The following is a 115,343-nucleotide window of genomic DNA, read 5'->3' on the forward strand; positions in this document are numbered from 1 at the left end:
AGGTCGAGCAGCGCGGCCGCGGTGTATTCCACCGTGCCGAAGCCCTGGTTGAAGTTGCGGGCGGCGAGCAGGCGGCGCAGCAGGTCCTCCGGGATCGGCTCGCCCGTGCGGAAATGCCGGGCGTAGGTGCGCAGCGTTTCCGGCGCGCTCATCCAATGCTCGTAGACCTGCGACGGGAACTCCACGAAATCGCGGCGGACCGCAGTGCCGGACTGGGACGGGTAGCGCACGCGGCTGAGAAGCCCGTGCAGGCCGTGGCCGAACTCGTGGAACAGAGTCTCCGCGTCGTCGAAGCTGAGCAGTGTCGGCTCGCCCTTCGCGAAGTTGTTGTTGTTCACGATGATCGGCGCGATCTCGCCATCGAAGCTCTCCTGGACGCGGTAGCTGCTCATCCAGGCGCCCGACCGCTTGGACCCGCGGGCGTGGTTGTCGTGCAGGAACAGGCCGACGTGGCGGCCGTCGGCGTCGCTCACCTCATAGACGCGGACGTCCGGGTGGTAGACGGGCAGGTCCGGCCGTTCCTTGAAGCTGATCCCGAACAGGCGGCCGGCGGTGTCGAAGGCCGCGCGCACCATGTTGTCCAGGACGAAGTACGGCTTCACCTCCGCCTCGTCCAGGTCGTACTTGGCCTGCCGCACCTTCTCCGCGTAATAGCGCCAGTCCCAGGGGGCGATGGGCTCGTTCATGCCCTCCGCGCGGGCGCTTTCCTGCAGCTCCGCGCGCTCCGCCGCCGCCTTGCGCTTGGCCGGTTCCCAGACCTGCAGCAGCAGGCGTTCGACGGCCGAAGTGTCCTTCGCCATGCTGTCGTCCAGCTTGTAGTCGGCGTAGGTGGCGTAGCCCAGCAGCTTGGCCTGTTCGGCGCGCAGCGCGACGATCTCGCGGATCAGCGGGCGGTTGTCGTGCGGCCCCTCATGCTCGCCGCGGCGGATCCAGGCCTCGTAGGCGACCTGCCGCAGGTCGCGGCGTGCCGAAAAGGTCAGGAACGGCTCCACCGAGGAGCGGGCGAGCGTGATGACGTACTTGCCCTCCATCCCGCGCTCCGCCGCGGCCTGGGCCGCCGCGTTCCGCGCGAATTCGGGAAGCCCGGCGAGATCGCTCTCCTCCAGCACGAGCTGCCAGTCCTTCTCGTCGTGCAGCACGTTCTGGCCGAACAGGGTGTGCAGGGTCGCCTGCCGCTCGCTGATCGCGGTCATGCGGGCCTTCTGTTCCGGCGGCAGCAGCGCGCCGCTGCGCACGAAACCCAGGTGCCGACGCTCCAGCAGGCGCAACTGGTCGGGGGCCAGCCCCAGCGTGTCGCGGCGCTCGAACAGATCCTTCACCCGCGCGAAGAGGCCGGGATCCAGCGCGATGCGCATGGAATGCTGGGCGAACTTCGGCGCGTAGTCGCGCGCGATCGCCTCCAGCGCGTCGCTGGTGTTGCTGGAGGTCAGGTTGAAGAAGACGTTGGCGACGCGGTCCAGGAAACGCCCGCTGCGCTCCATCGCCTCGATGGTGTTGGCGAAGCTCGGCGCGTCCGCGTTGGCGGCGATCGCCTCCATCTCGGCGAGGCTCTCGGCCATGCCATGGTCGAAGGCGGGCGGGAAATGCTCGGGGCGGATGCGATCGAAGGGGGGAAGACCGAAAGGCGTCGTCCAGGTTTCGAAGAAGGGGTTCTGCTGCGTCGGCGTGTCGGTCATTGGGGCCTCGTGGTGATCGCATCCCGTTTTGCGGGCCGTTCCCAGGCGATGTGGGGACGGTGTCGGGGCAGGCAAGCCCCGCCGTCACGTAGCCTGATTGGCTCGGTTGCGCCAGAGGGCGTTTCGCCGCCGCCCCATCGGGTTGCTCCAATGGAGAGAAAAGCAATGCCCCAAAGGAAAGGCCATAACCACCGCAAGTGTTAAGCTCGCCGTGGGTCACCCAACCCGAAAAAGACCGGTCGCTTTCGGAAAACCAAAGTAACTTAAAGAACATTCTATGACGGTCTGCGTTGTCCGCTGCACGTTGTCCGCTGCGCAAGGACGCTTCAGGTTGTCCGCTGCGCAGGGACAAGGCCGGGGATCGCCTGGGCAAGCGGTAGGGAAGGGAACTGGGACATGCGCCAAACGGATTGGCAATCGGTGGCTGGGGCGGCAGCCGCGGGGGCATCGCAGGGGGAGGCCGGCGGACGGGAGGCGTCGCCGATGGTGTCTTCCGACGATATCCGCGACCTGCTGCGCGACAGCGGTTGGCTGACGGTCGACGCGTCGGAGCTGTCGGAGAACGACGACCTCTACGCCGCCGGATTGACGTCCCACGGTTCGGTGAACCTGATGCTGGCGCTGGAGGAGCGGTTCGACATCGAGTTTCCGGAGCAGCTGCTGCGCCGTCGCACGTTTGAGAGCATCGGCGCCATCCGCGGCGCGGTCGCCGGATTGCTTGGCGGGACGGCCGCCGCATGAGCGGGCCCTTCGCGCGGGGGGCCTCCACCGCCGCCGAGGTGGCGGGCCGCCATGCGGATTCCGTCGACCGCGACGCGCGCTTCCCGGCGGAAACCTTCGCCGCGTTGAAAAATGAGCGGCTGCTGGGCGCCATGGTGCCGCGCGATTTCGGCGGGGAGGGTGCCAGCCTGACCGACATGGCGGCGGTCGCCCATGCGCTGGCCCAGCGATGCCCGTCGTCCGGACTGATCTTCGCCATGCACCAGATCCAGGTCGCCTGCCTGGTGCGCCACGGCCAGGGCAGCGCGTGGCACCGCGACCTGATGGCCCGCTTGGCGGCGGAGCAGCTCCTCCTGGCGTCGGCGACGACGGAGGCCGGGATCGGCGGCGACGTGCGGTCCAGCGCCTGCTCGGTCGAAGGGGATGGAGATGGGGACGACGGCGGCTTCCGGCTGGAGAAGCAGGCCACCGTCATCTCCTACGGGGTGGAGGCCGACGCGATCTTGGTGACGGCGCGCCGCAAGCCGGACTCGCCACCGTCCGACCAGATCATTGTGCCCGTCCTGAAGGACCAGCTCCGGCTGGAGGCGATCGGGAACTGGGACACGCTGGGCATGCGCGGCACGCGCAGCATCGGCTACCACCTGCGGGCCGAGGGCGTCCGGGCGCAGATCATGCCCCTGTCCTACGCCGACATCTCGGCGCAGACGATGCTGCCGGTGACGCACATCCTGTGGAGCAGCGCGTGGCTCGGCATCGCCAGCGACGCGGTCGCGCGGGCCGGCGCCTTCGTGCGGGCGGAGGCGCGCAAACGGCCCGGCACCCAGCCGCCCGGCGCACGGCGGCTGGCCGAGGTCACCGCCCGCCTGCAGACCATGCGCGGCATGGTGCGGGGCGCCATCGCCCAGTTCGAGGAGGCGTCGGGCAGCCCCGACCGCCTGACCTCCATGGGCTTCGCGGTCGCCATGAACACGCTGAAGATGTCGTCGGCGGAGATGGTGGTGCGCATCGTGGAGCAGGCGATGCTGGTGGCCGGCCTGTCCGCCTACCGCAACGACAGCCCCTACAGCCTGGGCCGCCACCTGCGCGACGCCCATTCGGCGCCATTGATGATCAGCAACGACCGCGTCCTGGGCAACACGGCGAACCTGCTGCTGGCGCACAAGGACAACGGCTCTCTCTTCGGGTGAAGGATGGATATGCAGTCAGGGCAGACCCAGGCCGGCCATGGGGCGACGGATGATCCGCAGGCCGCTTTCCGCGACGCGCTGGTCGCGGCGGGGCTGCTCATCCCCACGGGGGTGGACGGTCTCTACGGCCGCAGCGGCGTCTTCGAGGACGTGGTGGAGCGCTTCAACGACCTGATCACCCGTTGGGGCCGTGACGACGGGGCGGAGGTCATGCGCTTTCCGCCGGCGGTCGCCCGCCACCATTTCGAGCGCAGCGAGTATTTGAAAAGCTTCCCGCAGCTCGCCGGCACGGTGCACAGCTTCAAGGGCGACGAGCGCGCCCACCAGACGCTCCTGCGCCGGCTGGAGGAGGGGGAGGAGTGGACCGACGGCCAGATGGCCACCAACGTGGTCATGACCCCGGCCGCTTGCTACCCGATCTACCCCACGATTGCCGAGCGCGGTCCGCTGGGCGGCGACGGCGCGTTGGTGGACGTCTACTCCTACTGCTTCCGCCACGAGCCGTCGCTCGACCCCGCGCGGATGCAGCTGTTCCGGATGCGCGAGTATGTCCGCGTCGGCACGCCCGACCAGGTGATGGACTTTCGCCAGAGCTGGTTGGAGCGCGGCCGGGCGCTGATGGACTCACTGGGCGTGCCGCTCGCCGTGGACGTGGCGAACGACCCGTTCTTCGGCCGGGCCGGGCGGATGCTGGCGGCCAACCAGCGCGACCAGGGGTTGAAGTTCGAACTGCTGATCCCGATCACGTCGGAGGAGAAGCCGACCGCCTGCCTCAGCTTCAACTACCACCAGGACCATTTCGGCCTGCTGTGGGACATCCGGACGCCGGACGGCGCCGTCGCCCACACCGCCTGCGTTGGCTTCGGCATGGAGCGCGTGGCGCTCGCCTTGTTCCGCCACCACGGCTTCGACGTGCGGGCCTGGCCGGGGTCCGTGCGCGCCGCGCTGTGGGGGTGACGGGGTGGGGGACATGACCACGACCGCGCACCCGCTGCACGCGCCGGACCGTGCCTGGGTCGAGACCAACTGCTACACCGACCTGTGGATCGAGCTTCTGCACGCCTTGGGGCTGGAGCCCCTGGCGTCGCTGTCCTTCACCGTGGCGCAGGACTTCGAAGGCGACCAGTTCACCTTCTTCAAGGTCCCGCCCGAGGACCTGCGCCTGCTTTACGGGCTGGAGGTGCAGGAGTTGGCCATCTACGACACGGTGGAGGCGCACGCCGCCGTGCAGCTTCAGCGCGGCCGGCCGGTGCTGGTGGAGGTGGACGGTTTCCACCTGCCGGACACGCGCGGCACTTCCTACCGCACGCAGCACTCGAAGACGACCATCGCCATCCTGGGGCTGGAGCCGGAGGCCAAGCGCCTCGACTACATCCACAACGCCGGCCGCTACGCGCTGGAGGGGGAGGACTACGACGGCGTCTTCGCCGCGCACACGCTGTTCCCCTATGTGGAGTTCGTGAAGCGCGGGGATGCGGCCTTGGAGGGCCGGGCTCTGGTGGACGCGTCCATCGAGCGGCTGCGCCACCACCTCGGCCGCCGGCCGCGCGGGAACCCGGTCGCCGCCTACCGCGCCGCCCTGCCGGAGCATCTGGAGCGGCTGGCTTCGCGGTCCATGGACTATTTCCACCTCTACGCCTTCAACACCCTGCGGCAACTCGGCGCGAACTGCGAGCTGCTGGGCAGCTACGGCCGCTGGATCGACGCCCCAGCCGAAGTGGCGGACGCTTGCGAGGCGCTGACCTCCTCGGCCAAGGCGCTGCAATTCCAACTGGCCCGCGCGGTGCACCGGGGCCGCTTCGGGGACTATTCGGCGACGCTGGAGGGCATGGAGCGCGCCTACGACACCGCGCTCGACACTCTGGTCCGGCGCTTCGGGTAACGGGGGATGGCCAGGGTCGTTTCCGTCAGCGGCCACGCCGCGACCGCCCTGACCGATGGGTGGGAGATGCGCGTCGGGGAGGAGGGCGACTGGATCCCCGCCGCCGTCCCCGGGACGGCCGCGCAGGCGTTGCGGGACGCCGGGCTCCTGTCGCTCGACCGTCCGCCGCCCCTGCACGACCGGGACGTTGTCTACCGCCGGCGCTTGACCGGGGAGGGGAGGCGGCGGCTGCGTTTCCACGGCCTCGCCACCGTCGCCGAGGTCTTCCTGGACGGGGAGCGCATCCTCGCCTCCGACAGCATGTTCGAGGCCCAGGAGGTGCCGGTCACCCTGCGCGGGGACCATGAGCTGACCATCCTCTTCCGCGCGCTGAACCCGGTGTTGAAGGCGCAGCGCGGCCGGGGGCGCTGGCCGGTGCGGCTGGCCGGGCCGGCGGGCTTGCGGGCGGTGCGGACGACCCTGCTCGGCCATATGCCGGGCTGGTGCCCACCGGTCGCGGCGGTCGGCCCTTGGCGCCCGATCGAACTGGTCGAGGAGGCCGGGCCGCTGCGGGTTCTGGGCGCCGATCTGCGCTCGACCCTGGATGGCGGCGACGGGCTGCTGAGGCTGGAGCTGTCTGTTGATTGGACGGGCGCCGGTCAACCGCCGGCCTTCATGGATGTGGGCGGGGTCCGCGCGCCGCTCGCCTGGACGGGGCCGGATCGCTTGTCCGGCGAGGTCCGCATCCCGGACGTGGAGCCCTGGTGGCCGCACACCCACGGCAACCCGACGCTGTATCCCGTTAGCGCGGTGATCGGCGACCAGCGCGTCGACCTCGGCTGCACCGGCTTCCGCACCATAGAGCGGGCGGAGGGGGACGGCTTCGCCCTGCGCGTCAACGGAGTGCCGGTCTTCTGCCGCGGCGCCTGCTGGAGCAGCGCGGACGTCGTCGGCCTGCCGGGCTCAAAGGAGGCCTACACGCCCTGGCTGCACCTTGCGCGGGAGGCCGGCATGAACATGCTGCGCTTGGCCGGCATCACGGCCTACGAGGGCGATGCCTTCTTCGAGCTGTGCGATCAGCTGGGCATCCTCGTCTGGCAGGACTTCATGTTCGCCAACTTCGATTACCCGGCGGACGAGGCCTTCCTGGGCAAGGTCCGGCGGGAGGCGGCGCAGCTTCTCGACCGCACCCAGGCCTCGCCCAGCCTCGCCGTGCTCTGCGGCGGCAGCGAGGCGGAGCAGCAGGCGGCCATGCTCGGCCTGCCGCGCGCGGCCTGGAGCCAACCGGTCTTCGAGACCGCTCTGCGGGGGGAGGCGGAGCGCTGGCGGCCGGACCTGCCCTATGTCGGCAATTCCCCCACCGGCGGGCCGCTGCCCTTCGCGGCCAACGCCGGGGTCACTCATTATTATGGGGTGGGCGCCTACCGCCGGCCTTTGGAGGACGCGCGCCGGGCCGATGTGCGCTTCGCCACGGAATGCCTGGCCTTCGCCAACGTGCCGGAGCCCGGCGCCCTGCCGGGCGTTCCCCCCGTCCACGACCCGCGCTGGAAGGCGCGGGTGCCGCGCGACCCCGGCGCCCCCTGGGATTTCGAGGATGTGCGGGACCATTACCTGCGGACCCTGTTCGGCGCCGATCCGCCGGCCCTGCGGTATGAGGACCCGGACCGCTATTTGCACCTGTCGCGGGCGGTGACCGGGGCGGTGATGGAGGCGGTGTTCGCGGAATGGCGGCGCGCGGGCTCGCCTTGCGGGGGCGGGCTGGTCTGGATGTTCCAGGACCTGTGGCCGGGCGCTGGCTGGGGTGTGGTGGACAGCGCCGGGATCCCGAAGGCGGCGTGGCACGCGCTGCGCCGGGCCTTCCGGCCGGTCCAACTGCTGCTGACCGACGAGGGCGTCAACGGGCTGGCGGTCCACCTCATCAACGAGACCGCGCGGCCGGTGGAGGCCGTGCTGCGGCTGACCGCCCTGCGCGGGGGCGAGACCCCGGTGGTGCGGGCGGAGCGGCCGGTGACCCTGGCCCCGCGCGGCGCCCGGGCGATCCCGGCGGCGGAGCTGCTGGACCGCTTCTTCGACCTGACCTACGCCTACCGCTTCGGCCCGCCGGCCCACGACGCCACGGTGGCGGCCCTGGTCGAGGCCGGGAGTGGCCGGCGGCTGGCCGAGGCCTTTCATTTCCCACCCTCCGCCAACCCGCTGGAGCGGCACGACCTGGGCCTGTCCGCCGCGGCGGTCCGGGTGGGGGAAGGGTGGGAGCTGCGGCTGCGAACGCGGCGGCTGGCCTGTTGGGTCCATGTGGAGGACGACCGCTTCCGCGCGGCGGAGGACTGGTTCCATCTGCCTCCGGGGGAGGAGCGGTGCGTCCGGCTGATCCCGAAAGTCCATGGGGCCGGCGTGCCCGATGGTGAGGTTTGCGCGTTGAATGGAGGGTTGCCGGTGCGGTTCCGGGGGGATGCATGACGCCTTTGGTCTTTGAGGGCTGCTTTGGATGGCTCCACCAAGCCGAAGACCGGCGCGGGGGCCGGCGCGGGGTGGTGCTCTGCGGCCCCTATGGGAACGAGGCGCTGACCACGCACCGGGCTTGGCGCAGTTTCGCGGAGCGGCTGGCCGACGCCGGCCTGCCGACCCTGCGCTTCGACTACCCCGGCGCCGGCAACTCCGCGGGCGGGGAGGAGGATCCCGGCCGGCTGGGGGCCTGGATCGCCGGCATCCACGCCGCGGTGGCCCATCTGCGCGCCACCGCCGGGGTGGAGGAGGTGGCGCTGGTCGGCCTGCGGCTGGGCGCCCTGCTCGCGGCGGCGGCGGCGCGGGAGATCCCCGGCGGCGTCGCGGCGCTGGCCCTGCTGGCCCCGGCCCCCTCCGGCCGCGCCTTCGTGCAGGAGCTGCGCGCGCTGGCCCTGCTGGGCGACTGGCCGGAGGGAACGCCCCCCGCCGTCACGGCCGACGGCATCGACAGCGGCGGCTTCCGCCTGACCCCCGATACCGCGGAGGCCCTGCGCGCCCTGGACTTCGCCACCCTGGCGGGAAGCCCGGCCCCGCGCGTCCTGCTGGCCGACCGGCCGGATTCCCGCGCCGCTGCCCGGCTGGCGGAGCGGCTGCGCGCGCTGGGTGCGGCGGTGGCGGAGGAGCCCTTCCCCGACTTCGCCACGCTGATGAGCAGCGTCCAGCGCGCCACGGCCCCGTCCGCCACCTTCGAGCGGGTTGCCGGCTGGCTGGGGGAGGGCGTGACCCCTCCCGGCCCGCGCCTCGCCGCCTTACCGCCGCTGCCGGCGGAGCCGCGGCTGGAGACACCGGGCGCCGTGGAGCGGCCCCTGCGGTTCGGCCCCGCGGGGGGCCTGTTCGGCGTGCTGTGCGAGCCCGCCCCGGCGGCCGGTTCGGCGGCCGAGCCGCGGGACCGGCCGGCCGTGCTGCTGCTGAACAGCGGGGCCACCCACCACGTGGGGTCCGGCCGCATGTCGGTCACGCTCGCCCGCCGGCTGGCCGCGCGGGGGGTGGCGTCGCTGCGGGTCGACCTCGGCGGGCTCGGCGACAGCGCCTCCAAGCCCGGCCGGCGGGACGGGCTGATCTATTGCCGCGATTCGGTGGAGGATGCGCGGGCGGCGCTGGACGCGCTGGAGGCCCAGGGGCACCGCAGCGCCGTGGTGGTGGGCCTGTGCGCCGGGGCGGCGGTGGCCCTGCACACGGCGCTGGCCGACCCGCGGGTGGTCGGGCAGGCCCTGGTCAACCCCGGCCGATTCGTCCTGGGCGAGGGCGCCACGTCGGAGCAGGTCATCGGCACCGCCGTCGCCTCCGCCGCCGCCTACCTGCCCCGGCTGGCCGAGAGCGCCACCTGGCGGGCCATCCTGGGCCGCGACCGCAAGGCGGCCCGAATCGCCCGTGGCCTGTCGGAGCGGGCGGCCCGCCGCCTGCGGATCAAGGCCGGCCGGCTGCGCGCCAGCCTGACGGGGCGCGGCTACGATCCCGACGACGTGGCACACTGGTTCCAGTACCTGGGCCTGCGCGGGGTCCGCACCCTGCTGGTACACAGCGAGGGCGACGTCACGCTGGGCGAGCTGGAGGCCCATGTCGGGGCGGACGGCGGCCCCCTGCGCACCATGCCGAACCTGCGCATGGCCCGCATCCCCGGCGCCGACCACAGCCTGCTGCTGCGCCCCGCGCGGGAGCGGTTCGCCGCCCTGCTGGAGGAGCATCTGGACGGCATCGCCGCCGCCGGCCCCGCCCCGGTGCCGGGCGGTTCGGGCGCCGGGCTGCCGGCCTGGCTGTGGGTGACGTGACCGGCCCCCGATTCGGGGGGCGGGCGCCAGGGCGCGAATCGACGCAAGGGCGGGGCCGAAATGAAACGGGGCCGCGGCGCCCTGAACGGACGACCGCGACCCCGAAAAGAAAACGCCGCGCAGGGACACGGGAGCGCGGCGTTTTCCTGCTGCGACCGATCCCGGTTGGGGGATCAGTTGCGCTGCGGGTAGAGCCCTTCGATGCAGATGATGAAATTCATGTAAAGAGACGGCTGCGTCACGTTGAGCGCGACCTGGCCGGAGGCGGCGAACGGAACCGGGTTGGCGTTGCCGGCCGGCTGGACGCTGACGCTGCCGCCGTTGACGGCGGTCACGGTGCCGGACAGCGCCGGGGTGCTGGGCGTGCCGTTCGGGGTGGAGGCGATGCCGCCGAGGGACGCGGTGGTGCCCGCCGTGCCCGCGGGCACGTAGACCTTCGGCGCGTTGGTGCCAGTGGTCGCGATACCGGCGGCCAGCAGAGAGTTATCGGCCGGGGCCACAGTCTGCGAACCGGCCGTCGGAGCCGCGACAGCGGTCAGCGTCGTGTTGACCGTCAGGTTGCCCGTGGTCGCCGGGATGGTGAAGTTCACCGGGCCGGTGGTCGGGGTGAAGCCGGCGGTGTGCGTGTGCTGCGGCAAGTTGGCCGCCTGGATCGTGCCGGTGGAGGTGACGTTCGCCGCGACGTTGGTGGCGCCGAACGCCACGCCGTTCAGGCCGGTGACGGCCTGCGCGCCGACCGGAACCCGGTTGCGCAGATCCGGCAGGCCGAAGGTGGAGGAACCGTTGCCGCCGTAGATCGTGCCGATCAGCGAATACAGCGCCGCGTATTGCTGAATGTTCAGCAGAGCGCCGTCGCACAGATGCCAGCCGACCGGAACCCAGCGGATCGGCCAAATGAGAATGGTGCCAAGCATCGCGTCGCCCATCGGGGTGCTCCCTTTGTTGGTATGAAAATGGTCGAGTTGGTCAATCCCGCTGCCCGCCTTAGAGGATATGACGGCGGTGAACGCAACCCTACACCGGTGTGTGTAGATTGAAAACCCGTATAATTTCGCTATTTCGTTTCACAATTGAGACGGAGATTCCATTCTCTGGTTGATGCGAAATATAATTTTACAATTTTCGACATTTTTCTTCAGTTGCGGAGCAGCGGATCCTGCGACGCCGGACCGTTGACGTTGGCGATGGCGTGCATCCGGCCGGCGTGAATGGGGGAAAGCAGCAAACATTCCTATGTATGTTCTGCCATTCCATCCGGTCCGGCGGCTTCAGGCGGACATTGCGGTGTTGAAACACAACCTTTAATGGTTTTAAGCGTGTTTCTTTTCGCGTCTTCCTCGAAACCCGGGCTGCGGTATGTACACGTCTTGATTGGACGGGCCGATGTGGACCCTTCCCCGTCATTCCCGCGAAGGCTGGGATCCAGAAAACTTCGACGTTGTGCGACTGATGTGCCCTGGATCCCAACCTTCGCTGGGATGATGGAGAAGAGACGTTGCGACCGCGGGTAGGCCCCAGCGCCCCGAGTCTACGCCTATGAGGCTTCGCCGGGATGACGATGGGGAAAGTCGTTTTCGACTTCGCCAAGCTAATTCCTTCAGGAAGCGCCGATGCGGGGTCGCGACGCAGAGGAGAGCGGGGCGTTGCAGTTGTGCATACGCAAGTATGCACATCGACAAACACGCTTGTTGCGGTGTCCGGCCATCCTGTTGCGTCTCAGAAACTGATATTCCAGTCCAATTTTGGTTGCCTGTCCGTTTCGTCGCACCGAAAAGATGATACATTTCATCACATGTTCTCATGTTGCGCGTGGAGATTATCTTTTTTACAAATACCCAATTGGGTAAAGTTAGCCAATTTGTCGGGTGAGGACGGGTGCGGCCATGAAGTCGATGTTCACGCGGGGTAAAGGTGGCTCGGTGACCGGAACGCGGGTGGGCGGCAAGGCCGCGCAACCGGGCGTGCAGGGCAAGGGCCGGAAGGCACCCCTGGCCATGGCACTCGAACCGCGCTTCATGTTCGACGCCGCCGGCGTCGCGACCGCGGCCAGCGATCCCACGGCGGACCAGCACGCCGACCCCAACGCCGCGCATCCGGACGGCAAGACGGCCGACGCGGCGCAGAAGGACGCGGCGGTCACCGCTGCCGCGGCCTCGGCCGCCGCCGTTGGCGCGGCACCCACGGCACCAACGGCAGCACCGGCCATGGCAGCCGCGACGTCCGAAGCCGGCCCTGTGGATGTGCGACCCCTCGATCCTGCACAGAACGATGGCAAGAAGGAGGTCGTGTTTATCGAGTCCGACGTTGCGGGCTACCAAACGTTCGTGGACGGTGCGAAAGCGGGTGTTGAGGTCGTTCTGCTTGACGCATCGAAAGACGGTCTGACGCAAATGGTCCAATGGGCTCAAACCCATCAGGGCTATGACGCGATCCATGTGGTCAGCCACGGCAGCGAGGGCGTCGTTTATCTCGGCGCCTTGCAATTGAATGCCGACACTCTCGCGGCACGCACGTCGGATGTGGCGTCGCTCGGAAAGGCGCTCAGTCCGGACGGCGATCTCCTTCTGTATGGCTGCGAAGTTGCAAGCAGCAAGGGACTGGAATTCGTTTCCGCTTTGGCCAGAACGAGCGGCGCCGATGTCGCCGCTTCGAATGATCTGACCGGCTCTTCGGCTCTGGGTGGCAATTGGACACTTGAGACGAAGATCGGTGATATCAATGAAGGTGTCGCGTTCTCCGACGTCGCGTTGAATGGCTATGGCAGCCTTCTCGTCACTGACGCCATCAACTTCACCACCGTCGCGGGGGGCGCCGGCACAGCGACCGTCACCGTATCGACGACGGATTTCGGCACGGTCGCCTTCAAGCTGACGGACAGCGGCCTCAGCACAGCCTACGCCTCATTGTCTGCTCCCGGCAGCAGCACCAATCTTGGAAACGCCGATCCTGGCAGCGGAAGCAAGGGGTTGGTGATCAATATCGATAACACTCCTGGCGCGACGCTCCCTGCCTATTTCGTGATCGCAACAGCGAACGGTACAGAGTTTCGCTTTGATTCCATTAATTTGTACGACTTTAACTCGCAGGGTTATACGGTTTATATTGTTGGATACCGTGATGGGGTGCAGCTGCAAACTGATACATTCAGCGACACCACCATTGGCGCAAATGCAACCGTATCGCTGTCGACAAACTTCGATAACGTTGACCAGGTTCGCATCTACACGTCAGGCGGCCCTACGGCGAACCCGCTGGAAATGGGGTTTGACGATGTCGTGTTGAAATCGCCAATTCTCGGCGGACCGTCCCCAACGGTCACCGACGGCAACATTTCCATTGCCGGCCATTCGGGCGCCAGCAACACCTACAAGGTCGGTGATACCGTCACCGCGACCTGGAACAACACGTCGGGTGGCGACAACAACAGCAGCATCACCAGCGTCACGGTGGACTTCAGCGCGTTCGGCGGCGGCACGGCGGTGGCGGCGACCAACAGCTCCGACACCTGGACCGCAACCTACGTCATCGCGTCGGGCAGCGTCGACGGCACGAGCAAGAACGTGTCGGTGAAGGCAACAAACGGAAACGGCTCCACCACGACGGCCGACACCACCAACGCCACGGTGGACAACATCGCCCCGGTGGTGACCGGCAGCCGGATCACGCTGAACAACGGGTCGGGCACCGGCAGCGCGTTCAAGGTCGGCGACACGGTCACCGCGACCTGGAACAACACGGGCACCGGCGACAACAGCAGCACCAACAACGGCGACCTGTCCACCGTGACGGTGGACTTCAGCCAATTCGGCGGCGGCACCGCGGTGGCGGCGACCCCCACCAGCGGCGTCTACAAGGCGACCTACGTCATCACGGGCGGCACCGTCGACGGCGGCGCGACCGTGTCGGTGAAGGCGACCGACGATGCCGGCAACACCACCACCACGACAAGCAACACGACCGTGATGGTCGACAACCAGGCCCCGACGGTGACGGGCGGCAAGATCACCCTGAACAGCGGGTCGGGCACCAGCGGCGCCTTCAAGGTCGGCGACACGGTCACCGCGACCTGGAACAACACGTCCGCCACCGGCGACAACAACGGCGACCTCGCCTCCGTCACGGTGGACTTCAGCCAGTTCGGCGGCGGAACCGCGGTGGCGGCGAGCAACAGCTCCGAAACCTGGACCGCGACCTACGTCATCACGGGCGGCAGCGTCGACGCCACCAACCGCAACGTGTCGGTGACGGTGACCGACGATGCCGGCAACACGACGACCACGTCCGACACCACAAACGCCACCGTGGACAACGTCGCGCCGACCATCACCGCGGCCAACACCACCCTGACGGGCACCGGCAGCGGCACGGCCGGCGGATTCAAGATCGGCGACACGGTCACCGCGACCTGGAACAACAGCGGCAGCGGCGACAGCAACCTCGACAGCATCGCCTCGGTGACGGTGAACTTCAGCCAGTTCGGCGGCGGTGCGGCGGTGGCGGCCACCAACAGCTCCGGCACCTGGACCGCGACCTACGTCATCGCGTCGGGCACCGTCGACGGCGCGTCGAAGGGCGTCACCATCACGGCGACGGACAACGCCGGCAACACCGCGAACGCCAGCCCCACCACCACCGTCACCGTCGACAACCAGCCGCCGACGGTGACGGCCGCAAAGATCAGCGTCAGCGGCGGCACCGGCACCAGCAGCGCCTACAAGATCGGCGATACGGTCACCGCGACCTGGAACAACACGGGCATTGGCGACAACAACACCGACGGCATCACGTCGGTGACGATGGACTTCAGCCAGTTCGGCGGCGGCACGGTGGCGGCGGCCAACAGCTCCGGCACCTGGACGGCGACCTACGTCATCGCGGCCGGCAGCGTCGACGGCACCAACAAGAACGTCTCGGTCACCGCCACCGACAACATGGGCAACACCACGACCACGGCGGGCACCGGCAACGTCGCCGTGGACAACGTCGCCCCGACGGTGACCGACGCGAAGATCAGCATCAGTGGTGCTTTGGGCACGAGCGGCGCCTACAAGATCGGCGATACCGTCACCGCGACGTGGAACAACACCGCCGGCGGCGACAACAACGCCGATGGCATCGCATCGGTCACGGTGGACTTCAGCGCGTTCGGCGGCGGCGCGGCGGTGGCGGCGACCAACAGTTCCGGCACCTGGACGGCAACTTACGTCATCGCGGCGGGCAGCATCGACGCGACCAACCGCAACGTGTCGGTGACCGTTACCGACAACGCCGGCAACACGACGACCACGGCCGACGGCACGAACGCCACGGTCGACAACATCGCCCCGACGGCGACCGACGCGAAGATCAGCATCGCCGGCGCCACGGGGGCCGGCGGCGTGTACAAGACCGGCGACACGGTCACCGCCACCTGGGACAACACGGGTGCCGGCGACAACAACGCCGACACGATCAGCACCGTCACGGTGAACTTCAGCCAGTTCGGCGGCGGTACGGCGGTGGCGGCGACCAACAGCTCCGGCACCTGGACCGCGACCTACGTCATCGCGGCCGGCAGCATCAACGCCTCGAACAAGAACGTGACGGTGACCGTCACCGACAACGCTGGCAACGCGGCGAACGCGGCCGACACCACCAACGCCTCGGTCAACAACGTGGGGCCGACCGTCACCGCGCCGAGAATTTCCATCAGCGGCGCATCGGGCACGAGCGGCGCCTACAAGATCGGCGACACCGTCACCGCGACCTGGAACAACACCGCCGGCGGCGACAACAACGCCTCCATCGGCTCCGTCACCATGGACTTCAGCCAGTTCGGCGGTGGCACGGTGGCGGCGGCCAACAGCTCCGGCACTTGGACGGCGACCTACGTCATCACGGCCGGCAGCGTCGACGGCACCAGCAAGAACGTCTCGGTCACCGCCACCAATTCGGTCGGCAACCCCTCCACCACCGCCGGCACCACCAACGCGACCGTGGACAACGTCGCGCCGACGGTGACGGACGCGAAGATCAGCATCGGCGGCGCGTCGGGCACGGGCGGCGCCTACAAGATCGGCGACACCGTCACCGCCACCTGGAACAACACCGCCGGCGGTGACAACAACACCGACAGCATCACGTCGGTGACGGTGGACTTCAGCGCGTTCGGTGGCGGCACGGCGGTCGCGGCGACCGAAAGTAGCGGTACTTGGACGGCGACCTACATTATCGCGTCGGGCAGCGTCGACGGCACGAACAAGAACGTGTCCGTGACCGCCACCGACAACGCCGGCAACACGACCACGACGGCCGACAGCACGAATGCCACGGTCGACAACGTCGCTCCGACGCTGACCGACGCGAAGATCAGCATCAGCGGTGCGTCGGGCACGGGCGGCGCCTACAAGATCGGCGACACGGTCACCGCGACCTGGAACAACACGGGCACCGGCGACAACAACACCGACAGCATCGCCTCGGTGACGGTGAACTTCAGCCAGTTCGGTGGCGGCACGGCGGTGGCGGCGACCGAAAGCAGCGGCACCTGGACGGCGACCTACGTCATCACGGCCGGCAGCGTCGACGGCACGAACAAGAATGTGTCGGTGACGGCCACCGACAACGCGGGCAACACGACCACCACGGCCGATGGCACCAACGCCACCGTGGACAACGTGGCTCCGACGGTGACCGACGCGAAGATCAGCATCAGCGGCGGCACCGGCACCGGCGGCGCCTACAAGATCGGTGACACCGTCACCGCCACTTGGGACAACTCCATCAGTGGCGACAACAACACCGACGTGATCAGTACCGTTACGGTGGATTTCAGCCAATTCGGCGGCGGCACCGCGGTGACCGCGAGCAGCAATGCCGACGGAGTGTGGACGTCGACTTACATCGTTGCGTCCGGCAGCATCGACACGACCAGCCGCAACGTGGCCGTGACTGTCACCGACAACGCCGGCAACACCACGACCACGGCGGACAGCACCAACGCGACCGTGGACAACGTGGCCCCGACGGTGACCGATGCGAAGATCAGCATCGGTGGCGCGTCGGGCACCAGCGGCGCCTACAAGATCGGCGACACGGTCACCGCGACCTGGAACAACACGGGCACCGGCGACAACAACACCGACAGCATCGCGTCGGTGACGGTGGACTTCAGCGCGTTCGGCGGCGGCACGGCGGTGGCGGCCACCAACAGCTCTGGCACCTGGACCGCGACCTATGTCATCACGGCTGGCAGCATCGACGTGACCAACCGCAACGTGTCGGTGACCGCCACCGACAACGCCGGCAACACGACCACCACGGCTGACAGCACCAACGCCACCGTGGACAACGTGGCGCCGGTGCTGACGGTGGGCAACATGGCAGGCCTTTCCACCCCGACCGGGACCGGCAACACGCTGCGCATCGGCGACACGGTAACCGCGGTGTGGGACAACTCCGCCAGTGGTGACAACAACCCCGACACGATCGGCGCCGTCACCGCCGACTTCAGCCAGTTCGGTGGCGGCAGCGCGGTGGCGATGACCAACTCCGGTGGCGTGTGGCGCCAGACCTACGTCATCACCGCCGGCAGCATCGACGCAACCAACCGCAACGTGGCGATCACCGTCACTGACAACGCCGGCAACACCGCCACCGTCACGGACACCGCGAACCGCAGCGTGGACAACGTCGCGCCGACGGTGACCGACGCGAACGTGTCGATCAGCGGCGGCACCGGCACGGGTGGGGCCTACAAGATTGGGGACACGGTCACCGCGACCTGGAACAACACCGCCGCCGGCGACAATAACAGTGACAGCATCACGTCAGTAACGGTCGACTTCAGCCAGTTCGGCGGCGGCACCGCGGTGACGGCGACCAACAGCGCCGGCACCTGGACGGCGACCTACGTCATCACGGCCGGCAGCGTCGACGGTACGAACAAGAACGTGTCGGTGAAGGCGACCGACAACGCGGGCAACACGACCACGACGGCCGACAGCACGAATGCCACGGTCGACAACGTCGCGCCGACGGTGACGGACGTGAAGATCAACATCAGCGGCGCTTCGGGTACGGGTGGAGCTTACAAGATCGGCGACACCGTCACCGTGACCTGGAACAACACCGCCGGTGGTGATAACAACGCCGACAGCATCGCCTCGGTGACGGTGAACTTCAGCCAGTTCGGTGGCGGCACCGCGGTGGCGGCGACCAACAGCGCCGGCACTTGGACCGCGACCTACGTCATCGCGTCGGGCAGCATCGACGGCACGAACAAGAACGTGTCCGTGACCGCCAGCGACAACGCGGGCAACACGACCACGACGGCCGACAGCACCAGCGCCACCGTGGACAACGTCGCACCGACGGTGACCGACGCGAAGATCAGCATCGGTGGTGCGTCGGGCACGGGTGGCGCCTACAAGATCGGCGACACCGTCACCGCGACCTGGAACAACACCGCCGGCGGCGACAACAACACCGACAGCATCGTCGCGGTAACGATGGACTTCAGCCAGTTCGGCGGCGGCACCGCGGTGACGGCCACCAACAGCTCCGGCACGTGGACCGCCACCTACGTGATCACGGCCGGCAGCGTCGAAGCGACCAACCGCAACGTGTCGGTGACCGTCACCGACAACGCCGGCAACACGACCACCACGGCCGACAGCACCAACGCCACGGTCGACACGGTTGCGCCGATCCAGACCATCGGCACCATCGGCCTCTCGGCCGATGTCGGGACGTCGAGCACGGACTTCCTCACAGCCACGGCCGGCCAGACCATTTCCGCCACCCTGTCGGCCGGCTTGGCCACCGGGGACATCCTGTACGGCTCCGTGGACGGCGGGACGACCTGGACCGACATCACCGGCAAGGTCAACGGCACCGCCGTGGCCTGGACCGGCGCCACCCTGCTGTCCGGCACCAACAGCGTGAAGATGAAGGTCGTCGACGCCGCCGGCAACGAGGGCGCGGTGGCCAGCCAGTCCTACACGCTCGACGCCACCATGCCGTCGGTGCAGAGCATTGCCCCGATCAACGCGCCGACGCTCACCGCCGCGTCGGTGACCTATCGCGTCGTGTTCTCCGAAACCGTCGCGAACGTCACCACGGACGACTTCGTCCTGACGGCCACGGGCAGCGCGTCGGGCACCGTCGCTTCCGTGTCCGGCAGCGGCACGACGTGGGACATCACCGTCACCGGCGTCAGCGGCGACGGCACGCTGCGGCTCGACCTGAAGGGCAGCACCGACGTGATCGACAGCGCCGGCAACGGCAACGGCACCAACGGGTCGATCGCCGCCTTTACCACGGGCACGGTCCACACGGCCGATCGGGCCGGCCCGGCCTTCACCTCCACGGTGGCGCCGTCGGTGCCGGAGAATTCGACGCCCGTCGTCACGCTCGCCGCGACCGACAGCAACGGACCGATCACCTACCAGATCGTGGGCGGGGAGGATTCGGCGAAGTTCACGCTCACCGGAACGGCGCTGTCCTTCACGGCCGCGCCGGACTATGAAACGCGGACGGACGCCAACGCGGACAACGTCTACAAGGTGGTGGTGCGGGCGACGGACAGCCTGGGCAACACCACCGACCAGACCCTGTCCGTCACCGTCACCAACGTCAACGAGACGCCGGCCAACGGCGTGGCCCCGGTCGTGACCGGAACCGCGGCGGTCGGCCAGACCCTGACCGCCGGCACGGGCAGCTGGACCGATCCGGAAAGCGACGTCCTGACCCACAGCTACCAGTGGTACCGGGCCAGCGACAGCGCCGGCACAGGTGCCACGGCGATCAGCGGCGCGACGTCCGCCAGCTACGCGCCGACGACGTCCGACGCGCACCAATATGTCCGCGTGGTGGTCACCGCCAACGACGGCAACGGCCACACGCCGAGCGTAAACGGCGCCTGGACCGCCATCGGCAACAGCGCGCCGGTCAACAGCGCGGTTCCCGCGATCACCGGCACCGCGACGGTCGGCAGCACGCTGAGCGTCGGGACCGGCAGCTGGAGCGACGTCGACGCCGACACGGTCACCTACAGCTACCAGTGGTATCGGTCCAGCGACAGCGCGGGCACCGGCGCCACGGCGATCAGCGGCGCCACCGGCACCAGCTACACGCCCGCGCTCGCCGACGCGCACAAGTACCTGCGCGTGGTGGTCACCGCCAACGACGCCCACGGCAGCACCGACCAGACCGCGGCGACCGTTTGGACGGCCGTGGGCAACAGCGCGCCGGTCAACACGGTGGTGCCCACGGTGTCCGGCCCCGGCACCATCGCCAGCGCCCTGACCGCCACCTCCGGCAGCTGGAGCGACGCCGACGCCGACACGGTCACCTACAGCTACCAGTGGTACCGGGCCAGCGACAGCGCCGGCACCGGCGCCACGGCGATCGGTGGGGCGACGTCCTCCAGCTACACGCTGACCGGCGCCGACGACGCCAAGCACCTGCAGCTGGTGGTCACGGCCACCGACGGGCAGGGCGGCAGCCAAGCGGCCGGGTCGGCCTGGCGCCTGATCACCAACAGCGTTCCGGTGATCGGCGGGGTGACCACGGCGGCGCAGCCGACCACCGACACGGCGACCGTCACGCCCTTCGCCGCCGTGACCATCCAGGACGCCGACACCCTGCAGGTGCAGACGGTTACGGTCACGCTCGACAGCGCGGCTAGGGGGGCGCTGGCCGGAACCCAGGGCGGCAGCTACGACGCCGCCACCGGGGTGTGGAGCTTCACCGGCACCGCGGCGCAGGCCCAAACGGCGGTCCGGGCGCTGGTCTTCACGCCCGCGCCCAACCACGTGGCGCCGGCCGCGACGGAGACGACGACCTTCACCATCGCCGTCAACGACGGCGTGGCGGGCGCCGTGTCCGACGGGCGGACCACGGTGGTGACGACTTCGGTGTACGACACGCCGGTGATCGGCGGCCTGAACGCCGGCCAAGCGATCCAGTACGGCTCCACGGCCAAGCCGTTCGCGACGGCGACGGTGGCGGACCCGGACGTGCAGACGTCGCGGGTGCAGGTCATCATCGTCAACGGCGCCAACCAGGGCGACTTCACGGCGGCCTCGGCCGCCGGCTGGACGCGGACCGTCAGCGGCACCGACATCGTCTACGAGAAGAGCTACGCGAGCACCCAGGGCATCGGTGGCGCCGAGCAGGCGGACCTGCGCAACCTCGTCTTCGCGCCGACCAGCACCAGCGTGCCGAACGCGCCGGCGTCGGGGACCACCGCCTTCCAGGTCAAGATCGACGACGGCGGTAACTGGGTCAGCAGCCCGGCCAACGCCGTGACGGTGGTGGAGGCGCAACCCAACGCGCTGGCGTCGGGCAGCGACAGCGGCGCGTCGGGCACCGACCGCATCACCAACGCCACGACCCCGACGGTGCGCGTCAGCCTGCCGGGCAGCCCGGCGGCGGCCGGCGACACGGTCGAGCTTCTGCTCGGCGGAACGTCGCTTGGGCACCCGGTGACGCGGGTCCTGACCGCGGCCGACGTCGCCATCGGCTACGTCGACCTCGGCGTGACCGCGGCGGGCGACCTGGGCGCGGACGGCGCCAAGACCTTCACCGCGCGGGTGACGGACGCGAACAGCACCAGCACGCTGGTCGGCGGCGCGCTGACCGTCACGCTGGACACCACGCCGCCGCCGGCCCCGACCTCCCCGGCGGTGCTGGTGTCGGGCAGCGACAGCGGCCGGTCGGACAGCGACGGCGTGACGCGGGTGACCAGCCCGACCGTCCGCGTCTCGCTGGGCGGCACCAACGCGGTGGCCGGCGACACGGTCGAGCTTCTGCTCGGCGGGTCGTCGCTCGGGCACCCGGTGACGCATGTCCTGACGGCGGCCGACATCACGAACGGCTATGTCGACCTCGGCGTGACCGCGGGCGACCTGGGGGCGGACGGCGCCAAGACCTTCACCTCGCGGGTCACCGACGTGGCGGGCAACGTCGGCACGGCCGGCGGCGCCCTGACCATCACGCTCGACACCAGCGTCCCGGCGCTGCCGACCACGATCGCCGTTGCCGCCGCGGACGACACCGGCACCTCGTCCGGCGACGGCATCACCCGCAAGCTGCGGCCGGCAATCACCGGCATGGCGGAAGCCAACAGCACGGTGACCGTCAACATCGACGGCACCGACGTCGGCACCGCGACCGCCGACGCGACGGGGGCTTGGAGCTACACGCCGACCAGCGACCTCGTCGTTGGCGCCCACGTCGTCAAGGCCAAGGCGACCGACGCCGCCGGCAATGCCGGCGACTATTCCGCCACGGCGACGATGACCATCGACCGTTCGGTCCCGACGGTCGTGTCGGTGGGGGCGCCGGCCAACGGCACCTACAAGCTCGGCGACACGCTGCAGTTCACCGTCACCTTCTCGGAGCGTGTCTCCCGCCTGAACAGCAGCACGCTCAACCTCGTCGTCGACTTGGCGGGCGGCGGCACCGCCACCCGCCAGGCCATGCTGCTGTCCAACAGCGGGACCACCGCCGTCTACGCCTACACGGTGCAGGCGGGGGATCTGGACGGCAACGGGATCCAGGTGAGCGGCCTGACGGCCGCGTCGGCCATCGACACGGCGGGCAACGCGCTCGACACGACGTTGAACGGCGTGGGCTCCACGGCCGGCGTGATGGCCGACGGCGTGGTCCCGCTGGTCGCCAGCGTGACGCTGCCGCAAAGCCAGTCCTACCGCGCCGGGCAGGAGCTGACCTTCGTCGTCACCTTCGACGACCCGAACCTCGTGATCGGTGGCACCAACAACTCGGCGCTGGGCTTCACCATCGGTGGGGCCGCCCGGTCGGCGGCATTCGTCAGCCAGTCGGGCGGGGCGGTCACCTACCGTTACGTGGTGCAGGCCGGCGACGACACCGGCACCGGCATCACGGTGACCGGCATCACGGCGGGGACCGCCACCTACAGGGACACGGCCGGCAATGACGCCAACCTGTCGCTCGGCGGCAAGGTGGGCGACAGCACCGGCATCGTGATCGACACGGGTGTCCCGACGGTCGCCGCCCCGGCGGTGACCAGCAGCACGGTCGCCGGATCCACCGCGACGGAACGGGTCTCCGCCACCAGCACGCCGGCTATCAGCGGCACGACCGAGGCCAACAGCACGGTCACGGTGCTGGTCGACGGCAAGGCGGTCGGCACCACGGTCGCCGATGCCACGGGCGCCTGGAAATACAGCTTCGCCACCGCGCTGGCCGACGGGGTGCGCAGCATCCAGGTGCAGGCGACTGACAAGGCGGGCAACGCCAGCGCTCTGTCCACGGCGACACCGCTGACCATCGACACCACGGCGCCGGGCGCGCCGACGGTGACGGTGGGCACGGCGACGTCCGGGGCCACGGCGGTGCGCGGCACGGCCGAGGCGAACGCCCTGGTCGTGGTGACGGTCAACGGGAAGGACGTCGGCACCGCCCGTGCCGACGCGGCCGGCACTTGGCAACTCGTCCTGGCGTCCGATCTGGGGACCGGCAGCTTCACGATCGCGGCGCGCGCCCGCGACGCGGCCGGCAACACGGGTGCCGCCGGCACCACCGCCTTCACGGTGGCGCCGCCCCCGCCGCCGCCGACCACGACTGTCGTCACATCGAGCGGCAACACCACCACGGCCGTGTCGTCGAGCAACAGCTCGTCCAGCAGCGCGGTGTCAACCTCGACGACACAAACCACCACGGGGCCGACGCTCGGCACGGCGCCAACGCTGCCCAGCCAGACGAGCAGCGACGCGGGCCGCGTCATCACCAGCTCGTCCATCGGCAGCGGCGGCGGGTCGGGAAGCAGCAGCACGGACGCCGGCCGGTCGATCACCATCAACGCGATCAGCAACCAGTCGAGCAGCGACGCCGGCCGTTCGATCACCATCACGGCGATCGGCGGCTCGTCGGGCACGAGCGGGACGTCGAGCAGCGCCAGCAGCGTGCTGGGCAGCACGGGCGGCGGAAGCTCGTCGAGCGGCGGCTCCAGCCTGAGCAGCGTCGTCAGCGGTGGCGGCAGCGGCGGGAGCCTGGGCGGTTCCGGTCTCGGCAGCTCCAGCCTTGGAAGCTCGGGTCTTGGCGGCTCCGGCCTCGGGTCGGGCGGCCTCGGCTCCACCGGTACGGGCAGCGCGACCGGCAGCGGCACGGGCCTGGGCGGCGTCTCCACCGGTACGGGAACTGGCGGCACGGGAAGCGGCGGCCTGGGCACCCCGTCGACGGGCGGGCTCTCCACCGGCGGCACGGGATCCGGTACGGGCGTCGGCACGGGCACTGGCACTGGATCCGGAACTGGAACGGGCACCGGGACCGGCGGGCTGAACGGCAGCCTCGGAACCCAGGGCAGCGGCACGCAGGGTGGCGGAACCACCTCCGGCTCCACCCCCGGCGCGACGGGCACGGGAGCCCAGGGCGGCGACCGCGGCACCACCGGCACCCAAAACCAGAGCATCCAAAACCAGGGCCAGACCCAGGGCGGCAACCGCAACACCATCGAAACCGCCCCGGCCAACCGCGGCGGCCAGAACGGGCAGACCCAGGGCAACCAGCAGCAAGGTGGCCAGCAGCAGGGCGGCCAGAACGCCCAGCCGCCGGCCGGCGACGGGCAGGGCGGCGACCAGCGCAACGCTCCGTCCGGAACCGAAGGGCAGGGCGACGGCCAAGGTCAGCCACAGGGCCAACCGCAGGGCCAAGGCCAGGGCCAACCGCAAGGTCAGGGCAACCGCGCCGATGCGGGCGACGCCCCGGCGCCGAAGCCCGCCTTCACGCGGCAGATCGCCCAGGTCCACGGGGCGGCCGACGCCCGCACCGCGGCCCTGCTCGCCGCGCTCGCCACGCACACCCCACCGGGCAACCGGGCGGCTTGAGGCCGCCCGCGTTCCCATCCCTTCCACCGCTTCCGCCTCCGCGTTTCCTCTTCGAATGGATTGCCGACGAGAATGACCTGCCTTCCTCTGACCTTCCGGGCGCGGTCCACGATGGCCTGCGCGACCGTCGCCCTGCTTGCCGCCTCCCTGCTCGCCAGCGGCTGCTCGCTGTCGCCGCAGCCCCTGACGTCCGAGGAGAACCTGTCGCGGGTGCGCGCCGACATGGCGGTGGTGATGTCCCCGCAGGAGCCCATCGCCGGCCCCGTCTCCATGCACGAGGCGATGGCCCGCGCCATCAAGTACAACCTCGACGAGCGCGTGAAGCTGATGGAGATGGCCGTCGCCAACCAGCAGCTCGACCTCTCGCGCTTCGACATGCTGCCGCGTGTCGTCGCCGGCGCCGGCTACGCCGGGCGCAACAACGAGGCCGGCTCGGAAAGCCTGAACCTCGCCACCGGGCGGCGCACCGGCGAGAGCACCACCGCCACCGACCGCAACCGCCGCACCGCCGACCTCGGCTTCACCTGGAACATCCTCGACTTCGGCGTCAGCTACCTGCGCGCGCGCCAGAACGCCAACCTCGTGCTGGTCGCCGACGAGCGCCGCCGCCGCGTCGTCCAGGGCATCCTGCAGGACGTGCGCACCGCCTATTGGCGCGCCGTGGCCGCCGAGCGGCTGCTGAAGCGCATCGAGCCGCTGGAAAAGCGCATCGAGGCGGCGCGCCGGAACGCCGGCGCGCTGGAGACGCAGCGCGTGCAGGCGCCGCTGCAGACGCTGACCTACCAGCGCTCGCTGGTCGACACGCTGCGCCAGCTGCAGACGCTGCGCCGCGAGCTGGTCGCCGCCAAGTCGCAGCTGGGCGCCCTGATGGGCCTGCCGCCGGGCGAGAGCTTCACGCTGGCCATCCCGGCGGAGGCGACGGCGAAGGACGCGCCGGCCATCGCCACCCCGGTGGAGGCGCTGGAATCCTACGCGCTGCTGAACCGGCCGGAACTGGTCGAGGAGACCTACAACGCCCGCATCACCGCCGACGAGACGCGGCGCGCGCTGCTGAAGCTGCTGCCGGGCATCGACCTGAACGCCGGGCTGCACTACGACAGCAACAGCTTCCTGCTGAACCAGCAGTGGGCGGACTATGGCGCGCGGCTGTCGTGGAACATCCTGAACCTGGCCTCGGCGTGGGACACGCAGTCCTATTCGAAGGCGCAGGAGGAGCTGGTGGCCTTCCGCCGGCAGGCGCTGAGCGTGGCGGTGCTGAGCCAGGTGCGGGTGGCGATGGTGCAGTACCGCGAGTTGGCGCAGGAGTTCGCGCTGACCGCCGACCAGGCGGCGATCGACCAGCGCATCCGGCAGCAGTACGTGAACAGCAGCACGGTCGGCCAGCAGGGCGACCTGGGGGTGATCCAGGCGGAGGTGTCGGTGCTGGTGTCCGACCTGCGCCGCGACCTGGTGTTCGCCGACCTGCAGAACGCCTATGCCCGCGTGATGGTGTCGGCGGGCGTCGACCCGCTGCCCGAGGCGGTGCCGGCGCAGGACATGGCGACCCTGCGGCGCGCCGTCGCCGACGGGCTGTCCAGCTGGGAGCAGCGCGCCGGCGGCACCGCCCGCCTGCCGGACCTGCTGACCCCGGCCGCGACCACCTCGGAAAAGCCGGCGCCCGCGCCGGAGAAGGCCACGGTGGAAAAAGGCACGGCGGATAAGGCGGGCGCTCCGGTCGCCCAGGCACCCGAGGCGAAGGCCCCGGCCGAAAAGGCCGCGGCGGTCGCCACCCCGGCCCCCGCGGAGAAGGCCGCAGCGCCTGAGACGGTGACGGTGGCCTCGCTGCCGGTGTCCACGACCTCGGCGTTGCCGATGCGGGCGTCCTACAGCGCTTCGGGCAGCGCATTGGGAAGCGCGCCGGCGGCGTCGGCGCAGTCGGTGAAGGTCTTCACGGTGCCCCTGTCGGCCCTGGCTCCCGCCTCCGCCGGCCGGCCGGCCCGCTGATCCGCACGCCGCGGGGCGTCGCCGCCGGTTTCGGGTTGTCCCGCAGGCCGGTCGGCCGCCCCGCGGTGCGTGTGGATGATGGGTTGGCTGAAACAAAGAAGCGTATCGATCCAATGCGGGTGCAACGATCGTTGCGTTTCCGCAGTGATCGGTGCAGAAAGACTCGGCCATGATCCGTCGTCTTCGCTCCATCCGCGTCGCCGCCGCGCTGTTCGTCGCGCTGGTTCCCGCTCCGTTGCTCGCCGCCCCGTTGGTTGCCGCGCCGGACTCGCCTCCGCCCGCCACGCCGCCTGCTGCCGTCGATGGTGGGGTGCGCGCGCTGATCGAGGCGCGCCAGCACGCGGTGCTGTCCAGCGAGATCGCCGGCCGCATCGCCCGCCTCTCGGTGGAGCCGGGCCAAGCCTTCAAGGCGGGGCAGACGCTGGTCGCCTTCGATTGCAGCCACTACCAGGCCACGCTGGACGCGGCCCGTGCGAACGCGCGCGCGGCCGACGTCACCGTCCGGCAGAGCCGGCGGCTGGAGCAGCTGAAGTCCATCGGCGGGGCCGAGGTCGAGATGGCCGAGGTCAAGGCCGAAGCCGCGCGGGCCGAGCAGCGCCGGGCGGAGATCGAGGTGCGCCGCTGCGAGATCAAAGCGCCCTACGACGGCCGCGCGGTGGAACAGCGCATCCGGGAGCAGGAATCGGTGCCCGCCGGCACCCCGCTGCTGGAGATCGTGTCCGACCAGGACCTGCGGGTGGAGCTGATCGTCCCGTCCTCCTGGCTGGTTTGGCTGAAGCCCGGCCAACGGTTCGAGCTGCGCATCGACGAGACGGGCGAGCAGCTGGGCGGCGAGGTTGCGCTGATCGGCGCGCGCGTCGATCCGGTCAGCCAGTCGCTGAAGGTGATGGGGAAGCTGCTGCCGCAGAAAGGGGCCCCGCCCAATCTGGTTGCTGGGATGAGCGGCACCGCCCGCTTCACGCCGCCGGGGGAGGTCACCGTTGCCCGATGACGTCAACCTTCGTGCCGCCGAAGCCGCGCAGCCGCTGAACGGCCTGCTGCTGCTGCTGAACCTGCACCAGGAGGCGCGGCAGGCGCAAACGGCGGAGGCGCTGCGCTTCCTGATGGTCAACCAGACGCGGCGGCTGGTGGTCTACCGCCAAGCCGTGTTCCTGGCGCTGGCACCGACCGGCAAGGCCCGGCTGGAGGCCGTGTCCAACGTCGCCGTACCGGAGCGCGACGCCCCCTTCACCCGTTGGTTGGAGGCGGTCGGCGCCGCGGTCGCCACCAGTGCCGACGCGCGCGCGCCGCACCTCGTCTCCCCCGCCGACCTGCCGCCGTCGCTGTCGCGGGAGTGGGGCAACTGGGGACCGGCGCAGGCGCTGTGGCTGCCGCTGCCGGGGCCGGACGGCTCGCTGACCGCCGCGCTGTGGATCGCCCGCGACGACGTCTGGACCGACGGCGAGCAGCTGTTGCTGGAGCAGCTGGCCGGCGGCTATGGCCACGCCTGGTGGGCGCTGACCCGCGGCGGACGGCGGTCCCGGCTGCCGTTGCGTCCGGCGCTGATGGCCTTGTTGGCTGTGGCGCTGCTCGGTGGGGCGCTGTCCATCCCCGTGCCGCAATCGACGCTTGCCCCGGCGGAGGTGGCGCCGCGCGACCCGCTGATCGTCAGCGCGCCGCTGGAGGGCGTCATCGAGCGCTTCCACGTCCAGCCGAACGAGGCGGTCACCGCCGGGCAGCCGCTGTTCAGCTTCGAATCCACCGTGCTGCGCAGCCGGTTCGAGGTGGCGCGCAAGGCCCTGACCTCGGCGGAGGCCGAGCTTCTGACCGCCGCCCAGGGCGCCTTCGCCGACCCGCAGAGCAAGGCGCGGGTGGCGCAGCTGAAAGCCCAGGTGGAGCTGCGCCGGGCCGAGCTGGCCTTCGCCCGCGACCTGCTGGACCGCGTCACCGTGAAGGCGGACCGCGCGGGCATCGCGGTCTTCACCGACGTCAACGACTGGCTGGGCAAGCCGGTGGCGGTGGGCGAGCGCATCCTGACGCTCGCCGACCCGCAGGCGGCGGAGATCGACATCCACGTGCCGGTCGGCGACGCCCAGCTGCTGGAGGAAGGGGCGGACGTCAGCCTGTTCCTGAACGTCGATCCGTTGCGCCCGCTGCACGGTCGGGTGGTGCACGCCAGCTACGAGCCGGGGATGACCACCTCCGGCATCCTGGCCTACCGGGTGCGCGCGGAGCTGGCCGCCGCTGCCGCGGGGGAGCCGACGCCGCGCATCGGGCTGCGCGGGACCGCCAAGATCGAGGGCGGGCGGGTGCCGCTGGCGCTCTACCTCTTCCGCCGCCCGTTGGCCGCGCTGCGGCAGGCCGTGGGGATCTAGGGCCATGGGCGCCGCCGTTCTCGGCACGCTGGGGGGCACGCCGGGGGGCGTTGCGGGGCTATCGGCCACTCCGGCGGATCCGATGGACGCGGTCCGGCTGCCGCCGCTGCGCGACGACCTGCACCTGCTGCCCGGCCCGCCGGGGCCGGACGGGTCGCCCTGCTGGACCATCCACGACCCGGTGCGCAACCGCTATTTCCGCATCGGCCACGCCGCTTTCGAGATCATCGCGCGCTGGCACCTGTGCGCCCCCCGCGCCATCGCCGCCGCGGTGGTGGAGGAGACGGTGCTGGAGCCGGACGCCGACGACGTCTACGAGCTGTACCGCTTCCTGTCGGCCAACAACCTGACGCAGACCGTCGACACCGACTATCTGGCGAAGCAGGTGGCGATGCGGCGGACGTCCTGGTGGATGTGGCTGCTGCACAACTACCTGTTCTTCCGCATCCCTCTGGTCCGCCCGGACGCCTTCCTGAACGCCACGGTGCGCTTCGTCGCGCCCTTCTACAGCGCCGCCTGGCGCTGGGCGGTGGTGGGGGCCGGTCTGCTCGGCCTCGTGCTGGCGATGCGGCAGTGGGACGCCTTCCGGCACACCTTCCTGCATTTCTTCAGCCTGGAGGGCATGGCGCTCTACGGCGTCACGCTGGTGGTGACCAAGACGCTGCACGAACTGGGGCACGCCTACACGGCCAAGCGCTACGGCTGCCGGGTGCCGACCATGGGGGTGGCCTTCCTGGTGATGTGGCCGGTGCTCTACACCGACACCAGCGACGCCTGGAAGCTGGTGTCGCGCCGCGCCCGGCTGGGCATCGCGTCGGCCGGCATCCTGGCGGAGTTGGGGCTGGCCGCCTTCGCGACGCTGGCGTGGAGCTTCCTGCCCGACGGCGCGCTGCGCAGCGCCGCCTTCTTCGTGGCGACGGTCAGCTGGGTCACGACGCTGACCATCAACCTCAGCCCCTTCATGCGCTTCGACGGCTATTACCTGCTGGCCGACGCGCTGGACGTGCCAAATCTGCAGGACCGCGCCTTCGCGCTGGCCCGCTGGCGGCTGCGCGAATGGCTGTTCGGGCTGGGGGAGGAGGTGCCGGAGCGCTTTGCCCCCTGGATGCACCGGACGCTGCTGGTCTACGCCTTCGCCACCTGGATCTACCGTCTGGTCCTGTTCCTCGGCATCGCGGCGCTGGTTTACCACGTCTTCATCAAGGTGCTGGGCATCCTTCTGTTCGCGGTGGAAATCGGCTGGTTCCTGATGCGTCCGCTCTTCAAGGAAGTCGTCGCCTGGTGGAAGCTCCGCCACGGCATGGGCCTGAACCGCAACACGCTGGCGACGCTGTGCGGCCTCGGCGGGCTGCTCTGGCTCGCCCTGACGCCGGTCACCGGATCGGTGGCGGTGCCCGCGGTGTGGCGGGCCGACGCCTTTTCTACGCTGTTCGCGCCGGTGCCGGCCCGCATGGCGGAGGTGCTGGTCGAACCGGGCCGGCGTGTGGCAGTCGGCGACCTGCTGTTCCGGTTGGAGGCACCGGAGGTTGAAAACAAGCTGGCGCAGTCGGATTTGCGCATCGCCGTGGCGCAGGAACGCATCGACCGGCTGTCCGCCGCCCGCGAAGGGCTCGACCGCATCCGCGTGATGGAGGAGGACCTTTCCGCCGCGCTGGCGGAACGGCAGGGGCTGCTCGACAGCAAGGCGCGGCTGGAGGTGCGGGCGCCGATGGCCGGGACGGTGGTGGACGTCGCCGACGGGCTGCGCCCGGGCCGCTGGGTCAACCCGAAGCTGCCGCTCGCCCAACTGGTCGGCGACGGCGCCGGCGAGTTCGTGGGATATGTGGCGGAAGAGGACTTGGCGCGGGTGGCGCCGGGCGCCGTCGCGCGCTTCCATCCCGACGACCCGCTGCGCCCGCGCGTCGAGGCGCGCGTCACCGCCGTGGACCGGGTGGGGGCCGCGGCGCTGGACGTGCCGGCGCTGGCCTCGCTCAACGGTGGGCCGGTCGCGGTGGAGGGCCAGCCGGGCGTGCCGACCACCCGCCAGAACCTGGCGCCGGTCGACGCCGTCTACCGCGTGACGCTGGCCCCGCTGGACCCGGCGCAGGCCGGCCCCGCCCACCAGGCGCGCGGCGTCGCCCGCGTGGACGCCGAGGCGCGCAGCCTCCTCGGCCGCTTCTGGCGCACGGCGCTGGCGGTGCTGATCCGCGAGGCGGGATTCTGAGTCTATTCACCACCCCGATTTTCACCACCAAGGCACCAAGGCACCAAGAATCCACACCGCGCCGGCCGCGAGGATTCTTGGTGCCTTGGTGGTGAATCCCCCCTCAGTCCGCGCCGCCGTTGCCCTTTGCGCCGCCCATCGCGCCCTCCAGCGCCTGGGCAGCGGCAAAGCCGATGGCTTGGCTGCGGGCGGACGGGTCGTCCACATGCACCACCACGCCGCGCCCGACCAGGCTGATCCCGTTGTCGCGGAAGGCGCGGATCAGGCGGTGGTAGGCCTCGCGCCGGATGACGAACTGCTCGTCGGGCTTGGCGGTGAACTTGACGCCGATGATCACCGCGTCGTCCTCCACCCGGCGCACGCCCTGGGACTTCAGCCCCTCGATGAAGCTTGGGCCCATCTCCGGGTCGTCGGCCAGCTCCTTGCCGATGGTCTTCACGATCTTCTTCACCACCGCCATGTCGGTGTCCGGCGGAACGCGGAATTCCAGCCGCATCAGCGCCCAGTCGCGGCTGTAGTTGGTCAGCGCCTTGATCTGGCCGAAGGGCAGGGTGTGCACCGCCCCGCGGTGGTGGCGCAGCTTCAGGGAGCGCAGGGAGATGCCCTCCACCGTGCCGCGCAGCTGCCCAACCTCCACATAGTCGCCCATGTGGAAGGCGTCCTCCAATAGGTAGAAGACGCCGGCCAGGATGTCGGCGATGGTCGATTGCGCGCCAAGGCCGATGGCGATGCCGACCACGCCCGCGCCGGCCAGCAGCGGCCCGATCTCGATGCCGACCGACGACAGCATGATCATGGCGACCACGGTGATCAGCACGATCTGCAGGAACTTGCGCAACAGCGGCAACAGCGTCGCCATGCGCTGCGCGCGGGAATTGCCGCTGTCCTGGCGTGCGCCCTCCAGCGCGCGGTCGATGGCGCGGACGACCAGCGTCCAGGCGACGTAGCCGAGGAGAAGGACGACGCTGACGTTGACAGCCAAGCGCAGTAGGATGCCGCCGAAGCCCGTCGCCTTTTCCACCCGGAAGCCCCAGATCGCCGCCGTGGCGAACAGCCCGACCAGGAACAGCGCCGTCCATACCGCCCGCATTACCCGCGTGACGGTGGCCTTGCCCGCCTCCGTCTCCTCCCCGCGGTAGAAACGGGCGAGCGGGCGCTGGACGATCAGGGCGACCGCCGGCACGGCCAAGGCGGCCAGCAGGCTGATCAGCATGCGCGGGCCCGTCCCCGGCTCCAGCCGCACGGCCGAGGCTGCCACGACCAGCCAGAGGCCGATGAGGTAGACGGTTGCGGCCACCGGCCACAGGCCGAGCGCCGGGCTGGCGGCCGGATCAATGGACAGCGGCCCGGCCAGCGCCAGCGCGACCGCGTTGCGGCCCCGCCACACCCGGTGCAGCAGGTAGATGAAGGGGATGGTGCTGGCCGGCAGCCCGATCGCGACGATGGCGTCGCCCCCTACCCCCAGCGCCATCAGCAGGTCGACCAGCCCCAGCACGCCCGCTGCCAGCGTCACCGTGACCATGGCCGTGCGGTGCAGCGCGCGTGCCGCGGTGGTGTCCAGCGGCAAGAGGCGGAGCGCCGGCTGGTCCGGCGCGCAGAGGAAGCGGACCAGCCGGTCGACCAGAAGGACGGTGACCGAGGCCTGGAGCACCGCCAGCAGGATGGCCGGTGCCGCGGGGTGCCGCGGGTGCAGGGCGGCGTAGGCGATCAGCGCGCCCACCACATAGGCCGCCACCCCGACGAGCCCGAGGCTGAGCCGCAGGACCGCCGCGATCACCGGGGCGGCGTGCGCGGCCTCCACCCGTTCCCGCGTGCGGGCCAGTGCGCGGTTGGTCGCCAGCAGGGCGGTGGTTCCCGCGGCGATCAGGACCGACAGGCCGGTCAGCAGGCGCCAGGGGTCGACGGGGACGTCCCGGCCGTTCGGCCGTTCGAACGCGTTCATCACGATGACCGGCAGGCGGGGGTAGGTGGCCGCCACCGCCTCCAGCCGGTCGGCGTAGACCTCCAGATCGGTGCGGCGCGTTGCCGCCGGATCGGCCCGCTGCTCAACGGCCGGCGTCGTTCCGGCTGGCGCCTGGGCCAGGACGGGGGAGGGGGCGGACAGCAGCAGCGCCAGAAGGATCGCAGCGATGGATGCCGGAACGCGCCGGGTCCAGCGGAGAAGCGCGAGACCAGAAGTCCATCCCCCGAAAGATTCGGAAATAACGGACTGTCCGGCCGGCGCGACTCCTGGCCCGCCGACCACCGAAGATCGCCGCCGGTCCAATCGTTTTTCCGCTGTTTGCTGGGGGCGTTCTTGCACAGTCATTGCAAACAGTGCGAATCGCCAAGACGCGGGAGGAAGTACGTTACCGTTGCGTACCGCCGGTCGGGCTTGCGGGCGTGCGCATACGGCGGCGGGCATACGGCGTCTGTTACAGCAACGCCGAAGCGGCCCCGCCTGAACCAACCCCGCCCGAACCAACCCAAGGCCCGCCCGTTGTATGATTGTTGCATTCGGTGCGGAACAACCGGGTGCCGATCAAGGAGGAAACCCGTGTCACCCCACACATTCCAGCCTATTTCAAGGGTCATCCGCCCGGCTTGGGGCGTTCCAGCCCGGATCGCCGTCCCGTTGGCGGCCGTTGCAGCGCTGTTCGTGGCAAACGCGGCGTGGGCGCAGGACGCCCCGCTGGCGACGCTGCCACCCAAATGCGCCCAGACCGCGACGGCGAAGCTGGAAGCCATGGGGCTCGCCAACGTGGTGAAAAGCGGCATGCACTCGGAAATCCGCAGCGGCGTCAGCATCGTGTCCGGCTATCGCGCGCGCTATTACAACCCGAATTGCGGCGGCTACATCGTCATGAACATGACGCCCAACTGCGAGATCGAGCAGACCTACACCACCGGCCAATGCCGGATGAACGGCATGAGCCACTGGTGAGGGATCATCGGCGCCCGGCCGGTTCGGTCGCCGCGTCGATGTCCAGCAGTTCCCGCAGCAGATCGCGTTCCAGCTCGGCGACCAAGCGCCGGTAGTCGCGCGCGCAGGCGCCCGCCTGCGGTGCGTCGGCGCATTCCCATCTTGTGCGTTCCCATAGGGCGTGCGCGGCGAGCGCGTCCCCGTAATCGGCGGACAGCGCCTGCAATCGCGCGTTCTCGGCCATCTGGTCGAGGATCAGGTCCTTGAAGGCCGGAAACCGCAGGATGAGAAGCTGCAGGGTGCTGTCCATCGGCATCGTTCCCGCGGAGGCGCTCCCGACGGAATGGCAAGGGCGTTGCCACGGGGATTGCCGAACCAGCTATCGCACAGCGCGCGCGGGATGACGCGTACTTTACCGTAACACGCCCGTTGGACACTTCACGCAGGGCGCGTGGGCGTGCAGCCTGTGGTGGGAAGGTTTCCGCCCCGGACCATTCTTTGTCGCCATTCTTCGGCGCCATTCTTCGTCGATGGATCCGCGGAGTCGAACACGGGAGAGGTGCCATGCGCGTTGTGCTTTCCCTGGCCTTAGCGGCCATGCTGGCCGCGGGGCTGTTGGGCGCCGGTCCGGCGCAGGCCCAGTTCGGGCTGTTCCTCGGCAATCGCGGCAGTTTTCAGCTGACCGACGAGGATTGGCAGCTGTTCCGCGACGCCGTGGTGAAGGCCTTGCAGCCGGCGAAGGCCGGCAACCGGGCCGAATGGCAAAACCCCAAGACCAACATGCGCGGCGATGTGGTCGTCGAGAAAACCTTGCAGAAGGAGGGCGCACCGTGCGCCCGCCTGCGCGCCCGCTTCATCCGCACGGAGGAGCAGACGCGGCGCCTGACCTTCTGCCGCGACGCCGGCGGGCAGTGGGCCATCGCCCCGGGATGAACACACACAAGTATTCCGCCGTCTCTTTCGGGTGCGCCCAACATACGGTGGAATGACGATGATGTAACGTTGTGGCGCTCTTTCCAGAAGTCCCAGTTGAGGGGCGTTTCTGGGGCATCGTCCGACCGGCGAGTTGCTGGAAATGGATTGGAATCGCGGTTAAGGTGTGATGCCTTTCGCGATTTCAATTCGGTTGGGGTGACTCAGGTGACGGTCGGCAGCACAGGCGCCAACAACGCCAGCAACACGGGCGAGAGCAACAGGGTGGATCGGTGGCGCGGCGAGGCCCTGGGCGGGCTGGCGGGCGCTCTGTTCGTCATGCCGGCGGTGCTGGGCTGTGGCGTCATCGTGTTCCAGCCGCTGGGATCCGCTTTCCAGTCGCTCGGAATCCAGGCGGCCTTCGGCGCGACCATCGCGGCGGCCCTGTTCCGCGGCCTGCTGCCGGGCGGAAGCCTGCACGTCAACGCGCCGCGGGCGACCCAGGCTGCCCTGCTCGGCGGGCTGCTCGTCCAGGGGACCCAAGCGGCGGCGGCCGGCGGCTACACGATTCCGGCGGCGGTCCTGGTCGCCATTCCCGTGCTGGCGCTGATGGTGGCGGCTCTGCTCCAACTCCTGCTCGGCGTCCTGCGGATGGGCGACGTCCTGAAATTCATTCCGCAGCCGGTCGTGGCCGGCTTCGTCAACGGATTCGCGCTGGTCATCCTGCTGCAGCAGCTTCCCAACCTGCTGGGCCTGCCGGACGGGGCGGGCACCTGGGCCGCCGTCACCGGGGCGGCGCCCGTGAACCCCTGGGCGCTCGGCTTCGGCCTGCTCGCCGTGGCGGGTGTCTGGTTCATGGGGGAGAAGCGGTCGCGGGTGATCCCCGGCCCGTTGATCGGCCTGATCATCGGGACCATCGCCTATCAAGCGCTGGCTGGGATCATGGAGCCCAATGCGATGGAATTGGGCGCGCTGGGCGCGACGGTGAAGGCGCCGCCGGCCGGCATGCCCTTCGTCTTCGCCGTGCCGGGCCTGACGGACCTCGCGACCCATCGGGTGTTCGCGGACCTGTGGCCGTCGCTGCTCGTCACCGGGCTGACGCTGGGCGTGGTGTCGTCCATCCAGTCGCTGCTGAGCGCTGCAGCGGCCGACGCCCTGCTGCGCGTCCGCCACGACAGCAGCCGGGAGCTGCTGGCCCAAGGCGGGGCCAACCTGTTGGGGGCGCTGGGCGGCGGCACGGTGACCGGCGGGTCGCCGCTCTACACCCGCGTGGCCATCCACAACGGCGCCCGGTCGGACCGCGCGAACCTGTTCCTGGGGCTGGTGCTGCTGGGGGCGGCCATGGGGCTGGGGCCGGTGCTGGAGATGGTGCCCGTGTCGGTGATGGCCGGCGTGGTCGTCGTCGCGGTCCTGCGGCCGGACGACTGGACGATGCAGATCGTCACGCTGCTGCTGCGCCGCCGGGCGGGTGCCGCGCGGGCGGAGTTGCTGCAGACCCTGTTCATCGTCGTCGTCGTGGCCGTCCTGGTCGCGGCGGTGGACGTGCTGGCAGCGTTGGCCGTGGGCATGGCGCTGAGCGTCATGGTCTATCTGCGCCGCGCCGCGGTGTCGGTGGTGCGCCGTTCCTACCACGGCGACCGGGTGCATTCGATGACCGGCCGGTCGGGGACCGACATGGACCTGCTGGAGCGGCACGGCCGGGCCATCGCGGTGATGGAACTGCACGGCCCGGTGTTCTTCGGGTCGGCCGACAATCTGGCGCGGGCGGCGGAAACCCTGAACGCCGGCGGCGAGACGCTGATCCTCGACCTCGCCCGGGTGAACGATGTGGAGAGCACGGGCGTGCTGATCCTGCGCCGCCTGGACGAACGGCTGGCGCGCGAGGGCAAGACCCTGCTTCTGTCCGGCCTGGGCGCGGGGCGGTCCTTGCGCGCCCTGCTGCGCGACATGGGCTTCGACCGGCCGGAGGCGGAGGGGCGCGTCTACGGCGACCTGGACACCGCGCTGTCCGCGGCGGAGGACCGCCTTCTCGCCCGGTTGTCTGGCGCTGGGGTCGCCGATGGCGAGGTGGAGATGCCGCTGTGCGACCACCCCAGCCTGGAGGGCCTGACCCAGGCGCAGTTCGACCTGCTGTCGCTGACCACCCGCCGCCTGACCTTCGCCCCCGGCGAGCGGATCCTGAGCGAGGGCAGCACCCAAAACAGTCAGTATTTCCTGGTGAAGGGCCGCGTGCGGGTGGAGAAGCGCTCGCCCGACGGCGGGCACAGCGTGCGGCTGGGCAGCATCTGCGCCGGCGCGCTGTTCGGCGAGATGGCGATGCTGACCGGCAAGCCGCGCTCCGCCGACGTGGTGGCGGACAGCGCGGTGGTCTGCCACGAGCTGGCGGCGGAGGATGTGGCGATGCTGGACAGCCTGGACCCGTCCATCTCCTTCATCCTGGTCCGCAACATCGCCCGCGAGGTGACCGTGAAGATCGGCCGCATGTCGCGCGCCGCCACGTTGAGCGAGGCGTGAGGGCAGGCGGTTACGCGACCGCCTCTGCCTCCGCCGTTTCCTCGACCCGCTCGCCTTTGCGGCGGCGGGCGGGGTGGCCGGGTTGGGGGAAGAACTTGCGGCGTTCCACCCGTGCGCGCTCCACCGTCTCCTTGGCTTCGACGACGTAGTCGAGCAGGCTGCGGCCGAAATCGGAGGCCACCTGGATGTCGTCACGGCGGACGGTGACGCCGTTCAGGTACTGAAGGCGCAGCGCGTCGCAGCCGTCCACCTCGAACAGCAGGCCGGCGAAGAAGAAGCCGAAGCTCTCGAACCCCTTGCACAGCACGGCCGTCATCGGGTCGGACAGGGGAAGCTCCAGATAGACGCAGGCGTAGCCGTGGCGGCACAGCTCCCGCAGCTCGTCCTGCACCCGCTTCAGCACGTCCGCGCCGAAGCGGCGCAGCGTCAGGAAGGCGCGCCCGACGTCCGGGCGGGCGGCAACGTCCAGCACCGCGACTTGGTCCTGGAGGGAGCGCAGCGACAGCTCCGGCGCGGGGGGCTGCACCGACCGGTTCATGCCGCCGCGCCGGACGATGGCGTCCATGATGGCCTGATGCCGTTCCGGGGCGTAAATGACCCGCGCAGGCTCGTCGTTGGTGCGCAGATAGAACAAAATGGCGGAACGGCGGTCGGGCGCCTGGCCGTCGCTGATCTTGCGGAAAACCTGGGTCGCCGGGGTGAAGCCCAGCAGGAAGCCGGTCTCAAACCCGCCCAGCGCCAGGTTGCCGCGCTGGGTGAAGGTGTGGACGGCCACCGCCTCGCTGTAGAGGCCGAACATCGCGTTTTGCCGGGCCAGTTCGCCCATGCCTTCCTTCATCCGCTCGAACAGGCGGCGGCCGCGGTAGCGCGGGTCGACGGCGGCCATGGCCGTTTCGCCGGTGGTGCTGTCCGGCCCGTGGCGCAGCATTGCGAGATGGCCGACCACCTCCGCGCCCTCGTTCACGGCGACGTAGGAGACGAGGCGCCCGCTGGCCAGCATCTCGACTATCCGTTCCGGGTAGTAAACAAACTCTGATCCGTAGGTGTAGCCGTAGGAGCGGTACATCAGCCGCGACAGCGACGGCGCGTCGGCCGGTTCCAGCAGCCGCAGCTCGACCTCATCCTCCGCGCGGGGCGGCTCCCCGTTGGCGCAGCATCCTTCAACGCGGCATTCGTCGGAATCCGGAGCCAACGGTTCCGCCGCACGGGCGTGGAGCGTGCGCGCCACCTCCAGCCGCTTTCCGCCGCGTCCCAGATTGCGGAAGGCCACGGCGTGGGCGAGGTCGCTCGGCAGGAAGGTGCTGATCCCGCCGGCCGGCAAGCCCTTGTCCTCGATGGCAAAGACGATCTGGCCGCCGCGGTGCAGAAGCTCGGCCGTGTATTCGCCCTCCTCGCCCGGGTCGAAGGCGGTGCGGACGACGTGCAGCGCCACCTCGCTCACCAACTCGCCGAGCGGAGTCAGTTCGTCGGGGGAGTCCACCCAGGGGCGCGCGGCGTCCGCCATGAAGGTTTGCAGCGCCGGCACGACGTCGGCGCTGGCCGGGACGGTGACGCGGACCAGCAGGCGGCCGTCGGGCAGGCGACCGTCGGGCAGGCGACCGTCCGTTTGGCCGTTCCCGCGTGGATCCTGGGAAGCCGGGGTCTGGGCCGGGGTCTGGGCCGGGGACTGGGTGGTCGCGGACACGGCGGTGGGCTCCTTTGGCTGGCGTCAGGCCGAGCGGATGTTCTGGATGAAGCGGACGACCTCGGTGCGCAGATGGTCGGCCTCCCCGTGCAGGCGGGTCGCAGTGTTCAGCGCGGTGTGGGCGATGTCGCCCGTCTCCGTGGCCGCGTGCGACACGTCGTCGATGGTGCGCGACACCGACTGGGTGCCGTCCGCCGCCTCCTGCGCGTGACGGGCGATGTCCTCGGTGGCGGCGTGCTGCTGCTCCACGGCGACCGCGATGGTCGCGGTGATCTCGCTCATCCGGCCGATGGTGCCGGCGATGCCGCGGATGGAGGCGACGCAGCGCTCCGTCACCGTCTGCATCTGGTCGACCTGGCTCTGGATGTCCTCCGTCGCCTTGGCGGTCTGGTTGGCGAGTGCCTTCACCTCATTCGCCACGACGGCGAAGCCCTTGCCCGCCTCGCCGGCGCGCGCCGCCTCGATCGTCGCGTTCAGCGCGAGCAGGTTGGTCTGGCTGGCGATGGAGTTGATCAGTTCCACCACCTGGTCGATCCGGCCGGCCGCCTCGGTCAAGCCGGAGATGGACTCGTTGGTGGCGTCCGCCTCGCGCACCGCAGTGCCGGCGATCTGCGAGGACTCGGCGATGTGGCGGCTGATCTCCTCGATGGAAGCGGACATCTCCTCCGCGGCGGAGGCGACCGACGACACCCGGTCCGAGGCGGAGGTGGACGCCCCGGCGACGCTGATGGTCTGGCGCTTGGTCTGCTCGGCGTTAGCCGACAGGGCCTGCGCGTCGTGCCGCATGCGCGCGGTGGCGGCGAGCACCGATTCGATCACGGAGTTGACGCTGGATTCGAGCTGGTTGGCGAGGTCCTGGCGGGCCTGCCGCTTGCTTTGCTCGGCGCGGCGGCTGGCGGCCTCCTGCTCCTGCTTCAGGCGTTCGACCTCCTGGGCATTGGCGCGGAAGACCTCCAGCGTGCGGGCCATGGCGCCGATCTCGTCGCGGCGGCCCAGCGCCGGGATGCGCAGGTCGAGCCGGCCGCCGGCTAGTTCCTCCATCGCGCCGCGCAGCCGGTCGAGAAGGCGGATGTTGCGGTTGACCAGGAACAGGCCGGACAGCAGCCCAAGCGCCAGGGCGCCCGCCACCAGCGCGCCGATCACCGTCAGGCCGGTGGAGATGGCCCCGTCGACCTGTTTGGCGGCGACGGCGGCGTTCTCCTCGTTGGCGGCGGCCAGCGCGCCGGCCTGCTCGCTGAGCCTTCCGACCTGCACGAACAGGCTCTCCTGCGCGGCCGTGGCGGCGCCGATGGCGGCGATCTCGGCCGAGCGCAGGGCGAAGATGCCCTCCGCCCCGCGGCCGAACGCGACGACGGCCTGGGCCATCTGGCGCGGCGTCTCGTCGGACAGGATGTTGGCCAGGAAGTCCCCGGAGAATTCCACGCGCTTGGCCGCAGCGGCGAACTGCTTCTCCTGCTCCGCGACCTGGGCGGCGTCGGTCGCCGCGTCGGCCTTGCCCAGCAGGGTGACGGCCAGGTTCACGTCGCTGATGATGTCCGACAGCGCCTGGCGCACCGGCAGGTCCTTCGACACCAGGGTCAGCACCAGCATGGACAGGCCGTTGGCGTCGGTGGGCAGGTCCATGGTGACGCCCTGGATGCTGAGCGTCAGGTTGCGCACCATCGGCTGGAACCGGCCGAGGAAGGCGGTGTGGGCGGCGCCCAGCGCCTTCATCTGGCCGCTGCGGCGGGCGCTGGCGGCGAGGCGTCGCCGCACCTCCCCGTCCAGCCGGCCAACGGCGCCGTCGGCGTCCTTCAGCATGCCCGCCATCCGGTCCGCCAGGGCGGCGTCGGCGCTCAGCGCCGACAGCTTGGCAAGTTCGCTCTTCAGGCCGGCGCTGCGGCGGGCGAAAAGGTCCACCGCGGCGCCGCGGGCCCGGTCGTCGGCCGCTGCCGCCAGCGACCGCGCGGCGTCCTCCAGCCCGCCGCTGGCGTCGGCCAGCTTCAGGGCGCCGACCGCCAGGGGGAAGTCGCGCTCGTGCACCTGGCTGAAGAGCGCGGCGATGCGCAGTTGGGTCAGCCCTGCGCCGCCGCCGATGGCGGCCACGGCGAGGAACATGGCCGCGAAGGCGCCGATCAGCTTGGTCTTGAGGCTGAGCCCCGTCAGGGATTGGTCGTTCCTGGAATGGAGGGCGGTGTCCATGGCGCGTGATCCCTCGATGGATGCGGCTGGCGTGCGCGGGGCGGGGGCTCTCGGTCGGGCTTTCCGGATCAGGGCTTCCGGATTAGGGCTTCTCGGCGGCGGCGATGGCTTTGCGCGCGGCGTCCAGCAGGGCCTTGCCGTCCTGCCCCTGGTCCGCCATGCCGCCGATCCAGTCGGCGTAGACCTCTTCCAGTTCCTCGCGGATGTCGGCCATCTGGGCGGGGTCGAAGCGGAGCACGGCGTGGCGGCCGTCGCCGGCGAGCCTGCGCTTCACCTCCTCCTCGGCCTGGTCGCGCTCCTCGGCGATGGCGAGAGAGACGGTCTTGCCGAGGTGCTTGTCGATTGCCGCGCGCACTGGCGCCGGCAGGGCGTCGAAGGTGGCGCGCTTCATCGCCAGCATCACGACCGGGCCGGAGAAGGGGATGTCCAGCAGGTTCTTCAACTGGCCCATCACGGGCTGCCCGTCGGCCCCCGCCGTGGTGGTGGAGGAGTACCAGCCGTAGGAGATGCCGTCGATCAGACCATCCTTCAGGCCGGTGCCCATGAAGTTCAACGGCAGGGCCACCGGGACCATGCCCAGCTTCGCCATGGCGCGGCCCACCGTCTTGCTGGGGTTGCGCACGCGCAGGCCCCGCAGGTCGCGCGGCGAGCCCAGCGGGCGCTGGGCGGTGAAGATGCCGTAGGCGGGCAGCGCCCACAGCCCGACCACCTTCAGCCCCGCGTAGTCGCGGTCGAGCTTGCCCGATTCATAAAGCTCCCACAGCGCCCTGGTCCCGCCGACTGCGGTGCGGCGGACCAGTGGAAGCTCCATCACCGAACTGGCGGAGAAGCGGGCCGGGCTGTAGCCCTGGACGGTGTAGGCGATCTCGATGTCGCCGTTGTCCACCAGCTTCAGCAGCTCCGTCGGCTTGCCGAACTCCCCGGCGGTGCGGATGTCGATGATGACGGCACCGGCTTCGGCTGCGGCCGTCTCCGCTTCGATCCGGCGGCAGGCCTCCACCAGCATCAGGTAGGTGGAGGTGGTCGGCGAAAAGACGGTGCCGAAGCGGAGCGTGCTTTGCGCTGACGCTGGGAAAGGCTGCGCGAGCAAGACAACGGCAGCGCATACCAGAGTACTCAATATGCATACCGCAGTATTCGCGATCCTCGACAAGGACATCATGGCGTTCTCCGCTGCGCATCCTTTCAGGATGTATGACACAGAGGAAGTTCGCGCGCCACCGGCAATATTGTTGCTTAAAACGTGAAGGGTTCAGGGTGCGGCATGTTGTCTCTTGTCGCCGTTTGTTATCTTGGAGACGTCGTTACCGAGTCAAAAGGCGCGCAGGCTCGTCGACGAGACGGTGTGCCAGTTCGGGTCGGCCTGGGCCAGCATCGCCCGGATGTGGTCGATGTGCACTTGGCCGTACAGGATCAGGATGTTGCGGCCGGGCTCGTCCCGGATCGCCTTCACGACCTTGTCCTCGCGCAGGGTGGTAAGGGCCGGCGGCAGCATGTCCCGCACCATGGTTCCGGATGCGGTGGTGGCGAGCATGATCCGCACGCCCGCCTGCACCCGCCGCTGCGCCCAGCCGGGCAGGGCGGCGAACTGCTGCCGGACCTGGGCGAGGTCGACGGTGTCCTCCTCCCCGTCGTCGCCGTCGGCGCCCGCGGGCTCCTCCGGCGGCAAGGCGGCCAGCAGCTGGGACAGGGTGACGTCCACGTTGCGTACGTCCGGCCCCGGCGGGCCGAGCAGGGCGCGGTTGTCCTGCAGGACCAGCCCGGCGCCGATGACGCCGGCCATCATCTCGTAGGGATGCTGCTTGCTGTCCGGGTTCCAGTTGGCGCCGAGCCGGCGCAGCACGTCCGCGACCCCGCTGGGGGAACTGCCCTCGTCCGGCCGCACCTCCTCGTAGAAGACCAGCCAACCCTCGCGGCGGCGCTCCGCAACGTGGGAGGCGATCTCCCGGTAGAAGTCCGGCTTGGCGACGTGGACCATGCCCTGCATCTCCACCTGCCTCTTGCCGTCGCTGACGACGAGGCGGGAGAGCCGGAGGGGCACGTGGTCGGCGATCACCGGCAGGGCGGCGACCACCCCGGTTGCGAGGACGACGAGCCCACCGGCGAGGATGCCAACGGCGACGAGGAAGGATCGGAGTGCGCGCTTCATGGCCGCGACGCTGGCACGAAACGGCCGGGCCCGGCAACCACGGGAGAGCGGGTGATCCCAAAGAGGCGGTGCCGGGCGCGTCCCTTCCCCAAGCCGCTCAGAGGCCCACCTCCACCGCGGCGTTGACGATGTAGATCATCTCGCTGCGGTCGTTCTTGTCGGCCAGGAAGATGCCGCTGGGCGCCAGCATGCCGCCCGGCATGACCTCGATGGTCACCTCGCCGTAGGGGAACACCGCGCGGACGGCCTCCTGGTCCAGCGACTCGGCGTCGGCGGGGACGGCGAGGCGGACGTGCACGCGCATCTTGCTGGTGTCGCCGTTCACCAGCGTGCGAATGCCGGGCATGGAGTTGCGCTCGATGGCGTTGCGCACCGCGCGGACCGCCGCCTTGGTGACGTCCTGCCCATGCAGATCCGCCTCCATTCCCAATTCGACGAACATCACCTGCTTCATGGTTCCCTTGCCCCTCCGGCCGCGTTGCTGTCCGCCGGGTCATATGTGGAGTGGAGACGGGGGCTTCACCGTCGGGAGGACGGCTTTTTCAAAAGGCGGAAAGCGGAATAGCCGATCGCGGCCAGATCGCGGCCACGGTGCCGGCATGGGCCACGCCAACATGGGCTGAGCTGTCCGGGCCCCACTGCCGCGGATTCTTTTTCAGGACGCTTATTGATGACGCAAGTAAAACTCGAAAATGCGCTCATTCATCCCAAGAAAAAGCGTTGCTTATTGATTAAGGCGCAATCCTGTCACAGGTGAACAATCGATTCGCCGGTTGACACCATGCGGCAAATCCGTAACCGTTGCGCCAGAACAACAACGGAGGAGAAAAAGAGTGCGCCATGGGTGCATCGCGCTCGCATTTTGCGCTGTTACTGCCAGCGCATGTTCTTCAAGCGCTGAGATTGCTAAAGTCCGTTCTTTCGAACCGGCGCAGCCGGAATTGAATGCTTCGTCGGAATTGACTGGTTCGAAAGTCGAACCGGTTCTTATCCATAAGGGTAAGGCGTCCTATTACGCGGATTCTTTCGACGGACGGCGTACCGCTTCCGGAGAGCGCTTCAGCCAGCGCAAGCTGACCGCCGCCTCGCGCACGTTGCCGCTGGGCAGCCGCGTCCTGGTCACCAACGCCGACAACGGCCGCAGCGTCGAGGTCGTCATCAACGACCGCGGTCCCTACGTCAAAGGGCGGGTGATCGACCTGTCGAAGAAGGCCGCCCGCGAACTGGGCATGATCGAGGACGGCGTGGTCAACGTGCGCGTCGAGGCCCGTGCGGAGCCGACGCCGGTGTTCCCGCGCAACCGCCGCCCGCGCGACGAGGCGCCAACGCCGATGGTCGCGGAGCTTCCGCCGCTTCCAGAGGGCGACGAGTCGTCCCTTCCGGTCGCCGCCGATTTCCCCATCGATTTTCCGGAGCTGGGCGCCCCGGAGGACCGGCTGGCCGCGGCGCAGTAGCGCCGGCATCCGCCTCCGATCCTCCGCACAGCGTTCCACAACAGGTGAACCATGCTGAAACTCGTGATTCGCGACGCCGACCACGCGGCCGGCCTGTATCTGGCGCGCGTCGGCGCGGTGCGCGACCTGCTCGCCGAACTGCGTGCGCTGAAGGAAACATCCTCCGCCTCCCTGTTCCTGGAGGGGCTGGCGCAGCGCTGCCTGGCGCGCGGCTGGGACTTCACGCCAGCCGACCCGCTGGTGCGCGGCTGCACGTCGCGCCGGCACATTGTGGAGGTCCATCTGGATCCCGGCAATCCCGGCACGCCCTTCGTCGCCTTCTACGAACCGGGCGAGGACGGCATCCCCTGCCGTCGCCTGCACGACACGCTGGAAGGGCTGTCCAGCCGCCTGCGCCTGCCGGAAATCCGCGCACCACGGGCGTGGCCAATGGGGAATGGCCGCAGCCTCGCGGCGTGACCGAGGGTCTCCAGAACGGTAACGCAGCGTCGCAGAGCGCGCGCATCCCGCGGTATGACTTGCCTCCTCGCTTCCAATCCGCGAATATCCCTGCCGCAATTCGATTTGTGGGAGAGGGCGGATGCATCACCCGGAAGCGCTTGAGCCCATCGTCGCGTTCGTGCGCGGCATCGGCATGGGCGTCGAGTATGGCGAGGGCGCGCGCGACGGCTTCCTGCCGGGCGTGAACATCCATGCCGGCGTGATCCACATCGACCCCGACACCCTGCTGGCACCCGGCGACATCCTGCACGAGGCGGGGCACATCATCGTCGTGCCACGGCGCTACTGGCCGCGGCTCGGGCGCGACCTGCAGGCCGACATCGAGGCGCTGGTCGCGGAACAGAGCGGGCCGGGACAGACCCCGGACCCGCTGCTCGTCCGGGCGGCCCAACAAGGGGAGCAGATGGCCACGGCTTGGTCCTACGCCGTGGTCCATCACCTGGGGCTGCCGCAGGAATGCCTGTTCTTCCCCGGCTCCTACCGGGTCGGCCCATACGAGGGGGTGCACCCGTTCCAGGCCTGGATCGAGCAGGGCAGCCATTTCGGCCCGCTGTTCCTGGCCCAGGCCGACATGACCGGCTTTTCCGGCCTGTTCGCCTACATGGGCAGCAACGGCCTGCCCGCCTTCCCGCAGATGAGCCGCTGGACGGTGGATTGAGCGGGGGGATTTTGTTGGGGGCGTGAGTGGTCGCGTTGGGCCCCCCTCCCAACCTTGTATGTTGGAACAGCATTAGAGTGAAACCCGGCTGGCGCGCGGCCGCGCGCCAGCCGGGTTGACCGACCCCGTTACCAACCCGTCTTCAAAGCCGTGGGGGAGCTTGGGGCGGTCAACCTTCCTTGGAGACCGAACGGTTGCTTGGGGCGTGACCCCGCAGCACAAGGAAGGAGCGCAAGGATGACACACCTGATCCCGTCTGTCGGCCTCGATTGTGGCCGGGATTGGCTCGATGCCGCCCTGTTCCCCGGCCCGGCCCGCCTGCGCGTCGCCAACACCTCGGAGGGGCGGAGCGCGCTGGCGTCCTGGATCCGCGAGCGCGGTCTCGCCCGCGTCGGGGTCGAGGCCAGCGGCGGCTACGAGCCCCCGGTCCGCGACGACCTGGGCGCGGCCGGCTTGGCCGTTCACGTCCTCGATGCGGCCCGCGTGCGCCACTTTGCCAAGGCCAAGGGCCGGCGTGCCAAGTCGGACGCCATCGATGCTCCGCTGATCGCCGAGTTCACCGCCACCCTGATCGACGGCCCGCCCGCGGCGCCCGACCACGGACGGGAGGCGTTGGCCGGCTTGCTGCGTCTGCGCCGGCGGTTGGTCGATCAGAGTGCCGATCTGCGCAAAGCGGCGGTCGGCCTGCCGAGGGAGGCCGAGGCCACCGTCGGCGGCGCGCTCGCGGCGTTGGACCAGGCGGTGGCCGCCGTGGAAGCGCTCATCGCCCGGCGGGTGGCGGCCGACAGGGCGCTCGGAGAGCGCGTCGCCGCGCTTCAGAGCGCCCCGGGCATTGGGCCGGTGACGGCGACGACCCTGGCGGTTCGGCTGCCCGAATTGGGGGCACTGAGCGGCGCCAAAATCGCCGCGCTGGTGGGGGTGGCGCCCTATGCCGCCGACAGCGGCGAGCACCATGGCGAGCGCCACATCGCCGGCGGGCGCACCGATGTGCGCCGGGCGCTGTATATGGCGACGCTGACCAGCGCCGTCCGTGGCCGCGGCGTCCTGGCGCGGTTCTATGCTCGACTGATCGCCTGCGGCAAGAAGCCCAAGGTGGCGTTGGTCGCCTGCATGCGCAAACTGCTCGTCCGCCTCAACGCCATGCTCGCCCACCACCAAACTTGGCACGAGCAGACCGCCTAGAGGCCGACGGTCGGCGCTCGCCGCCGACCACATGCCCAGCCCAGCGAACCGGGGGCGCGGACCGGTCAAGGCCGCAGCCGCCCGCAGGGCGGGCGCGCGCCAGCGCGAGCCTTGACAGGGAGCACCCCCGGTTCACTCACCACCTCCCAGAAAACACGGTTGCTCCCCCCATCTTCGACGGGGGGAGGAGTCAATCCCCTCCCCCGCGACGTGGGGGAGGGTTGGGGTGGGGGCCCAACGCGACACCCCGCCAATGACCAAACTTCAATACGGCAGCCGCTCGCCGTTCCAGGCGAAGAGGCCGCCGCTGTCGGCGGGGGTCAGGCCATTGAGGACCGTCAGCAGGTGGGCGGCGGAGACCTCGGGCGGGAACAGCCGGCCGTCGGCGACGCCGGCCTGGAAGGGCTTGGACAGGTCGGTGTCCACCGTGCCGGGATGCAGCGCCACGCACAGCGCGTCGGGGCGGGTGCGGGCCAGTTCGATGGAAGCCGTGCGGACGATCTGGTTCAGCGCGGCCTTGGCGGCGCGGTAGCCGTACCAGCCGCCGAGGCGGTTGTCCCCGATGCTGCCGACCTTGGCGGAAATGGCGGCGAAGACCGACCGGCCGCGGCGCGGCAGGCGGGGCAGCAAGTGTTTGGCGACCAGCGCCGGGCCGATGGCGTTCACCTGGAACAGCGTGGCCATGGCCTGCGGGTCGAGCGAGCGCCAGCTTTTCTCCGGCTGGATGCCATCGCCGTGCAGGAGCCCGGTCGCGACGAACACGAGGTCCACGGTGCCCGCCGCCTCGGCCGCCACGGCGATGGTGCCCTCGTCGGCGAGATCCAGGATGCCCGTTTGCAGCTTCGGCGCTGATTCCAGGCGCCGGCGGGCGAAGGCCAGCACCTCCGCCACGCCGGGATCGGCGAGCAGCAGCCGTGTGACGGCGGAGCCGATGCCGCCGCCGGCGCCGATCACAACGGCGCGGACCGGACGGTCGAAGCCCGTCAGTCCCGCGAAACCGCCCCGAACGCTGTCGCCCATACGCCTCCTTACCGGATGACCACCACCACCAGCCGTTTCGGGCCGTGCACGCCGTAGGCGAGCGTCTGTTCGATGTCCGCGGTCTTCGATGGGCCGGAGATCAGCAGCGCGTTGGTCGGCATGCCGTCCGCCCAGCGGTTTTCCGTCATCGCCTGCCAGAAGGTGTCGTACAGCTGGTCGGCGTGCAGCAGCGCCACATGCATGTGCGGCACCAGCGACATCAGGCGCGGTTCCTCCGGCGTCGGCCAGACGATCAGGCTGCCGGTGTCGGCGATGGCGCCCAGCGTCGTGGTGATGCCGGCGTCGATGCCGTCGAACAGCCGTTCCTTGAAGGTCTCCACCGGGCCGTCGTAGGGCACCAGGTCCGGCCCGCCATCCGCCCAAGCCGCGGCAATCCGCTGCCCGGCCTCCGTCGCCGTGCCGTAGAGCAGGGTGCGGGTGCCCTGCGCCTTCAGGAAATCCTGCACGGCGGTCGGCCAGTCGGCCTCCGTGGTCTCCAGGAACTCGGTGTGGACCGCTTCCATCATGGTCTTGATGCGGTCCAGGCGTTCGGACGGCGCCCATCGCTTGTCGCGCAGGACGGTGAAGTCGGACTCCGGCGGGGTCAGCGGGTGCGCGTCGCGGCCGGCGCGCAGCTTGCCTAGGATGGCGTTCCGGGAGTCGGTGGGACGGGCCTCAGACATCGGGAATTCCCTTCTCGCGGGCGAGGTCGTGGAGCGTGCGGCGGGCGAAGCGCGGCTTGGCCCGCACGTTCGTCCACTCCTTCAACAGCGGAAGCGAGGTTGGGGCCGCGTTGCCCAATTTCGCCAGCAGCCCCGTCGCGAAGCGGTAGGCGAGCGGGGAGGCGTAGGTCATCGACCAGCCCTTCCACACCATAGCCTCCGCCTTGCTGGCGCGAGCGCCGGCGCCCTTCACAGCGTCGCCGGGGTGGACGGCCTCCGCGCGCAGGCGGCCCATGATCTCGACGATCGGGATCTTCACCGGGCAGATCTCGACGCAGGCGTTGCACATGGTGCAGGCGTGCGGCAGCTCGCCCCGCTTGCCCAGCCCTTCCATCTGCGGCACGAGGATCGAGCCGATCGGGCCGGGGTAGGGCGCCTCGTAGGCGTGGCCGCCGACCTTGGTGTAGACCGGGCAGTGGTTCATGCAGGCGCCGCAGCGGATGCAGCGCAGCGTGTTGCGCAGTTCCTCGTCGGCGTAGATGGCGGACCGGCCGTTGTCGAGGATCACCAGATGGATCTCGCGCGGGCCGTCCTTCTCTCCATCCTTGCGGGGGCTGGAGATCATGTTGACGTAGGTGGTGATCGGCTGGGCGGTGGCGGAGCGGGTCAGCAGGCTGATGACCGGCGGCACGTCCTCCAGCTTCTCCACGACCTTCTCCAGGCCCATGACGGCGATGTGGACGGGCGGCACAGTGGTGCTCATCCGCCCGTTGCCCTCGTTCTCCACCAGGCAGAGCGTGCCCGTCTCCGCAACCGCCATGTTGACGCCGGAGATGCCGACGTCAGCCGCCGCGAACTTCTTGCGCAGGATGCGGCGGGCGAGGTCGGTCAGCTGGGCCACGTCCTCCGTGTATTCGGCATCCTTGATCTTCTGCTTGAAGAGGTGGGCGATCTGCTTGGTGTTCATGTGGATCGCGGGCATGATGATGTGCGAAGGCATCGCCTCATCAAGCTGCACGATGTATTCGCCGAGGTCGCTTTCCAGGCTTTCGATGCCGTGCTGTTCCAGGAAGGCGTTGAGGTGCATCTCCTCCGACACCATCGACTTGCCCTTGACCACCAGCTTCGCGTTCACGCGCTGCATGATGGACAGGACGATGGCGTTGGCCTCGTCGGTGGTGGAGGCCCAGTGGACCCGGATGCCATTGCGGGTGCAGTTGGCCTCCAGCTTTTCCAAAAGCTCCGGCAGCTTGGACAGGGCGCGCAGGCGGACCGAGGCGCCGAGCGCGCGGACCGCGTTCCATTCCCGGCTGTCCGCGAACTGCACCGCGCGCTTGGACATCAGCCCGTCCATGGCGCGGCGGAAGTTGGCGCGCAGCTGCGGGTCCTGGAGCGCCGTCGTGGATGCCTTGGCGAAATTCACGCTGGTCTCACCCATGGGTGCGCTCCTTCAGGAACTGGGCGATGTGGACACCGCGCACCGGCTTCTTGCCGCCTTCCAGCGCGCCGGAGATATTCATCAGGCAGCCGCAGTCGCCGGACACCACGGTCTTGGCCCCGGTGTTCTCAATGTCCGCGACCTTGTCGCCGACCATGGCGGCGGAGATCTCCGGATGGCGCACGGCGAAGGTGCCGCCGAAACCGCAGCATTCCTTTTCCCGCTGCAACTCCACTAGCTCGACGTTGGCGAGCTGGCGGAGCAGGGCCTTCGGCTCCTCGACCACGCCCATTTCGCGCTGGGCGTGGCAGGAGGCATGCCACGTGACGCGCACCGGTTCGCCGTGGTCCTCGAATTTGACATTCAGGACCTGGACGAGGAACTGGGTCAGCTCCCACACGCGCGAGGCGACCTGTTTGGCGCGGGCTTCGTCGGGCTCGCCCTTGAACAGGTCGGGCCAGTGCTTCTTCATCATGCCGGCACAGGACCCCGACGGCACGACGATGGGCCAGTCGCCGGGGAAGAAGTCCAGCTGCGCGCGGGCGACCTTCAGCGCCTCCTCCCGGTAGCCGGAGTTGTAGGCGGGCTGGCCGCAGCAGCTCTGCCCCTGCGGGAAGACCACGCGCAGGCCCTGGGCCTTCAGCAGGTCGATGCCGGCCATGCCGGCCTCGGGGTAGAACAGGTCCACCAGACAGGTGCCGAAGTAATAGACGCTGTCGGGGCGGGGCCCCGAAAACGGGACGGTCTCGCCGTTGATGCTCATCTCTTCTCCCTCCCCGCGCTTAAAAGGCGGGTTCCGACACGCGCGCGCCAGCCGGGGCCGCAGCCTTCGGCGTCGAACGTGCGTCGACCAGATACACGATGGAACGGTACGGCATGCCCGAGTGGTCGGACAACCCGATCTCGCAGGTCCGGCTGGTCGAATAACCGGACTTGGCGTCGGCCGGGATGTCCTTGGTCAGGTGCCGCAGGGCGTGGGCGTTCAGTTCGGGCCGGGTGAAGCCCTTGTCGCCGGCGAAGCCGCAGCAGCCGACATCCTCCGGCACCACCACCCGCTCGGCGCAAGCGGCTGCGACCGCCTTCAGCTTGCCGTCCAGCCCCATGCGGCGGGTGGAGCAGGTCAGGTGCAGGACCACCGCCTCCTCCTGCTTGGTGAAGACCAGCCGGTCGAGCAGCTGGTCGTGGATGAACTCCACGAGATCCAACACCTGGAGGCCGGCGTCGGTCAGATGCTTCTTCAGGCGGAAGGCGCAGGGGCTGGTGTCGATGACCACCGGCGCGGTGCCGTTGCCGCTGGCCGCCCAGATGGCGCGGACCATCTCGTCGGCCTTCGCGTCGGCCTGATTGGTGAGGCCCTTGCTCTCCAGCGGCATGCCGCAGCAGAGCGCCGACAGGTTGTCCGGATAGGCGACGCGGAAGCCGGCCTTGCGGAACAGGCCTTCCACCTTCACCGGCAGCGGGGTGGTTTCCGGATCGTCGGCGGCGGGACCCATGGTGCGGCTGACGCAACTCGGCACATAGACGACCGTGGGGGCATCCCCCGGAGCGGCGGCCGGAGCGTTGGCAGCGAGGGGGGTGAAGCTGGCCGCGGTGGGCAGGGCGCGCGGCAGGTGCGGCAGACGCTCCCCGGTCAAGGTGTGCAGCTTCTCGAACAGCGTATCGGCCGTGTCGTTGCCCAGCGTCCGCTTGGCGAGGTCGGCCAGCCGCAGGCCGGTGCGGGCGACGGCCAGCGCGCCGGCGGTGTGGTTGGCAATGAAGGACCCGACGCCCTGGGCCATGGCGCCGTGCCGGTCGCCGCGGATCGCCTTGATCAGCAGCCCCGTCTCGATCCCCACCGGGCAGGCGGTGGAGCACAGGCCGCAGGCCGCGCAGGTGTCGATGCCCTGGTAGTCGTAGGCCTCGTGCAGGGCGTTCAGCCGCTCCGCGTCGGCGCCGGTGGCCTCAAGCCGCGCGATCTCGCGCCAACCGACGATGCGCTGGCGGGGGGACAGGGTCAGCTTGTGCGACGGGCAGGTCGGCTCGCAGAAGCCGCACTCGATGCAGGTGTCGACCAGCCGGTGCGCGGCGGGCATCGCCTTCAGGTTCTTGAGGTGCGCCTCCGGGTCGTCGTTCAGGATGACGCCGGGGTTCAGCAGCCCTTCCGGATCCAGAAGCGCCTTGATCTCCTTCATCAGGCCGTAGGCCTGGCTGCCCCATTCCATTTCCACGAAGGGGGCCATGTTGCGGCCGGTGCCGTGCTCCGCCTTCAGGGAGCCGTCGTACTTGCGCACGACCTGGTCGCAGACCGCGTCCATGAAGCGGCGGTAGCGGTCGACCTCTTCATCCGTGTCGAAGGCCTGGGTGAAGACGAAGTGCAGGTTCCCTTCCAGCGCGTGGCCGAAGATGATGGCCTCGGTGTAGCCGAACTTCAGGAACATGGCCTGAAGCTCCACCGTCGCCTCGGCCAGCCGGTCGAGCGGGTAGGCCACGTCCTCGATGATGACCGTGGTGCCGGCCTTGCGCATGGCGCCGACCGCCGGGAACAGGCCCTTGCGGATCTTCCAGTAGCTCTCGCCGGCCTTGGCGTCGGTGGTGAAGGCCACGTCGAACAGGGTGCGGGTCTGGGCCAGCACGTTGGTGACCGCGGCGATGTTCGCCTGAAGCGCCGCCGCGTCCTCCCCGCGGATTTCCACCAGCAGGGCGGAGGCGTCCGGTCCCAGCCCGCCGATGAAGTCGGGCATGCCCGGCTTGCCGTCCACCGAACGCAGCGAGGCGCGGTCCATCAACTCCACCGCCGAGACGGGCGTCGGCTTCATCAGCGCGACGGCGCGGCAGGCCTCCCCGATGTCCGGGTAGATCAGCAGGGCGTTGGCCTTGTGGGCGTGCTCCGGCACCGTGTTGTAGGTGATCTCGGACATGAAGCCGAGCGTGCCCTCCGACCCGATCAGCAGGTGCTGGAGGATGTCGACGGGCTCTTCATAGTCGACCAGCGCGTTCAGGCTGTAGCCGGTGGTGTTCTTGATGCGGAACTTGTTGCGGATGCGCTCCGCCAGCTTGTCGTCGGCGCGGATGCGCGAAGCCAGATCGGACAGGCCGGCGAGCAGGGCGCCATGGCTGGCCGCGAAGGCCTTGCGGCTGTCGGCGGAACCGGTGTCCAGCAACGTGCCATCGGCGAGCACGAGCCGCATGGAGGCCAGCGTGCGGTAGCTGTTCTGCGCCGTGCCGCAGCACATGCCGCTGGCGTTGTTGGCGGCGATGCCGCCGATCTTCGCGGTGGCGATGGAGGCCGGGTCCGGCCCGATCTTGCGCCCGAAGGGGGCGAGCTTGCGGTTCGCCTCCGCCCCGATCACGCCGGGCTGGAGCGTCACCGTGGCGGCGCCCTGCGGGATGGTGCAGCCGCGCCAGCCGTCGCCGAGCAGGACCAGCACGGAGTCCGTCACAGCCTGGCCCGACAGGCTGGTGCCCGCCGCGCGGAAGGTGACCGGGGTCTTCAGCGTCCGGCAGGCGTCCAGCAGGCGCACCACCTCGTCCTCCGCCTCCACCACCGCGACGATCTTCGGGATCAGGCGGTAGAAGCTGCCGTCGGTGCCGTAGGCCAGCGTGCGCAGCGGATCGGTGATCAGGCGCTCGGCCGGCATGAACTCCCGGAGGGCCGCGTGGAGACGGTCGTAGGGCGCGGGCAGCATGATTCTCGGGGCCTCCGGAGGCTGGGACCGGTCGGCGACTCCTCCGCTCGCCGGTCGGGTTGCTCGGGTCCGGGCGGTGTTGTTTCAGCCGCCGCGTGGGCGGGCTTCTTTTGTGCCGCGGACTGTTCGTTCGGTGACTGTTTGTCGGATAATCGATTTACCCGAGCGCTGCAATGGGAAAATTAGTTGACCAAGCGGCGCATCGGGAATGAGGACGGCGCCATCCGTCCAAAACGTGGAGGATGGCGCCGGCTCCCGGACTGCTTAGGGGATCATCCAGGGCAGGATGTAGCTCTGGATCATCGTGATGATGCCGATGATCGCCACGAAGAACAGGCTGTGCTTCACGGTGAAGCGGAACAGCTCCGACTCCCGGCCGACAAGGCCGACCGCGGCGCAGGCCACGGCGATGGACTGCGGGGAGATCATCTTGCCGGTGACGCCGCCGGTGGTGTTGGCTGCGACCATCAGCACGTCCGGCGCCCCGATCTGCTGCGCGGTCGTGGCCTGGAGGCCGCAGAAAAGCGCGTTGCTCGACGTGTCGGACCCGGTCAGGAACACGCCCAGCCAGCCGAGGATCGGCGAGAAGAACGGGAACAGCGCGCCCGTGCCGGCCAGCAGAAGCGCCAGCGTGGAGGACAGGCCGGAGTAGTTGGCGATGAAGGCGAAGGCCAGCACCATGCCGATGGAGTAGATCGGGCGCTTCAGCTCGTTCAGCGTTTCGCCGAAGGTCTTCACGCCGTCCGCCGGGCTCATGCGCAGCATGATCATGGTGACGATCGCGGAGATCAGGATGGCCGTGCCGGTGGCCGACAGCAGGTCGAGCTTGTAGACGGCCTCGATCGGCTTCGGCGAGGCGACGATCGGGGCGGCCTTCAGAACGAGGTTGTTCAGGCCGGCGACCGGGAAGTACAGCACCGTGTCGGCCAGTGCGCCGCCCTTGGCGAACAGGGCCTTGAAGGGCTTCAGGCTCCAGATCGTGACGATCACGGTCAGGATCAGGAAGGGCGACCACGCCTTGACGATCTGGCCGGTGGTGTAGGTCGGCTGGACGCCGGCGTCACGCACCGCCATGGCGCCGACCGACTGCGGCACCGGGCCGACCGGAGTGGAGGCGAGCGGGGAGTGGGCGAAGCGGAAGACGGCCTTCGGCTTCCACAGCTTCAGGAAGACGGTGATGCTGATCAGGCTGACGAGCGCGGAGGTGATGTCCGGCAGCTCCGGCCCGATGAAGTTGGCGGTGAAGTACTGGGTGACGGCAAAGCTGCCGCCGGCGACCAGGATGGCCGGCCAGGTCTCGCGGATGCCCTTCCAGCCGTCCATGATCATGATGATCCAGAAGGGGACGAAGACGGACAGCAGCGGCAGCTGGCGGCCGGCCATGGCGCCGATGCGGAAGGGGTCGAGGCCCGTCACCTGGCCGGCGACGATGATCGGAATGCCCATGGCGCCGAAGGCCACCGGGGCGGTGTTGGCGATCAGGCAGAGGCCGGCGGCGTAGAGCGGGTTGAAGCCCAGGCCGACCAGCAGCGCCGCGGTGATGGCGACCGGCGCGCCGAAGCCCGCCGCACCCTCGAGGAAGGCGCCGAAGGAGAAGCCGACCATCAGCATCTGGAGCCGCTGGTCCTCGGTGATCGAGACCACCGACGAGCGGATGATCTCGAACTGTCCAGTCTTCACCGTGATCTTGTAGAGGAACACGGCCGCCACGATGATCCAGGCGATCGGCCACAGACCGTACAGGAAGCCGTAGACGGCCGACATCAGCGCCATGCCGACCGGCATCTGGTAGAACAGGATCGCCACGGCCAAAGAAATCGCCACGGTGATCGTGCCGGCGACGTGCCCCTTCATGCGCAGAACGGTCAGCGCGACGAAGAAGAAGATGATTGGCAGCGCTGCGATCAGCGCCGAAATCCAGATGTTGCCTACGGGATCGTAGACTTGTGTCCAGGTCTGCATGTTTCCTTCCTATGCGCCATTCTCGGTACAGTGCTTTGGTGCGCGACCTTGTTGCTGACCCGATCCCCGCCGCCGTTAGGGCGCGCGCCGCCGCCTTCCTTTCGCGGCACGATGGCCGGTGGAAAGCTGTTTTTGTCAGGTCCGAGCGCGGTCAATTAATCTGACCAAAGATGCGCCGAGAGATACATTGTGTTGCCCATGTTTGCAATGTGGAAAAATTCGTTTACCCAAGGGTGGCATTGGGAGCGTATTCTTGCCACTGGCAGACGGTCCTGACCGGTCAGGAGTGGACGCGGCTAGAGCGCAGCGATATCTAATGGACGCGGAGAAGCAGGGAATCGGGGCGATGCAGGATCAGGGGCACGGCCAGGGACAAGGCCAAGGACAAGGAATGATCAAACCGGCGAAGCTGGCCGACGCCATCGCGGACCATCTGGAGACGCTGATCCGGGAAGGAGTCCTGCGCCCGGGCGAGAAGCTGCTGCCGGAGCGCGAACTGGCCCTGAAGCTGGACGTGTCGCGCCCGTCGCTGCGCGACGCGCTGGTGAAGCTGGAGGAGCGGGGGCTGCTGGTCACGGGCCGCAACGGCACCCACATCGCGGATTTCCTGGCGCCGATCGCCGGGCCGCTGGCCGCACTCCTGCAATCGGACCCGGAGGCCACCTTCCATTACCTGGAGTTCCGCAACGCCATCGAGGCGGAGGCGGCGGGGCTGGCCGCGCAGCGGGCGACCGACCTGGACCGGGAGGCGATCCGCAGCCTTGCGGACCGCATGAAATCCGCCCACGGCAAGGACGACCCGGCGGAGGAGGCGGACGTGGACGCGGACCTCCACTTCGCCATCTACGAGGCGGCGCACAACCTCGTGATGCTGCACATCATGGGCGCCCTGTCCGACATGCTGCGCAACGACGTCTTCTACAACCGGGAGAGGTTGTACACGCGGTCCGGTGTGCGGGAACTGCTGCTGGCCCAGCATCTGGCCGTGGCCGAGGCCGTGCTGGCCGGCGACGCCGAAGCGGCGCGTGCGGCGGCCTCGGCCCACGTGTCCTTCACCATGCAAACCCTGCACGAAATCCGCGAGGACGACGCCCGGCGCGAGGCGTCCCTGCGCCGCATCGGCCGGGGCGACCTGATCGACAGCGAGTCCTGACGGAACGGCCCGGAGCCACCTGTTCCGGGGCCACCTCTTTTTATCGGGCACGTCGTGGTTGCGCGCGGAAGCGGCAGACGGTTAGTGTGGTCCCCAAACGGGTTTCGACTTTCGGCCCCGCGTTCCTGGTCCATCGGAGACGGTTATGGGTAGCTTCAGCGTCATGCATTGGGTGGTCGTTCTGCTGATAGTCCTGCTCCTGTTCGGAGCGGGCAAGCTGCCGAACGTGATGGGCGACCTTGCGAAGGGCGTGAAGGCCTTCAAGGCCGGCATGAAGGACGAAGAGAACGCCGAGGCGCCCAAGCCCGGCGAGCCGAAGTCGCTGACCTAAGAAAAAGCCCTTCTCCCCCCTTGGGGAGAAGGATTTGGGATGAGGGGGCGGCCGTAGGCCGGAAATGCGCTGCATTGAGGCTGCGTTTCCGCCCTGCGGGCGCCCCCTCACCCTAACCCTCTCCCCAGAGGGGAGAGGGGCTTTTAGGTGTTAGTGCACCGCGGCACTCCGGCCACCGGTCCCGCTCAGGGCGAAGCCCAGTTGCGGGCGTTCGGGGGCCTTGAAGCCGGTGGCGCGGTCTTCCTCGACGGGCAAGCCGTCCAGAGACAGGCGTCCGTCCAGCACCGACAGGTGCAGGGTGGCGCGCTCGCCCACCTCGCCGTCCAGGACGCGCTCGGCGATCGGGTCCTCCACCAGGTTCTGCACCGCCCGCTTCAGCGGACGAGCGCCGAAGGCCGGATCCCAGCCGAGGTCGCCCAGCCGCCGCCGCGCCGCGTCGTCGGCGGTCAGCGACAAGCCGCGTTCGGCCAGACGCTCGTTCACGCGGGCCAGCTGGATGTCCACGATGTGGGCCATCTGCTCGCGACCCAGCCGGCGGAAGATCAGGACGTCGTCCAGCCGGTTGAGGAACTCCGGCCGGAAGGCGCGGCGCACCGCGTCCATCACCTCGACCCGCGCGCCCTCCAGGCTGTCATCCTCGCCGAGCGCGGTCAGAGCCTCCGCCCCCAGGTTGGACGTCATGATCAGGATCGCGTGGCGGAAGTCCGCCGTGCGGCCCTGCCCGTCGGTCAGGCGGCCGTCGTCGAGCGCCTGCAGCAGGACGTTCAGCACGTCCGGGTGCGCCTTCTCGACCTCGTCCAGCAGGACGACCTGATAAGGCCGGCGCCGGATCTTTTCGGCCAGCGTGCCGCCGTCGTCATAACCGACGTAGCCCGGAGGCGAGCCGATCATGCGGGCGACGGAGTGCTTCTCCATGTACTCCGACATGTCGACGCGGGTGACCGCGTTCTCGTCGTCGAACAGGAAAGCGGCCAGCGACTTGGCCAATTCCGTCTTGCCGACGCCGGTCGGGCCCAGGAACAGGAAGGAACCGGTCGGCCGGTTCGGGTCCTTCAACCCGGCCCGCGCCCGGCGCACCGCCTTGGACACGGCGCGCACCGCCTCCTCCTGGCCGACGACGCGCTCGGCCAGCTTGTCCTCCATGCCCTTCAGCCGCTGCCGCTCGCCTTCCAGCATGCGATCCACGGGGATGCCAGTCCAGCGGGTGACCACCGCGCCGATGTCCTTCGCCGTGACCTCCTCACGCTCCGTGTTGGCGCGGGATTCGGCCTCGGCCAGGCGCTTCTCCAGGTCGGGGATCACGCCGTAGGCCAGCTCGCCGGCCTTGGCCCAGTTTCCGTCGCGCTGCGCCTGCTCCAGCTTGGTGCGGGCTTGGTCAAGCTCCTCCTTCAGTTGGCGCCCCGCGGTGCGGCGGGACTGGCCGGCGCGCCACTCCTCTTCCATGGCGGTCAGCTTGGCCTCGTCCACCGCCAGCTCCGCCTCCAGCTTGTGCAGACGGTCCTGCGAGGCGGCGTCGGGCTCGGCCTTCAGGGCCTCGCGCTCGATCTTCAGCTGGGCAACGCGGCGTCCGACGGCGTCCAGCGCCTCCGGCTTGCTGTCGATGGCCATGCGCAGGCGGCTCGCCGCCTCGTCGACGAGGTCGATGGCCTTGTCGGGCAGGCGGCGGTCGGCGATGTAGCGGGCCGACAGCTGCACCGCCGCGACCACCGCCGCGTCGGCGATGCGCACGCCGTGGTGCACCTCGTACTTGCCCTTGATGCCGCGCAGGATCGACACGGCGTCCTCATCGGACGGCTCATCCACGTTCACCGGCTGGAAGCGGCGGGCCAGCGCGGCGTCCTTCTCGATGTACTTGCGGTACTCGTCCGGCGTGGTGGCGCCGACGCAGCGCAGCTCGCCGCGCGCCAGCGCGGGCTTCAGCATGTTGGCGGCGTCCATGGCACCATCGGTGCGGCCGGCGCCGATCAGCGAGTGCAGCTCGTCGATGAACAGGATGATGCGGCCGGCCGCCTGCTGGACTTCCGCCAGCACGGCCTTCAAGCGCTCCTCGAACTCGCCGCGGAACTTGGCGCCGGCCAGCAGGGCGGTGAGGTCGAGCGCGAGCACGCGCCGGTCCTTCAGACCCTCCGGCACGTCGCCGGAGGCCAGCCGTTGGGCAAGTCCCTCCACCACGGCGGTCTTGCCGACGCCGGGCTCGCCGATCAGCACGGGGTTGTTCTTGGTGCGCCGGGCCAGCACCTGGATGGTGCGCCGGATCTCGTCGTCGCGGCCGATGACCGGGTCCAGGCGGCCCTGGCGGGCCTCCTCCGTCAGATCGCGGGCGTATTTGGCGAGCGCTTCGCCCAGCTGCTCATCCTCCTGGGTGTCGGCGGGGCGGGTTTTGCGCAGGGTCTCCACGCTCTGCACCAGGACCGACGGATCGACGCCGGCGCGGGTGAACAGGGCGTGCATCGGGCCGCTCTGCGCGGCGAGAGACTCCAGCAGACGCTCCGGCGTGACGAACTTGTCGCCGGCGCCGCGCGCCGCCTCGACGGCGCCTTGCAGCACGCCGGCCAGTTCCGGCGACATGTAGATCGGATGCGGGCCTTCGCCGTTGGCGCGCGGCTGGCGCGCCAGGGTTTCCTCGGCGGCGGTCTTCAGAAGGTCGGGGTCGCCGCCGGCATCGCGCACCAGCTTCGCGGGCACGCTGCTGGCGTCTTCGACCAGCGCCTTCACGAGATGTTCGGGGGTCAGCTGTTGGTGGCGTCCGGCGAGAGCCGCCAGTTGCGCGGCCTGAATGACGCCGCGCGCACGGTCGGTGAACAGACCGAAGTCCATCAGGCACTCCGTTATGGTTCCCGCCCTATCAAGAGGCGCGGGAAGGCGATGTCGGTGACCCGCACCATGCGCGGTCGTCGGTCGCCTCGAAAAAGCAGATGGGCAAAGGGGGTGTCCGGTTCAAGATTGCCCCCAGGGCGGCAGGGGCTGCGCTGGAATGACGGCGGATCTGCGCAGAACGCGGGGGCCGGGGTTCTGGACATTAGGGACAACTAAAGTGGTATGACCGCGCGCAAGCGCCGCAGGGGCTTTTGATCGCATTATGATAAAATGCGTTCAAATGTTCCCGAGACACGGGATCGAACACTTTCCAGTTCGCTTGAGGCGCGATTTCGCGCCCTTGCGAGAGGGCCCTGCCCATGCTGACCATCGTCTACCGCAGCGAAGCGTCCCACGCTATGGCGTCGGCCGAACTGGCCGAACTCTGTCTGGTGAGCGCCCGCAACAACCGCGCCCTGGGCATCACCGGGTTTCTGCTGCACCAGGACGGCCTGTTCCTCCAGGTGCTGGAGGGGGAGCGCCGTGTCCTGGAACCGTTGTTCGAGCGAATCCGTCGCGACGACCGGCACCGGAACGTGGAGGTGCTGCTGCACGAGGACAGCACGACGAAGCCGAACTTCGCCTTCTGGTCCATGAACCTGGGGCCGCTCGATGATGAGGAGTTCCACACCCGCGTGTTGCGCGGCGTTACGACGAAGGAGGAATTCGCGGCGAAGACCCACGACCCGGACTTCGCCCTGGACATCCTGATGCGCGCCTACATGGAGGCCTGCGTGATGTCGGACGTGGACCCGGCCACCCACGACCTGACCTGCGGCGCCATCCCCGCCTGGATCCTGCCGACCTACATGGGTGGGATGGTTGAGGCGTGAACCGAAGCCGCTGTCTTGGAAACAGTTTTCACCACCAAGGCACCAAGACACCAAGTGAAAAGTTCTGGCTGGACCCTGGACCGGAGCCGATGCGAAAGCGCGGTGAGAGTTCTTTGTGACTTGGTGCCTTGGTGGTGAATCCTTTTACAAGGCGACCCTCTCCAAACCCGTCACAAACCGCGCGATGCGGCGGCAGGCCTCCGCCAACTGTTCCTCGCTGACGGCGAAGGACAGGCGGACGCAAGCCGCGGCAGCCGGGCCGAAGGCGCCGGCGTCGAGGACGGACACGCCGGTTTCGCGGAACAGGCGCCAGGCGAATTCCATGGTCGGCAGGCCAGTGCCGCTGACGTCCACCAGCATGAACATGCCCGCTTCCGGCTTCAGGCAGCGCAGGGTGGGGATGCCCTGGAGGCTTTCCAGCGCGATGTCGCGGCGGCGGCGGTAGCCCTCGCGCATCGCGGCGACGGCGGGGCCGCCCTGCTCGACGGCGACCAGCGCCGCCTGCTGGATGAAGCCGGGCATGCCGTAGAGCATGCAGAGCGCCAGCGTCGCCATGTGGCTGACGAGGTCGGCGGGGGCCACCACCCAGCCGGCGCGCCAGCCGGTCATGGCGTGCGACTTGGACAGGCTGTTGATCGTCACCGTGCGCTCCGCCATGCCCGGCAGAGTGGCGATGCTGATGTGCTCCCGGTCGAAGGTCAGGCTGGCGTAGACCTCGTCGGCGACGACCCACAGGTCGTGGCGGCGGGCGAGGTCGGCCACGGCCTCCAGCTCGGCCGGCGACATGACGACGCCGGTCGGGTTGGCCGGGGTGGCGAGGAAGATCGCCTTGGTGCGCGGCGTCACCGCGGCGGCGAGCGCCGTAGTGTCGAGGCGGAGCGTGGCGGGGTCGGCGCCAACGGGAACCAGCGTGGCGCCGGCGGCGCGGACGCAGGCCTCGTAGGTCAGGTACATGGGCTCCGGCACCAGCACCTCGTCGCCGGCCTCAACCAGGCACTGGGCGGCGTTGAACAGGCCATTCTGCGCGCCGGCGCAGACGATGACGTTCTCCGGCGCGACGTCCATGCCCGTGCGCCGCGCGTGGTCGCGGGCCAATGCCGCGCGCAGCTCCGGCCGGCCGGCGATGGGGGTGTAGTGGGTGTCGCCGGCGTGCAGGGCGGCGATGGCGGCATCGCGCACCGGCTCCGGCGTGTCGAAGTCTGGGTCGCCGACGCTCAGCACGATCACGTCCTCGCCGCGCGCCTTGGCCGCCCAGGCCGCGAAATGGATGTCCCACGCCGCCACGCGGTCGCCGCGGATGCGGTCCGTCAGGGTAGAAAAGCGCATCTCCGGAAAGCCCCAACGCTTGATGGTTGTTCGTTGCGATCTTATTCGTTTCGCTGGCCTCCGGACAGGAAGACGGTGAGGTCGCGGTTCACCCGCGCCGCCTCCTCGTGCTGCACCCAGTGGCTGGCCTTCTCCATATGCACCACACGGGCGTCGTCGCACAACGCGGCGGCGGCCTCCGCCAAGCCTTGTTCCAGGAATCGGTCGCGGTCCCCCCACAGGATCAGGGTCGGCGCGCGGACCCGCGCGTTCGGCGGGCGGAGGCCGCGGCGCAGCGCGCGGTACCAGTTCACCATGGCGGTCAGCGCGCCCGGCCGGCCCCAGGCCTCGCGGTAGCGGGCGAGGTCGTCGGCGTCGAAGGTGCCGGGCCGGCTGGTGCCGAGCAGGGCGCGCTCCGCCATCCGGAAGCCGTGGGCGGCCATCAGCCGTTCCGGCCAGCGGGGAAGCTGGAAGGCCAGCACATACCAGCTGCGCGCCGCCTGCGTGGGATGGCGCAGCGCGTAGGGCCGCACGGTCGCGGGGTGCGGCGCGTTCAGGATCGCGAGGCGCGCGACTCGGTCGAGCGCCAGCAGCGCCACCCACCAAGCGACGATCCCGCCCCAGTCGTGGCCGACCAGGGAGAAGGTTTCGCGTCCGGCCCAGTCGGCCAGCGCCAGCACGTCGGCGGCCAGCCGGTCGGTAGCGTAGGAGTCGATGCTCGGCGGCTTGTCGCTCATGCCGTAGCCGCGCTGGTCGGGCACCAGCACGCGAAAGCCGGCGGCGGCCAGCGCGCCGATTTGCCGGCGCCAGCCGTACCAGAATTCCGGGAAGCCGTGCAGCAGGATGACCAGCGGCCCGTCGGCCGGACCCGCATCGATGACGTGCAGGCGCACGCCCGGTTCCACCTCCACCATGCCGCCGCGCAGGCCGCCCCGGTCGGGCCGCGCCGGCTGGGCTGCGGCCTCCTGCTCCGTGTTCGCCATTCCCGTCCGCCACTCTTGTCTATTTTTGGTGAGCGAGACACATCGGGCGGCGGGAGCGCCCGGCAACTGCACCAATGGCCGCAAACCGGGGGTTGCGCGGGGCCTTGCCCTTGGCCCAGCATGGTGGAACAACGTCCGGAACCGGGAGGAGCCGCCTATGAATTCCAGCATTGATCGCTTTGCGATCGCGCGCATCGATCACTTCGTGCTGACCGTCGCTTCCATCGACCGGACCTGCGACTTCTACCAGAAGGTGCTGGGTATGGGGGTAGTCACCTTCGGCGCCGGACGGAAGGCGCTGAGTTTCGGCGGCCAGAAGATCAACCTGCACGAGGTGGGCAAGGAGTTCGAGCCCAAGGCGCAGCGTCCGACGGCCGGCTCCGGCGACTTCTGCCTGATCACGGAAACCCCATTGGAGGATGTCGTCGCCCACCTCGCCGCGCAGGGTGTGGCGGTCGAGGAGGGGCCGGTGCCGCGCACCGGCGCCACGGGCCCGATCCGCTCCGTCTATTTTCGCGACCCGGACGGGAATTTGGTCGAGGTCAGCAATTACGTCTGAGGCTCAATAGGGATCGGTGCGCGGCACCGGTGGGGATTCGTTCAGCCAATCTTCCAACCGCTGCGCCTGCGGTGTGCGCTCCGGTTCGGGAGGTGGAGAGGCTTTCGGTTCGGGGGGCGGCGGCATCGCGGCGGACTGGGGCGGGCTTCCCAGCGGACGCCCGGCGTGGACGGTCCCACGCGCGTCGACCAGCGGCTGGAACCGCCGGCCGTCGGCCGCCACGAAGGTGCCCGTCCCGCTCGGCCGGTTGCGGGTGAAGGTGCCGACGTAGCGACTGCCGTCGGGGTAGGTCAGCGTGCCGGAGCCGGTGCGGCGGTCGTCGCGCCACTCGCCCCGGTACTCTCGCCCATCCGGCCAGACGAAGGTCCCCTGGCCGTTGGCCAACCCGCGTTCAAAGGCGCCATCCAGGCGCCGGCCATCCCGCCACGCCACGCGGGCGCGGCCTTCCAGGCGCCCGTCGAGGAGAGTGCCCTCGACCTGCCCGTCGGCGCGACCGTCGTAGGACCAGGACAGCACGCCAGGCCCGTTCGCCCAGCCGTTCCGGCAGGCGCCCGACCAACGGATGACCTTGCGTCGTTCCGGATACTGGTCCCACACCCGGCAGTCGGAACCCTGGACCGTCACGGCCTGCTCGGCCCGCGCCGGAACCGGCGTGAAGGCCGCGAGACACAGGAGCGCGTGCACGGCCGGCAGGGTGCGCATGGTGGTGGTCCCTCGCTGGCTGGGTTAGTCCGCGGGTGGTGCCTCCCCATCCAACCGAACCCGCCGGGTTGGGTTCCCGACGGACGCGCGCACTGTCGCGATCGCGCCGGTACGCATGCTTATTAGGCTGGCCTGATATGCCCGACCGGCATTTGCAGCGCTGCGATGCCAAGTCCTATGACTGATTTCAACAAATAAGAGCGACTCGCCACCGCAATCAACGCTGTAAACGCCCGAGAAATTTTAAAGGAAACCAATGTACCGCGACCGTATTCGCCTGAAGTCCCTGTGGGGCAAGGTGGTGACTCCGGAAGAAGCCGCCTTGCTGATCCGCGATGGCATGACCATCGGGATGAGCGGCTTCACCCGCGCCGGCGACGCCAAGGCCGTTCCATTGGCGCTGGCCGAGCGCGCCGCGACGGAACGGCTGAAGGTCACGCTGATGACCGGCGCCTCGCTGGGCAACGACGTGGACCGCATCCTGACGGAAGCCGGCGTGCTGGCCCGCCGCCTGCCGTTCCAGGCCGACCCCGTGCTGCGCAAGGCGATCAACCGCGGCGAGGTGATGTTCGTCGACCAGCACCTGTCGGAAACGGTGGAGCTTCTGCGCTCCCGCCAGATGGGGCCGGTCGACGTCGCGGTCATCGAGGCCTGCGCGATCACCGAGACGGGCGGCATCGTCCCGACCACCTCCATCGGCAACTCGGCGACCTTCGCCATCCTGGCGGAGAAGATCATCATCGAGCTGAACCTGACCCAGCCGCTCGATCTTGAGGGGATGCACGACGTTTACATCCCGACGCGCCGCCCCTTCCGCGAACCGATCCCGGTGGTGACGTCGGAGAGCCGCGCCGGCCTGCCCTACATCCCCATCGACCCGTCGAAGATCGCGGCCATCGTGGTGACGCGCAAGCAGGACAGCAGCGCCACCATCCTGCCGCCCGACGACGAGACGCGGGGCATCGCCGGCCACCTGATCGAGTTCCTGGACCGCGAGGTGCGGCAGGGCCGGCTCGGCCGCTCGCTGAACCCCCTCCAGGCCGGCATCGGCACCATCGCCAACGCCGTGCTGCACGGGCTGATCGACGGGCCGTTCCACGACCTGACCATGTACAGCGAGGTGTTGCAGGACAGCACCTTCGATCTGTTCGACGCCGGAAAGCTGAATTTCGCGTCGGGATCCTCGATCACGCTGAGCGCCGGCAAATACGCCGAGGTGCTGCCGAAGATCGGCACCTACAAGGGCCGGCTGCTTCTGCGCCCGCAGGAGATCTCCAACCATCCGGAGGTGATCCGGCGGCTGGGCGTGATCGGCATCAACACGGCGCTGGAGTGCGACATCTACGGCAACGTGAATTCCACCCACGTCAACGGCACGCAGATGATGAACGGCATCGGCGGATCCGGCGACTTCGCGCGCAACAGCCACCTCGCCGTCTTCGTAACCAAGTCGCTGGCCAAGGGCGGCGCCATCTCCAGCATCGTGCCGATGGTCACCCACACCGACCACAACGAGCACGACGTGGACGTGATCGTGACGGAGGTCGGGCTGGCCGACCTGCGCGGCCTCGCCCCGCGGGAACGGGCGGAAACGATCATCCGCAACTGTGTCCACCCCAGCTACCGCGAACCGGCGATGGACTATCACCGCCGCGCGCTCCAGCGCGGGGGCCACACGCCGCATCTGCTGGAGGAGGCCTTCTCCTGGCATTCGCGGTACCAGCAGACGGGCAGCATGCAGCCGCGGGCGGCGGCTGCCGAATGACGCGATGGGAGGATTTTCACCACCAAGGCATCAAAACACCAAGATCAAGCTTGGTTTGGCCTAGGCTGCGGTCCGCGGCACGGGCTGGCGCCTTTGACTTGGTGCCTTGGTGTCTTGGTGGTGAATTCTCCTAACCCCGCCCGGCGTGCTGTTCCACATACAGCATCAGCGCCGGATAGTAATGGCGGTGCGACGCACTCTCTTGCTCACAGTAAAGGCGTGCCGAACCGCTCTCGATCCACGCGTCAAGTTCGCCGCTGGCGCGCTTTTGCGCGACGATGCGGTCGATCTTGTCCAGGATCTTATGGATCACGTCCAATCCCCTCTTCGTGTTGTTTGCCGGCAGTGCCGGTGATGTGCTGCGGACTATGGACCTCCGGCCGCGGTCGTGCTGCGCGTTGTCAGCATGCCTGCGTGCTGCAACGCACAAAGCCACCAGCGCCGGTGCCACCGGGAACCCTCGCCGGCCCCGCTGGTTGGCTCTGCTGTCCCAGCGCAGCAGCGGAGCGGCAGAACCATGGAATTGAACGGAAAGGTCGCGCTGGTCACCGGCGCCGGGTCGGGCATCGGGAAGGCGGCGGCGGTCCTGTTCGCCCGCGCCGGGGCGAGCGTCGGCGTTCTCAGCCACACCGACGACGAGATTCGCAAGACGGCGGAGGAGATCACTCGGGCCGGCGGCAAGGCCATCCCGCTGGTCGCCGACGTCGGCGACGATGCGGCAATGAAAAAGGCGGTGCAGCGGCTGGCGCAGGAATACGGACGGCTCGACATCGTCTTCGCCAACGCCGGCATCAACGGCGTCTGGGCCCCCATCGACGAGCTGACGCCGGAGGAGTGGGACCGCACCATCAACACCAACCTGCGCGGCACTTACCTGACGCTGCACCACGCGGTGCCGCACCTGAAGAAGGCCGGCGGCGGGTCGATCCTGGTCACCGCCTCCATCAACGGGACGCGGGTGTTCAGCAACGCCGGGGCCACCGCCTATTCCTGCACCAAGGCGGCGCAGGTGGCGATGGTAAAGATGCTGGCGCTGGAACTGGCCAAGCACCGCATCCGCGTCAACGCGATCTGCCCGGGCATGATCGACACGGACATCCAGGACAACACCCAGTCCCGCAACACCGAGAAGGCGGAGGAGCCGGCGGAGTACCCGAAGGGCGAAGTGCCGCTGACCGGCGGCAAGGCGGGCAGCAGCGACGACGTGGCGGAACTGGCGTTGTTCCTGGCGTCCGACCGGTCGAAGCACATCACCGGCACGCCCGTCTGGATCGACGGCGCCGAATCCCTGCTGATCGGCTGAGGGCCGGATGGCGGCGGATCGAAATCTGGACGACTTCGCCTGGTGGCAGAGCGGGGTGGTCTATCAGGTCTACCCGCGCTCATTCCAGGATTCGAACGGGGACGGGGTGGGGGACCTGCCGGGGTTGCTGGCGCGGCTGGACCATCTGGTGACGTTGGGCGTGGACGCCGTGTGGATCTCGCCGATCTACCCGTCGCCGATGGCCGATTTCGGCTACGATGTGGAGGACTACACCGGCGTCCACCCGCTGTTCGGGACGATGGAGGACTTCGACCGGCTGGTCGCCGCGGCGCACGAGCGCGGGCTGAAGGTGATCCTGGACTATGTGCCGAACCACAGCTCCGACCGGCACCCGTGGTTCGTGGCAAGCCGCTCCTCCCGCGACGACGCAAAGCGCGACTGGTACGTCTGGCGCGACCCCGCTCCCGATGGCGGGCCGCCCAGCAACTGGCTGTCGGAGTTCGGGGGCAGTGCCTGGGAATGGGACGAGGCGACCGGGCAATACTACTACCACGCCTACCTGAAGGAGCAGCCGGACCTGAACTGGCGCAGCCCGGAGGTCCGCGCGGCCATGCTGGACGCGCTGCGCTTCTGGCTCGACCGCGGCGTGGACGGCTTCCGCGTGGACGCCATCCACCACCTGATCGAGGATGAGCAACTCCGCGACAACCCGCCGAACCCCGGCTGGCGCGAGGGCATGTCGCCGACACGGCGCGTGATCCGCATCCACACCATGGACCAGCCGGAAGTGCACGACGCCATTGCCGCCATGCGCCGCGTCGTGGATTCCTACTCCGGCGACCGGCTGCTGATCGGGGAGGCGTACCTGCCCATCGACCAGCTGATGGCCTATTACGGAACCGACCTGTCCGGCTTCCAGCTGCCCTTCAACTTCCACCTGCTGTCAACCCCGTGGGAGGCCAAGGCCCTGGCCGCCCTGATCGATCAGTATGAGGCGGCGCTGCCGCCCGGCGGCTGGCCGAACTGGGTGCTGGGCAACCACGACCGCTCCCGCGTGGCGAGCCGGCTGGGCAAGGCGCAGGCGCGGGTGGCGGCCATGCTGCTGCTGACGCTCCGCGGCACGCCCACGCTCTATCAGGGCGACGAGATCGGCATGACCGACGTGCCCATCCCGCCGCACCTCGTGCAGGACCCCTGGGAAAAGAACGTGCCCGGCCTGGGACTCGGCCGCGATCCGGCGCGTACGCCCATGCCCTGGGACGGCACGCCCGGCGCCGGCTTTACCAGCGGGAAGCCCTGGCTGCCGCTGGGGCCGGAGGCGACGCGGGTGAACGTCACGGCGCAGGCGGCCGATCCGGGCTCCAAGCTCGCGCTCTACAAGGCCCTGCTGGCACTGCGGCGGGTGGAGCCGGCGCTCTCGGTGGGAAGCTACCGCCGCGTCTCGGCCGAGGACGATGTGCTGGTGTACGAGCGGGCGCACGGCGGGCGCCGGCTGTGGGTGCTGCTGAACCTCGGGCGGGATCTGGCGATGGTGGACGCCCCGGTGGAGGGTGCCCATATCCGGGTATCGACCCACCTCGATCGGGACGGGGAGCCGGTGGCGGGCAGCGTCCGCCTGCGGCCCAACGAAGGGGTGGTCATCGGTCCATGAAAACGGGGGCAGAGACAGCGACATGAGCGCGGACGTGAAGAACAACGCGGCCAAGAACCGCTACGAGCTGAAGGTCGGCGACGCGACGGCCATCGCGCAGTATGAGCCCGGCGAGGGCCGCATCACCTTCACCCACACGGAGGTGCCGGAAAGCCTGTCCGGCCAGGGCGTCGGGTCGGCGCTGGCCCGCGGCGCGCTGGACGACGCGCGGGCGCGGGGCTTGCGCGTCGTGCCGGTCTGCACCTTCATCGCCGGCTATCTGAAACGCCATCCCGAATACCAGGACATCGTCGACCCGCCCCCGCCGGCCTCATGATTGGTGTGAGAGGGCTGCTGGCCGGCCTCACGCTCCTGCTGATGCCGGCGGGGGCGGGGGCCGCGACGCTGGAGATGGAGTTCGCCGCCTACAGCGGCGGCGTCTCGCTGGCCCGCGGCAGCGTGGTGCTGGATGAGGCGGCCGGTGGGCGCTACCGCGCGCGGCTGCTGGCGGAGGCCAGCCCGTGGCTGAGCCTGTTCACCAACTTCCGCTACAGCGCCGAATCCCAGGGCTTGCTGGAGACCGGTTCGGTGCGCCCCGACCGGTTCCGCGGCGAACGCCGGCTGCGGAAGAAGAACGACGTCATGGCGCTGGCCTTCCGGCCCGACGACGTGGAGGTGCAGGCGGAGCCGCCGCTCTCCGCCGACAAGGCCGCGCGTGTTCCGGCCGAGAGCCGCCGCGGCAGCGTCGATCCGCTCAGCGTCGGCGCGGCGGTCATCCTGTCGGCCAGCCGCGCCGGGGGCTGCGGCGGGACCTACCCGGTGTTCGACGGGCGCCGCCGCTACGACGTGATCATGAAGCCAAACGGGCGGCAGGAGCTTCCGCACTCCAGCTACCGCATCGCGTCTGGCACGGCGGAGGTCTGCGCGGTGACCATCCGTCCCGTGGCCGGCTTCCAGACCGACCGTGACCCGTCCAAGTTCTTCGCCGACGGCCAGGACCGCCACGCGACCGTCTGGTTCGGCCGCAACGCGTCGGGCGGCCGCGTCGTCCCGGTGACCGTCGAGGTACCGACCGACAGCGCGACCGTGCTGGTGCAGACGGTGGCGGTGAAGGAAGGCGGGTAGGGTGCGGGCGCCGCGGCCCCCTCCCTAACCCTCCCCCGCTCTCGCGGGAGAGGGGACTGCCGCCACCTTGCCCCAGAGCCCCTCCACCGCGAAGCGGGGGAGGGTTAGGGAGGGGGCAAAAGCCTACTGCTGCGCCACCAGCTTCCACTGGCCGTCTTCGCCGCGGCAGGCGGTGCCGTTGGCGGTTTCCTGGCGGCCGTCGATGAAGACCTTGTGCTGGAACTCCTTGCACTCGCGCCCCTGCTGGTCGCGGCCGGCGCGGATCGGGGTGATGCTGCCGCGGGTGGTCGAGGAATCCGGGCTGTTCCAGCGGATGGTCTGGCCGACCGGCGCGTCCAGCGCGCGCGATTCCGCCGTGTGCACGGCGTCGCGGGAGCCGGGGCTGAGCTGGTCCATCAGGTAGCCGCCCGCGAAGTAGCCGAGCAGGCCGCCGGCGCCGATGGCCAGCAGGTTGCCGGTGCCCTTGCCGATCTGCGAGCCGACCAGCGCGCCCACAGCCGCCCCGCCGAGCTTGCCCAGCAGGTCGTTGTCGATGCCGAAGGTCTGGTTCTGGCTGTCCTGGCCTTGGTTGTTCTGGCCCTGGTTGTTCTGGTTGGGCCAGCCGAGACCGAAATTGCCCTGCGCCAGAGCCGGGGCGGACAGCAGGGACAGGCCCAGGCAGACGACCGTAGACATTCGGACCAGAGACACGGCGACTACTCCTTTTGCGCGGTTGGGTCCGCATCTCATCACCGCGGCCAAGCTGCCGGTTGGGGCAAAACGGCGACAAGAGAAAGGGGCGGCTTTACACCCAGCCGCCGTCGACGATGAAGCTCTGGTTCGTGCACATGGCGCTGTCGTCGGACGCCAGGAACAGCACCATGCGGGCGATGTCCACAGGCTCCAGCAGGCGCTTCAGGCACTGGTGGTCGAGGATGGTGCGCTTGTTGTCCTCCGTGATCCACAGGCGCAGCTGCCGTTCGGTCATCACCGCGCCGGGCATCACGCAGTTGACCCGGACGCCGGAGGGGCCGAGGTCGCGGGCGAGGCTGCGCGTCAGGCCGAGCACGGCGGACTTCGCGGCGCTGTAGGCCGCCATGCCGCCCTGGCCGATCACCCAACTGATGGAGCCGAGGTTGACGATGGACCCGCCGCCGGCCTCGATCATCAGGGGCGCCGCGGCCTGGGCCGTGAAGAACTGGTGGCGCAGGTTCACGGCCATGCGGTCGTCCCAATAGTCGGGCGTGACGTCCTGCCAGGGGTGGCGGTCGTTGCTGGCCGCGTTGTTGACGAGCACGCGCAACGGCCCGAGCGCGTCCGCGGCCTGTTGGACGGAGGCGCGCAGGGCGGCGATGTCGCGCAGGTCGCAGGGGAGGAACAGGGGTTTGGCCTCCCCCATCCGTTCCACAAGCGCGCGGGAGGGCTCCTCCGCGATGTCCAGGAAGGCGACGCGGCTGCCCTGGGCGCAGAAACGCTCGACGATGGCGGCGCCGATGCCGGTTCCGCCGCCGGTGACCAGCACGGCCCGGTCCTTCAGGCTGGGGTAGCGCGCGTCGCTCATGGGGTCACCCCGCGAAGAAGGGTTCGGGAAGGCCGGGCACATCGACCTCGACGGCGAAGAGGGAACCCGCCAGCGGGTCGTCCGGCCGTCCGTCCGCGGCCGTGGTGATGTAGAGCGTGGTCAGGTCCGGCCCGCCGAAGGCCGGGCAAGTGGTGTTCGGCGTCGGCACCGTGATGATGGTGTCCACCGTGCCGTCCGGCGCGTAGCGCACCACGCGCCCGCCGCCATATTCGGCGTTCCACAGATAGCCTTGGGAGTCGACCACGGAGCCGTCCGGGTGGCCGGGACCGGGCGGCAACCGGTGGAAATCGCGCCGCGTGCCGATTGCGCCCGTCGCCGGGTCGTAGCCGTAGGCGCGGATCACCCGCTGCGGCGTGTCGGTCATGTAGAGGGTGCGGCCGTCTGGGCTGACGCACAGGCTGTTGGCGATAACCACGTCCGGAATCAGGCGGTGCAGGCTGTGGTCGGCGTCGAGGCGCCAGACGGAGGCGATCGGGCGCTGCGGATTGCCCTCGTCCAGGCCGCCGACAAGGAAGCGGCCCTGCCGGTCGCAACGTCCGTCGTTGGCGCGGGTGGTCGGCAAATCCGGTTCGAAGGCGCAGATCGCCTCGCTGCGGCCGCTGTCGGGGTCGAAGACGGCGAGGCTGCGGGCAAAGCCGGCCAGCAGCGTGCCGTCGCGGCGCAGGGCCATGCAGGCGAGGCGGTCGGGCAGATCCCAGTTTCGGCTGGTGCCGCGTGCGGGCTCGAACGCCCACAGGCGGCGGCCCTGGATGTCGGTCCAGAACAACGTCTGGCGCTGTTCGGACCAGAGCGGGCTCTCGCCCAGGGTGTTCCGGCCGGAGACGACCGGCCGCGCGTCGAGGTGCCTTGGTTCAGGCATCGTTTGAGTCCCGGAATGTGTCCTTCAGGTCGCCGTACAGGCGACGGAACAGACGGTGGCGTCGGGCCATCACCTCGGCAAGGGCCGGGTCGGGCTCGACGCTGGCGCGAACGGGCAGGGGGCGGCACACCACGTCGGGATCCTCCCCGGTTTCGGCCAGCCGGGCCAGACGCGCGGCGCCGAAGGCCGGGCCGACCTCCGCCCCCGCGGGGTAGTCGAGCGGGCGGTCGAGCGCGCTGGCCAGGATGCGGCCCCACAGCGCGCTGCGCGCGCCGCCGCCGATGACCAGCAGCCGGCCGACGCTGGTCCCGGCCTCCTCCAGCGCGTCCAGCCCGTCGCGCAGCGCGAAGGCCACCCCTTCCAACACCGCGCGGGCGAGCGCGCCGCGGCTGGTGTTGTGGGTCAGGCCGAAGACCACGCCCTTGGCGTTGGGGTCGTTGTGCGGTGTGCGCTCCCCGGACAGGTAGGGCAGGAAGACGAGGGAACCGATGTCGGGGGGCTGCTCCTCCGCCTCGCGCAGCAGGGTGGCCTCGTCGGCGCAGCCGGTCAGGCGGGCGGCGAAGGTGAGGCTGCTGGCGGCGCTGAGGATCACCGACATCTGGTGCCAGCGGCCGGGCAGGGCGTGGCAGAAGGCGTGCACGCCGCGCTCCGGGTTCGGGGCGAAGCGGTCGCCGCTGGCGAACAGCACGCCCGACGTGCCGAGCGACAGGAAGGCCGTGCCCGGCGCCACCACCCCGACGCCGACCGCGCCCGCCGCGTTGTCGCCGCCCCCGGCCGCGACGATGGTGCCGGGCGGCACGCCCCAGGCCGCGGCGACCTCGGGACGGAGCGAGCCGGTGGGCTGGGACCCTTCGAAGAGGCGCGGCATGTGGGACTCATTGAGGCCGGTTGCCTCCAGCATCGCCGGGGACCAGGCGCGGGCGCCGACGTCGAGCCACAGCGTGCCGGCGGAATCGGAGAGGTCCGAGGCGTGGTCGCCGGTCATGCGCAGGCGCAGGTAATCCTTCGGCAGCAGGACCTTGGCGGTGGCGGTGAAGACGTCGGGCTCATGCGCCGCGACCCAGAGGAGTTTAGGGGCAGTGAATCCGGGCATGGCGCGGTTGCCGGTGACGGCGCGGAGGTCGGGTGCGCGCCGTTCCAACTCCGCGCATTCGGCGCCGCTGCGCCCGTCGTTCCACAGGATGGCCGGGCGGAGGACGCGGTCGTTGCGGTCCAGCAGCGTCGCTCCGTGCATCTGCCCGGACAGGCCGACGGCGCGGACGGCGGCCATAGCCTGGGGGTGGGCGGATTTGAGATCGGCGATGGCACGGTTGGTGGCGGCCCACCAATCCTCCGGATCCTGCTCCGACCACAGGGGGTGGGGGCGGTGGACCTCCAGCGGGGCGGTGGCTTGGGCGATGAGAGCTTGCGCGTCGTCGATGAGGACGGCCTTCACGCCGGAGGTGCCGAGGTCGATGCCGAGGTGCATGGGGGACTCCTGTTCAAGCTCCCTCCCCCGCCCCGGGGGAGGGTTGGGGCGGTGGTACCGACAAGGATCAGCGCCTTGATCCTTGCCGGCACCCTCACCCGACGCCTGCGGCGTCACCCTCTCCCGAGGCGGGAGAGGGTTCTCACACCACCCGGTTCACCAGATTTTCCAGCATTTCCTGCCGGCCGGATCGCGGCTTTGGGTCCATCCCCAGCCCGGCGTCGGCGGCGGCGGCGAGGTCCATGCCGCCGAGCAGATCACGGCCGAAGGGCCCGGTCCAGCCCTTGTAGCGATCGTCCACGAAGCGGCGCAGCCGGCCGTCCTCGACCAGCTTTTCGGCCGACAGCAACGCACGCGCCAGCGTGTCGATGCCGCCGACGTGGGCGTGGAGGAGGTCGTCGGGCTCGACGCTCTGGCGGCGGATCTTGGCGTCGAAGTTGAAGCCGCCGGTGGTGAGGGCGCCGGCCTCCAGGATGCGGGACAGGGGCAGGGCGAGGTCGTTGGCGTCGTTGGGGAACTGGTCGGTGTCCCAGCCGTTCTGCGGGTCGCCGCGGTTGATGTCGATGGAGCCGAAGATCCCCATCGCCAGCGCGGTCGCCACCTCATGCTCGAAGCTGTGGCCGGCGAGCGTGGCGTGGTTGACCTCAATGTTCACGCGGACCTCGTCCTCCAGCCCGTAGCGCTTCAGGAAGCCGTAGACGGTCGCCACGTCGTGGTCGTACTGGTGCTTGGTCGGCTCCATGGGCTTGGGCTCGATCAGGATCGTGCCCGGGAAGCCGATGCGGTGCTTGTGCTCCACCACCATGGTCAGGAAGCGGCCCATCTGGTCCAGTTCGCGCTTTAGGTCGGTGTTCAGCAGCGTGTCGTAGCCCTCGCGCCCGCCCCACAGCACGTAGTTGACGCCGCCCATCCGGTGCGTCGCCTCCAGCGCATCGCGCACCTGGGATGCTGCACAGGCGAACACCTCCGGGTCGGGGTTGGTGGCGGCCCCGGCCATGTAGCGGGGGTGGGAGAACAGGTTCGCCGTGCCCCAGAGCAGCTTGATCCCGGTCCGCTCCATGTGCGCCTGCGCCGTCTCGGTCAGGCGGGCGAAGGCGGTTTGGGTTTCCCGCAAGGACCCCAGCTCCGGCGCGATGTCGCGGTCGTGGAAAGTGTAGAAGGGAACGCCCAGCGTCTCGAACAGCTCGAAGGCGGCGGCCATCTTCTGCTCCGCCAAGGCCATCGGGTCGCCGGGGCGCATCCAGGGGCGGTCGATCGTTCCGGCCCCGAACGGATCGGTGCCGGGCCAGCAGAAGCTGTGCCAGTAGCAGACGGCGATGCGCAGCTGGTCGGCCATGCGCTTGCCCAGGACCATGCGGTCGGGGTCGTACCAGCGGTAGGCCAGCGGGTTGTCGCTGTCCGGCCCTTCGTAACGGACCCGGTCCGTTCCGGTGAAGTAACGGTCGGCCATGATCGGTCCTTTCAGAGGGTGACCCAAGCCGCGCCCTGGCGGCTGGAGTCGACGGCGGCGTGGATGAAGCGCACGCCCCGCACGCCGTCCCGGACGGTTGGGACGAGGCGCGCCTGCGCATCCGGCTCGCCCCAGCCCAGCCGTTCGCCGATCAGGTCGGCGGTGTCGCGGTAGAGCTGGGCGAAGCCCTCCAGATAGCCTTCCGGGTGGCCGGGCGGGATGCGGGTGGCGTGCGCGGCGGCGGGGTTGGAACCGGCGCCGCCCCGCGTGATAGTGCGCGGCGGCTCCCCAAAGGGGCTGAGGCGCAGGTGGTTGGGCTGCTCCTGGAACCACTCCAGCCCGCCCTGGTCGCCGTAGACGCGCAGGCGCAGGCCGTTCTCGTGGCCGGGGGCGACCTGGCTCGCCCACAGCATGCCGCGGGCGCCGTTGTCGTAGCGCAGCATCATGTGGGCGTTGTCGTCCAGGCGCCGGCCGTCCACGAAGGTCGTCAGGTCGGCGGCGAGGCCGGTGCAGCGCAGGCCGGTGACGAACTCCGCCAGCTGGAAGGCGTGCGTGCCGATGTCGCCGACGCAGCCGGCGATGCCGCTCCGCGCCGGGTCGGTGCGCCAAGCCGCCTGCTTCTGGCCGATTTCCTCCAGCGGCGTGGTCAGCCAGTCCTGCGGGTATTCGACCTGCACGACGCGGATGCGGCCGAGATCCCCGGCCTCCACCATGGCGCGGGCCTGCCGGACCATGGGGTAGCCGGTGTAATTGTGCGTCAGCGCGAAGACGAGGCCGGTGCGCTCGACCATGGAGGCGAGATCTTCGGCGTCTTCGATCGTGGTCGTCATCGGCTTGTCGCAGATGACGTGGATGCCGGCCTCCAGGAAGGCCTTGGCGGCGGGGTGGTGCAGGTGGTTGGGCGTGACGATGGCGACCGCGTCGATGCGGTCTTCGCGGGACGCCTCGGCCTTCGCCATCTCCTGGAAGCTGGCGTAGCAGCGGTCCGGGGCGAGGAACAGGTCGGCGCCGCTGACCCGCGCCCGCTCGGGGTCGGACGACAGCGCGCCGGCCACCAGCTCGTACCGGTCGTCCAGCCGGGCGGCGATGCGGTGCACCGCGCCGATGAAGGCGCCTTGCCCGCCACCGACCATGCCGAGGCGGAGGCGCCGGCGGGGTGTGGAACCCGCTTTCCCTTCAATGGTCATGTCGAGTCCTCCCCTCAGCCGATGCCGAGCATGCGGCGGTTGGCCTCCAGGTCGGTCCCGGTGCCGGCGAAGTCGTCGAAGGCCTTTTCGGTGGTGCGGATGATGTGCGCCTCGATGAAGCGCGCGCCTTCGGCGGCGCCCTGCTCCGGGTGCTTCAGGCAGCATTCCCACTCCAGCACCGCCCAGCCGTCGAAGCCGTACTGGGTCAGCTTGGAGAAGATGCCGCCGAAATCGACCTGCCCGTCGCCCAGCGAGCGGAAGCGGCCCGCGCGGTCGACCCAGGGCTGGTAGCCGGAATAGACGCCCTGGCGTGGGGACGGGTTGAACTCCGCGTCCTTGACGTGGAACATCCGAATGCGCGGGTGGTAGACGTCGATGAAGCCCAGATAGTCGAGCTGCTGAAGCACGAAGTGGCTGGGGTCGTAGAGGATGTTGCAGCGCGGGTGGTTGCCGACGCGCTCCAGGAACATTTCAAAGGTCGCGCCGTCGAACAGGTCTTCGCCGGGGTGGATTTCATAGCAGACGTCGACGCCGACGTTGTCGAAGGCGTCCAGGATCGGGCGCCAGCGCTTGGCGAGTTCGTCGAAGGCCGTCTCGATCAGCCCGGCCGGGCGCTGCGGCCAGGGGTAGATGTAAGGCCAGGCGAGCGCGCCGGAGAAGGTGACGTGCGCGGTCAGGCCGAGGTTCGCGGAGGCCTTCGCGGCCAGCATCAGCTGGTTGACCGCCCATTCCTGCCGTGCCTTCGGGTTCCCGCGCACCTGGGTTGCCGCGAAGCCGTCGAAGGCCTCGTCGTAGGCCGGGTGCACGGCGACGAGCTGGCCTTGCAGGTGGGTGGACAGTTCGGTGACCTGCACGCCGGCGTCGGCCAGCACACCCTTCACCTCGTCGCAGTAGGTCTTGCTCTCCGCGGCCTTGGCGAGGTCGAACAGGCGCCCGTCCCAAGAGGGGATCTGCACGCCCTTGAAGCCCAGTCCGGCGGCCCACTTGCCGATGGCGGACAGGCTGTTGAAGGGGGCCTCGTCCCCGGCGAACTGGGCCAGGAAGATCGCCGGGCCTTTGATGGTTTTCATGGCCTATTCCTCCCTTGTTCTTGTCCCCTCTCCCCCTGGGGAGAGGGTTAGGGTGAGGGGGTTGCGCTTTTGCCGGACATACCGAAAAGCGAGACCCCCTCACCCTCCCGCTCTCAGCGGACCCATAGGGTCCGCCTGCCGCGTCAGCGCAAGCTTCGCTTGCGCGAGAGCTTCGCGGGTCCCTCCCTCTCCCCAGGGGGGAGAGGGGGAAAGCACTAGAACGGCGAGTCGGGGTAGTAGTATTTCGACGCGTTCTCCGGGGTCACCAAAGTCGCCTCGATGATGTATTCCTTCTTGATCGGCGCCTTTTCCACCAGATGCTTGGCAGTGATCTCCATCGCCTCGGCGATCATGGCGGGCGGGTACAGGACGTCGGCGGGGACGAGCGGGTCCTTGTCCATGACGCGCTTGATCATGTCCTTCATGCCGGCACCGCCGAGGATGAACATCTCCTTCTCGCGGCCGGCCTGCTTCACCGCCTCGATCACGCCGAGCGCGATGTCGTCGTCCTGCGCCCAGACGGCGTCGATCTTCGGGAAGCGCGACAGGAAGTCCTGCATCACCTTGTAGCCGTCGTCGCGGTTCCAGTTGGCGTACTGCATGCCCAGCACCTTGATCTGGGTGCCCTTGATCTCCTCCTGGAAGGCGTCGACGCGCTGGTTGTCGATCACGGTGGGGATGCCGCGCAGCACCACGATGTCGCCCTTGCCGCCCAGTTTCTGCTTCATGAACTGGGCGGAGACCTTGCCCATCTCCGGATTGTTGCCGGCGACGTACAAGTCCTGGATGGACGGGTCGGTCAGGCCGCGGTCGACCACTGTCACGAACTTGCCGGCCTGCTTCACCGCGCGGACCGGGTCGGTCATGGGGGCGGATTCGAAGGGCAGGATCACCAGCGCGTCGATGTTGCGGACGGAGACGAGGTCTTCCAGGTCGTTGGCCTGCCGGCCCACGTCGCGGGCGGTGACCAGCACCACCTCCAGGTTCGGGTACTGCTTCTCCAGCTTCGCCTTGGCCTGCTGGGCGTGCCAGTTCAGGCCGCCGGCCCAGCCGTGCGTCGCGGCGGGGATGGAGACGCCCATTTTGATCTTCTGCTGCGCCCAGCCGTTGACCGGCGCCATCAGCACACCGGCGACCAGCGCCGCCGCCAAACCCAGTGTGAGCTTCATCGCCTGTGTTCCTCCCTTTGATGTTATCAGCGCTTGGACGCGGTTCCCCGTTGCAGGAGCACCGCGACGATGATGATGGCGCCCTGGATCGCGCCGTTGAGGTAGACGCTGATCGCCCCGGTCAGGTTGAGGATGTTGTCGATCAGCGTCAGCATGACGGCACCCACCACCGTGCCCCAGATGCGCCCGTGCCCACCCTTCAGCATGGTGCCGCCGATGATCACCGCGGCGATGGCCTCCAGCTCCCACAGCACGCCGGTGGTGGCCGAGGCGGAGCCCAGCCGCGGCACGTAGAGGATCACGGCGATGGCCACGCACAGCCCCTGCAGCACGAAGGCGAGCAGCCGCACCCGGTCCACGTCGATGGCGGAATAGCGCGCCACCTCGTCGTTGGAGCCGATGGCCGCGCAATAGCGGCCGAAGCGCGTGCGGTAGAGGATGACCGCGCCGATCAGCGCGACCGCGGCGAAGACCAGCACGGGCGTCGGGATGCCGAACAGCCCGCCGTAATAGACCGGCCGGTAGACCGCCCGCATGCCGGAATTCAGCGACAGCGTGCCGCCGTCGGCGAGGTAGGTGACCAGCGAGCGGAAGATGCCCATGGTGCCGAGCGTGACGATGAAGGCCTCGATCCGCCCCTTGGTCACCAGCAGCCCGTTGACCAGCCCCGCCACGAGCCCCAGGCCCACCGCGGCCAGCATGCCGACCAGCACCACGGGCCAGCCCGCGCCCATCCCGGCGCCCATTGGTCCGACCAGCGCGTTCATCACCACGATCATCACGCCGGCCGTGAAGGCGGCGAGCGAGCCGACCGACAGGTCGATGCCGCCGGTGGTTATGACGAAGGTGGCGCCCACCGCGATGATGCCGGTGAAGGCGGTGCGGGTCAGTACGTTGGCGAGGTTCGCCGGGCTGAGAAAGACCGGGTTGACCAGCGTGCCCAGCACGATCAGCCCGGCCAGCGCCAGGAACGGCCCCCACAGTTTCAGGTCGAAGCCGGCGGACGGCTTGCGCGCCAACTCAGGCATGGAGGACTGGGTCATGGGGTATCCCTTTCATGCCTTTCAGGCCCGTGGCGTAGCGGACGATCTCGGCCTCGGTGATGTCCTCGCCGGACAGCGTGCCGGTGACGGCGCCCGACCGCATGACGACGACGCGGTGCGACAGGCCGATGATTTCCGGCATCTCCGACGAGATCACGATGATGGAAGTCCCGCGCCGGGCGAGGTCGTGGAGGAAGCGGTAGATTTGCTGCTTCGTGCCGATGTCGATGCCGCGCGTCGGCTCGTCCACGATCAGGATTTGCGGGGCCACCTGCATGGTCTTGGCGAGCAACAGCTTCTGCTGGTTGCCGCCGCTGAGGCTGCCGACCAGCGCGTCCGGGCTCTTCACGCGGATGTCGAACTCCTCGATGGCGCGGTCGAGCGCGGTGGCCTCTTTCCGCTCGTCGATGAAGACGCGGCCGTAGCGATCCAGCGCCAGCAGGGTCAGGTTGGGGCGCAGGCCCTTGCCGACCAGCAGGCCCTTGCCCTTGCGGTCCTCCGTCAGGTAGGCGATGCCGGCCTTCGCGGCGTCGGCGACGGTACGGACGCGCAAGGGCTGGCCGTCGCGGCGGAGGGTGCCAGCGCTTCGATGGCGCAGGCCCATCAGCCCCTCCATCAGTTCCGTCCGGCCGGCGCCGACCAGGCCGGCGAAGCCCAGGATCTCGCCCCGGCGCAGCTGGAAGGAGGCGTCGCGCACCCAGCCGGGGACGGACAGACCCTCCACCGCCAGCACCACCGGCGCGTCGGGCGCGGGCGGCTGTTTCGTGGGGAACAGGTCGGACATGGGGCGGCCGACCATCAGCTGCGCGATGTCGTCGTGGCCGAGCAGCTCGGCCGGGTGCGTCCCGATGCGGCGGCCGTCGCGCAGCACGGTGATCCGATCCGCGATGGCCTTCACCTCGTCCAGCTTGTGCGAGATGTAGACGACGCCGACGCCCTGCGCGGTCAGGCGGCGGATCAGGCGGAACAGCACCTCCGTCTCCGCCCCCGTCAGCACGGCGGTCGGCTCGTCCATGATCAGGACGCGCACGGAGCGGGACACGGCCTTGGCGATCTCCACCATCTGCCGTTCGGAGACGGACAGGTCGCGAATGCGCGCGTCGGGATCGACCGCGCAGTTCAACTCCGCCAGTGCGGCGCGGGCGCGGTTGCGCATCGCCGGCTTGTCGAGAAACAGGCCGCGCCGGATTTCCCGGCCCAGCGAGATGTTCTCCTCCACCGTCAGGTGTTCGGCGAGGTTGAATTCCTGGTGGATCAGGACGATGCCCAGCGCCTCCGCCGGGCCGCTGCCGGAGAGATGGACCGGCTCGCCGTCCACGCGGATCGAGCCCGCGCTCGGCGGCTGGTAGCCGGCGAGGATCTTCATCAGCGTCGACTTGCCCGCGCCGTTCTCGCCCACAAGGGCGTGGACCTCGCCGGGGATGATGTTGAAATCCACCCCGAACAGGACCTGGACCGGCCCAAAGCTTTTCGCGACGCTGTCGGCTACCAACACGGGTTGGCTGCTCATGGCGCGTCTTCCGTCCCTGTGGGCGGCTCTTTGGTGGCGTCGCCGCCTTGGCCGCTTGAAGTTGCGGTCTTTTTGATAGACCGTCTAACTAAAGACACGCTACCCTAGGGTCCCGCGGGCCGTCAACACGGACTCATGGGAATAGGCTGTTTGAGGTAGAACCGCCGCCAGAGTGGGAAAAAGGGGGGGGAGGTGGGCATGTCGCCACGGGTGAACTCGGCCGCGATCCGGCGTCTCAACGTGATCCGGGTGTTCCACGCGCTGCGCGAGAACCCCAACGCCTCGCAGGCGGAGCTTGGCCGCCTGACGGGGCTGGACAAGGCGACCACTTCCGCGGTGGTGACGCAACTGCTCGACGACGGGTTGGTGGAGCGGACGGAGGGGCCGCGCGCCCGGCGCATCGGGCGGCCGGAAACGGCGCTGGCCATCGCGCCCTCGGCCGGGCTGCTGGTTGGCGCGCGGTTGGAGCCGCGGACGATCCGCATCGTCACCACCACGCTGGCCGGCACCGTGCTGGAGCATGTGCAGATCCCCGGCAGCACGGACATCGGCACGGCGGCGGACCTTCTGCACGAGGGGATCGACCGGGCCGTGGCGGCGAGCGGAGAGGGGTTGCCGGTGCGCGGCGTGGGCGTCGGCATCCCGGCGCTGATGGACCGGGAGGGGCGGCTGGTGCTGGCCCCGAACCTGGGCTGGCGGGACACGCCGATCCGCGCCCGGCTGGAGGCTGCGCTGGGCGCGCCCGTCTACATCGACAACGACACCAAGGCGGCGGCTATGGCGGAGCGTCTGTTCGGCGTGTGCCGCGACGTGGAGGACTTCGTCTACCTGACCGGCCATTCCGGCGTCGGCGGCGGGCTGTTCCTGGGCGGGCGACTCTACCGCGGGGCCCAGGGCTTTGCGGGGGAGGTCGGGCATGTCACGGTGGTGCCGGATGGCCGCCCCTGCGGCTGCGGCAAGCGCGGCTGCCTGGAAACCTACGTGTCGGAATCCGCCATCCTCGCCCAGGCGGCGGAGCGGGGACGGGACCTGCCGGACCTCGGCGCCGTCACCGCGGCGGCGCGGGACGGCGACGCGGTGGTGATCGCCCTGCTGGACGAGGTGGGGGAACGGCTGGGCATCGCCCTATCGCACATGGTCAACCTGATGAACCCGGCGCTGGCGGTTTTGGGCGGCAACCTGTCCGTGGCCGCGGACGTCTTCCTGCCGGCGCTGAACCGGGCGCTGGAGCGCCACGCGCTGGAGCCGCTGCGGCGCGACCTGCGGCTGGTGGTCTCGCCGCTGGGGCCGGACGCCGTGCCGATGGGCGGCATCGCGCTGGCGATGGAGGGCTTCCTGTCGGCCCCGATGCCGGTGGAGGAGTTGTTGCGCCGTTAGGAGCAGGGCTGCTGCTGCTGGGCGGTCCGGATGGCGTCGGTCACCAGCTCGTAGCCGGTGCGGGTCAGGTGGACGGAGTCCTTATAGAGGTCGCAGGGGCCGGTCGTGGGGCAGCGCTCCCGAAGGGGGGCCGAAGCATCGATGACGCGCACGCGGGGCGAGGCCATGGTGCGCAGGCGATCGTTGATCGCCCGGATCCTGGTGGCGTAGGCGCTGCCGCCGTCGCGGCGGGGCAGCAGGGCGACCACCGTGACGCAAGCCCGCGGGGCGTCAGCGTGGATGGTGGACAGGATGTCGCCGATGGTGTCGGTGATGGCGTCGGGGGTGCGCTTGGTCAAGTCGTTGGTGCCGACCAGCAGCAGAGCGGAGCGGAGCGCCATGCCGGGGGCGAAAGCGTTCCGCACGCGCCAGAGAAGGTTGGCCGTCGTGTCGCCACCAGCCCCGAAATTCACCGGCTCGGCGTCGAACAGCGTTGCTGAGAGATCCTTTGGCCAGCCCGCGACGAGGGAATCGCCCATCAGGATCGCCGCCGGGTTCCGCTGCCGCAGCGTGCCGATCAGCGTGCTCATCCAGTCGGGATAAGGCGGCTGGCTCCGCGGCTCGACCGGCACGTCGGTGGGGTCGGCAAGGGCGGGGGCGGCGGGAAGCGCCGCGAGGCAAGCGCCGAGCAGGAGCACGACTGCCCGTGTTCGGTGTCGGATGCGGCGGGTCACGCCGCCACCGCGCGGGCCGCCACCACGTCCAGCGTGGGTGTCGGCCGGTCTGGGTGAAGGCCCAGCGGTGTCAGGTCGACGACCGCCCGCTCTCCGTTTTGCAGCGCGCGGGCCGCGTTCACCGTGATGGTGATGGTCAGGGGCTGGCCGCCGACGGGGCAGAGCAGGGCGATCTCCCCGACCCGGCCGGGCTGGGCCACAAGCTCCTCCTCCGCGACCAGCGCGCCGTCCTCCGTGTGGATTTGAACGGAAAGGCGCAGGGGAACGGAATCGGACACCGGACAGCGGGCGCTGGCCGAGAGCTGGAACGGTCCCGGAGGGTACACGCCGGTCCAGCGCAGGGCGTTGCCCGGTCGGTCCGGGTTCGGCCCGTGGAGACGGAAGTTGGCGCCGTACAGGCGGCACCACTGGTTTCCGTTCAGCAGCCGGGCCATTCCGGCGCGCAGATCGCCCATGATGGGCTTGTTCAAGTCCTGCGTTGCGTCGATCGGGAAACCGAGCGGAATGCCCCCGTCCGCGGTCTCCACATGGAGGTCGGCGAGGCGCCGGGACCAGTCCGGGCAGGGGTACAGGTGCCGAGCGCCGTCCATGACGCGGCTCCAGGCATCGGCGTCCACGTCGTCCGCCTTGTGGTAGGCGGCAAAGCGCGAGACGTAGCCGCGCAGCCGTTGCGGCCCGCGCCGTTCCACCGTGCCGATCCGCGCTGGATCGTCGGTCGCCTGCACCTCCAGCAGGGCGAAGTCCGTGTGCCCGGCCAGCGCGGTCAGCTCGTCGAGGATGCCGTCCACCGTCTCCGGCGCTATCCCGCTGTTCGACTTGAGGACGTAGACCACCCCGCCGAGCCGCAGGCGGGCGGTGAACTTGGACAGCAGGTATTGCAGCTTGCGCACCTCCTTGCGGTGCAGCTTGCGCCGCGTGGCCTCATCGTCCCGGTATTGGAGCCGCCCGCCGGCGACCTCCGACTTCAGGTCCGTGTGCCAGCCGATGCCGTAGGGGGCGTCCTGCACCATGTTGGTGCGCAGCGGGGCTAGGTTCTCGAACCGGTAGAAATCGGCGAAACCCGCCCGCAACAGGCCGAGCAGCTGGTCCGGCTTCATCGCCGCCCAGCGGAACAGGCTGCCCGCCTCGCAGGCGTGGCGGCGCAGGACGAACCCGAACTCGCAGTTGTCGCCAAGGCTTTCGAACCGGAGCAGGTCGGAAGAGGTGAATGAAGAAGTCACGGACATCCCCCGTTGCGGCCACGCCGACAGGGTAAGTCGGAACCGCCGGATCGGGCGCACCGTCACGGGCGGGTCGCGGTTTTATCACCGGGAAGTGCAGGGACTCTGCGGGGAAACAAAAGCGATTTTCATGATGAAGTAACCCTCTCCCCTCTGGGGAGAGGGGAGGGTGAGGGGCCCCGCTACTTTGGTACGTCCGGCAAATGCACAACCCCCTCACCCTAACCCTCTCCCCGGAGGGGAGAGGGGATCACTTCGCCTCTGCGCAGGCGGGCGTCGCTCCCAGCGCGACGCGAATGGCGCGGGCGAGGTCGCGGTCGCGGTAAGGTTTGATCAGGATTTCCGCACCCGGCCCGGCGGTGCCGACACCGCCCGCGACGCCGTGCGCGTAGCCCGACGCGTAGAGCACCTTCAGGTCGGGGTAGCGCCGCATGGCCTCCTGGGCCAGTTCCAGGCCGTTCATGCCGCCGGGCATGACGATGTCGGTGAACAGCAAATCCACGCGCGGGTTGCCGGCCAGGACCGCCAGCGCCGTCGGGCCGTTCTCCGCCTCCAGGACGTTGTAGCCGAGTTCCTGGAGGGTCAGCACGGCGACGTGGCGCACGGCGTGGTCGTCGTCGACGACCAGCACCAACTCGCCCTGGCCGGGCATCGGCGTGGCTTCGGCCTCCGCCGCGTCGGGGTCGCGGCTGGCCGCGGGGTCGGCGTCGGGCGCGCAGGGCAGGTAGAGGTGGAAGGTGGTGCCGCAGTCCGGCGCGCTCTCCACCTTGATGATGCCGCCGGACTGCTTCACGAAGCCGTGGATCATGCTGAGGCCGAGACCGGTGCCCTTGCCAACGTCCTTGGTTGTGAAGAAGGGTTCGAAGGCGCGTTCCAGCACGTCGGCCGGCATGCCGCAGCCGGTGTCGGCCACGGTCAGCCGGACATAGTGGCCGGGATGCAGGTCGAGCCCCGCCTCCTGCCCGTCCTCGCCGACCGTGACGGTCGTGGTCGCGATGGTCAGGCGGCCGTTGCCGGCCATGGCGTCGCGCGCGTTGATGACGAGGTTCAGCAGGGCCGATTCCGCCTGGGTCCGGTCGACCAGCGCGGGGCACTGCGGCGGGGCGGTCTCGATCACCACCTGGATGTTGGGGCCGAGCGTGCGCTCCATCAGCTCGCCCATGTTGCGCACCAGCGCGTCCATGTCCACGCTTTCGGGGTGGAGCTGCTGGCGTCGCGCGAAGGCGAGCAGCCGGCGCGTCAGGTCGGAGCAGCGCAACGCCGCCTGCAAGGCCATGTCCACGCGCCGCGCCGCCTTGGGGTCGTCCGGCACCATGCGGGCCAGCCGCTCCAGGCTGCCGATGACCACGGTCAGCATGTTGTTGAAGTCGTGGGCGATGCCGCCGGTCAGCTGGCCGATGGTCTCCATCTTCTGGACGTGGGCGAGCTGCTGCTGCATCTCGCGGGTGTCGGTGACGTCCAGGATGGTGCCGCACAGCTCCTGCGGCGCGCCGTCGTCGTCGCGCAGGACGACCGCCTGGTCGAGCAGGATGCGGTACTTGTCGTCGGCGCCGCGCCAGCGGTATTCGACCGTGGCGACGCCGGTTTCCAGCGCCGTCGCGAACTGGGCCAGCGCCCGCTCCCGGTCGTCGGGATGCAGGCGGGATTCCCAGAACCCGCCCTCTTTCAGGAAGCGTTCGGCCGGAAAGCCGAACAGGTCCTGCGTGTTTTCCGTCACGTAGCGGAAGGGCGTGCCCCTCCCGATCCCGGCGGTGTAGAGCAGGATCGGCAGGGAACGGGCGATCAGCGCCTGCCGCTCCTCCGAGCGGCGGAGCGCCTGTTCGGCCTCCATCTTCTCCGTGCGGACGCGGAAATTCTCGGCCAGCAGCCGTTCGCGCACGGCGGCCTGGCGCTTCACCTCCTCCGTCTTGCGGTACAGCTCGACGAAGACGGAGACCTTGCTGCGCAGGATCACCGGATCGACCGGCTTGAACATATAGTCCACAGCCCCCGCGGAATAGCCGCGGAAGATGTGCATCTCGTCCTTGTTGATCGCGGTCAGAAACAGGATCGGGATGTGGCGGGACTTCTGGCGGTTGCGGATCAGCTCCGCCGTCTCGTAGCCGTCCATGCCCGGCATGTGGACGTCCATCAGGATCGCCGCGAAGTCCTGGTCCAGCACGCGTTTCAACGCCTCCTCGCCGGACTTGGCGAGCACCACCGTGGCGCCGAGTTCGGACAGGGTCTCGCGCATCGCCAGAAGGTTCCGGCTGTCGTCGTCGACGACCAGGATGCGCACTTCCAGCGGCGGCAGGGAGTCCGCGACGCTCCGCATCGCGTCGGCGGCGATCCTCGCGGCCGCCGTCGGGGCTCCCATGGCGGCGCCCGTAGCGGTGCCTATGGCGGTCATTGGCCGGTTCATTGCGCCGTTGCCCAGGTTGGACGGCATCGGAGGGTCACTCCCGGCTGAGGCGTGGCATCACCGGCGCGCCGCCCGACCCCCGCTGGAGGCCCGTCCAGACGCGCAGGAGCGACAGCAGGTGGTCGATGTCCACCGGCTTTGCAAGGTAATCGGTGGCGCCGGCCTCGATGCACTTCTCGCGGTCGCCCTTCATCGCCTTGGCGGTGACGGCGATCACGGGCAGGCCGCGCCCTTGGTCGGTCGTCCGGATTTCACGGATGGTCTGATAGCCGTCCATCTTCGGCATCATGATGTCGACGAGCACCACGTTGACGTCGGGGTTCTGCTTCAGCAAGTCCAGCCCTTCCTGGCCGCTTTCGGCGTGGAGGACGGCCATGTCGTGCGCTTCCAGCACGCTGGCGAGCGAGAAGATGTTGCGGAAGTCGTCGTCGACGATTAGCACCTTCTTGCCGTTCAGCGCCGGGTCGCGTTGTCGTATCTGGGCGAGCGCGCTGCGCTTTTCCTCCGGCAGGCGGTCCACCGCGCGGTGCAGGAACAGCGCCGTCTCGTCCAGCAAGCTGCCGGCGGAGCGGACGCTGCGCAGCACCACCGATTCCGCCAGCCGGCGCAGCCGCGACTCGTCTTCCGGCGCGATGGTCTCGGAGACGTAGACGACGACCGGCATCCAGGCGGTGGTGTCGCGGGTGCGCAAGGATTCGATCAGCTCGAAGTCCGCCGGCTGCGGGATGGAGAGGTCGAGCACCATGCAGTCGAACCGTTCCTCCGCCAGCGCGGCGCGCGCCGCGTCGGTCGAGGTGACCGTGCGGGATTCGATGTCGCCGTTGCCGAGCAGGTTGGCGATGCCGCCCGTCTCCGCGTTGGTTTCCTTCTCCACGATCAGCAGCTTGCGGTGGTGGCGCTCCACGAAGCCCTTGACCTTGGCGAGAGCGGCGAAGATCGCCTCGCGATCGGCCGGCTTCTCCGTGTAGTCGAAGGCGCCCATGGCGAGGCCGCGGCGCCGCTCCTCCTTGGCGGAGATGACGTGCACGGGGATGTGGCGGGTCTGCGGGTCGCGCTTCAGCAGGTCGAGCAGGGCCCAGCCGTCCATGTCCGGCAGGCCGATGTCGAGCAGGACCGCGTCGGGGTGGAACTTGCGGGCCATCGGCATGGCCGGGCCGCCGGCGTAGGAGACGATGGCCTTGAAGCCCTTCTCGCGCGTCAGGTCGACCAGGATGGAGGCGAACTTCACGTCGTCCTCGATCACCAGCACCACCGGGTCGCCCGGCCGGATGCGCTCCCGGTCGTCGAGCGAGGGGTGGAGCTGCAGCAGCGCCAGCCCTTCCTCCGACCCGGAGGCGACGATCGGGCGCGTCGGCGACGGGATGGCGGCGGGTTTCGGCGCCGGCTCCTGGTGGCTGGCGAGGTCGAAGTTCAGCGGCACGTAGAGCGTGAAGGTGCTGCCCTTGCCGGGGGCGCTTTGCACCCGGATCTCGCCGCCCAGCAGGCGCGCGATCTCACGGCTGATCGACAGGCCGAGGCCGGTGCCGCCGTACTTGCGGCTGGTCGTGCCGTCGGCCTGCTGGAACGCCTCGAAGATGATGCGCTGCTTGCCCTCCGGGATGCCGATGCCGGTGTCGGTGACGATGAAGGCCAGCACCTGGTCGGCCGCGTTCAGCACGGGGTGGCCGCTGCTCCAGCCCTCCGACACGGGGCTGACGCGGAAGGTGACCCCGCCCACCTCGGTGAACTTGAAGGCGTTGGACAGCAGATTGTTCAGCACCTGCTCCAGCCGCTTCTCGTCCGTCTGGATGGTGACGGGCAGGGCCTTGTCCATGTCGATGGTGAAGCGCAGGCGCTTCTCCTCGGCCAGCTGGGTGAAGGTACGCTCCACATGGCCGCGCAGGTCGCTCAGCACCACCTCGCCGATCTCCAGCGTGACCGTGCCGGATTCGATCTTCGACAGGTCCAGGATGTCGTTGATCAGGTTCAGCAGGTCCGAACCGGCGGCGTGGATCGTCCGCGCGAACTCCACCTGCTTGTCGCTGAGGTTGTGGTCGGCGTTGTCCGACAGCAGCTTCGACAGGATCAGCAGGCTGTTCAGCGGGGTGCGCAGCTCGTGGCTCATGTTGGCGAGGAACTGCGACTTGTACTTGGAGGTCAGCGACAGCTGCTCCGCCTTTTCCTCCAGCGCGGCCTTGGCGAGCACGACCTCGCGGTTCTTGCGCTCCACCTCGACGTTCTGGCTTTCCAACTGCTGCGCCTTCTCCTCCAGCGCTTCGTTGGTCTGGCGCAGCTTCTCCTGCTGAGCCTTCAGCAGTTCCTCCGACTGGCGGAGCGAGGCGGCCTGCTGCTCCAGCCGCTCGTTGGTGGTCTTCAGCTCCTCCTGCTGGCTTTGCAGCTCGGTCGTCAGGCGCTGCGACTGCTTCAGCAGGCCTTCCGTGCGCATATTGGCCGCGATGGTGTTCAGCACGATGCCGATGCTCTCGGTCAGCTGCTCCAGGAAGGACTGATGCGTCTCGCTGAAGCGGTTGAAGGAGGCGAGTTCGAGGACGGCCGCCACCTCGTTCTCGAACAGCACCGGCAGGACGATGATGTTGAGCGGCGGTGCCTCGCCGAGGCCGGAGCTGATGTTGACGTAGTCCTTCGGCACGTTGGTCAGCAGGATGCGCTTCTTCTCGTAGGCGCACTGGCCGACCAGGCCCTGCTTCAGCGCGAAGCGGTTGCCGAGGTTCTTGCGCTCCTTCAGCGCGTAGCTGGCGACGAGGTCGAGGACGGTGTCGTCGTTGTCGCGCGTGGTGACGTAGAAGACGCCGTGCTGGGCGTTCACCAGCGGCGCGATCTCCGACAGGATCAGGTTGGAGACGGTGACCAGGTCGCGTTCGCCCTGCAGCATGCGGGTGAACTTGGCGAGGTTCGTCTTCAGCCAATCCTGCTCCGCGTTCTTCAGCGTCGTGTCGCGAAGATTGCGGATCATCTCGTTGATGTTGTCCTTCAGCGCCGCGACCTCGCCCGACGCCTCCACGGCGATGGACCGGGTCAGGTCGCCCTTGGTCACCGCGGTCGCCACCTCCGCGATGGCGCGGACCTGGGTGGTCAGGTTCGCGGCCAGCTGGTTCACGTTGTCGGTCAGGTCGCCCCAGACGCCGGTGGCGCCGGGCACCTTGGCCTGCCCGCCCAGCTTGCCTTCGATGCCCACCTCGCGGGCCACGTTGGTGACCTGGTCGGCGAAGATCGCCAGCGTCTCGATCACGCCGTTGATGGTGTCGGCCAGCGCCGCGATCTCGCCCTTGGCATCCACGGTCAGCTTGCGCTTCAGGTTGCCCTGGGCGACCGCCGTCACGACCTCCGCGATGCCGCGCACTTGGTTGGTCAGGTTGGTCGCCATCATGTTGACGTTGTCGGTCAGGTCCTTCCAGGTGCCGCCGACGCCTTCCACGCGGGCCTGGCCGCCCAGCTTGCCGTCGCTGCCCACCTCGCGCGCCACGCGCGTCACTTCCGAGGCGAAGCTGTTCAGCTGGTCCACCATCGTGTTGATGGTGTCCTTCAGCTCCAGGATCTCGCCCTTCACGTCGACGGTGATCTTCTTCGACAGGTCGCCCTTTGCGACCGCCGTGGTGACCTCCGCGATGTTGCGGACCTGCCCGGTCAGGTTGGCGGCCATCATGTTGACGTTGTCGGTCAGGTCCTTCCAGGTGCCGCCCACACCCTTCACCTGCGCCTGTCCGCCCAGCTTGCCCTCGGTGCCCACCTCGCGGGCCACGCGGGTCACTTCCGAGGCGAAGCTGTTGAGCTGGTCCACCATGGTGTTGATGGTGGATTTCAGCTCCAGGATCTCGCCCTTCACGTCGACGGTGATCTTCTTCGACAGGTCGCCGTTCGCCACGGCGGTCGTCACGTCGGCGATGTTTCGCACTTGGTTGGTCAGGTTGCCGGTCAGCAGGTTCACGCTGTCCGTCAGATCCTTCCAGGTGCCGGCGACGCCCTTCACCTGCGCCTGTCCGCCCAGCTTGCCTTCCGAACCCACCTCGCGCGCGACGCGCGTCACCTCGCTGGCGAAGCTGTTGAGCTGGTCCACCATGGTGTTGATGGTGTCCTTCAGCTCCAGAATCTCGCCGCGGACGTCCACGGTGATCTTCTTGGACAGGTCGCCGTTCGCCACCGCGGTCGTGACCTCCGCGATGTTGCGGACCTGACCGGTCAGGTTGGTCGCCATCGCGTTCACGTTGTCGGTCAGGTCCTTCCAGGTGCCGGCCACACCCTTCACCTGCGCCTGTCCGCCCAGCTTGCCTTCCGAACCCACTTCACGGGCGACGCGCGTGACTTCCGAGGCGAAGCTGTTGAGCTGGTCCACCATCGTGTTGATGGTGTTCTTCAGCTCCAAAATCTCGCCCTTCACATCGACGGTGATCTTTTTCGACAGGTCGCCGTTGGCGACCGCGGTCGTCACGTCGGCGATGTTACGCACCTGATTGGTCAGGTTGCCGGTCAGCAGGTTGACGTTGTCGGTCAGGTCCTTCCAGGTGCCGGCCACGCCTTCCACGCGGGCCTGGCCGCCCAAGCGGCCTTCCGTGCCCACTTCACGCGCGACGCGGGTCACCTCGCTGGCGAAGCTGTTGAGCTGGTCCACCATCGTGTTGAGGGTGTTCTTCAGCTCCAGGATTTCGCCCTTCACATCGACGGTGATCTTCTTCGACAGGTCGCCCTTCGCGACGGCCGTCGCAACCTCGGCGATGTTTCGGACTTGGTTGGTCAGGTTGCCGGTCAGCAGGTTGACGTTGTCGGTCAGGTCCTTCCAGGTGCCGCCGACGCCTTCCACCTGCGCCTGTCCGCCCAGCTTGCCCTCGGTGCCCACCTCTCGGGCGACGCGGGTCACCTCGCTGGCGAAGCTGTTCAGCTGGTCCACCATCGTGTTGAGGGTGTTCTTCAGCTCCAGGATTTCGCCCTTCACATCGACGGTGATCTTCTTCGACAGATCACCCTTCGCCACGCTGGTGGCGACTTCCGCGATGTTTCGGACCTGGTTGGTCAGGTTGCCGGTCAGCAGGTTGACGTTGTCGGTCAGGTCCTTCCAGGTGCCGGCCACGCCCTTCACGACCGCCTGGCCGCCGAGCTTGCCCTCAGATCCCACCTCGCGGGCGACGCGGGTCACCTCGCTGGCGAAGCTGTTCAGCTGGTCCACCATGGTGTTGATCGTGGATTTCAGCTCCAGGATCTCGCCGCGGACGTCGACGGTGATCTTCTTGGACAGGTCGCCGTTCGCCACCGCCGTCGTCACGTCGGCGATGTTGCGGACCTGGGCCGTCAGGTTGGCGGCCATCATGTTGACGTTGTCGGTCAGGTCCTTCCAGGTGCCGCCGACGCCCTTCACCTGGGCTTGGCCGCCCAGCTTGCCCTCGATGCCGACCTCGCGGGCGACGCGCGTCAGCTCCGTCGTCACGGAGACGAGCTGCTCGACCATCGTGTTGACGTTCTTGGCCGTGCGCAGGAACTCGCCCTGGAGGGGCCGCCCCTCGATCTCCAGCGGCATGGACTTGGACAGGTCGCCCTTGGCGACCGCGCCGATGACGCGTGCCATTTCCTGCGTCGGCTGGGTCAGGTCGGTGACCAGCGTGTTGACGCTGTCCACGCAGGTGCCCCAGCTGCCCGACGCGGTGGCCAAGCGGGCGCGCTGGCTGACCTTGCCCTCCTTGCCGATGGCGACGCTGAGCCGCCCGACCTCGTTGACGAGCGACTCGTTCATCTCCACGACGTCGTTGAACGCCGCGGCGATCTCGCCATCCAACCCTTGCAGTTCCAGCGGCAGCCGCACGGAGAAATCCCCCTTGCGGAACTGCCGGAGGGCTCGGAGGAGGATCTGCGGGGTAAGCTGGTCGTGAGAGGCGGTCATCGACATGGTGCGATCAACCCTGTCCGTCTGATGGTCGTGTCCATGCGCAAACAATGGCTATGCGCAAAAGCGAGGGGCCGCGCCGGGACGACGCGACCGCTGGACGTGTTCAATGATGGCGGCGGTGCGGGTCCGCGCGGCGGCGCCCGGCTGGGATGGCTGTTCTCAAGATCCGGCGAAGACGCGCTCCAGCACGCTTTTCAGCTGGTCCGCGTCGTAGGGCTTCTGCAGGAAGCCGTGCGGCTGGACCGTTCCGGCGCGCTTCAGCAACTCCGGGTCGCTGGCCCCCGACATGAAGACGCTGCCGACGGAGAAGCGGTCGCGCAGCGCGCGGGCCGTCTCGATCCCGTCCTGCGCACCCGCGAGCCCGATGTCGACCAGGGCCAGGGACGGCCGCTCCCGCTCCGCGATGGCCAGCGCCTCCGCCCCTGAGGCGGCGACGCCGCAGACCTCATACTCCATGTCCTCCAGCACGTCGGTGAGGTACATGGCGACGATGGATTCATCCTCCACCACGAGAACGCGCACCGGTGCCGAACCACTGGTGGCCGGGCCGCTTGTGGCCTGACCACTTGTGGATGGTGCCCCTTCCGATCCTATGTCCATCCCAGCCTCCGCGGGTTTGCTGAGCGGGTAGGTCATGCCTCTTCCCTTTTTTTGTTTTGCTGGCTGCGCCGCAGGATTGCGATCCTTTCGGACGGGCGGACATTCCATGCCACCCGGCATACTGCGGTGCGGCAAAAGACGCGCGGAACCAAGCGCAACTCCTGCCAAGCATACCGGCAGGACTAGCACGACGGGTCGGGTCGGATAAGGGAAAAAAGGTCAAATACCTCCAATGGGTTATGCCTATTTACGAGGTATGCTTACGAAAGTGTGGCTGATGGCCGTAGCGCGATTTTGCAGCGCCGAATCGGCGGAATCCACCGCGATTCCGACGTGCGGCCTATGAGCATGGGGGTGCGATCAATTCCCCTTTAGAGGCATGCGCGGGTCCCGGTTTCGATTGCCACCAACGGACGACATAGCCGCTGAGCAAATCCAGCCATGCACGATTCGGTTGTTAAAAATTTTAGCGGAATTAATACAATGCTGTAACATAATGCGGCGGCACCAAGTCCGATGAGTGGAACAGCGCAGGCTCATGGCGTGGCGATGATGAACGGTCAGGGCGGCGACGAAGCGGCGGACCTGGAAGTGCTGGCGCAGGCCATCCGCGCGCACGCCCTGTACCTGGCGGCGCGCCCCAATGGCATGCGCCTTCAGATGAAGTCCGCGGACCTGACCGGCTACGACCTGTCGGGGCTGGTTCTGTCGGATGCCGTGCTGACCGGGACGAACTTCCGGCGCAGCGTGCTGAAGCGCTGCAACCTGGACGGCGCCGACCTGTTCGGCGCCTGTTTCGTTTCGGCGGACTTGCGCGGCACCTCGCTGGTCGGTGCCGACATGCGCGGCGCCAACTTCACCAAGGCCTGCCTGCGCAACACGGTGTTCGAGCGCGCGGATCTGCGCCCAGGCCAGCTCGTGCTGTGGAAGAACCGCCGCACACCCGGCCGGAAGCCGGACGCGGGCTCCACCAGCCTGGTCGCGGCGAACTTCCGCGACGCGGACCTGACCGGCGCCAACCTGTCGCGCGCGAACCTGGAGGGGGCGGACTTCAGCAACGCGGCGCTGTTCGGGGCCAACCTCAGCGGCGCCGACCTGCGCGGGGCCGATTTCGCCGGGGCCCGGCTGAAGGGCGCGATCCTGAACAACGCGACGGTTGCCGGAACCTCCTTCCAAGGCGCCGACCTGCGCGGGGCGGAGTTGCGCAACGTCGCCATGGACAGCGCCGACTGGAAGGACGCCCGCCTTCAGGAGGCCATCTACCACCGCGCCGACGCGGCCCTGCCGCCGCAGATCCGGGCGGGGCTGGACGGGCACGTGCTGTGGATCAACAGCAACGGCAGGGAGGGCCGGCGCTTCGACGTTTCGGACGGCGCCTTCGCCGGCACCGACTTCGACGGCTGCGACCTGAGCGGGGCGATCTTCCGCAACTGCGACTTCACCGGCGCCACCTTCCGCGACAGCAAATTGCAGATCGCGCAGTTCCCCGGCTGCCGCATGCGCGAGACGAGCTTCGAGAACGCCAACCTGTCGGGGTCCAGCTTCGAGGGTTGCGACTTGCAGCGGGCCCGCCTGCGCAACGCGGTGCTGCGCGCCATCGAACTGCTGTCGCCGGAAGGGGTGCCGACCGGCCGGATGTGGCCGACCAACCTGAAGGGCGCCAATTTGGCGGACAGCGATTTCCGCGGCGCCGACCTGCGCGGCGCGCGGCTGGCCGGCGCCGAGTTGGCGGGCTGCAACCTGTCCGGGGCCGATCTGCGCGACGCCGACCTCGACCAGGCGAGCACCGGCGGCACGACGCTGCTGCACAGCCGGTTGTAGCGGAGGCGGCTGGGTCGATGCCGGCGCCCATGATTGCCAGCGTATCGGATTTCACACTTGTGGACGGTGGTGCCCGCTTTTTAAGCTGAGGCGTTGCCTTCTACTTATGTGTGGAGATTCTTCGTGACGATTCGTCTTGCCGTTGTGTCCGCTGCCTTGTCCGTGGCGGTGGCCGCGGGAGCGTCCTCCGTCGCCCAGGCGGGCGTCCTCGACACCGTGAAGCAGCGCGGCAGCGTGGTCTGCGGCGTCAGCGGCAAGGTGCCGGGCTTCTCGGCCCCGGACGCGCAGGGCGTCTGGTCGGGCATGGACGTGGACTATTGCCGGGCCGTTGCGGCGGCCGTGTTCAACGACGCCAGCAAGGTCACCTTCCGCCCGGTGACCACGACGGAGCGCTTCACCGCGCTGCAGACCGGCGAGATCGACGTGCTGGCCCGCAACACGACCTGGAGCTTCACCCGCGACGCCAACCTGGGCATCGAATTCGTCGGCGCCAACTTCTACGACGGCCAGGGCTTCATGGTCAGCAAGCAGCTGGGCGTGAAGAGCGCCAAGGAGCTGAACGGCGCCAGCATCTGCATCCAGACCGGCACGACAGCGGAGCAGAACATCGCCGACTTCTTCGCCGCCAACAAGCTGACCTTCAAGCAGGTGGTGTTCGAGTCCTCTGACGAGGCGGCGAAGCTGTACGACACCGGCCGCTGCGACGTGTACACCACCGACACCTCGGGCCTCGCCGCCCGCCGCACCACCCTGTCGAAGCCGGCCGACCACGTCATCCTGCCTGAGGTGATCTCCAAGGAGCCGCTGGGTCCGTCGGTGCGCGCCGGCGATCCGCAGTGGGCCAACATCGCCAAGTGGGCGCTGTTCGCGCAGATCGACGCGGAGGAGTTGGGGGTGACCTCGGCCAACGTGGACGAGATGCGCCAGTCCAAGAACCCGGACATCCGCCGCCTGCTGGGCAGCGACGAGGCGCTGGGCAACGAGCGCTGGGGCCTGGACCGCGATTGGGCCTATCGCATCGTCAAGCTGGTCGGCAACTACGGCGAGGTGTTCGAGCGCAACGTCGGCGCCAAGACCCCGCTGGCGCTGGACCGCGGCATCAACCAACTGTGGACCAAGGGCGGCCTGATGTACGCCCCGCCGGTGCGCTGAGTCAGTTGTAGCAAAAGCCCCTCTCCCCTTGCGGGAGAGGGTCAGGGTGAGGGGGCGGCCGGAGGCCGGAGAGGTCCCGCGCGGACAGCGGATTCACCACAGAGACACAAAGACACAGAGAATTATTTGAAGAAGCTTCCTTCTTTGCCGGTGACCCAGTCGGTCTTCGGAAATCTCTGTGTCTTTGTGTCTCTGTGGTGAATCATCTGCACGGCGTAACCTCTCCACCCTTCAGCCGCGCATTTGAACATCACGGACACACAAGCATGACGAACGACCGCAGCGTGCCGGAGGGGCCGCCGCGTGGGCCGGCCTGGACGGCGGCCCGGATCCGCGGGCTGGCGATCCAGGGCGCGATCCTGGCGGCCCTGGTCGGGCTGCTGGCCTGGGGGGTCGGCAACGCGATCCACAACCTGAACAAGGCGGGGATCGCGGCGGGCTTCCATTTCCTCGGCAACCGGGCGGGGTTCGACATCAACTTCCGCCTGATTGACTACAGCCCGGCAGCGACCTACGGGCGGGCCTTCGTCGTGGGCGTGCTGAACACGCTGACCGTGTCGGCGCTGGGCATCGTCGCGGCGACCGCGCTGGGCTTCGCGCTGGGCATCGGGCGGCTGTCGCGCAACTGGCTGGTGTCGCGCACGGCGGCGACGGTGATCGAGACCGTGCGCAACCTGCCGCTGCTGCTGCAACTGCTGTTCTGGTACACGGCCGTCCTGGCGCCGCTGCCGCGCCCGCGCAACGCCATTTCGCTGGGCGGCCTGGCTTTCCTCAGCAACCGCGGCCTGACCGTGCCGGGGCCGGTCAGCGATGGGCCTGTCTGGATGGTCTGGGCGGCGCTGGGGCTGGGACTTGCCGCGGCGGCCGCGATCGGGATTTGGTCGCGGCGCCGGCGCATCCAGACGGGGCAGCGTTTTCCGGCGGGCTGGGTCGGGCTGGCGCTGATTGTGCTGCCGCCGCTGGCGGTGCTGGGCTCCGGCACCGTTCCGCTGTCCTGGGATATCCCGGTGCTGAAGGGCTTCAATTTCGACGGCGGCCTGACGCTGGTGCCGGAACTGATTGCGCTGTGGCTGGCGCTGACGCTCTATTCCGGCGCCTTCATCGGCGAGACGGTGCGGGCCGGCATCCTGTCGGTTCCCAAGGGGCAGGTGGAGGCCGCGCAGGCGATGGGCCTGACGCCCGGGGCGGTGCTGCGGCTGGTGGTGGTGCCGCAGGCCATGCGCGTCATCATCCCGCCGATGACGACGCAGCACCTGACGCTGCTGAAGAACTCCTCGCTCGCCGTGGTGATCGGCTTTCCGGACCTTGTGGCCGTCTTCTCCGGCACCACGCTGAACCAGACCGGACAGGCGATCGAGACGATCGGCATGACCATGGCCGTCTATCTGGTGGTCAGCCTGGCGATTTCCTTCGGCATGAACCTCTACAACAGCAAGATGGCGATCGTCCGGCGATGAGCACCACTTTCGACGAGACCGCGGTGCTCGCGCCGCCGAAGCCGTCCCGCAGCCCGTGGCGCTGGGCGCGGGAGAACCTGTTCTTTTCCGCCTGGGGAACGTTGGCGACCCTGTCGCTCGCCCTGCTGCTGGCCTGGGCGCTGCCGCCACTGGTCAAATGGGCGCTGCTCGACGCGGTGTGGAGCGGCGCCACACGCGACGCCTGCCTGACGCCAGAGGGCACCGTGGGCGGCGGCGCCTGCTGGGTGTTCGTCAAGGTGCGCTTCGGGCAGCTGATGTACGGCTTTTACCCGCTGGAGCAGCGCTGGCGCGTCGATGCGGCGGCGCTGACCCTGGCGCTGGGGCTGGCCACGGTGCTGCCGCTGCGCGCGGCGACTCAGCGGGCGGCAGCCTTGGCGGGGGTGGTTATCGGGGGGCTGGGGGCCGGCTGGCTCGGCGGGCCGGCGCTTGGGGCGGTGGTGGCGCTGTTCCTGGCGGGGCCGCTGCTGCTGGCGCGCGACCTGTCGGCGTTGCGGCGCCTGCCGGCGGTGGCAAGGGTGCTGCTGGTGGTCGGCCTGTCCGTCCTGGCGGCGGGCGTGGGCGGGGTGGCCTTCGGCACGCCCAAGGCTTTCGGCTGGGTGACGCTGGTGCTGGCGGCCGGGCTGTTCGGTTGGCGCTTCGACAGCCTGCGGGCGGCGGGGCTCAATCTGCTCGGGCTGGTTTTCCCGGTGCTGGCGCAGGCGCTGCTGAGCGGCGGGGCCTATGGGCTGCCCTACGTCCCGACGGAGCAGTGGGGCGGGCTGTTCCTGACGTTGACCATCGCGCTGACCGGCATGGCGGCGTCGCTGCCGCTGGGCATCCTGCTGGCGCTCGGCCGGCGGTCGGCCCTGCCGGTGCTGCGGCTGACCTGCATCGGCTTCATCGAGTTCATCCGCGGCGTCCCGATGATCACGGTGCTGTTCCTCGCCTCGGTGATGCTGCCGCTGTTCCTGCCCGAGGGGGTGGGAGTGGACAAGCTGCTGCGCGCGCTGATCGGCGTGGCTCTGTTCTCCGCCGCCTACATGGCGGAGGTGGTGCGCGGCGGCCTCCAGGCGCTTGAACCCGGCCAGCGCGAGGCGGCGGAAAGCCTTGGGCTGGGCCGGGTCCAGACGATGGGGTTGGTCATTTTGCCGCAGGCCCTGCGCGTGGTTATTCCCGGCATCGTCAACACATTCATTGGCCTGCTAAAGGATACCTCGCTGGTCGCCGTGATCGGTCTGCTGGACCTGATCGGCATCATCAAGACGGCGACGTCCGATCCCAACTGGCTGGGCTTCGCGGCGGAGGGTTATACCTTCGTCGGGCTGGTCTTCTGGGTCCTTTGCTTCAGCATGGCACGGTACAGCCTGCGCCTGGAAAGGATCCTCCGGAACGGGGTAGCCTGACGGGTGTTCCAGTGCTAAACGCTACGTCCACGTCGGGCGGATCCAATTGGCCCGCCGGTCCGGCCTTCCGCGGCCGATCCGGTGGGCGATCATCGTGTTCGCTAATTGAGGAAACCAAGATGAAGCGCACTTTTGCCGTGTTGGCTCTCGGGTTGATCGCGTCGTTCCCCGGCATCGCTTCGGCGCAGGATGCCGCGGCCGGCGAGAAGGTGTTCAACCAGTGCAAGGCCTGCCACACCATCGAGGCCGGCGGCCCGAACCGCGTCGGCCCGAACCTGCACGGTGTCGTCGGCCGCAAGTCCGGCTCGCACGAGGGCTTCAACTACTCCGACGCGATGAAGAACGCCGGCATCACCTGGGACGAGGCCCAGCTCGACAAGTACCTGACGGACCCGAAGGGCGCCGTCCCGGGCAACAAGATGGCCTTCGCCGGTGTGAAGAACGAGCAGGCCCGCAAGGACCTGATCGCCTTCCTGAAGGGCAACAGCTGAGCGGCCTGACGGCTTCTCATCGCTGACGAGAGCGCACGAACGCCCACCGGCATCCGCCGGTGGGCGTTTTCCTTTTCAGAACGCCCGATCAGGCCGCTTGGTCGAGCAGCGGCGCCCCGGCGGTGAGGCGGCGGAATTCCGTCGCGAAGGCCGCCGCCACCTGCGGGGCGAGGTCGAACTTCACGTGCATGACGGTGCCGTCGCGCGACAGCACGGTGAAGGGCAGCGGCTGGCTGCAGCCCTGGATCGTGAGCGTCCCGCGGTTGCCGATCGCCGCCGGGTCGATCCCGTCGATGGTCGCCCCGCCTTCCGACAGGTCTTGCAGCCGGCCGTGCAGGTCCCCGACCGCAGACGCGACCGCGCAGGGGGCGGTGATCGCGAAACGCGGGCTGCGGCGGCGGTCCACCTCAGGCGTTGCGGTGCGCACGGCGCGGACGAGCATCTGGCGCAGGGTCTCGATGCTGCCCGCCACGTCGGAGGCGACCCGGCGCACCTCCGTGGCCCGGCTGCCGGTTTCCGCCGCTTCCTCAGACACCTGGGCGATGCGGACCGACACCTCCTGCGCCGCCGCGGCCGTCTGGCCGACGTTGCGGGAGATTTCCCGGGTCGCGGCGCCCTGCTGGTCCATGGCGGCGGCGATGCTGCCGGCGACGCCGTCGATCTCGGTGATGGTGTGGCCGATGTCCTTCACCGCGGACACGGCGGTCGCGGTCATGCTCTGCAGCTCGGCGATCTGGCGGGAGATCTCCTCCGCCGAGCGGGAGGTCTGCGTCGCGAGGTTCTTCACCTCGCCCGCCACGACGGCGAATCCCTTGCCGGCCTCGCCCGCCCGCGCCGCCTCGATGGTGGCGTTCAGCGCCAGCAGGTTGGTCTGGTTGGCAATGCCCTGGATGAAGGTCGCCACCTCGCCGATGTGGCCGATGGCGTCGGAGAGGGACACCACGACGTCCTCGGTCCGCCGGCCGCCTTCGACCGCGCGGCGCGAGATCTGGCTGGCGAAAGCCACCTGGTTGGAGATCTCCGCGATGGAGGCGGTGAGCTGGTCGGTGGCCGTCGCCACGGCCTGGGCGTTGCCCAGCGCCTGTTCGGCCGCCGCCGCGACGTTCTGGGAGTTGCCGGATACCGACTCGGCGGAGAAGGCCATGGCCTGGGCGTTCTCGTCCATCAGCGTCGACCGTTCGGCGACCTGGTCCACGGCGGTGCGGGTCTCCTGCTCCACGGTGCGGGCCATGGACTCCAGCGCCGCGATCTTGGCCTGCTCCGACTCCCGCCGTTCCCGCTCCTGCTCGTCGCGCAGGCGCTGGTTGTCCAGGCCCTTCTGACGGAAGATGGCCACCGCCTGTGCCATGGAGCCGATCTCGTCCTGCCGGTCGAGGCCGGGCACGACCGTCTCGTACCGGGCATCGGCGATCTGGAGCATGGCGGTCCGGATGCGGCCGAGCGTGAGGAACTGGCGGCGGACGACCAGGAGCATGATGGCGCCGACAGCCAGTGTGATCACGGCGGCCACCTTGAGCGTGTTGCTCACCAACTCGTCGACGACGCGCAGCGCGTCGCTTTTCTTGAGGCCCACGAACAGGACGCCGATCACCTCGCCGTTCTGGTCGGTCAGCGGGTCGTAGGCGGTGAAGTAGGCGTCGCCCAGGATGTTCGCCTCGCCGCGGAAGGGCTCGTGCTTTTCAAACAGGGCCGTGTAGACCGGGCCGCGCGCCAGGGTGGTGCCGACCGCGCGACTGCCGTCGGGGTTCCGGACGTTGGTCGCCACCCGTTTGTCGCCGTGGAAGATGGTCGCCACGCCGCCGGTCACGCTGCGGATCGAGTCGACCAGATCGTTCGCGCCATCGAGCTTGTAGTCGTCGATGTGAAGGGCGCCGTTCTTGACGTGGAACTCCGACCCCTTCTGGTCGAGGAGGAGGTGGAAGCTGGTGATCGCCTGCTCCCGCCGCTCCAGCGCTTCCTCGCCGATGCGGGTCTGCACGAGATAGACCGTGGCGAAGGTCAGGGCACCGGCAAGGATGACGAGGCCAAGCGTGCACAGAATGGTCAGCTTCGTTGCCAGACTCAGCGTGCGCAGGGCTCTCATCAGCCTGTCCTCCGTCCTGTTGCCGACGGACCGGGGACGCCCATCGTTCTTTGAGATGATTTTGTATTAAATGCGAACGAACGGCGCTGCGGCGCATTGATGCAGATCAACCGCAGCTTCCACGTGTGTGGATGATCGCTCCGCGTGCAGAGCAATCGGCCCGGTCATTTGCGGGCTCAATCTTTCATCGGTGGGACGTGTCGGCTGGATCGGACGGCAGGGCTGAGGAGTCGCGCGGTGCCTCCGCCGGACCGCCGGCGTCGGAGGGCTGAGTCGGGGTGGGCTTCGCATCGTCGCCGGTGTTCAGGATCACGGGAAGCCCGTCGCGCCCGCCGATGATGATCGTCTTGGCGTTGGAGGAGGTGGCGAAGGCGCGCGTCGCCTCGATGCCGCGCAGGCGCAGGTATTCCGGCGTGATGTTGCGGGCGACGATGTCCTGGAAATCGCGGATGCCCTCCGCCTCGATGCGCTTGCGGGTGCGTTCCTTGGCCTCGCGGGCGATGCGGAAATCGTATTCCTGCATGATCTGCTGCTGTTCCATCTTGCGGTCGATCGCCTGACGCACCAGCGGCGGGAAGGTGACGCCGGCCACCAGGACGTCCTCCACCCGGATCATGGTGGCTTCGACCTGCTGCGGCGTCGCGGCGCCCAACACCGGGAAGGTGTCCGGCGGCGCCGGGAACTGCTCCTGTATGCGCTGCAGCAAGAAGCTTTGGATGTCGGCGCGGTCCACGGAGTAGAAGCTTTCCGGGTTGTGCTGCGACACGAATTCGTAAACCAGGCTGGCGATCTCCGGATAAACCAGCTTTGCGGCGTAGTCGTCGCCCGCCAGCTTGTGGACCAGCCCGGCGGCCGGCGGGTTGATGCGGTAGCGGAGCGCCACCTCCACCGTGATCGCCATGCCGTTGGCCGACACCGCCTCGTAGCTGCGGCTCTCCGTGCGCAGGCGGACGTCGTACATGGTGACCTTGTCCCACGGGAAGACCATGTGGGTGCCTTCGTTCAGCACCCGGTCGGTCACCGTGCCACCGAAGAAGCGCAGCCACAGAACCCCGACATGGCCGGCCTGCACCTCGATGAAGATGGACGGGGCGATGGCCAGCAGCCCGAGGATGACCGTGAGGGCGAGCGCGTAGAGCGACACGCTGTGCCGCTTCAGCCACAGCCGGGCGCGCTGGTGGGGCGGCGTGCGGTCGGCGGCCATGCCGTTGGGGGTGATGTCCCTGGGAGTGGTGTCTGCGGTCGTCATTGCTTCGGCGCCAACGCCTTCTCGCGGGCCTGCGCGCTGGGGCGTCCCACCGCCTGGACCACGAAATTGACCGGCGGGGTCAGGAAGACGGCCATCAGGAAGTGGCCGACGAAGCCGAAGGTGGTGTTGCGGCCCATGAAGCCGCACACCGCGCAGGCGGCGAGATACAGCAGGATGGCGAAGAAGGGCATGCGTCCGGGCCTTGGGGCGGGTGGGGGCGGCAATCAGGGGGCGGCTTGCGGGGAAGGGATGGGGAGGCGCGGCGGCGCTCCCCATCTCATCTGTCTGCCGTTCAGGGGGGCGCTCAGGCCGCGGCCGGAGCTTCCTCCGCAGCGGTCCCGAGCACGGAGCCCTTGAGGCGGCGGGCCTCCTCGAACTTCGTGCGGAAATAGGCCTTCACCTTGTCCGGATCGAAGGTCAGGAAGGTGCCGCCGGAGGCGAAGTGCTGGTGAAACACCTTGCCGAGCGCGTAGGTGAAGGCGGCGTTGAAGGCCGGCTGGGTCGCCAAGCGCGTCACCGTGCCCACCAGCGGGACGGAGCGCAGGGCCATCCGCACCGCCATGGAGCCGAGCACGCCGCCGGCCAGCGCCGTTGGCGCCACCGTGGCGAGCAGGGTGCCAACCGCGGACCGGCCGATGTCGCCGCGGAAGTCCACGCCGTGCACCTCCGACAGCTCCTTCAGCAGGCGCAGCTGCACGACCCCCAGGGCGGCGGTGTCGACGAAGTTCAGCGGGATGACGCCCGCCGCGGCCGACAGCAGCACGTGCTGGCGGATGACGCCGTCGGCGCGGTCGGCGACGGACGCGACCGCCGGCTCGACGGTCGACTCAGCGGTCGACTCAGCGGTCGACTCAGCGGCCGGGGCGGCTTCCGAGGCGCTGGCCGTGGCCTCAGTCGCCGGGTCAGACGCGGTGACCGGCGGAGTGGCGTCGGCGGCCGTGTCCGGCGTGACGTCACCGCCCGGCGGATCTTTCTTAATGACCATGGTGTGGCGCTCCAAAAAGAACGTTGCGAAGGAAAAAAGAAAAGAGAGCCGCGGCCGGGGCAGGCGCACGGCGAACGTCGCCCCCGGGGGGACGGCCCGCTTCGAAACACCGCCGGGGAATATCGGCGGCACCGTGATATGGGCTAACCAATTCGGTTGTCATCGTCAAAAGATTTGCTGGAATAAGGAGGGTGGAGGGGGTGTCTGCCGTCGCAAAAGGCGCCGCTCATGACGGCATTCACAATCCGCGCCCGCTGCTCGTGCGGGAAGAAATGGCCGCCGGGCAGGCGGTGTAGGGCGAAGCCGGCACCGGCGAAGGCCTCCCACGCGGCGACCTCGGCGACGGCCACCTCCGCATCCTCGGTTCCGGCGAAGGCCAGTATCGGCACCGGCAGGGGTGTCGGGACGGGCTCGGCGAAGTCGTCGGACATGGTGAAGTCGGCGCGCAGCATCGGCAGCATCAGCTCCATCAGGTCGGCGCAGGCCAGCACCTCCGGCGGTGTCCCGCCGAGGCTGGCGATACGGTCGCGGAAGGCGGCCTCGTCGAGGCTGCGGGTGGGCGTCCGGCGCGGCGTCCGATGCGGCGCGCGCCGGCCGGAGACGGCGAGTAGCCGGGGCGGCGTACCCCGTTCCACCAGCGCGCGGGCGGTGGCATAGGCAAGCGCCGCCCCCAGCGAATGGCCGAACAGCACCAGCGGCCGGTCGAGGTGCGGGGCGAGCGCCTCCATGATTCCGGGCACCGCGTCGGCCACCGCGGTCAGGCCCGGCTCGGCGATGCGGCTCTCGCGGCCGGGCAGGCGGACGGCGAGCAGCTCGTCGCACGGATCGAGGTGCCGGTGCCAGTCCCGGTAGACGGAGGCACCCGCCCCGGCCTGGGGGAAGCAGACCAGCCGGTGACGCGGGTTCGCCACCGGGCGGAAGCTCTGCAGCCAGGGCGTCGGGGTCATTGCGCCGGCTCCAGGCTGAAAAGGGACTGCCGGTGGCCTTCCTCGATGCGGCCCTCGTTCATGTGCCCTTCGTGCATATGAAATACGCGGTCGGCGAGGTGGAACCAGCGGTCGTCGTGGGTCACGCAGATGACGATCTTGCCGGCCGCGCGCAGTTCCGGCAGCAGTTCCTCGTAGAAGACGCGGCGGAAGTGCGGGTCCTGGTCGGCCGCCCATTCGTCCAGCACGATGACCGGCTTGTCCTCCAGCTGCGCCACCACGAGGGCGAGGCGCTTGCGCTGGCCGGTGGACAGGCTGACCGTGCTGAAAGCGCCGTCCTGCACCGTCACCTTGTCCTGCATCTCCAGCCGTTCCAGCAGGGCGCGGATACGCGCCGGGTCCGGGTCGGCCACGCCGTAGAGCCGGCGCGACAGGTGGTAGTCGGAGAAGATCGCGGAGATCTGGTCGCGGTAGCTCTGCATGCGCTCCGCCGGCACCGGCTCTCCGTCGGCCAGCCGCTCCCCGCCCGACAGCGGCATTAGGCCGGTGAGCAGGCGCAGCATGGTGGACTTGCCCGACCCGTTGCCGCCCGTCACGAAGGTAATCTCGCCGGCCCGGAATTCCGCCGACAGTGGTCCGACGGCGAAGACCGGCGTGCCGTCGGCGTCGGTGTAGGCGAAGGTGGCGTCGCTGAGCGCGATGCTGGCCGGGGGCTTGGGCAGCGGCTCGGCGCTCTCGTCCGGGGCGTCGCCGGCGGCGGTGCGCAGCCGCTCCTCCATCGCCTCGATATTGGAGAGGGCGAGTTCGGTCTGGGTGACCAGCGGGGCGACGAAGGACACGGTGCTGACCGGGCCGACGATGAACAGCGCCGCCGTGGTCGCCGGCACCACCACCGCATGGTATCCATTGGTGAACAGCGGGACGGCGAAGACCATCATGCCGATCAGCGTGTAGAACATCGCCTCGATCAGCGCGAAGTTGCGGCCCCACTGCGCCTTCATGTCCACGTTGACCGCCCGCGCCCGCGCGGAGGACTCACCCAGGTCGCGGATCAGCCCGTCGGCGCGCGGGCGGCTCATCCGCACCTCCTTGAAGCCCCTCAGCAGGTCGGTCAGCCCGTCGAAGACACCGGCCTCGGCCGCGGCGGAGTCCATCATGTTACGACGCAGGCGGGTCGTGCGGCCGACCTTCACCGCCGTTGCCAGCCCGGCGAAGCCGAAGGCCATGACGCAGGCGATGGGCGACAGCCAAGCCAGATAGACCGCCAGGAAGACCAGCATCACCCCCTGCTGCCCGCCGATGGCCAGCATCGGCAGGGTGCGGGCCAGCGTCTGGGTGTCCTGGGTCAGCACACCGTTCAGGGAGGCGCGGCCGATGCGCTCCACCGTCACGAGGTCGGCACGGCGCACGGCGTCAAACAGGCGCAGGCGGATGCGGTGGATCAGCCGCTCCGCGTCCTGGGAGGCGGTGACCAGCGCGTAGTTGTGGGTCACGCCGAACAGCGTCACCGTCACCGCGTACATGATCAGCAGCCGCGGGCTGACCGTCCCCGTGGCCGCGTCCTTGGAGGCGGCGTCGACCAGCCACAGCAGCGCCGCCGTGGCGACCGCCGACAGCGCGTTCATCAGCGCGAGAGTCTTCAGATTCTCCGGAATCTCACGCAGGACGAGGGGGAGGAGCTTCATGCCGCGCCCTCCGTGAGGGTCAATTCGGTGATGTTCAATTCAGTTAGGCGCCCTTCCTCCATGTGCAGGCGGCGGTCGGCGACGTCGAAGTAATGGTCGTCGTGGGTCACCGCGACGATGGTCAGGCCGCGCGCCTTCAGGGCCGGCACGACCTCGCGGTAGAACTTGAAGCGGAAATGCGGGTCCTGGTCGGCCGCCCATTCGTCGAGGATCAGGATCGGCTTCTCCTCCAGGATCGCGGCGACGAGGCCCAGGCGCTTGCGCTGGCCCATCGACAGGTCGCGCCGGCCGAAGCGGTCGCCGTCCACCGCCGTCACGCGCTCCATCTCCATCCAGCGCATCAGGTCCTCCGCCCCGACTTGGTCCACGGGGTCGAGGCCGTAGAGGCGGGCGAACAGGTGGAAGTCGGCGAAGACGGTCGCCATCAACTCGCGGTAGGCGGCGATGCGCTGCGGCCCGATCGCCACGCCGTCCAGGGTCAGCCGGCCGCGCAGGGGGTGGTAGAGGCCGGTCAGCAGCTTGATGAAGGTCGACTTGCCCGACCCGTTGCCGCCGGTGACGAAGACCACCTCGCCGCGGCGGATGGTCAGGTCGAAGGGACCGACGGCGAAGGGCGGCTCGCCCGGCGGGGCGGGGAAGGCGAACTCCACCCCCTCCATCCGCCATTCGGCGAAGTTCTTGGGGACCGGCAGGCCGGGGCCATCGCTGCCGGGCTCGGCCAGCTCAGCGAGTTGCGCTTCGAGACCCAACATGCGGCCGGCGGCGGCCTCCGCCGCGCTCGTCACGGCCAGCGACTGCATCAGGCCGAAGACCGGGGTCGCCAGGAAGAACACCGCGGCGGAAACCTTCACCACCTCCTGCGCGAAGGTGCCGGAGTAGGTCGGCACGACGAAGACGACCACGCCCAGCATCAGGTTGAAGGCGCATTCGCCGAACACGAACTGCTGCCAGCTGTGCAGGTGCACTTGGTCGCGGGCCGTCGTGGTGCGGGCGGAGACGGTGCCGAAGGTGGCGTTCAGGTCCTGGCTGCGGGCGCTGTTGAGGCGCTGTTCCTTGAAGCCGTCGAAGAGGTCCGACACCCCTTCGAACATCACTGCCTCCTCCGCCATCATGGCGCCCTGCCGCTCGTCCAGCGCGCGGCCGAGCCGCACGTAGAACCAGGCGCCGCCGCCCAGCAGCGCGCCGATCAGCAGGAAGGCGACGGGGGAAACGGTGGAGATGTAGACCAGGATCGTCCCGGTCAGCAGGACCGAGCGCAGGGTCAGCGCCAGGAACTGCGAGTTCTGGGAGATGATCTGGCTGCTCTGCGTCACGCTTTCGAACAGCGGGGTCTGGCCGAAGCGCTCCAGCTTCCACAGGTCGGCGCGGCGGATGCGGTCGAGCAGGCCCATGCGCAGCCCGTCCACCACCTCCTCCACGTCAGAGGCCATGTGGGCGACCATGCGGCTTTCCACGACCATGTAGACCAGCACGCTGGCGACGAAGGCCAGCGCCATGGGCACGTCGACGAAGTCGGCCTTTTCCTCGGCGATCTGCTGCGCTGCGCGGTTGACGATCGCCAGCACCAGCGTGCTGCTGAGCGCCGACGCCGTGGCGTAGAGGACCAGCCGCCGCAGCGGCCCCGGCCCGAGCCGGCCGAGAAGGCGGAGGAGGTTCACGGTTTTACGAGTCCTGCGGAAGGAGCGTGCGCGCCGCGTTCTGCGGGGCGCCGTCGTCGATGCGGATGCGCAGGACGTGCCGGTCGGGGTCCTCGAAGGCGCCGCGGCCGTGCAGGACCTCGTGGTTGTTGACGGCCAGCAGGGCGTCGGCCTCCAGGAAAGTCTCCAGGCGGCGGCTCTCGTCGTCCAACTCCGCCTGGAGGATGCCCAGCGCCCGGCGGACGTCCGGCGTGTCGTGGTCGGGGAAGGCGGCGAGGCCCTTTTCCAGCGTGTCGGTGCGGAACCGGACGCTCGGACGGTCGCCGAAGATGCGGGCGAAGGTCACTTCGACTCTGTCGCGCCGGCCGGTGGTGGTGAAGGTCGCCGGGATGCGGAAGGGAAGCTCGTGGCGCGACAGCAGGTCGAGCGCCCAGCGCCCCTCCGCGCTGCGGGCCAGCGCGTCCTTGACGCAGCGCACGTCGCGCAGCGTGGACCGCCCGCCGCCGCAGGCCGCGGGAACCGCGACGTAGAGCAGCATGTAGCGTTCGGGGTTGGGAAAATACTGCGTGTCGGTGTGGAAATCCGCTTCGTAGGCGTGTTCGGAGAAGGTGGAGACGCTGCCGTCGCGCACCTTGTCCGGCCGCAGCTTGATGTCCCACACGACCTTGCGGTCGATCTTGTCGGTGGCGGTCGGGCTGCCCATGCAGAGGCTGAGCGCGTAGAGCACGAAGCGCCGCGTGTCGAGGTCGAGGCCGCCGAGCCCGAGGCGTCGCACCAGCACCCCGCTGTGGCAGGATTCCAGCGCGTCGCGCAGCGCCGTGCCGAGCGATGCCAGGGCCGGGGCGGCGTCGGCGACGGCCGCGCGCAGTTCCGCCTCCCGCAATTTTTCCTCTTGCCCGGGCGGCACGAGGGCGGAGGGATCGGCGTCCGGCCCGTAGAACGCCTTCAGGACGGACAGGACCCGCGCGATCTCCGGCTCGGGGATCGGCTGCGCGGAGAACTCGCCGGCGCGGAAGCCCAGGTCCTGAAGGTGGGTCAGCATGGTGTCTCCCAAGCGAGAGTCAGTGATGGTCATGATGCGAAGAGGCCGGCGGCGGCGCGGAGCATGTCGGCTTGACCCGCGCGGGGGATTTCCGGCCAGCCGAAGCCCATGCGGCCCAGCAGAAGCTGCGTGCGGTCGGAGGTGAGTTCCTGGCGCCGGGCGCGGCCCTGCGGCGACCGTCCGCCGTAGAGGCCGAACGCCTCCATGGTCTGGGCCAGCGCTCCGTCCATTGCGGGTTCCCCGATCGCGCGCTCCAACCGGTCGAGCAGGGCGCCGAAGCCGACGGCGCGGACGGCGTCCTCCATTCCGCGCGCGGAGGTGACGAAGTCGGCCAGCGTGTCGCGCCGGTTGTTCTCCACGTGGTGGGTCTCGTTGGTCAGGGGCGCGGCCCCGGCCAGCAGGGCCACCGCGCGGGCGACCCGGTCCACGTGGCAGAGCCAGACGTGCGAATCGTCGGGCACCACCCCCAGCCGCACGAAGGCGGCGAGTTGGCGGAAGAAGGCGTTGTCGCGGATGTTCAGCTGCAACGGGCCGCCCTCGGCCGCATAGACGACGTTGCCGACGCGGTGGATGCAGGCGTTGGGAAGCTCCCCGCGCGCTGCAACGACCAGCCGTTCCGCCTCCTGCTTGCTGCGGACGTAGTAGTTCTCGTCCAGGACCGACGGCACCGAGTCGTATTCCGTGAAGAGGCGGAATCCGCCCTCAGGCGCCTTGCCGGCCACCGACAGGGTGGAGATCAGGTGGAAGTCCCCCGCGTTGCCGGCGGCGAGGTCGATCAGGCGGCGCGTCGCCTCCACGTTGTCGGCGTGGAACTCCCGGTAATGGCCGAAGTGGTTGACGTTGGCGGCGCAGTGGAAGACGGCCTGCGTCTCCGCCGCCAAGTGACCGCGCGCGGCGCCGGACAGGCCCAGGTCGTCGCGCCGCAGGTCGCCGGCCAGCACGGTCAGGCGCGGGTCGGCGGCCAGCGCCGGGCCGGCGTCTTCCCCGAAATAGCCGCTGAGCACGCGGGCGAGGCGGGCGCGGGCGGCCCCGTCGTCGCTGCCCCGCACCAGCGCGGTGACCCGGCGCTCCCCGTCGGACAGAAGCTCCCGCAGCAGGTAGGCGCCGAGATAGCCGGTGCCGCCGGTCAGCAGCGTATGGCCGTGGTTGCGGCGCGGGCCGTAATCGCGGTCCTGATAGGGCCGGTTGCGCTCCGCATAAGCGTCCTGCTGCGCGCCGAGCACGGCGTCGCGTTCCGCGTCGTACGCGCTAAGGCCGTCCTGGTAGGTGTGCCAGTGGGCGCGGGCGGCGCGGACGAGGTGGTGCAGATGGTCCGGCTGCGGCTTGCAGCGCAGGGCGAAGTCCGCCAGCACCGGGTGCTCATACAGGTCGTTGATCTTGCAGGCAAATTCCCGGCGTAGCTTGTTCACCGCGGCGATGGCGCGCAGGCTGTCGCCGCCGAGTTCGAAGAAATTGTCCTCCCGCCCGCGGACGGGGCGCTGGAGCGCCTCCTCCCACAGCTCCGCCACGCGCTGCTCGACGGCGGTGCGCGGCGGGGTGTGGGTGGCGGCGTCGGGGTCGGCGTCCGCCGCGGGTGCGACGGCGTGGTCGGCCAGCGCTTTCAAGAGAGCGCTGCGGTCCACCTTGCCGGCCACCGTCACGGGGATCGCCGGCACGCGGATCACCGCGGCGGGGACCATATAGGTCGGCAGTTTGTCCGCCACATGGGCGGTCCAGGCGGCCTGAGGCGGCTCCGCGGCGCCGGCCTGGAGCGTGACGAAGGCCCACAAGGTCTGGGCACCGCCGGCCGGCATGTCGACCAGGGCGACCGACTGCTGCACGGCCGGATGCTCATCCAGCCGGTGCTCGATCTCGCCCAGCTCCACGCGCTGGCCGCGCAGCTTTACCTGCCCGTCGGAGCGGCCGAGGATCAGCAACTCCCCGTCCGGCAGCCAGCGGCCGAGGTCGCCGGTGCGGTAGCGTCGGCCCTCCGGCGTCTCCATGAAGGCCGCGGCGGTCAGGTCCGGCCGGTTCAGGTAGCCGATGCCGAGGCCGGCGCCGCTCAGCCACACCTGCCCGATGGAGCCCGGCGGGACCGGCCGCATGTCCTCATCCAGGATGTGGACGGCGGTGTTGGGCAGGGTCCGCCCGGCGGTCATGCGGGAGGTGCCGGGGAGAAGCCGGCCGATGGACGCCGCGGCGGTGTTCTCCGTCGGGCCGTAGCCGTTGTAGTAGCGCAAGGACCCGGCGTAGTGCAGGGCGTCGGCGGTGTTCGGCGGCTCCCCCACCGTCATCAGGATGCGCAGGCCCGGCAGGTCGGCCTGCTCGAACAGGCGCAGGTAGGAGGGCGGCAGGGTCGCGGAGGTGGCGCCCAGCCGGACCATCTTGGCCAGCATCCCCGCGGTGTCGTCCATCTCCGCCCGGCGGACCGGCACCAGCGCGCCGCCGACCGCCCAGGCCATCACCGTGTCGGCGATCCAGGCGTCGAAGGAGGGGGAGGAACTGAGCAGTACCCGCTCGTCCGGCTGGGCACCGAGCATCCGCGCCATGGACAAGGCGAGGTTCATGGTGCCGCCGTGCGGCAGCATCACGCCCTTCGGCACGCCGGTGGAACCGGACGTGTAGATGATGTAGGCGAGGTCGCCGGGCTCCGTGGCCTGACCGGCCGCGGGTGCCGTGGTGTCGGCCTCGAAGGGCACGTCCTCCGGCCGCAGCACGGCGTAGCCCGCGTCGGCCAGCGCCGGGGGTAGCGGGTGGCCGTCCAGCGCCAGAACGACGCGGATGCCGGCGTCGCGGGCGATGAAGGTGAGCCGGTCGGCCGGCAAATCGCGGGTCAGCGGCAGGTAGGCGGCACCGGCCTTCCAGACGGCCAGCACGGCCTCCGGCAGGGCGGGGGAGCGTTCGGTCAGCACGCCGACCGACTCGCCGCGGCGGACTCCCTGCGCCACCAGCGCGTGGGCCAGCGCGTTGGCGCGGGCGTCGAGCGTGGCGTAGCTGGTCGTCCCGCTGTCGGTGATGATCGCCGGGGCGTCGGGCTGGCCGGCGGCCAGCTGGGCGAAGCGGTGGTGGATGCAGGCGGCGGGGTGCGGCATCGCCGGGCCGGTTTCCCACGCGGCCAGTTGGGCGGCCTCATTCGGCAGCAGGGCGGGCAGGGGGGTGTCGGGCTGGCGGTCGGGGCCGGTGAGATGCCGCGCCCAGCCGGCCAGTGCCTCGGTCCAGGCGCGGGCGGTTTCCCGCTCGTAAAGGGCGGCGTTGGCGTAGAGCTGGAGCACGAGCCCGCCGTCCGCCTGCCCTTCGTGCACCAGAACGATGTCCTGGGCCGGGGCGCTGTGGCGCAGCTCGTACCGGACCTCGCCATCGGCGGGGGTGTCGATCCCGGTGAAGCGCAGGCCGGCGGGCTGCGCGCCGGAAACGCCGGGATTCTCGGTCACCGCCATGTCGAACAGCGGGTAGCGGCCGGGGTTGACGGTCTGCGGGTGGTCGCGGCGGAAGTCGCGGACGATGCGGGCGAAGGGGTAGCGGCTGTGGCGCAGCCCCTCGGCCAGCGTGCGCTGGGCCGCCTGCACCGCCTGCTCCACCGTGTCGGCGCGGCGCGCGCGGCAGGGCAGCGGTAGCATGTTGACGTAGTAGCCGACGACCGCGGCCTCCCCCGCCGTCTCGCGCGTGGAGGCGGCGGTGCCCAGCAGGAACTCCGCCCGGCCGGTGCGCCGCCGCACCTCCTGCCCCATCAGCGCCAGCATCAGCGCGTGCAGGCTGGCCCCGTTGCGCCGGGCGAAGGCGCGCAGGGCCTCCGCCGTCGCGGGGGAGAGGCGTAGGCGATGGCAGTGGCTGCCCTGCGCGGACGCCCCGGTGCGCGCGGCCGGTCGCGGCAGATCAAGCGGCCATTCATCGAAGGCGGCCGGGTCGAGCGTGCCGAGGACGCCCTGCCAATAGGCGGCGTCCGCCCGCCCGGCGTCGCCGGTCAGGTAGAATTCCTCGCTCGCCGCGGAACGATCGAAGCCGGCGGCGGGGGTAGCGGGCGCTTCGCCGCGCAGGAGGGTGCCCAGTTCGTCCGCCAGCAGGCCGAGCGACAGGCCGTCGCCGATGGAGTGGTGCAGGACCAGCCAGAACAGCGGGGCGGACCCGTCCGCCGAGCGCGTCAGGCCGGCGCGCCAGAGCGGCGGGGCGGCCATGGCGAAGGGCTCCGTCTGCCGCGCCCGGATGCGGGCCAGCGCGGTCGCGCGGTCGGCGGCGGTGTCCAGTTCCAGCTCGGCGGGGGCGGTGTGGACCGTGCGGCGGAGCGTGCCGGCCGCGTCCTCCTGGAAGCCGGTGCGCAGCGCCTCGTGCCGGGCGATCAGGGCGGACCAGGCGGCTTGCCACTGCTCGTCGGTGGGCACCTCGCCCTCGACCGCGAGCATCAGGGGGATGTTGAAGCCGCGGATGTCGAGCCCGGCCTGCTCCGCCACCCAGAACTCGCGCTGGCCCTCGGTCGCGCGGTCGGATGCGGCCTCGGTGAAGTCGGTGTCCGTGGGGACAAGGGCGGCGATGCGGGCGGCGAAGCCGCGCAGGCTCGGCTCTGCGAACAGCTCGCGGGCGGGGATGGGGTGGCCGAGGGCGGATTCCAGCCGGTGCGACACGGCAATCGCCAGAAGGCTCTGCCCGCCGAGCGCGAAGAAGTTGTCGTCGCGCCAGACCGGTCCGCGGCCCAGCACCTCCGCCCAGACGCGGGCGACCGTTTCTTCCAGCGTGCCTTGCGGGGGCGTTTGCGTGCCTTTCGGCGCGCGGCCGGTGATCAGCGCCTTCAGCGCGGCGCGGTCGACCTTGCCGGAACTCGTGAGCGGGATCTCCTCCACCGGGATCACCGTGGCCGGGATCATGAATGCGGGCAGACGGTCGGACAGCCAAGCGCGCCACGCCTCGTCGGACGGGAGCGGACCGTTGACGGCGGGGCGGACGAAGGCCCACAGGCTTTGCGCGGCGCCGGCCTTGCCGTCCACCAGGGCGACCGGCTGGGCGACGGCGGGGTGGCCGTCCAGCGCGTGCTCGATCTCGCCAAGCTCGATGCGGATGCCGTTCAGCTTCACCTGGTCGTCGACGCGGCCCAGGATCTCCAGCGCCCCCCGGCGCGCCAGCGGCCGAGGTCGCCGGAGCGGTAAAGCCGGCCCTGCGGCGTGTCGACAAAGGCCGCCGCCTCCTGCTCCGGCCGTTTCAGGTAGCCGCGGGCGAGGCCGACGCCGCCCAGCCAGACCTCGCCGATCGCGCCCGGCGGCAGCGGGATGCCCACGGCGTCGCGGATGGACACGCTGGTGTTTGGCAGCGGCCGGCCGACGGGAAGGACACCGCGGTCTTCGGGCGTCAGCAGGCCCATGGCGCTGGTGATGGTGTTCTCGGTCGGGCCGTAGGCGTTGTAGTAGCGCAGGCGCCCGGCGTAGGCGCGCACGTCGGCGGCCAGCG

At 69.5% G+C, this 115,343-nt stretch carries 78 protein-coding genes (1 of these 78 running past the window's edge); 33 read left to right on the forward strand and 45 right to left on the reverse strand.

Annotation, left to right across the window (positions count from 1 at the left end):
* The coding region (locus M2351_RS14835; protein ID WP_264656886.1) for a M3 family metallopeptidase at positions 1 to 1,676 on the reverse strand (1,676 nt) is incomplete at its 3' end.
* 396 nt (positions 1,677 to 2,072) lie between these two features.
* On the opposite strand from M2351_RS14835, the gene M2351_RS14840 reads away from it, so the two are divergent.
* Genes M2351_RS14840 through M2351_RS14865 form a run of 6 tightly spaced genes read left to right on the forward strand, consistent with a single transcriptional unit; the run spans position 2,073 to position 9,718 of the window.
* Positions 2,073 to 2,417, forward strand: coding sequence for an acyl carrier protein (locus tag M2351_RS14840; protein WP_264656887.1), 345 nt, complete (start codon positions 2,073 to 2,075; stop codon positions 2,415 to 2,417).
* Entirely contained in the window at positions 2,414 to 3,586 is a 1,173-nt protein-coding gene (locus M2351_RS14845) for an acyl-CoA dehydrogenase family protein (protein ID WP_264656888.1), read from the forward strand. The genes M2351_RS14840 and M2351_RS14845 overlap by 4 nt, the downstream gene beginning before the upstream one ends.
* A gap of 9 nt (positions 3,587 to 3,595) precedes the next feature.
* Positions 3,596 to 4,543 carry an amino acid--[acyl-carrier-protein] ligase gene (locus M2351_RS14850; protein WP_264656889.1) on the forward strand — a complete coding sequence of 316 codons (948 nt, stop codon included), beginning with the start codon at positions 3,596 to 3,598 and terminating at the stop codon, positions 4,541 to 4,543.
* A gap of 13 nt (positions 4,544 to 4,556) precedes the next feature.
* On the forward strand, positions 4,557 to 5,468 hold the full coding sequence (locus tag M2351_RS14855) for a DUF1839 family protein (protein WP_264656890.1): 912 nt from the start codon (positions 4,557 to 4,559) through the stop codon (positions 5,466 to 5,468).
* A 6-nt stretch (positions 5,469 to 5,474) separates the two neighbouring features.
* Positions 5,475 to 7,904, forward strand: coding sequence for a glycoside hydrolase family 2 protein (locus tag M2351_RS14860; RefSeq protein ID WP_264656891.1), 2,430 nt, complete (start codon positions 5,475 to 5,477; stop codon positions 7,902 to 7,904).
* The gene (locus tag M2351_RS14865; protein ID WP_264656892.1) at positions 7,901 to 9,718 is read left to right on the forward strand and encodes an alpha/beta hydrolase; all 1,818 of its coding nucleotides are present in this window, start codon (positions 7,901 to 7,903) and stop codon (positions 9,716 to 9,718) included. The genes M2351_RS14860 and M2351_RS14865 overlap by 4 nt, the downstream gene beginning before the upstream one ends.
* A 173-nt stretch (positions 9,719 to 9,891) precedes the next feature.
* Here the strand turns inward: M2351_RS14865 and M2351_RS14870 are convergent, their stop codons facing one another.
* Positions 9,892 to 10,644, reverse strand: coding sequence for a phage tail protein (locus M2351_RS14870; protein WP_264656893.1), 753 nt, complete (start codon positions 10,642 to 10,644; stop codon positions 9,892 to 9,894).
* A gap of 957 nt (positions 10,645 to 11,601) precedes the next feature.
* Between M2351_RS14870 and M2351_RS14875 the strand changes: the two genes are divergently transcribed.
* From M2351_RS14875 to M2351_RS14895, 5 genes are all read left to right on the forward strand, one after another.
* Positions 11,602 to 24,570, forward strand: coding sequence for an Ig-like domain-containing protein (locus tag M2351_RS14875; protein ID WP_264656894.1), 12,969 nt, complete (start codon positions 11,602 to 11,604; stop codon positions 24,568 to 24,570).
* A gap of 72 nt (positions 24,571 to 24,642) precedes the next feature.
* Entirely contained in the window at positions 24,643 to 26,553 is a 1,911-nt protein-coding gene (locus M2351_RS14880; RefSeq protein WP_264656895.1) for a TolC family protein, read from the forward strand.
* A 169-nt stretch (positions 26,554 to 26,722) separates the two neighbouring features.
* The gene (locus M2351_RS14885; RefSeq protein WP_264656896.1) at positions 26,723 to 27,544 is read left to right on the forward strand and encodes an efflux RND transporter periplasmic adaptor subunit; all 822 of its coding nucleotides are present in this window, start codon (positions 26,723 to 26,725) and stop codon (positions 27,542 to 27,544) included.
* The gene (locus M2351_RS14890) at positions 27,534 to 28,907 is read left to right on the forward strand and encodes an efflux RND transporter periplasmic adaptor subunit (RefSeq protein WP_264656897.1); all 1,374 of its coding nucleotides are present in this window, start codon (positions 27,534 to 27,536) and stop codon (positions 28,905 to 28,907) included. The genes M2351_RS14885 and M2351_RS14890 overlap by 11 nt, the downstream gene beginning before the upstream one ends.
* Before the next feature lie 4 nt (positions 28,908 to 28,911).
* A complete protein-coding gene (locus M2351_RS14895; protein ID WP_264656898.1) occupies positions 28,912 to 31,110 on the forward strand; it encodes an HlyD family efflux transporter periplasmic adaptor subunit in 2,199 nt (732 codons plus the stop codon).
* A 103-nt stretch (positions 31,111 to 31,213) separates the two neighbouring features.
* Here the strand turns inward: M2351_RS14895 and M2351_RS14900 are convergent, their stop codons facing one another.
* Positions 31,214 to 33,376, reverse strand: a complete 2,163-nt coding sequence (locus tag M2351_RS14900) for a mechanosensitive ion channel domain-containing protein (protein ID WP_264656899.1) — start codon at positions 33,374 to 33,376, stop codon at positions 31,214 to 31,216.
* Positions 33,377 to 33,646: 270 nt separating this feature from the next.
* Between M2351_RS14900 and M2351_RS14905 the strand changes: the two genes are divergently transcribed.
* A complete protein-coding gene (locus M2351_RS14905; protein WP_264656900.1) occupies positions 33,647 to 34,033 on the forward strand; it encodes a hypothetical protein in 387 nt (128 codons plus the stop codon).
* A 4-nt stretch (positions 34,034 to 34,037) separates the two neighbouring features.
* Here the strand turns inward: M2351_RS14905 and M2351_RS14910 are convergent, their stop codons facing one another.
* Entirely contained in the window at positions 34,038 to 34,322 is a 285-nt protein-coding gene (locus M2351_RS14910; protein WP_264656901.1) for a hypothetical protein, read from the reverse strand.
* 254 nt (positions 34,323 to 34,576) lie between these two features.
* Between M2351_RS14910 and M2351_RS14915 the strand changes: the two genes are divergently transcribed.
* Together M2351_RS14915 and M2351_RS14920 are read left to right on the forward strand one after the other, a co-directional pair.
* Positions 34,577 to 34,945, forward strand: coding sequence for a hypothetical protein (locus M2351_RS14915; protein WP_264656902.1), 369 nt, complete (start codon positions 34,577 to 34,579; stop codon positions 34,943 to 34,945).
* A 207-nt stretch (positions 34,946 to 35,152) separates the two neighbouring features.
* The gene (locus M2351_RS14920) at positions 35,153 to 37,438 is read left to right on the forward strand and encodes a SulP family inorganic anion transporter (protein WP_264656903.1); all 2,286 of its coding nucleotides are present in this window, start codon (positions 35,153 to 35,155) and stop codon (positions 37,436 to 37,438) included.
* Between the two features lie 10 nt (positions 37,439 to 37,448).
* On the opposite strand, the gene M2351_RS14925 is transcribed toward M2351_RS14920, so the two are convergent.
* The 5 genes from M2351_RS14925 to M2351_RS14945 all read right to left on the reverse strand — a co-directional run bounded on the left by M2351_RS14925 (position 37,449) and on the right by M2351_RS14945 (position 43,906).
* Entirely contained in the window at positions 37,449 to 39,122 is a 1,674-nt protein-coding gene (locus tag M2351_RS14925; RefSeq protein ID WP_264656904.1) for a GNAT family N-acetyltransferase, read from the reverse strand.
* Positions 39,123 to 39,146: 24 nt separating this feature from the next.
* On the reverse strand, positions 39,147 to 41,303 hold the full coding sequence (locus M2351_RS14930; protein ID WP_264656905.1) for a methyl-accepting chemotaxis protein: 2,157 nt from the start codon (positions 41,301 to 41,303) through the stop codon (positions 39,147 to 39,149).
* Between the two features lie 82 nt (positions 41,304 to 41,385).
* Positions 41,386 to 42,393, reverse strand: coding sequence for a TRAP transporter substrate-binding protein DctP (gene dctP / locus M2351_RS14935; RefSeq protein WP_264656906.1), 1,008 nt, complete (start codon positions 42,391 to 42,393; stop codon positions 41,386 to 41,388).
* Between the two features lie 222 nt (positions 42,394 to 42,615).
* On the reverse strand, positions 42,616 to 43,452 hold the full coding sequence (locus tag M2351_RS14940) for a hypothetical protein (RefSeq protein ID WP_264656907.1): 837 nt from the start codon (positions 43,450 to 43,452) through the stop codon (positions 42,616 to 42,618).
* 97 nt (positions 43,453 to 43,549) lie between these two features.
* Complete coding sequence (locus M2351_RS14945) at positions 43,550 to 43,906, reverse strand: Lin0512 family protein (RefSeq protein ID WP_264656908.1); 357 nt, start codon at positions 43,904 to 43,906, stop codon at positions 43,550 to 43,552.
* A gap of 505 nt (positions 43,907 to 44,411) precedes the next feature.
* Between M2351_RS14945 and M2351_RS14950 the strand changes: the two genes are divergently transcribed.
* The 4 genes from M2351_RS14950 (at position 44,412) to M2351_RS14965 (ending at position 47,247) form a co-directional block, all read left to right on the forward strand.
* Positions 44,412 to 44,906 carry a septal ring lytic transglycosylase RlpA family protein gene (locus M2351_RS14950; RefSeq protein ID WP_264656909.1) on the forward strand — a complete coding sequence of 165 codons (495 nt, stop codon included), beginning with the start codon at positions 44,412 to 44,414 and terminating at the stop codon, positions 44,904 to 44,906.
* A 51-nt stretch (positions 44,907 to 44,957) separates the two neighbouring features.
* Positions 44,958 to 45,365 (forward strand): hypothetical protein, encoded by a 408-nt coding sequence (locus M2351_RS14955; protein ID WP_264656910.1) that lies wholly within the window; start codon positions 44,958 to 44,960, stop codon positions 45,363 to 45,365.
* A 121-nt stretch (positions 45,366 to 45,486) separates the two neighbouring features.
* Positions 45,487 to 46,065: a hypothetical protein gene (locus M2351_RS14960; RefSeq protein WP_264656911.1), complete on the forward strand. Its 579-nt coding sequence runs from the start codon at positions 45,487 to 45,489 to the stop codon at positions 46,063 to 46,065.
* Between the two features lie 237 nt (positions 46,066 to 46,302).
* Positions 46,303 to 47,247, forward strand: coding sequence for a transposase (locus M2351_RS14965; RefSeq protein ID WP_264656912.1), 945 nt, complete (start codon positions 46,303 to 46,305; stop codon positions 47,245 to 47,247).
* A gap of 264 nt (positions 47,248 to 47,511) precedes the next feature.
* Here the strand turns inward: M2351_RS14965 and M2351_RS14970 are convergent, their stop codons facing one another.
* The 6 genes from M2351_RS14970 to lldP all read right to left on the reverse strand — a co-directional run bounded on the left by M2351_RS14970 (position 47,512) and on the right by lldP (position 55,994).
* Positions 47,512 to 48,267: an SDR family NAD(P)-dependent oxidoreductase gene (locus M2351_RS14970; RefSeq protein WP_264656913.1), complete on the reverse strand. Its 756-nt coding sequence runs from the start codon at positions 48,265 to 48,267 to the stop codon at positions 47,512 to 47,514.
* Positions 48,268 to 48,275: 8 nt separating this feature from the next.
* Positions 48,276 to 48,950 (reverse strand): LutC/YkgG family protein, encoded by a 675-nt coding sequence (locus M2351_RS14975; protein WP_264656914.1) that lies wholly within the window; start codon positions 48,948 to 48,950, stop codon positions 48,276 to 48,278.
* Positions 48,943 to 50,367: a LutB/LldF family L-lactate oxidation iron-sulfur protein gene (locus M2351_RS14980; RefSeq protein WP_264656915.1), complete on the reverse strand. Its 1,425-nt coding sequence runs from the start codon at positions 50,365 to 50,367 to the stop codon at positions 48,943 to 48,945. Before M2351_RS14980 ends, M2351_RS14975 begins: the two co-directional genes overlap by 8 nt.
* Positions 50,360 to 51,130 carry a (Fe-S)-binding protein gene (locus tag M2351_RS14985; protein WP_264656916.1) on the reverse strand — a complete coding sequence of 257 codons (771 nt, stop codon included), beginning with the start codon at positions 51,128 to 51,130 and terminating at the stop codon, positions 50,360 to 50,362. Before M2351_RS14985 ends, M2351_RS14980 begins: the two co-directional genes overlap by 8 nt.
* 19 nt (positions 51,131 to 51,149) lie before the next feature.
* The gene (locus tag M2351_RS14990; protein ID WP_264656917.1) at positions 51,150 to 54,032 is read right to left on the reverse strand and encodes an FAD-binding and (Fe-S)-binding domain-containing protein; all 2,883 of its coding nucleotides are present in this window, start codon (positions 54,030 to 54,032) and stop codon (positions 51,150 to 51,152) included.
* 264 nt (positions 54,033 to 54,296) lie between these two features.
* On the reverse strand, positions 54,297 to 55,994 hold the full coding sequence (lldP, locus tag M2351_RS14995; RefSeq protein ID WP_264656918.1) for an L-lactate permease: 1,698 nt from the start codon (positions 55,992 to 55,994) through the stop codon (positions 54,297 to 54,299).
* Between the two features lie 391 nt (positions 55,995 to 56,385).
* On the opposite strand from lldP, the gene M2351_RS15000 reads away from it, so the two are divergent.
* On the forward strand, positions 56,386 to 57,147 hold the full coding sequence (locus tag M2351_RS15000; RefSeq protein ID WP_264656919.1) for an FCD domain-containing protein: 762 nt from the start codon (positions 56,386 to 56,388) through the stop codon (positions 57,145 to 57,147).
* 145 nt (positions 57,148 to 57,292) lie between these two features.
* Complete coding sequence (locus M2351_RS15005; RefSeq protein WP_264656920.1) at positions 57,293 to 57,478, forward strand: twin-arginine translocase TatA/TatE family subunit; 186 nt, start codon at positions 57,293 to 57,295, stop codon at positions 57,476 to 57,478.
* A 150-nt stretch (positions 57,479 to 57,628) separates the two neighbouring features.
* Here the strand turns inward: M2351_RS15005 and clpB are convergent, their stop codons facing one another.
* A complete protein-coding gene (clpB, locus tag M2351_RS15010; RefSeq protein ID WP_264656921.1) occupies positions 57,629 to 60,295 on the reverse strand; it encodes an ATP-dependent chaperone ClpB in 2,667 nt (888 codons plus the stop codon).
* Positions 60,296 to 60,654: 359 nt separating this feature from the next.
* Between clpB and M2351_RS15015 the strand changes: the two genes are divergently transcribed.
* A complete protein-coding gene (locus M2351_RS15015) occupies positions 60,655 to 61,167 on the forward strand; it encodes a BLUF domain-containing protein (RefSeq protein ID WP_264656922.1) in 513 nt (170 codons plus the stop codon).
* A 144-nt stretch (positions 61,168 to 61,311) separates the two neighbouring features.
* Here the strand turns inward: M2351_RS15015 and M2351_RS15020 are convergent, their stop codons facing one another.
* A complete protein-coding gene (locus M2351_RS15020; protein WP_264656923.1) occupies positions 61,312 to 62,493 on the reverse strand; it encodes a pyridoxal phosphate-dependent aminotransferase in 1,182 nt (393 codons plus the stop codon).
* A gap of 41 nt (positions 62,494 to 62,534) precedes the next feature.
* Complete coding sequence (locus M2351_RS15025) at positions 62,535 to 63,455, reverse strand: alpha/beta fold hydrolase (protein ID WP_319801891.1); 921 nt, start codon at positions 63,453 to 63,455, stop codon at positions 62,535 to 62,537.
* Between the two features lie 157 nt (positions 63,456 to 63,612).
* Between M2351_RS15025 and M2351_RS15030 the strand changes: the two genes are divergently transcribed.
* A complete protein-coding gene (locus M2351_RS15030; protein ID WP_264656924.1) occupies positions 63,613 to 64,014 on the forward strand; it encodes a VOC family protein in 402 nt (133 codons plus the stop codon).
* A 3-nt stretch (positions 64,015 to 64,017) separates the two neighbouring features.
* Here M2351_RS15030 and M2351_RS15035 read toward each other — a convergent pair whose 3' ends face one another.
* On the reverse strand, positions 64,018 to 64,716 hold the full coding sequence (locus M2351_RS15035; protein WP_264656925.1) for an MORN repeat-containing protein: 699 nt from the start codon (positions 64,714 to 64,716) through the stop codon (positions 64,018 to 64,020).
* Between the two features lie 256 nt (positions 64,717 to 64,972).
* On the opposite strand from M2351_RS15035, the gene M2351_RS15040 reads away from it, so the two are divergent.
* Positions 64,973 to 66,481 (forward strand): acetyl-CoA hydrolase/transferase family protein, encoded by a 1,509-nt coding sequence (locus M2351_RS15040; protein WP_264656926.1) that lies wholly within the window; start codon positions 64,973 to 64,975, stop codon positions 66,479 to 66,481.
* 130 nt (positions 66,482 to 66,611) lie between these two features.
* Here the strand turns inward: M2351_RS15040 and M2351_RS15045 are convergent, their stop codons facing one another.
* A complete protein-coding gene (locus tag M2351_RS15045) occupies positions 66,612 to 66,794 on the reverse strand; it encodes a hypothetical protein (RefSeq protein ID WP_264656927.1) in 183 nt (60 codons plus the stop codon).
* A 204-nt stretch (positions 66,795 to 66,998) separates the two neighbouring features.
* On the opposite strand from M2351_RS15045, the gene M2351_RS15050 reads away from it, so the two are divergent.
* Genes M2351_RS15050 through M2351_RS15065 form a run of 4 tightly spaced genes read left to right on the forward strand, consistent with a single transcriptional unit; the run spans position 66,999 to position 70,500 of the window.
* On the forward strand, positions 66,999 to 67,784 hold the full coding sequence (locus M2351_RS15050) for an SDR family oxidoreductase (protein ID WP_264656928.1): 786 nt from the start codon (positions 66,999 to 67,001) through the stop codon (positions 67,782 to 67,784).
* 7 nt (positions 67,785 to 67,791) lie between these two features.
* Positions 67,792 to 69,396 carry an alpha-amylase family glycosyl hydrolase gene (locus M2351_RS15055; RefSeq protein ID WP_264656929.1) on the forward strand — a complete coding sequence of 535 codons (1,605 nt, stop codon included), beginning with the start codon at positions 67,792 to 67,794 and terminating at the stop codon, positions 69,394 to 69,396.
* A 22-nt stretch (positions 69,397 to 69,418) separates the two neighbouring features.
* Positions 69,419 to 69,712 (forward strand): GNAT family N-acetyltransferase, encoded by a 294-nt coding sequence (locus M2351_RS15060; RefSeq protein ID WP_264656930.1) that lies wholly within the window; start codon positions 69,419 to 69,421, stop codon positions 69,710 to 69,712.
* Positions 69,709 to 70,500: a DUF3108 domain-containing protein gene (locus M2351_RS15065; RefSeq protein ID WP_264656931.1), complete on the forward strand. Its 792-nt coding sequence runs from the start codon at positions 69,709 to 69,711 to the stop codon at positions 70,498 to 70,500. Before M2351_RS15060 ends, M2351_RS15065 begins: the two co-directional genes overlap by 4 nt.
* A gap of 123 nt (positions 70,501 to 70,623) precedes the next feature.
* Here the strand turns inward: M2351_RS15065 and M2351_RS15070 are convergent, their stop codons facing one another.
* From M2351_RS15070 to M2351_RS15115, 10 genes are all read right to left on the reverse strand, one after another.
* Positions 70,624 to 71,190, reverse strand: coding sequence for an RT0821/Lpp0805 family surface protein (locus M2351_RS15070; protein WP_264656932.1), 567 nt, complete (start codon positions 71,188 to 71,190; stop codon positions 70,624 to 70,626).
* Between the two features lie 94 nt (positions 71,191 to 71,284).
* The gene (locus M2351_RS15075; RefSeq protein WP_264656933.1) at positions 71,285 to 72,040 is read right to left on the reverse strand and encodes an SDR family NAD(P)-dependent oxidoreductase; all 756 of its coding nucleotides are present in this window, start codon (positions 72,038 to 72,040) and stop codon (positions 71,285 to 71,287) included.
* A gap of 4 nt (positions 72,041 to 72,044) precedes the next feature.
* Entirely contained in the window at positions 72,045 to 72,920 is an 876-nt protein-coding gene (locus M2351_RS15080) for an SMP-30/gluconolactonase/LRE family protein (protein WP_264656934.1), read from the reverse strand.
* The gene (gene xylB / locus M2351_RS15085) at positions 72,913 to 74,388 is read right to left on the reverse strand and encodes a xylulokinase (protein WP_264656935.1); all 1,476 of its coding nucleotides are present in this window, start codon (positions 74,386 to 74,388) and stop codon (positions 72,913 to 72,915) included. The genes M2351_RS15080 and xylB overlap by 8 nt, the downstream gene beginning before the upstream one ends.
* Before the next feature lie 142 nt (positions 74,389 to 74,530).
* Positions 74,531 to 75,838 carry a xylose isomerase gene (gene xylA, locus M2351_RS15090; RefSeq protein WP_264656936.1) on the reverse strand — a complete coding sequence of 436 codons (1,308 nt, stop codon included), beginning with the start codon at positions 75,836 to 75,838 and terminating at the stop codon, positions 74,531 to 74,533.
* A gap of 11 nt (positions 75,839 to 75,849) precedes the next feature.
* Positions 75,850 to 77,025 carry a Gfo/Idh/MocA family protein gene (locus M2351_RS15095; RefSeq protein ID WP_264656937.1) on the reverse strand — a complete coding sequence of 392 codons (1,176 nt, stop codon included), beginning with the start codon at positions 77,023 to 77,025 and terminating at the stop codon, positions 75,850 to 75,852.
* A 14-nt stretch (positions 77,026 to 77,039) separates the two neighbouring features.
* A complete protein-coding gene (locus tag M2351_RS15100) occupies positions 77,040 to 78,095 on the reverse strand; it encodes a sugar phosphate isomerase/epimerase family protein (protein ID WP_264656938.1) in 1,056 nt (351 codons plus the stop codon).
* A 215-nt stretch (positions 78,096 to 78,310) separates the two neighbouring features.
* Entirely contained in the window at positions 78,311 to 79,264 is a 954-nt protein-coding gene (locus M2351_RS15105; protein WP_264656939.1) for a substrate-binding domain-containing protein, read from the reverse strand.
* Between the two features lie 26 nt (positions 79,265 to 79,290).
* A complete protein-coding gene (locus M2351_RS15110) occupies positions 79,291 to 80,307 on the reverse strand; it encodes an ABC transporter permease (protein WP_264656940.1) in 1,017 nt (338 codons plus the stop codon).
* Complete coding sequence (locus M2351_RS15115; RefSeq protein WP_264656941.1) at positions 80,285 to 81,817, reverse strand: sugar ABC transporter ATP-binding protein; 1,533 nt, start codon at positions 81,815 to 81,817, stop codon at positions 80,285 to 80,287. Before M2351_RS15115 ends, M2351_RS15110 begins: the two co-directional genes overlap by 23 nt.
* Before the next feature lie 198 nt (positions 81,818 to 82,015).
* Here M2351_RS15115 and M2351_RS15120 point away from each other — a divergent pair, with 198 nt between their 5' ends.
* Positions 82,016 to 83,194 carry an ROK family transcriptional regulator gene (locus M2351_RS15120; protein ID WP_264656942.1) on the forward strand — a complete coding sequence of 393 codons (1,179 nt, stop codon included), beginning with the start codon at positions 82,016 to 82,018 and terminating at the stop codon, positions 83,192 to 83,194.
* Here the strand turns inward: M2351_RS15120 and M2351_RS15125 are convergent.
* The 5 genes from M2351_RS15125 to M2351_RS15145 form a co-directional block, all read right to left on the reverse strand.
* Complete coding sequence (locus M2351_RS15125; protein ID WP_264656943.1) at positions 83,191 to 83,871, reverse strand: GDSL-type esterase/lipase family protein; 681 nt, start codon at positions 83,869 to 83,871, stop codon at positions 83,191 to 83,193. The genes M2351_RS15120 and M2351_RS15125 overlap by 4 nt on opposite strands.
* A gap of 32 nt (positions 83,872 to 83,903) precedes the next feature.
* The gene (locus tag M2351_RS15130) at positions 83,904 to 85,127 is read right to left on the reverse strand and encodes a papain-like cysteine peptidase (protein WP_264656944.1); all 1,224 of its coding nucleotides are present in this window, start codon (positions 85,125 to 85,127) and stop codon (positions 83,904 to 83,906) included.
* 250 nt (positions 85,128 to 85,377) lie between these two features.
* The gene (locus tag M2351_RS15135; RefSeq protein WP_264656945.1) at positions 85,378 to 87,555 is read right to left on the reverse strand and encodes a response regulator; all 2,178 of its coding nucleotides are present in this window, start codon (positions 87,553 to 87,555) and stop codon (positions 85,378 to 85,380) included.
* Positions 87,556 to 87,562: 7 nt separating this feature from the next.
* Positions 87,563 to 93,400 (reverse strand): HAMP domain-containing protein, encoded by a 5,838-nt coding sequence (locus tag M2351_RS15140; protein ID WP_264656946.1) that lies wholly within the window; start codon positions 93,398 to 93,400, stop codon positions 87,563 to 87,565.
* A 159-nt stretch (positions 93,401 to 93,559) separates the two neighbouring features.
* Positions 93,560 to 93,922, reverse strand: a complete 363-nt coding sequence (locus tag M2351_RS15145; RefSeq protein ID WP_264656947.1) for a response regulator — start codon at positions 93,920 to 93,922, stop codon at positions 93,560 to 93,562.
* Positions 93,923 to 94,516: 594 nt separating this feature from the next.
* On the opposite strand from M2351_RS15145, the gene M2351_RS15150 reads away from it, so the two are divergent.
* From M2351_RS15150 to M2351_RS15170, 5 genes are all read left to right on the forward strand, one after another.
* Entirely contained in the window at positions 94,517 to 95,821 is a 1,305-nt protein-coding gene (locus tag M2351_RS15150; RefSeq protein ID WP_264656948.1) for a pentapeptide repeat-containing protein, read from the forward strand.
* A 129-nt stretch (positions 95,822 to 95,950) separates the two neighbouring features.
* Positions 95,951 to 96,973, forward strand: a complete 1,023-nt coding sequence (locus tag M2351_RS15155) for an amino acid ABC transporter substrate-binding protein (protein ID WP_264657485.1) — start codon at positions 95,951 to 95,953, stop codon at positions 96,971 to 96,973.
* A gap of 266 nt (positions 96,974 to 97,239) precedes the next feature.
* A complete protein-coding gene (locus M2351_RS15160) occupies positions 97,240 to 98,430 on the forward strand; it encodes an amino acid ABC transporter permease (protein WP_264656949.1) in 1,191 nt (396 codons plus the stop codon).
* Positions 98,427 to 99,833 (forward strand): amino acid ABC transporter permease, encoded by a 1,407-nt coding sequence (locus M2351_RS15165; protein ID WP_264656950.1) that lies wholly within the window; start codon positions 98,427 to 98,429, stop codon positions 99,831 to 99,833. Before M2351_RS15160 ends, M2351_RS15165 begins: the two co-directional genes overlap by 4 nt.
* 119 nt (positions 99,834 to 99,952) lie before the next feature.
* On the forward strand, positions 99,953 to 100,324 hold the full coding sequence (locus M2351_RS15170) for a c-type cytochrome (protein ID WP_264656951.1): 372 nt from the start codon (positions 99,953 to 99,955) through the stop codon (positions 100,322 to 100,324).
* An 88-nt stretch (positions 100,325 to 100,412) separates the two neighbouring features.
* On the opposite strand, the gene M2351_RS15175 is transcribed toward M2351_RS15170, so the two are convergent.
* From M2351_RS15175 to M2351_RS15220, 10 genes are all read right to left on the reverse strand, one after another.
* Entirely contained in the window at positions 100,413 to 102,407 is a 1,995-nt protein-coding gene (locus M2351_RS15175; protein WP_264656952.1) for a methyl-accepting chemotaxis protein, read from the reverse strand.
* A 184-nt stretch (positions 102,408 to 102,591) separates the two neighbouring features.
* Positions 102,592 to 103,656 carry a prohibitin family protein gene (locus tag M2351_RS15180; protein WP_264656953.1) on the reverse strand — a complete coding sequence of 355 codons (1,065 nt, stop codon included), beginning with the start codon at positions 103,654 to 103,656 and terminating at the stop codon, positions 102,592 to 102,594.
* Positions 103,653 to 103,847: a hypothetical protein gene (locus M2351_RS15185; protein WP_264656954.1), complete on the reverse strand. Its 195-nt coding sequence runs from the start codon at positions 103,845 to 103,847 to the stop codon at positions 103,653 to 103,655. Before M2351_RS15185 ends, M2351_RS15180 begins: the two co-directional genes overlap by 4 nt.
* A gap of 113 nt (positions 103,848 to 103,960) precedes the next feature.
* Positions 103,961 to 104,641 carry a YcjF family protein gene (locus M2351_RS15190; RefSeq protein WP_264656955.1) on the reverse strand — a complete coding sequence of 227 codons (681 nt, stop codon included), beginning with the start codon at positions 104,639 to 104,641 and terminating at the stop codon, positions 103,961 to 103,963.
* Positions 104,642 to 104,784: 143 nt separating this feature from the next.
* On the reverse strand, positions 104,785 to 105,588 hold the full coding sequence (locus M2351_RS15195; protein WP_264656956.1) for a thioesterase II family protein: 804 nt from the start codon (positions 105,586 to 105,588) through the stop codon (positions 104,785 to 104,787).
* On the reverse strand, positions 105,585 to 107,252 hold the full coding sequence (locus tag M2351_RS15200) for a cyclic peptide export ABC transporter (protein WP_264656957.1): 1,668 nt from the start codon (positions 107,250 to 107,252) through the stop codon (positions 105,585 to 105,587). The genes M2351_RS15195 and M2351_RS15200 overlap by 4 nt, the downstream gene beginning before the upstream one ends.
* Positions 107,249 to 108,910, reverse strand: coding sequence for an ATP-binding cassette domain-containing protein (locus M2351_RS15205; protein ID WP_264656958.1), 1,662 nt, complete (start codon positions 108,908 to 108,910; stop codon positions 107,249 to 107,251). The genes M2351_RS15200 and M2351_RS15205 overlap by 4 nt, the downstream gene beginning before the upstream one ends.
* Before the next feature lie 4 nt (positions 108,911 to 108,914).
* Complete coding sequence (locus M2351_RS15210) at positions 108,915 to 109,931, reverse strand: TauD/TfdA family dioxygenase (RefSeq protein WP_264656959.1); 1,017 nt, start codon at positions 109,929 to 109,931, stop codon at positions 108,915 to 108,917.
* A 29-nt stretch (positions 109,932 to 109,960) separates the two neighbouring features.
* Complete coding sequence (locus tag M2351_RS15215) at positions 109,961 to 114,973, reverse strand: non-ribosomal peptide synthetase (RefSeq protein WP_264656960.1); 5,013 nt, start codon at positions 114,971 to 114,973, stop codon at positions 109,961 to 109,963.
* Positions 114,970 to 115,343, reverse strand: partial view of a non-ribosomal peptide synthetase gene (locus M2351_RS15220; RefSeq protein ID WP_264656961.1) — the 3' end only. 7,231 nt of this gene lie beyond the right edge of the window; the window shows 374 of its 7,605 coding nt (coding positions 7,232-7,605); its start codon lies beyond the right edge, outside the window — the gene reads right to left on this strand; it ends in the stop codon at positions 114,970 to 114,972. The genes M2351_RS15215 and M2351_RS15220 overlap by 4 nt, the downstream gene beginning before the upstream one ends.

The sequence above is a fragment of the Azospirillum canadense genome (assembly GCF_025961225.1).
In the GTDB taxonomy this organism is placed as follows: domain Bacteria; phylum Pseudomonadota; class Alphaproteobacteria; order Azospirillales; family Azospirillaceae; genus Azospirillum; species Azospirillum canadense.

Bases quoted from the DNA above. Each gene is read 5' to 3' on its own strand.
- M2351_RS14840 (WP_264656887.1), top strand. From the start codon at position 2,073: ATGCGCCAAACGGATTGGCAATCGGTGGCTGGGGCGGCAGCCGCGGGG.
- M2351_RS14845 (WP_264656888.1), top strand. From the start codon at position 2,414: ATGAGCGGGCCCTTCGCGCGGGGGGCCTCCACCGCCGCCGAGGTGGCG.
- M2351_RS14850 (WP_264656889.1), top strand. From the start codon at position 3,596: ATGCAGTCAGGGCAGACCCAGGCCGGCCATGGGGCGACGGATGATCCG.
- M2351_RS14855 (WP_264656890.1), top strand. From the start codon at position 4,557: ATGACCACGACCGCGCACCCGCTGCACGCGCCGGACCGTGCCTGGGTC.
- M2351_RS14860 (WP_264656891.1), top strand. From the start codon at position 5,475: ATGGCCAGGGTCGTTTCCGTCAGCGGCCACGCCGCGACCGCCCTGACC.
- M2351_RS14865 (WP_264656892.1), top strand. From the start codon at position 7,901: ATGACGCCTTTGGTCTTTGAGGGCTGCTTTGGATGGCTCCACCAAGCC.
- M2351_RS14870 (WP_264656893.1), bottom strand. From the start codon at position 10,644: ATGGGCGACGCGATGCTTGGCACCATTCTCATTTGGCCGATCCGCTGG.
- M2351_RS14875 (WP_264656894.1), top strand. From the start codon at position 11,602: ATGAAGTCGATGTTCACGCGGGGTAAAGGTGGCTCGGTGACCGGAACG.
- M2351_RS14880 (WP_264656895.1), top strand. From the start codon at position 24,643: ATGACCTGCCTTCCTCTGACCTTCCGGGCGCGGTCCACGATGGCCTGC.
- M2351_RS14885 (WP_264656896.1), top strand. From the start codon at position 26,723: ATGATCCGTCGTCTTCGCTCCATCCGCGTCGCCGCCGCGCTGTTCGTC.
- M2351_RS14895 (WP_264656898.1), top strand. From the start codon at position 28,912: ATGGGCGCCGCCGTTCTCGGCACGCTGGGGGGCACGCCGGGGGGCGTT.
- M2351_RS14910 (WP_264656901.1), bottom strand. From the start codon at position 34,322: ATGGACAGCACCCTGCAGCTTCTCATCCTGCGGTTTCCGGCCTTCAAG.
- M2351_RS14915 (WP_264656902.1), top strand. From the start codon at position 34,577: ATGCGCGTTGTGCTTTCCCTGGCCTTAGCGGCCATGCTGGCCGCGGGG.
- M2351_RS14930 (WP_264656905.1), bottom strand. From the start codon at position 41,303: ATGGACACCGCCCTCCATTCCAGGAACGACCAATCCCTGACGGGGCTC.
- M2351_RS14940 (WP_264656907.1), bottom strand. From the start codon at position 43,452: ATGAAGCGCGCACTCCGATCCTTCCTCGTCGCCGTTGGCATCCTCGCC.
- M2351_RS14945 (WP_264656908.1), bottom strand. From the start codon at position 43,906: ATGAAGCAGGTGATGTTCGTCGAATTGGGAATGGAGGCGGATCTGCAT.
- M2351_RS14955 (WP_264656910.1), top strand. From the start codon at position 44,958: ATGCTGAAACTCGTGATTCGCGACGCCGACCACGCGGCCGGCCTGTAT.
- M2351_RS14960 (WP_264656911.1), top strand. From the start codon at position 45,487: ATGCATCACCCGGAAGCGCTTGAGCCCATCGTCGCGTTCGTGCGCGGC.
- M2351_RS14965 (WP_264656912.1), top strand. From the start codon at position 46,303: ATGACACACCTGATCCCGTCTGTCGGCCTCGATTGTGGCCGGGATTGG.
- M2351_RS14970 (WP_264656913.1), bottom strand. From the start codon at position 48,267: ATGGGCGACAGCGTTCGGGGCGGTTTCGCGGGACTGACGGGCTTCGAC.
- M2351_RS14975 (WP_264656914.1), bottom strand. From the start codon at position 48,950: ATGTCTGAGGCCCGTCCCACCGACTCCCGGAACGCCATCCTAGGCAAG.
- M2351_RS14980 (WP_264656915.1), bottom strand. From the start codon at position 50,367: ATGGGTGAGACCAGCGTGAATTTCGCCAAGGCATCCACGACGGCGCTC.
- M2351_RS14985 (WP_264656916.1), bottom strand. From the start codon at position 51,130: ATGAGCATCAACGGCGAGACCGTCCCGTTTTCGGGGCCCCGCCCCGAC.
- M2351_RS14990 (WP_264656917.1), bottom strand. From the start codon at position 54,032: ATGCTGCCCGCGCCCTACGACCGTCTCCACGCGGCCCTCCGGGAGTTC.
- lldP (WP_264656918.1), bottom strand. From the start codon at position 55,994: ATGCAGACCTGGACACAAGTCTACGATCCCGTAGGCAACATCTGGATT.
- M2351_RS15000 (WP_264656919.1), top strand. From the start codon at position 56,386: ATGATCAAACCGGCGAAGCTGGCCGACGCCATCGCGGACCATCTGGAG.
- M2351_RS15005 (WP_264656920.1), top strand. From the start codon at position 57,293: ATGGGTAGCTTCAGCGTCATGCATTGGGTGGTCGTTCTGCTGATAGTC.
- clpB (WP_264656921.1), bottom strand. From the start codon at position 60,295: ATGGACTTCGGTCTGTTCACCGACCGTGCGCGCGGCGTCATTCAGGCC.
- M2351_RS15015 (WP_264656922.1), top strand. From the start codon at position 60,655: ATGCTGACCATCGTCTACCGCAGCGAAGCGTCCCACGCTATGGCGTCG.
- M2351_RS15020 (WP_264656923.1), bottom strand. From the start codon at position 62,493: ATGCGCTTTTCTACCCTGACGGACCGCATCCGCGGCGACCGCGTGGCG.
- M2351_RS15025 (WP_319801891.1), bottom strand. From the start codon at position 63,455: ATGGCGAACACGGAGCAGGAGGCCGCAGCCCAGCCGGCGCGGCCCGAC.
- M2351_RS15030 (WP_264656924.1), top strand. From the start codon at position 63,613: ATGAATTCCAGCATTGATCGCTTTGCGATCGCGCGCATCGATCACTTC.
- M2351_RS15035 (WP_264656925.1), bottom strand. From the start codon at position 64,716: ATGCGCACCCTGCCGGCCGTGCACGCGCTCCTGTGTCTCGCGGCCTTC.
- M2351_RS15040 (WP_264656926.1), top strand. From the start codon at position 64,973: ATGTACCGCGACCGTATTCGCCTGAAGTCCCTGTGGGGCAAGGTGGTG.
- M2351_RS15050 (WP_264656928.1), top strand. From the start codon at position 66,999: ATGGAATTGAACGGAAAGGTCGCGCTGGTCACCGGCGCCGGGTCGGGC.
- M2351_RS15055 (WP_264656929.1), top strand. From the start codon at position 67,792: ATGGCGGCGGATCGAAATCTGGACGACTTCGCCTGGTGGCAGAGCGGG.
- M2351_RS15060 (WP_264656930.1), top strand. From the start codon at position 69,419: ATGAGCGCGGACGTGAAGAACAACGCGGCCAAGAACCGCTACGAGCTG.
- M2351_RS15065 (WP_264656931.1), top strand. From the start codon at position 69,709: ATGATTGGTGTGAGAGGGCTGCTGGCCGGCCTCACGCTCCTGCTGATG.
- M2351_RS15075 (WP_264656933.1), bottom strand. From the start codon at position 72,040: ATGAGCGACGCGCGCTACCCCAGCCTGAAGGACCGGGCCGTGCTGGTC.
- M2351_RS15080 (WP_264656934.1), bottom strand. From the start codon at position 72,920: ATGCCTGAACCAAGGCACCTCGACGCGCGGCCGGTCGTCTCCGGCCGG.
- xylB (WP_264656935.1), bottom strand. From the start codon at position 74,388: ATGCACCTCGGCATCGACCTCGGCACCTCCGGCGTGAAGGCCGTCCTC.
- xylA (WP_264656936.1), bottom strand. From the start codon at position 75,838: ATGGCCGACCGTTACTTCACCGGAACGGACCGGGTCCGTTACGAAGGG.
- M2351_RS15095 (WP_264656937.1), bottom strand. From the start codon at position 77,025: ATGACCATTGAAGGGAAAGCGGGTTCCACACCCCGCCGGCGCCTCCGC.
- M2351_RS15100 (WP_264656938.1), bottom strand. From the start codon at position 78,095: ATGAAAACCATCAAAGGCCCGGCGATCTTCCTGGCCCAGTTCGCCGGG.
- M2351_RS15105 (WP_264656939.1), bottom strand. From the start codon at position 79,264: ATGAAGCTCACACTGGGTTTGGCGGCGGCGCTGGTCGCCGGTGTGCTG.
- M2351_RS15110 (WP_264656940.1), bottom strand. From the start codon at position 80,307: ATGACCCAGTCCTCCATGCCTGAGTTGGCGCGCAAGCCGTCCGCCGGC.
- M2351_RS15115 (WP_264656941.1), bottom strand. From the start codon at position 81,817: ATGAGCAGCCAACCCGTGTTGGTAGCCGACAGCGTCGCGAAAAGCTTT.
- M2351_RS15120 (WP_264656942.1), top strand. From the start codon at position 82,016: ATGTCGCCACGGGTGAACTCGGCCGCGATCCGGCGTCTCAACGTGATC.
- M2351_RS15135 (WP_264656945.1), bottom strand. From the start codon at position 87,555: ATGCCGTCCAACCTGGGCAACGGCGCAATGAACCGGCCAATGACCGCC.
- M2351_RS15140 (WP_264656946.1), bottom strand. From the start codon at position 93,400: ATGTCGATGACCGCCTCTCACGACCAGCTTACCCCGCAGATCCTCCTC.
- M2351_RS15150 (WP_264656948.1), top strand. From the start codon at position 94,517: ATGAGTGGAACAGCGCAGGCTCATGGCGTGGCGATGATGAACGGTCAG.
- M2351_RS15160 (WP_264656949.1), top strand. From the start codon at position 97,240: ATGACGAACGACCGCAGCGTGCCGGAGGGGCCGCCGCGTGGGCCGGCC.
- M2351_RS15165 (WP_264656950.1), top strand. From the start codon at position 98,427: ATGAGCACCACTTTCGACGAGACCGCGGTGCTCGCGCCGCCGAAGCCG.
- M2351_RS15170 (WP_264656951.1), top strand. From the start codon at position 99,953: ATGAAGCGCACTTTTGCCGTGTTGGCTCTCGGGTTGATCGCGTCGTTC.
- M2351_RS15175 (WP_264656952.1), bottom strand. From the start codon at position 102,407: ATGAGAGCCCTGCGCACGCTGAGTCTGGCAACGAAGCTGACCATTCTG.
- M2351_RS15180 (WP_264656953.1), bottom strand. From the start codon at position 103,656: ATGACGACCGCAGACACCACTCCCAGGGACATCACCCCCAACGGCATG.
- M2351_RS15185 (WP_264656954.1), bottom strand. From the start codon at position 103,847: ATGCCCTTCTTCGCCATCCTGCTGTATCTCGCCGCCTGCGCGGTGTGC.
- M2351_RS15190 (WP_264656955.1), bottom strand. From the start codon at position 104,641: ATGGTCATTAAGAAAGATCCGCCGGGCGGTGACGTCACGCCGGACACG.
- M2351_RS15195 (WP_264656956.1), bottom strand. From the start codon at position 105,588: ATGACCCCGACGCCCTGGCTGCAGAGCTTCCGCCCGGTGGCGAACCCG.
- M2351_RS15200 (WP_264656957.1), bottom strand. From the start codon at position 107,252: ATGAAGCTCCTCCCCCTCGTCCTGCGTGAGATTCCGGAGAATCTGAAG.
- M2351_RS15210 (WP_264656959.1), bottom strand. From the start codon at position 109,931: ATGCTGACCCACCTTCAGGACCTGGGCTTCCGCGCCGGCGAGTTCTCC.